Below are 113,933 nucleotides of genomic sequence, written 5' to 3' on the forward strand. Positions count from 1 at the left end.
TGGTGCGTATGCAGAATATACCCTGAAGCGTAATGTAGAAGATTTATCAAAAATTGCTTTGCGCCAGCGTGTACTGAACGACATGTCACAGTTAAGTTTAGAGACCAAACTGTTTGATGAAACTTTGTCGATGCCTGTTGCATTATCTCCTGTGGGTTTAACAGGCATGTATGCACGCCGCGGTGAAGTTCAAGCTGCTGTCGCTGCAGATAAAAAGGGTATTCCATTTACACTGTCTACCGTTTCAGTATGTCCAATTGAGGAAGTGGCGCCTGCGATTCAGCGTCCAATGTGGTTCCAGCTCTATGTACTGCGTGACCGTGGTTTCATGAAAAATGCTTTGGAACGTGCTAAAGCGGCAGGCTGTTCAACCTTGGTGTTTACTGTGGATATGCCTGTTCCGGGCGCACGTTACCGTGATGCCCACTCGGGTATGAGTGGTCCAAATGCAGCAATGCGCCGTTATATGCAGTCGTGTTTCCACCCACATTGGGCGTGGAATGTCGGCATGATGGGACGTCCGCATGACTTGGGCAATATTTCTAAATACTTAGGTAAGCCTACAGGCCTAGAAGATTATATTGGTTGGTTAGGTTCTAACTTTGATCCGTCTATTTCATGGAAAGACCTTGAGTGGATTCGTGAGTTTTGGGATGGGCCAATGGTCATTAAAGGAATTCTGGATCCTGAAGATGCCAAAGATGCAGTGCGTTTCGGTGCAGATGGGATTGTGGTTTCAAACCACGGTGGTCGTCAGCTGGATGGCGTTTTATCTTCTGCACGTGCACTTCCGCCAATTGCAGATGCTGTCAAGGGTGATATTAAAATCCTCGCGGATTCGGGTATTCGTAATGGTTTAGACGTGGTACGTATGCTGGCGTTGGGTGCGGACACGTGTATGCTCGGTCGTGCTTTTGTTTATGCACTCGGTGCAGCAGGCGGTGAAGGTGTTTCAAATCTATTGGAACTGATTGATAAAGAAATGCGTGTGGCAATGACTTTAACAGGTGCAAAAACCATTGCTGATATTACGTCTGACTGTTTAGTGAAGTTAGAGAAAGAATTGGCTGAGTAATTCATTATATCAGTAGAAGCGTTCTCACACGGTAAACGGGCATTCAATAGGTATTTACATCAATACCGTGATTATTGCTATTTATATAATCCCTCCAACCTCCCTTTAAAAGGGAGGAGTTATACCGATTAGAATTTATGTTGCAGGTATAAATAATTTTTCTTTTACTTTAAATGCCTAAGGTAAAGAAAAAGTCCCTCTTTGGAAAAGGGGGGATTTAGGGGGATTATAATCATTGGAAATAACAAATATGAACCCTCGATCTCCACAATACGTTATTGAAAACTTAATAAATATCGTTGGTAAACAACACGTTTTAACTGAAGATAAAGACACACGTTTATACCGCCAAGGTCGTCGTTACGGTGCAGGAAAAGTACTGGCTGTTGTTGCACCGGGGTCATTACTGGAACAGTGGCAAGTATTGCAAACGGCTGTTGATGCAGATTGTATTGTAATTATGCAAGCAGCCAACACAGGTTTGACTGGTGGTTCAACACCTTTTGGCGATGACTATGACCGTCCTGTGGTTCTGATCAGCACGCGTCGTTTGGTTGGCATTCAGGTCATTAATGACGGTCAGCAAGTGATTTGTTTACCCGGTGCAACATTAGATAGACTTGAAAAAGAATTGGTGCCATTTAATCGGGAGCCACACTCGGTGATTGGTTCATCGTGTATTGGAGCTTCAGTTTTAGGCGGCGTCTGTAATAACTCAGGCGGTGCTTTGGTACGTCGTGGTCCTGCTTATACTGAGTTAGCTTTGTATGCCCGTGTTAATGATGATGGTCAGTTAGAGTTGGTGAATCACTTGGGAGTGAACCTAGGCGAAACACCTGAAGAAATTCTAAGCAAGCTTGAAACGAAAAATTATCAAATCGGCGATATTATCAATAACTCAGGCTGCTGCGCATCGGACCATCGTTATGGACATGATGTTAAACAAGTGGATGAAAATACGCCCGCGCGTTTTAATGCCGATCCATCTCGTTTATATGAAGCATCGGGTTCAGCAGGTAAAGTATGTGTCTTTGCCGTACGTTTGGATACCTTTGAAAAAATTCCAAGCCAAGTATTCTACGTGGGTACAAATTCACATGATGATTTGACTGAAATCCGCCGTTTTTTACTAAAAGATTTGCCGCGATTACCGATTGCAGGGGAATACATCCACCGCGTGGCTTATGACATTGGGGCAGAGTACGGTAAAGACACCTTCATGTTCATTGAAAAGCTAGGTACAGCCAAAGTACCTGCTGCATTTGCAATGAAAGATAAGGTCGATGCGTACTTAGAAAAATTTGGTATGAAAGGACTGTCAGATAAAGCCCTGCAATTGATCACCAAATTTTTGCCCAATCATTTACCGAAACGGATGAATGCCTTCCGTGATCTGTATGAACATCATTTGGTTATTCGGATTGAAAATCAAGATGTCGAGCAAGTTGAAAGCTTTTTAAAACGTTATTTCCGAGATAAAAGCTCAGGTGATTTTTTCCACTGTAGCGAGGAAGAAGGACGTAAAGCATTTTTACATCGTTTTGCCGTTGCAGGTGCAGCAATTCGCTATCGGGATACGCATCGTTCAGAGGTTGAAGATATTGTGGCTCTGGATATTGCATTACGTCGTAATGATCGCGAGTGGGTGGAAACCTTGCCCAAAGAGATGGATGATCTGATTGTTCATAAACTCTATTATGGTCACTTTTTATGTCATGTGTTTCATCAGGACTATATTGTGAAAAAAGGCGTAGATCCTTTGGCGATGGAACACCAAATGTGGCATTTACTGGATGCTCGTGGGGCGGAATACCCAGCTGAGCATAATGTCGGACATTTATATGTAGCAAAACCTGCACTACGAACGCATTATGAAAAGCTTGATCCTACCAATAGTTTTAATGTGGGCATTGGTCAAACCAGTAAGCTGAAGCATTGGCAGTAAAGGGCTTTGGTCTAAAAAACTAAACCAGTGAGGGCAACGTCACTGGTTTTTTATTGTCGTATGTTTTTGAGCGCTCAGTTGAATTGACTGTAGATGCCAAGAATTTTTTATAAATTGTCATCCCAATATTTTAAAAAACAGCTAAAGTAGTATGCAACAAGTTGCAAAGCCAAAGATAAGGATTCATGATGACAACCAATAGCTATGCACATATTTTAAAACCCTTACATTTGGGTTTTACTACCATTAAAAACCGTGTGGTGATGGGCTCCATGCATACGGGCTTGGAAGATCGTTTTTATAATTATCCAAAATTGGCAGCATACTTCGGTGAGCGTGCTAAAGGTGGAGTCGGCCTGATCATTACAGGTGGAATTTCTCCAAACCGTCAAGGTTGGCTCCTACCTGCGGGTGGAACGATGAATACACTGGGGGATATTGCTCCGCATCGTCTAGTGACACATGCCGTACATAAGCATGGTGCAAAAATTCTCATGCAAATTTTGCATGCTGGACGTTATGGCTACCAACCCTTTGTGGTTTCTGCCAGCCCAATTAAATCGCCAATTTCGCCTTTTAAACCGCGTCAAATGTCTGAAAAACAAATTTTGAATACCATTGATGACTATGTTAACTGTGCTAGTCTTGCCAAAAAGGCGGGCTATGACGGTGTGGAAATTATGGGTTCAGAAGGTTATTTACTGAATCAATTCTTAAGCCGTCATGTGAACCAACGTGAAGACCGTTGGGGTGGGCCGATTGAAAACCGTATGCGTTTTGCGGTCGAAATCGTCAAAGGGATACGTGCACAAGTTGGTGAGAAATTTATTATTTGCTTCCGTTTGTCATTGCTGGATTTGGTGCATGACGGTAACACTATGCAGGAAGTAATTACTATTGCGCAAGCACTAGAAAAAGCAGGCATTACCTTGTTGAATACAGGGATTGGCTGGCATGAAGCACGTATTCCAACCATTGTGACTTCGGTGCCGCGTGCTGCTTTTGTTGACTATACTGCGGAAGTGAAAAAGCACGTGGCTGTGCCAGTGATTGCCTCAAACCGTATTAACATGCCAGATACCGCGGAAGAGATTTTGGCATCTGGCAAAGCTGATATGGTGCAAATGGCGCGTCCCTTATTGGCCGATGCTTTTTGGGTGAATAAAACAGCAACCAATCGTGTTGATGAGATCAATACGTGTATCGCTTGTAACCAAGCATGCTTAGATCATACTTTTAAAAACCAACGTGCAACCTGTTTGGTCAACCCGCGTGCAGCGTTTGAAACAGAGTTGGTTTATTTGAAGGCGAAACAACCGAAACGAGTTGCGGTAGTGGGTGGTGGTGTCGCAGGGATGTCAGCCGCGACGGTTGCAGCCAGTCGTGGACACCAAGTGACATTGTTTGAAGCAAGTCATGAAGTGGGTGGACAGTTCAACTTGGCAAAAGTTGTACCCGGTAAAGAAGAGTTTCATGAAACCATTCGTTATTTCAAAGTACAGATTGAAAAAACGGGAGTCGACTTACGTTTAAACACCAAGGTGAATCGTGAGCAGCTTGAGCGTGAAGGCTTTGAAGAAATTATCATTGCCACGGGTGTTGTGCCACGTGCATTACGTATTGAAGGGAGTGATTCACCGCAAGTCTTGTCTTATGCAGAAGTGTTACGCGGCGCACCTGTCGGTCGAAAAGTTGCGGTGATTGGTGCTGGAGGGATTGGTTTTGATGTGTCTGAGTATTTATTGAAACCAGAGCATCAACCTCAGCCACAACTGCTTGCAGATTGGCAACGTGAATGGGGTGTAGATCCAAACCCGAATTATGTTTCTGAAGGAGGCACGCAAGCCGCAGAAGTTCATCCGCCTGTTCGTGAGATTTATTTATTACAACGTAAAACCTCTGCACTTGGAGCAGGTTTGGGTAAAACCTCGGGTTGGGTACACCGCGCACAGTTGAAAAAGCATGCAGTACGTATGTTGCGTGGGGTTCAGTACAAAGCTGTGACTAATGAAGGTCTTTGGATAGATTTGGCAGGACAAGATCAATTGTTACGTGTCGATACCATCGTTGTGTGTGCAGGACAGGAGTCAGTGAAAGATCTGATGCCAAGTGCTGAGCAAAATACGTTAGCCAATTATCACATTATTGGTGGTGCTAAACTCGCAGCTGAGTTAGATGCAAAACGTGCCATTCGTGAAGGTGCAGAAGTTGCTGCAAAATTGTAAACGTTTGATGAAACAATATGCAGTTGGTTGCTTCAAGGTGAATTTTCACTTGTCATTGAAACAAAAGCTCCGTATGATGGCGCACATGGAAGCGTGGCAGAGCGGTTTAATGCACCGGTCTTGAAAACCGACGAGGGCTTATACCCCTCCGTGAGTTCGAATCTCACCGCTTCCGCCAAATTTTAAAAGCCCTCTGTAGTTACAGGGGGCTTTTTTTTCATATTTTTCTCACAAATTAATCCATATTACTGATAAAAAAATAGCCGTTTGATTGAAAGTCTCAACTTTTAGGAGTTAGGCAAACAATTGTCGCCAAATTTAGCAATTGCAGTCTCTGGTTTATGGGACTCAGGTGCAGGTGACCCCGCACCAACTTTAGGTCCTGTGAAGGGTTATTGGGGTGCGGGTTTGGCTGCTAAATACAATATTAGTCAAAAAATGGCTTTCAGCGTAGGTGGTCGCTATATGTGGTTTGGTGATGCGGAAGGTGAAACTTCGGATCGTCGTATTGTTGGCGAGTTTGAGGACAATACAGGCTATATCGTGGGGATGAAACTCTCTTATAAATCTAAATAATTATCTCGCTTATTACTTGCTTGAGGTTTTGCCTTCTCTCTGAAATGTTGGGAGAAGGTTTTTTTATAACAGTATTAAATTATTTGTCTAGTTGTTTGTACTATCATAGCGTTTACGGAGTTGACTTTATATTTTTCAGTATTTTGAACGAAGTAAATCTATATTAAACAATTCTTTAAAGTATTCGGTTTTTTACCATGAAGATGAAACATCGTGACTGTTTATTCAGATGTATTGCAGAGCAACATAGTGTTGAGCTTGTGCAACGGTTATCATAGAGTCAACAAAGCGTTGGAAGACATTATGAAAATCGTGGCAGATGAAAATCTCGCATTTACCGATTATTTTTTTGCCGAATTTGGTGAAGTTGAGCACAAAGCAGGGCGTACTTTAACGCATGCCGATGTTGTAGATGCCAAAGCACTGTTGGTGCGTTCCGTAACTCAAGTCAATCCAGCATTAATCAATAACACCACACTTCAATATGTGGGTAGTGCAACGATTGGTACAGACCACTTAGATATTAACGCTATTGAAAAGCAGAATATTCAATGGGCGAATGCCGCAGGTTGTAATGCGCAGGCGGTGGTTGAATATGTGATTACAGCTTTACTTCATTTGAATCCAGCATTGCTGAACGCTGAAGAAAGTTTTACTTTGGGCATTATTGGCCTAGGAAATGTCGGTTCTCGCTTAGCTTATATGGCCCAATTATTGGGCTGGAATGTGATCGGTCATGATCCTTTTGTACAGCAAGATGCGATTCAGCAGGTCGATTTAAATACGTTATTGTGTACTGCCGATGCGATTTCATTACATGTACCATTAACCCAAACAGGACCATATCCAACTTACCATTTGTTCAATGCCGGAGCTTTGGCTGCGATGAAATTGACAGCAATATTGATTAATTCTGCGCGTGGACCTGTGATTGAAGAGCAAGCTTTATTGGCCGACATCGAAAAAACACAGCGCAAAGTGGTATTAGATGTCTTTGAACATGAGCCTGTGATTTCTGAACAAGTGTTGAATGCTGTGAGTCTGGTGACGCCACATATCGCAGGTTATAGCTTAGAAGGCAAAGCGCGTGGTACACAAATGATCTATGAGGCTTTCTGTAAAACCTTTCAGTTTGAAGCACATAAAAGTTTCGAGTCGCAGTTGCCTGTATGTGCTCAATATTTTGAAGGCCAAGATTTGAAATCTGCTCTTCAACAGCATTTAAATGAAATCTACCCGATTGCACGGGATGACCAAGCCTTACGTGCATGCTTAAAAGAGGGGATGATCGATCAAAAAGCCTTTGATCATTTAAGAAAAACTTATCCATTACGCCGTGAATGGGCTACACACGGAGGGCCGAAGGCATGAGTCAGGACGTGATCCATTATCAGCCAACCTGTGACTTAAAAGCCATGCGTGCTCGCGCGCAAATGTACAGCCAAATTCGCCAGTTTTTTGCTGAACGTGAAGTGCTTGAGGTTGAAACCCCAATCTTATCTCAAGCTGGTGTGACTGATGTATATTTGGCTTCGGTTCAAGCACAGCGACATGTACAAGGTAAGCAACAAACACATTATTTGCAGACCTCACCTGAGTTTGCCATGAAGCGCTTATTGGCCAGCGGTAGTGGGCCAATTTATCAAATCTGTAAAGTTTTCCGTGATGATGAACATGGTCGTAAACACAATAGTGAATTTACCATGTTGGAATGGTATAGACCGAATTTCAGTTTGAAGGATTTGATGTTTGAAGTGACAGATTTATTGAATGTCACATTAAAGCAGCGTTTTGGTGAAGTCCGCCCTACCATTTTGAGCTATAAGCATGCGTTTATGGATCGCTTGGATTTGAACCCACTGCAAGCCAGTTTGAAAGAGTTAAAAAACTGCTGTAACCGCGTGGGTTTAAATTTGGACTTGGGCGATGACCGACTGGGCTATATCGATTTGCTCTTTTCACATTTTGTAGAGCCAAGTCTAGGTTTTGATACGCCTGTATTTCTGACCGATTTTCCGCCAGAGTTGGCCTCGCTTGCCAAAACTAAAACGGATGAAGACAGTGAATGGGTTGCAGCACGTTTTGAGCTGTATATTGAAGGTTTGGAACTCGCCAATGCTTATGATGAGTTGATCGACGCAGAGGTATTGCGTTCGCGTTTTGAAGCCGATAATGCTGAACGTGAAAAATTAGGCTTATATGTGATGCCAATTGATGAGTTTTTATTGGCTGCTTTGCCTCAAATGACGGCATGTGCAGGTATTGCGTTAGGTGTGGATCGTTTGTTAATGATTGCAACAGAACAAATGCAGTTGGAAAAGGTGATTACCTTTCCCGCATCCATTTCTTAAGTGAAATTAAATAAAGCGCCGATTGTGGCGCTTTATTTGAGTCGATCAAGTTTTAACTGTACTGAGCCTTTAGCTCTCCAATCGCGTGTATTCGACGTTCTATCAGCATTTCACCGATATCCGGGCCTTTAATATCCGTAGGTAGGTCTTGTGCTTTGATATTTCGCACTACATCCATCACCTTTAAAATATATGCAGACTGTGGGTATTCTCGATCTTCAAGTCCTAAACGACCACGTGAGTCGCATTCGCAGGCCTGCACAAAGGCTTCAACCCGTTCTGGGCGGCGTAGTACATCTAAGCGTTGCAGTAAGCGCCATAAAGTACCTGGTTTTAAGTTCAGGGCTTGATGACATTTCAAATGTTCTTTACAGACCGTAATTGCGAGCTGTTTCATCTGCGTTGGAACTTTTAGACGCTCACACACTTCTGTCACAGGTTTGACCCCACGTTCTTCATGCATGATATGACGCGGTAGCTCGTCCACAGGTGTCAAAGCTTTGCCTAAGTCATGCACTAAAACAGCAAAACGAACATCCAGTGCGTAGTTGGCACGACATGCTTGCTGTAGTGACATCATGGTATGAATACCGCAGTCAATTTCAGGGTGATACTCAGGGCGCTGTGGAATACCGTAAAGTGCCGCGATTTCTGGAAAAAGTACTTTTAAAGCACCACAGCGACGTAGCACTTCAAAGTATTCATCGGCATGATCTTCCATCAGAGCACGAGAGGTTTCTTTCCAAATGCGTTCAGGAGTTAGTGCCTCCAGTTCACCCGAGTCTGCGAGTTGCTGCATCAGTGCCAACGTTTCTTCGGCTACCGTAAATCCTAGGGTTTTATAACGTGCAGCAAATCGTGCAACACGGAGGACGCGTAGAGGGTCTTCTACGAAAGCATCAGAAACATGCCTTAAAACACGCAGCTCTAAGTCGCGCTGGCCACCATAGGGGTCATACAGTGTGCCTTCATCATCCATTGCAATGGCATTGATGGTAAGATCACGTCGAATTAAATCTTGTTCTAGGGTAACGGTACTGTCGGTATAAAACTCAAAGCCATGATAACCATGCCCTGACTTACGTTCGGTGCGGGCCAGCGCATATTCATCTTTGGTTTCAGGATGTAAAAAAACAGGAAAATCTTTACCTACAGGTTGGAAACCTTGGGCAAGCAGTTGTTCAGGTGTTGCACCGACAACTACATAATCTTTTTCGTGATAGGGGTGACCCAGAAGCTGATCTCGGACCGCACCGCCTACTAAATAAACTTGCATGAAAAAACCTCTATTCTTGCAGCCATCATGCTACAGAATAGAGGTTTTCTCAAGTCACAAGATGCGAGTACAACGACAAACAATTATTCGCCGTTTTTCTCCGCTTCTTGAATTTCAGCTACAGTTAGTGCAGTCATATTCACTAAACGACGTGTTGTTGTTGTCGGTGTCAAAATATGAACTGGCTTTGCTGCACCCAGTAGGATAGGGCCAATGGTGACATTATTACCTGACGTTGATTTCAACAGGTTAAATGAAATGTTGGCTGCATCCAAGTTCGGCATGATCAATAGGTTCGCAGAACCTTTGAAGCGTGAGTTTGAGTATGCAAAGCTACGAATGTTTTCATCCAATGCTGCATCCGCATGCATTTCACCTTCAACTTCAAGTTCTGGCGCGATTTGCGACAAAATCTCAAACACTTTACGCATTTTTTGTGCGCTTGGGTCGGTCTGGTCTGAACCGAAGCTTGAGTGAGATAGTAGCGCAACACGTGGTGTCATACCAAAACGACGCACTTCTTCAGCGGCTAAAATAGTCATTTCAGCCAGTTGTTCAGCCGTTGGATTACGGTTGATGTAAGTGTCAGCAATGAACAGGTTGCGGTCTTCAAGCATTAAAGCATTCAATGTAAAGAAAGAGTTGTGACCTTCTTTTTTACCAATGATGTTTTTAACGAAGTCTAAGTGGATATCGTAGCTTGAATACGTACCACATAGCATCCCGTCTGCTTTACCATGTTTCACTAACATCGACGCGATCAAGGTCGAACGACGACGTGCTTCACGTTGCGCATATTCAGGTGTTACACCTTTACGTTGCATGAGCGTGTAGTAGTCATCTGCAAACAGTTCGTAGTCAGGATTTTTTTCTTGATCGACAATCGTGATATTCACACCATGTTCAAGACGTAAGCCTAACTTTTTAATGTTCGCTTCAATAACCGCAGTTCGACCGACTAAAATTGGTTTTGCAAGATCTTCATCGACCGCAATTTGTACTGCACGAAGTACGCGTAGGTCTTCACCTTCAGCATAGGCAATACGTTTTGGGTCGGATTTTGCTTGAGCAAAAATAGGCTTCATCATAAATGCAGAGTTGTAGACAAACTCAGACAGACGCTGACGATAAGCAGAGAAGTCTTGAATTGGTCGATCAGCTACACCAGAGTCCATTGCTGCTTGTGCGACAGCAGGTGCAATTTCTAAAATCAGACGTTGATCGAGTGGACGTGGAATAAGGTAGTCACGACCAAAAGATGCTGATTTTTCACCATAAGATGCTGCATCTGCTTCAATGTGTGCCATACGCGCAATTGCATAGACACATGCGATTTTCATCTCTTCATTGATCGTTGTTGCACCTACATCAAGAGCACCACGGAAAATGTAAGGGAAGCAAAGTGCGTTGTTCACTTGGTTTGGATAGTCTGAACGACCTGTCGCCATGATCACGTCATCACGAACTTCATGTGCATGTTCAGGAAGAATTTCAGGATCTGGGTTTGCAAGTGCAAAGATAATCGGATCTTTCGCCATGACCTTAACCATTTCTTTGGTTAAGATACCCGCAGCAGATAAGCCAAGGAACATGTCTGCGCCTGCAATCACGTCAGCCAGTTGAGTGCCTTCGATATCTTGTACATAACGTTTTTTAGACTCATCTAGACCTTCACGTTTCGTGGTAAGCAGACCGCGAGAGTCAGCCACAACGATATTTTCTTTCTTCGCACCAATTGCACAAAGAAGATCTAAACAAGATAATGCTGCTGCACCTGCACCTGAAGCAACAATCTTGATTTCCTCAATTTTTTTGCCATTTAACTGCAAAGCGTTTAGCAAAGCAGAACCGACAATAATAGAAGTACCATGTTGGTCGTCGTGGAACACAGGAATGTTCATGCGTTCACGTAGTTTTTGCTCGATATAGAAACACTCTGGTGCCTTGATGTCTTCAAGGTTGATACCACCAAAAGTCGGTTCTAATGCAGCAACAATGTCCACGATTTTGTCAGGATCATTTTCTGCAATTTCGATGTCAAAAACGTCAACACCAGCGAATTTTTTAAACAGTACGCCTTTACCTTCCATAACAGGTTTAGACGCTAAAGGACCAATGTTACCAAGGCCAAGTACGGCTGTACCGTTACTGACCACAGCAACTAAGTTACCACGCGCTGTGTAAAGCGCCGCAGTAGACGGGTCGCGTTCAATCTCTAAACATGGTGCAGCAACACCTGGTGAATAAGCTAAAGCTAAGTCACGTTGGTTGACCAGCTGCTTGCTTGGTGTAACGCTGATTTTCCCTGGAGTTGGAAATTCGTGATAATACAAAGCTTGCTGTTTTAATGATTGATCGTCCATCTGAATCTCTTTGTAGCGTGGGTTAGCCAGCGGAGCTGGTGGTTTTTTAGTAGACAAGACCGAATATACCATTAGTTGCTGGTATATCCCAGTGATAGCTGGTGCTTTTTAAGGCAAACTTAGAGCTAAAACAGTCTGATTTATATTAAGTATGTATAAGAGGGCGTATCTAGATGATCTCTTAAGTATTGGGTAGCATCGAGCTGTGGAAGAGGTTTTGAAAATAAATAACCTTGCGCGATATCACATTCTAAGTTTTGCAGGTAACTCAGTTGTTGTTCGGTCTCAATTCCTTCCGCCACCACGGTCATACCCATGGCTTTCCCCATGGCAATCATGGCACTCACAATAGCTTCTTGTTTGCAGTGCCCAATTTTTGAAATGAAGCTTCGATCAATTTTTAAAGTATCGATTGGGAAGTCAGTGAGGTAAGACAGCGAGGAATAACCTGTGCCAAAGTCGTCTAAAGAAATATGAATGCCACGTGATTTGATGGTTTCAAGGAGATTTTTTACCGTTTCCGAGTTTTCAACCAAAGTGGATTCTGTAATTTCTAATTCGAGGCTGCTGCCACTAATTTTGTATCGATCAAGGGCTTCATCTAGGTCCTTTAAAAGCTGTCCGCGTTGTAGTTGTTGGGCAACCACATTGACCGAGACACAGATATTATCAAAACCCAATTTATTCCATTCTTTGATTTGCTTCGCGGTTTGTAAAATCACAATGCGACCGATGTCTGAAATCAAGCTGGTTTTTTCTGCCATAGGAATAAACAGACCTGGCGGTACGATGCCCTTGGTTGGATGATTCCAGCGTACCAGTGCCTCAAAACCATAAATTTTCTGATTGTGAAAGTTGATTTTGGGCTGGTAATAAACCACTAACTCATTGTTTTGTATCGCTAGTCTTAAATCGCGCTCTAAATAAATCCCTTCTTCCAATGCAACGGTATTGCTCAGGCTGTAGAACTTTGTGGCATTTCCACCTAAACGTTTTGCTTCACTCAGCGCTTGTTCGGCACAGTTGTTTAAGTAGTCCAGTTGACGACCATGTTCAGGGTACTGCGAAATCCCCATTGAAAGCGTAATAATATGTTCTTGACCAAAAATATCAAAAGGCAGACTAAAGGCTTTATTAATGCGATCGATATGTTCCTGAACTGAGGGTCGAATATGAGAGACCTCATATACAATTGCAAAATCATCACCATTCAAGTGAGCCACCATCAGGGCTTCAGCATTGGTCAAACGAAGGCGCTGGGCAACTTGGCGCAGCAGCTCATCGCCTCCATTATTGCTTAAGAATTCATTCAATGGACGGAAACGGTCAATATTGAGCCGAATAATCGCCAGTTGTTTAATGCTGTCTTGTTGAGAAACCAAATACTGATGAAGCTGATAGTTATAGTAAAAACGATTGGGTAAGTCGGTCAGCGTATCGTAGTTTTCTAAATAGGAAAGACGCTGTTCTTGCAGTTTGCGCTCGGTTAAATCGGACACGATACCAATATAATGCGTGACACGATATTGCTCGTCGGTAACGGCATTCAGATGCATCCAAATACACAACTCTTTGCCCGACAGAAACTTTTCATTCAGTTCACCGTCGTATTCGCCTTTTTTAAGGAGTTGGCCAATGATTTGGTTATGTGTGGTGCGTTGAAGCGACTTATAGTTCGCAACAATATCAAACAAATGTTTGCCATTGATTTGTGCAGCTTCAAAGCCAGCCAAACGTTCAAAGAAGGGATTTACGTCGATATAACGCAGGTCTTCATCTAAGATGAAAATCCCTTGTTCAGCTTGTTCAAGTACGCTCGCTGCTAGTCGCAGACGTTCTTGGTTGCTTTTTTCATGTTGAATGTCACGTCGAATACCGACCATTTGTAACGGTTTTTGATTGATTGGATCGCGAGCAATGACACGCCCAGTGTCATGTACCCAGTACCATTTCCCGTTATTGTGTTGCACACGATAAGTGGCTTCATAGCGGTCTGAATGACCCCGTAAATGACTTTTCATTGCAGATTTAAACGGGGCAATATCATTTGGATGAATCAGGTACTGAAGCTGAAGCTGATGCTCTGTGGAATTTTTAAGTACTTTTTCTTGTTTGTGATTGGTTAGGGAAATGAGCCGATCTTTAATATTCCAATCCCAAGGACGAATACCTGAAATTTCATGGGCAAGCGATAGGTTTTCTTGCTTATTTTTTAAGTCTTTATTGATTTGATTTATGTCAAAGGTTCGTTCACGTACTTTTTGCTCAAGCAATTGATTATTCAGTTGTAACTGTTGTTCAATTTCTTTGGATTTATTCACTTCGTTTTGTAGCTGTTTGCATAAATCATCGGTCCAAGCGACTTGTTTTTCAGCTTCTTTTTTCAGCTCTCGATTTTTAATTGAGAGACGGGATAAGTGCTGATTAATACGGTTGGTGGCATTGGCACAGAGCAAAATCACAATCAGAATAAAGTTCACAGCAAGGTGAAAAAGAGTGTGATTGGCATCGAAGTTGATAAATTGCGAGAGGACATAAGGGGTGATAGACGGAATAAAAACCAAACAAAAATAATTGATGCGCTGCGTTAAATAGGTGAGGCAAACGGTCTGTGTGACAATCACTAAGAGTGCAGATAAGAGTAGGGCATTTGTATAGTTAAAATTGCCAGATAGGCTGGGTAAGTAGTAGTAGATACAGACGACGCCTGCTGCAACCAAAAGACCAATACTTAAACAGATGCCTTGAATCCAGCGGTGCGCATGTTTGGCAGAGTGGTTTTTCGGGTTGAAATACACGGTGTTCACGAGCCAAAAAATACTGAGGATAAACTCAGAAACAAAAAACCACAGGTTAAAATAAAAGGAATATTGAGAAAAATTATAGTGATATGCACAGAAAATATAAAAATTAAGAATCAGTAAGCTACTGATGAGGAAACGAAGATGGCTAATGGAATGCGATATTTGCGCAGTCTGCAAGTGCCGATCAAGATTTTCTGTAGAAATATCTGGCATGAATCGCGAAACCTTATTTTTTTTATGACCCAATGGCGTTGTGTTGTGTCTTTTTTCAAATTTAAATACATTGTGTAAAACACAATCAATTTATATTTTGATATAAGTCAAGGGTAATATTGTTGTACATCATAATCAATATATTAACAGAACAAAAGGGTGACTCGGCTGTTTATGTGATTTAAATCACTAAATTGTAGTTGAGGATTGACAAAGCGACGACTGGTGCTGTCTCTGTACGTAATACACGCTCACCAATACACCAGTTGATAAAACCGTGCTCATTGGCTGTTATAATTTCAGCCTCACTTAAACCACCTTCAGGCCCAATGAGTAGTGCAATGTTTGGTGTTGCATTTGCCAATACGTCGAATTTTTCTTTATTCGGAGCGAGTACAAGTCGAGTCGCAGGTAATTCAGATGCGAGCCATTTATCTAAGTTGACTGGAGCATGGATAGTGGGAACAATGTTCATGCCACATTGTTCACATGCCGCGATGGCAATTCCTTGCCAATGATCGATCTTCTTTTGGTCGCGATCATATTTCAAACGCATTTCACAACGTTCAGACGTTAATAGTTGAATTTCGGAAACGCCTAATTCAACTGCCTTTTGAATGACATAGTCCATACGATCACCTTTACTCATGACTTGACCGAGTAAAGTTTTAAACGCAGGTGTACGATTGGTTGGGTTAAAAGCAGTGACCTGAACTGATGCTGACTTTTTAGCAACGTCACTTAAGGTCACTTCATATTCGCCGCCTTGTCCATTAAACAAAGTAGCCGTTTCACCGACTTGAGCACGCAAAACTTTTACCCAGTGGTGAAACACAGTTTCAGTCAGTTCGACAGTGTGATCAACATTGAGTTCTGCTTCCATAAAAAAACGAGGCATTCGGTTTTACTCTCAAATAGGGTGAATCTAGTTTAAATACTTATGCTAAACCGAGGTCTAGTACAAGCTGACGGGTAGGATCAGTCGTGTTCATGGTGTAGAAGTGCAAACTCGGTGCGCCACCTGCAATCAGGCGTTCACAAAGTTTCACAATCACTTCATGACCAAATGCTTTAATGCTGGCAGTGTCATCACCATAGGTTGCCAGTTGCTTACGAATCCAACGTGGAATCTCAGCGCCTGTACCATCTGCAAAGCGAATCAAGTTGCTGGCATTGGTAATTGGCATAATGCCTGGTGCAACAGGAATGTTCACACCTTCTTTTTGAATGCGATCTACAAAATAGAAGTAAGCATCTGGATTAAAGAAGAACTGCGTTAAACCCGCATTGGCACCAGCATTCGCTTTGTCGCAGAAACGTTGAATGTCTAAATCAAAGCTTTCTGCTTGTGGATGCATTTCAGGGTAAGCGGCAACTTCAATATGGAAGTGATCGCCTGAATGCTCACGGATAAAGCGCACGAGGTCTGTTGCGTATGGCAACTCGCCTAAACCGACTTGTCCAGAAGGTAAATCGCCACGTAAAGCGACAATACGGTCAATGCCTTGATCTTTGTAGATGTCGAGTAATTCAGCAATACGTGCTTTGTCATCGCCAATACAAGATAAGTGCGGTGCAACAGGCGTACCTTTACCATTGAATTCAGCAATGGCAGCAAGGGTACGTTCACGGGTAGAACCACCAGCACCGTAAGTAATTGAGAAGAACTCTGGGTTTAATAACTGAAGTTCTTGGTGTACGACTTTAAGTTTTTCTGCACCAGCATCGGTTTTGGTTGGGAAAAACTCAAAAGAAATTGGAACTTTTTTGCTCATCATCAAATCCTTTTTTATAAATGCTATTTTTTGTATTTGCTCTCATCCCATCCTTCTCCCAGAGGGAGAAGGGGATTCATTACATTGAATAGAGATAACAAGATTTCACTGCTAACATCATTCGGTAATGAAAGTCCCTCTCCTGAGCAGACTTTAAGCACTGCTTTAAAGTTCAGCGCAAGAGAGGTTAGGAGAGGTTTGCAACTTAGTATTTATAAGCGTCAGATTTGAACGGACCTTCAACAGCTACACCTAAGTAGTCTGCTTGTTCTTGAGTCAATTGAGTCAAGACACCACCAAAACCAGCAACCATTGCCGCAGCAACTTCTTCATCTAATTTCTTAGGAAGAAGTTCTACACGAATCGCCGCTTGTTTTTGATCTTCTGGAAGATCAGCAAATTTTTCAGCGAATAAGTGCATTTGACCCAAGACTTGGTTGGCAAATGAACCATCCATAATACGTGATGGGTGACCTGTTGCATTACCTAGGTTAACTAAGCGACCTTCAGAAAGAAGAATCAAGTAGTCGCTATCATTTTCAGAACGATAAACTTGGTGAACTTGTGGCTTCACTTCAACCCACTTGTAACCACGTAAGTAGTTGGTGTCGATTTCAGTGTCAAAGTGACCGATGTTACATACCACAGCGCCTGCTTTTAACGAATCAAGCATTGCAGCGTCACAAACGTGGTAGTTACCTGTAGTCGTTACGATCAGATCAGTATTTAAAAGAAGGTCAGCGTTTACGTCTTCTTTTTTACCAGTTTGCACGCCATTTTTGTATGGAGATACAACTTCGTAACCGTCCATACATGCTTGCATTGCACAGATTGGGTCGATTTCAGAAACACGTACGATCATGCCTTCTTGACGAAGCGATTGTGCAGAACCTTTACCTACGTCACCGTAACCAATGACAAGCGCACGACGACCAGATAACAGCATATCTGTTGCACGTTTAATCGCATCGTTTAGCGAGTGACGGCAACCGTATTTGTTGTCATTTTTAGATTTAGTTACTGAATCGTTGACGTTGATAGCAGGAACTTTAAGTGAACCGTCTTTCCACATTTCAAGCAGACGTTGCACACCTGTTGTGGTTTCTTCAGTAATACCGTGGATTTTCGCTAGAACTTCTGGGTATTTTTCATGAACAAGTGCAGTTAAGTCACCGCCATCATCCAGAATCATGTTGGCATCCCAAGGTGTGCCGTTTACATTGATTTGTTGTTCAAGACACCACATGTATTCTTCTTCAGTTTCGCCTTTCCAAGCAAATACTGGAACACCAGACGCAGCAATGGCAGCAGCAGCGTGGTCTTGAGTTGAGAAGATGTTACAAGATGTCCAGCGAACTTCAGCGCCTAATTCAACTAATGTCTCAATGAGAACAGCAGTTTGAATGGTCATGTGGATACAACCAAGGATTTTTGCGCCAGCAAGTGGTTTAGCAGCAGAGTAACGCTTACGCAGACCCATTAGGGCTGGCATTTCAGCTTCTGCAAGTTTGATTTCTTTACGGCCGTAGTCAGCGAGTGAAATATCAGCAACTTTGTAATCTGTAAATGAAGCAGTAACCGCGTTCATCACGATCTCCTAATATAAAAAATTGATCATTCAGTTCGCGGATGCCGTTGTTGACTCAAAAAGGATTTGAACCGGATCGTCGAGCCTAGCGATTTCACATTTATGTACCTGTGAAAAAGTCGCAGCATCCCTCGACTAGCGAAGTATTGTACTTGGAAATTGATTCAGTTCCAACGATGTTTTGTTTATTATCAACACAATCATCTTTTTTGAATTGTGTTATGGCCGTGAATATCCCTGAATCCTTAATGAACCTTGAAGCTAATGGCGGTATTTATGCGGTATGGATGCTACTCCAGCATTTATATATCGATGCGGATATTGAGCAGTTGATAGAGGTCTGTGGTTATGATGCAGAAAACGGAACGACAACCATTGGCTTGGCAGTCGGATTAAAGAAATTTGGCTTTGATGTTCAATTTTATACTGATGAAGACTCAGAGCTTCAAGAACAAGAAAAATTGAGTTATGCAGAAGCTGAGCAACTAAAGCTGCCAGTTTTAGCGGCCATCAATTACCAACAAATTCAACAGGCATTTGAGCAAAATAAATTTATCATTGTCTATTACGATACTTTAGAAGACGTCGGAAACCATTCACTGGTTTATTCTATAGATGAGCAGGAAATCTGTTTCTTTGATAGTTTTGATGCGATGCCTGCGTCTGTATTTGAACAGCAACGAAAAGCCGAAGGCATTTGTCGTCAGGTGATCATGATCGAGAATGCAAACTTTGAGACTCATGCAGAACATTAAACCTTAAAAAAGAAGATTAAAATGAAAAAAATAATAGGGTTATTTGTATTTATGTCTATGTACGTGAGTGCAAATGACAGTACAGGTTTTGTTGCAACAGGCGGTGTGCAATATCTGAAAAATAAAGATATTCAAATGTATAGTGAAAACTTATTTATCAGTAAAAAGCGAATCACTGTCGATTATGAGTTTAAAAATTTAAGTAAACATTTGGTAAACGAGACTATTTTATTTCCCTTACCGAAAGTTCAAAATTACATGGACTATGATTATGCTGATGCCACAGGTTTAATTGATAGTTTTACAGTTCAAGTTAATGGTCAGCGTATACAGCCTCAGGTGCATGTACGGGCTTTTTTACCGAGTAGTGAACAAGAATATGTTCATGATGGAGACTTTCAAGCCGATGTAACGAATGAGCTTATGGCTTGTAGTCTCACGCAGCAAGAGTTGATACAGCCGTGGAAAGGTGAAAATGCCGATATAAGTACTTCTATTCAGAAAAAAATTCAAACTTGTAAAAATCCAAGAGTGCAAAAACTACTAAAAATTCAAGATGAAGATCTCATTCGCTGGCAGTCTCAGGTTATTTATAGTTGGAAACAAAATTTTAAAGCGAACAGCATGACCCATATTCAGCATGAATATGCACCATTGGTCGGTGGTTCGGTTTCTTTATATCCTGAAGAGGATGAAAAGACTTATTGTATGGATCAAAGCTTCAAAGCAGGTTTGAAAAAAGCCAAATCACAATATGCACCTTATCAGGCGTTGGGTTATATCTTGAAAACGGGCGCAAATTGGGCGAAACCGATTCAAAATTTTAAACTGACGATTGAGCGTGATCCCAATGAGTTGGTTTCATTTTGTTGGAATGGTCAGGTGAAAAAGATCAGTTCGACACAATTTCAAATGACAGAAAAGAATTTTGTGCCTAAGCAGGATTTAGATATTATTTTTGTACGTAAGTTTTAAGTAGTAAAAAGCCCATCAAAGGATGGGCTTTTGCTTTTATTCTTGCTCTGCGGCATCCGCCTTGTCATGCCAGTATTTTGCTTTTTCCTCATCCGCATCAACACCAAGTGCATTTTCATAAATGAAAGCCAAATCACGCATGGCTTGAGCCTCACCCAGTTCCGCCGCTTGTTGTACCAGCTCAATTGACTTAGTGACATCTTTTTCAACCACATCGCCCCGACGGTAAAAACCAGCCAACTCTAATATTGCAGTAGGGTGTTTTAGTTCAGCAGCTTGTTTTAACCAATGATGTGCATGTCCAAAGTAGGTTTCTGCTTCGCGTGGGTCTTCTTCACGAAGTTCTTTGGCATAAAAAGCATAACCTTCACCGAGCCAATACATGGCTTCTACATGACCTAATGCTGCTGCTTTGAGCGCCCATTCTTCTGCAAGCGTAATGTCATCTTCATTTTCACTTTGCATATACAGTTCAGCAAGTTCAAATTGAGCGTCACTATTACCAGTTGTTGCAAGGTTGACCAATTCAGCAGGAATTTTAGGAGATTTAGGCATACAGATAACCAAAGATTTAAACTGTGGATAGCCTAATGCTTTCAAGTGAAAAAGCCAATCCGAAGATTGGCTTTTAGGCTTAGATTAGGTGCAAAGTTAGACTGAATATAAATAAGAGTAAAACTGAAACAGTGATATTCCTAATTTTTTGCTCAAAATAACTCAAGCAAAGTCCAACAAACAACGCCGCGAAGCTAATCACGCCAACCCAATAACTGATTTCAGTGCTCCAATGTCCTTGCGTTAAGCAAATGAACAAAGAAACAATGAGGAGTAACCAACCTACAGTAGTTGCTAAGCGGGTTTGCTGAAGTGTCAGTTCTTTGCTAAAGATTTGCTTTTGATGCTTAGACATACTGCTGGCAAGAGCAAAAAAACCTAAGGTCGCTAAAGCCCATATCATTAGAAACCAAATCATGCTTTGGCCTCCTGAACAGGTGCTTTCATTTTTTTATTCGGCAAACCTTGATGCTTTTGAACTTTGTCATAAGCGAAATAGAAAATCACTGCCATTACCCACATGGCTAGGTCAACCGATGCAATCATCCACTGACCCTGTGCAATGCTGTTCCATAAAGCTTGACCGCCTGTGATCAAGTTGACCAATGGTAACAGGGCAAAAGCGAGCGCTGCCAATAAAAGTAAGTCTAACCATGCTTGGCGGTGGGTACGGAAAATGGCATAAATCAGTGTGAGTAACCACACTACAAAGAAGCTACGAATCTCCCAGTTTAACCGCATTTCTACATCTGCTGGAATGAAACGATTGGCATAAAAATATGCCGCGCAGGCCAAAGGTAAACCAATAATGGCTGCAATATTCAGGACTTCAACCAGTCGGAAACCAAACGATTTATAGCCTTGTTTCTGCTGTTGGGGTGCACGTTTTACACACCAAAGGATCAGACCCGTCGCCACCATGAGCGTACCTAAAATACCTGAACAGAATAATAACCAACGCAGTGCTAAGTCGAGGCCACGCGCTTCGTGTAAGACGGTGACCACGTTATAAATGTCACTTGGAATCGATGGATTTTTGATTCGTATATTTTTATCCGTTTCATCTTGACCCGTGACCCCATTGTAGTTGATGGTTGCATATACATTGCGATGCGCGACACTTTCAGCACGTAAAGCACGCAATTCAATTTTGGCTTGGTCTGTATTGGGTGAAATAATGTTAATCGAAGCAATTGGATTGTCTTTCCACTGTTGTTGTACCATCACCATAATTGGCGCTAGGTCCGTCAGTGGCGCAGGGCGGAGTTCGGGTTGTGGACGTTCCCCACCACGACCTTGAGCATGTTCACCACGTTGCTGTCCGCGTTCCCCATGATCCGCTCTTTCACCTTTGTGTTGCACAACTTCAGCTTTTTGGGGCTGCTCAATCATGCTGGCCTGTTGGTCACGTAAGAACTGTTGTCGATTTTCATACGCTTGGTTAATTCCCCAAGGCATGAACATAAACATGAGTAGGAGTAAGCCACTAAAAGTAATCATTAAGTGAAAAGGCAATGCAAAAACAGCAGTTGCATTGTGTGCATCCAGCCATGAACGCTGACCTTTGCCTGAGCGAAAGGTAAAGAAGTCTTTAAAGATTTTTTTATGGGTAATGATACCGCTAACAATTGCAACCAACATGAACATGGTGGCAATCCCGACCAACCAACGCGTCCACAGACGGGGTAAACCATACAATTCAAAATGGAAACGGTACAGGAACCCACCACCACGTGTATCCCGTGGTTCAATCAGTTCACCAGTCGCACTATCTAAGGTGATACGTGTTCCACCACGACGTGCTTTCGGATCTTCACCAACGGCACGAATAGTTACTTCAGTCGTAGTTTGCCGTGAGTTAGGTAGTTGAATGTTCCAACTGCCTGCATCAGGGTGGTTTTTTTGTAAATAGTTGAGCGCGACCTGCATTTGTTGCACTTGAGACTGCGTAGGGATAGATTGATGGGTTTCGGGTTTCATCCAAGTAGAAATTTCATTTTGGAAAAAACTGAGTGTTCCAGTCACAAAAATTGCATACAGCAGCCACCCTAAAATGAGACTGGCCCATGTATGCAACCATGACATGGATTGGCGCGGTCCTTCCGCTTTTTGATCAACACGCATTGAAAAACTATCCTAAAAATTTGAGTAGGGCATACAGTGCAATACATGGCACAGCAATACCGAGCGTTGCTTTTAAGGTTTTTTGAACCATAAAGACCCAAATAAAGGCAGCACAGTTAAGACAAAATGCAATGAGGGTGGCGCTCATGGCAGCATTCACAGGATTTGCAATAAAGATTTTAGCAATGGCTAATGCAGAAAGTGCTGCAAGGAGATAGCCTCCAAGTAAGGCAAGAGCAAATCTGTACAACACCATCAGACGGTAGCTAACGGGGGTATCTACATTTTTCTTTTTGGTTGGTTTCGGACGAACTTTTTCCGAATGAACCAAGGCATCAATTTGAGTGGTGCTATTCATGGAAGAGAGTTGGTGTATTAGTAAGCAATATTGCAAATGATAACAATTATTATTTAAATAGAATAGATGGTAACTTTATTTATTTTTTCTGTAACGGTTAGTTAGTTTGATGAATAGAAAAATTTGGATTGCAGTCGCTGCCTTTTTAAATCGATTTGATTCTTCTTATTATTTTTCTAAGGAACGGCTACACAGTGTTACCAAATCACGTTATACGATTTTTTGATCTGCGTTAGTTTCATAGTCAATACTTGGGTGAATTTGGAGGAAAATATGGCTGCTTTTATTAATGCCGAACAGGCAAAAATTATGTCCAACCAAGCATATTTAGATATTGAAATCTACAAATTACGTTTAGCATCACTCATCGAGGAGAGTGCCAAACAGGGAAATACTGCGGTATTTACGGTTCTGCCAAAACATTTACCCTTAGAAGATATTCGTCATTTTTCAGCAGAACTGACACAACTAGGTTATCAAGTTCGTTTGGAAGTAGAAGAGTTCTATTACCGTTTAAACGTGTATTGGATTTAAAACTTCGCTTCGATTCCATGGTTTATAGCATGTGGATAAAATAAAAGCCCGTAAAGGACTTTTATCTTTTAGGCGTTTCGAAAACTGATGAGAGGATTAAGCTTGAATATCGGAAGCCTTTGAGTGGTAGGGATTCTTTAAATCTAGTGTCTGTTCAAGCTCATGGTCGAAAATGTCGGTGAGCATACTATCGAAGCGTTGAGCATTGTAATGAAGCAACTGATCCGCTTCCTCAGAGCTGATGAATCCTGTTTCAAGCGCATGTTGAATATGTGATTCAAAATCTAAGCCTCTAAATTGTTCTTTGGACTCTGCTTTTTTAAACTTCGTCCACAGCGGATCAATCTTTAATGCTGCTTGGAACGCATTTTCCATACGTCCAAAGACATCATTTGGATCGGTATTGTAAAAAACATGCTGTTTCAGTTGCTCACGGAAAGGATTATTTTCCATGATGGCAAGTCCTAATTGAGTTTTTAGCTGGTCACTTGGTTGTTGGGCAACACGACCAAAAGGGAAACAGATAAACTTGACTACGCAAGCTGCGGCTCGCATAGGAAAGTTTGCAAATAGTCCATCAAATGCATCCTGAATTTGCACGAATGCTTTTTCTAAAGCCAGTTGAGCATGTTGTTGTTCCACCTCACTACGTTGTCCTTTTTCATAAAACTTCAAAATAGCAGTCGCGATAAATAAATAAGCATGAATGTCGGCTAAACGCCCTGAAAGCATTTCTTTGCGCTTAATATCACCTGCAAGTAAGCCTAAACACAGGTCTGCGGTTAAAGCGAAGTTGGCACTGAAACGGTTAATGGTTTTGTAAAAAGGACGTGAGAAAGCATCCGTCTGAGTAGAAGCATCTGAAGGGCCACCAAATATGCCATAGCTGAATGAACGGGCTGTGCGGTTAAAGGTATAAGCCAAATGTTTAAAAAGTAGCGTGTCGAAAGGTGCTAAAGCTGCTTTTGTATCTTCTGCTTGAAGGAGTTGCAGCTCTTCATATAAATAAGGATGACAGCGCATAGAGCCTTGGCCAAAGATCATTAAAGAACGGCTTAAAATATTGGCCCCTTCAACAGTAATTGAAATGGGGATCGCTTGATAATTCAGTGCTAAAAAATTGCGTGGGCCCATTTGCACAGCCCGTCCACCAACGACATCCATGCCGTGATTGACAATTTTACGCATGGTTTCAGTGGCATAGTATTTGGCCATAGCTGTCATTACAGCAGGTTTTCCACCTTCATTTAAACCACAGGTCACCATGTAGCGAAAAGCTTCTAACATATATGCACCACTGGCAATATCACTGGTGGCTTCTTGCACGCCTTCAAAATGTCCCACAGAAATTTTAAACTGTTGGCGGACTTTGGCAAAAGCACCGACGCTTAAATAGGCCATTTCAGCAGAAGCAGTGGAGAGTGCAGGTAGGGAAATACCGCGACCTACAGCTAAGCACTCCATCAGCATGCGCCAACCTTTACCTGCATTTTCAACCCCACCAATAATCCAATCAAGTGGGATAAAAACATCTTGTCCATTGACTGTTCCATTCATAAAAGGGGAACCAGGATTATGGCGTGCACCGACTTGGACACCTGCATGACTGGCAGGTAATAAGGCACAGGTGATACCGTATTCAGTTTTGCTTGCATCGCCTAAGAGTCCATCAGGGTCATAGAGTTTAAAAGCGAGGCCAATCACAGTCGCAATAGGTGCCAGTGTAATCCAGCGTTTTGAAAAGTTCATACGTAAACCGAGTATTTCTCGGCCTTCAAACACGCCATAACAGACCACGCCTGTATCAGGTATTGCCCCAGCGTCTGAACCAGCCTCGGGACTGGTTAAACCGAAACAGGGGATTTCTTCACCTTTGGCGAGTCCTGGTAGATAGCGTTGTTTTTGTTCCTCAGTTCCATAATGTAAAAGCAACTCACCTGGACCTAGAGAGTTGGGCACCATACAACTGACGGCAGTGGTCAGTGAGCGTGAAGAAATTTTGCTCATGATGCGGCTTTGGGCAAACGAGCTAAACGCACGACCGCCGTATTCTTTGGGAATAATTAAACCCAAAAAGCCTTGTTCTTTGATGTATTGCCATGCTTCAACAGGAAGATCTTTTAAGTGGTGATGAATTTCCCATTCATTCAGTAAACCACAAAGGTGTTCAACTTCATGATCTAAGAAGGATTGCTCTTCAGCAGACAAGGTTGGATAGACATAACCATCAAATTTTTTCCAGTCAGGCGCACCCATAAATAATTCTTTTTCCCACCAACTGGTACCTGCATCTAATGCTTCGCGTTCGGTACTGCTCATACTCGGCATGGCTTTGGCTAAAGCTTTATAGGCAGGTTGAGTGATTAATGATTTGCGTAATGGATCAATAACCACAATCAGGCTGAGAATAATTAAGGGTAGACCTAAAAGTAATGACCACGGATTGATAAAAATAGCTGTGAAGAGGGATACAAAAATAAGGATTGCTGTCCCAAGTAAGCGACTGACTTCAAAATAAAAAATAGCCCAAAGGGTACAGATTAAAAACAGAATGGCGAAAATGAAACCCATTGAAACCTCCCGTTGTTTACACCGTGAGGTGAGTCATACGTTTTATAAAATTTCATGGAAAATAATACAGAACGTAGACTAAAAGGTGTAATAAAATGAATTTGATGTGATGTGTAGCATCACGATTATTTTAGACTTTGAATTAGATTAGGGCGTTTTTTGAGCAATAACTGTGTTAGAAATGTATGAATACGTAATTGAAAAATATAAAGAACGAAGTTCGTAATAAAAAAGCCCTCGTATGAGGGCTTTTAATTTTTGTATTTAACTGTTTAACACAACAGGAAATTAAGCTTCAATCGTTTGAACAGCAATCTTTTTCGCAGGATCTACTTTACGACGTACTGCTGGTACAGGTTCGCCATAGTATTGGCGGTCAGCGAAGTAGCTTGAGCGAACCATCGGTGCTGCCCAAATATTTCTAAAGCCTAGCTTTTGGCCATGTGCAGTGTAACGCTCAAATTCTTCTGGCGTAACAAAGCGGTCAATCGGCGCATGCTCTTTTGAAGGCTGTAAATACTGACCAATCGTTACGTAGTCAACGCCGTGTGCATGCAAGTCATCTAAAAGTGAAATGACTTCTTCTTCAGTTTCACCAATACCGACCATCAAACCACATTTGGTTGGAACGTCAGGGCAATATTCTTTAAACATTTTTAACAGATTTAAAGAGTGTTGGTAGTCTGAACCTGGACGCATCGCTTTGTATAAACGCGGCACAGTTTCAATGTTATGGTTAAACACATCAGGTGGACACTCAGTCATAATGCGAAGCGCAATGTCCATACGACCACGGAAGTCAGGTACCAAAATCTCAAGTAAAGTATTCGGGCTTAACGCACGTGCTTCTTTAATACAGTCAACAAAGTGCTGTGCACCACCGTCAAGTAAGTCATCACGGTCTACAGAGGTGATTACGGCATATTTTAAACCTAAGTTTGAAATCGTTTCAGCCATGTGACGTGGTTCGTCTGTGTCAAGTGCATTTGGACGGCCATGTGCCACGTCGCAGAAAGGACAACGACGTGTACAAATGTCACCCATAATCATAAAGGTTGCAGTACCGCCACCAAAACATTCAGGTAGGTTTGGACACGCAGCTTCTTCACAAACGGTATGTAGTTTTTGTTCACGTAGGGTTGATTTAATGCGTTGCACTTCTTCGGGTGCTGCCATTTTCACGCGAATCCAATCCGGCTTGCGTGGCGTTTCAACCGTAGGAATAACTTTTACAGGTATACGCGCGACCTTTTCTGCGCCACGAAGTTTGATACCCTGCTCAGGTTTACGGTTTTCAGACATATTCAACTATTCCACTGTTTTTGACGGGGGAGATGCTAAAAATAGCAGTATTAGTATAGCGGAAATGCGAATTGATAGGGCGGAAATACTATTCATTTACTAAATGTGGTTATCACTTAATATATGTAAGCTAAATACAGCAAATTGCCTGCAATTACGTCATAATATGCCCAAGATAAGTAATAAGTTTTTGAAGAAGGAGCGTTGAATGCCACGTAAAAAAGAGGTCGTTGGTGGAACTTTCGTTAAGTACGATGCGGTCGTTCTAGGTTCAGGCCCTGCGGGTGAAGGCGCGGCAATGAAACTTGCCAAATCTGGAAAGCGTGTTGCGATTGTAGATGTACGTGAGCAGCTCGGTGGTAACTGTACCCACGTGGGGACCATTCCAAGTAAAGCTTTACGTCAAACGGTATCGAGTATTATCCGTTATCGCCGCGACCCAATGTTTAAAAAAATGGGTGACTGGCGTCAGTTTACAATGAAGCAAGTGCTTCAAAACGCACATAAAGTGATTCAACAACAGGTTGATACACACTCACGTTTTTATGACCGCAATAAAATTGATATTTACCATGGTCGTGCCTATGTTCAAGACCAAAATACGGTTTTAGTGTTTAGCCCTGAAGGCATCAAAGAAACGATCATGTGCAAACAAATCGTGATTGCAACGGGTAGCCGTCCATACCGTCCTGCGGCGCTTGATTTTAATCATCTGCGTGTATTCGATTCAGACAAAATTTTAGACCTCGATTATTCGATCCAAAAAATCATCATTTATGGTGCAGGTGTAATTGGTTGCGAATATGCGTCTATTTTTATTGGACTAGATCATAAAGTTGACTTGATTAATACACAGCATAAATTGCTGAGTTATCTAGATGATGAAATTTCTGATGCTTTGTCTTATCACTTACGTCAACAAGGGGTCTTGATTCGCCATAATGAGCAGATTGATCATCTTGAAACCTATGATGATCACGTGGTGCTACATTTACAAAGCGGTAAGAAAATTAAAGCAGATGCTATTTTGTGGTGTAATGGCCGTTCAGGAAATACGGATGGCTTAGGCTTAGAAAATGTCGGTATTACGCCAAACAGCCGTGGTCAAATTACAGTCAATGATCAATACCAAACCGAAGTGGAAAATATTTACGCTGCGGGTGATGTGATTGGTTGGCCTTCACTGGCTTCTGCTGCATATGACCAAGGTCGTTGCGCAGGTGCAAACATGAGCGGTGAAGTGGGGGTAGAACCTGTGGTCGATATTCCGACAGGCATTTATACCATTCCAGAAATTTCTTCAATTGGTAAAACTGAACAAGAGTTAACTGAAGAAAAAATTCCGTATGAAGTGGGTCAAGCTTCTTTCCGTCATTTGGCGCGTGCGCAAATTACAGGTGACACAGTGGGTGAATTGAAAATTTTATTCCACCGCGAGACTTTGGAAGTACTGGGTGTACATTGTTTCGGTAATAACGCTTCGGAAATTATTCACATTGGTCAAGCAGTGATGAATAGTCCAAATAATACTATCAATTATTTCGTAGAAACGACATTTAACTATCCTACGATGGCTGAAGCGTACCGTGTAGCGACCTTAAATGGTATGAACCGTTTATTCTAATTTTTATAGTATTTTCAGAGACCTGCAAGTTTAGACTTGCAGGTTTTTTTATATCTAAAAATCTACTATTTTATGCTTGCATGCATATTTAAATGTCCAAGACTTCTCACACAATTTGTGTGTTTGTAGGTGAGTGCAATGAGCAAGAGGAGGGAGTCAACTTTATTTAGATGCAAGTAATTTTGTGAGTGCCATGTTTCTTAGCATAGAACATGGAAAGAATGATCCAGTGATACGGCGTAGCAGATATTTTTAGACATAAAGAAACCAACAAAGTTGGCTTTTTTGAATTGGGCTGCGACGTGAAATCAGTTACAGGATGAACTGATGTAAGAAGTAGGCAGAAATCATCATGCCTAACACAAAAAACATGCACGAATAAGCGTCAAGCTGATAACGCTTTTCTAATTGATGTTCAACATGCTGTATATTTTCTTCTTGCATAATTTTCATGGAAGTTTTTATTCCGATTTAATTATCGTTAAAATCCTATTGCATGTTTGTATTTTTAACATAAAAAAATGCTTAAATAAAGTACTAATTAAAAATAATCAGATCTCCACTATACATAATCACTTAAATATTCAAGTTTATACTGAGTTAACCTAGAAGCCAGCAGCTACCAATAACTAACTATCTGAAAGTCAAAGAACTTAGGATTTTATTATTCATCGTTAAAATAAGATAATTGAATTTAAAACTGTGGATAAAAGTTCTTTTAAATGAATTTAAAATACTAAGAGATAATAAAATATGTGGATAAGTTTTATACAAATGAATTCAAATTAAAATAAATCGTACTGATATAAATAAAAAAGCCAACGCTGCCTATACATCGATCTGGCATAGGTTACGTTGGATTTTTTTATAAATTATTGATTTAATGCATAAATATTGGCTTGAATCCAAATATTGCCGCGAATGTATTGTCCAATATTAAAGTTGGCGTACTCTGGATTTTTAGTGGCAATACGAATCAGTGTCGCAGGTTGGTTGTCTTCATGAATCAAGGCAACATCAAGCAGAGTGTAGTCTTGTTCCATAAATTGCATGCTAGTTTTGCCAACAATATTCCCTTGGAACCATGCTTCATCTTCCTGACCGATCTTTTCGCCATACAAATAAGCGACCATTTTTGAAAAATCGACAGTCACAGGTTCTTTGTCATCATCCGACTTTGGTTCCCATGCATCAATCTGTTCTTGCAGGTTTGCAGGAGCAATGCCATTGTTTGCTGCCAAAATATCGTTCAAGGCACGATGATGTTTAATCGATGCGGGATCATCAACCACCAGTTGCTCGTGTTCTGCGACCGCTTCTAGTTCATATGCCCATGCGTTGAGATGTGCAATATAGGTTTGGTCTTTTTGGTATTGAGCATGATTAACGCTATATAAGCTGTCATAAGCGTAGACGATGCTGTTATTGCCTAAGTTTAAGCGTAAAACGGCTTGTGTGTTGGATTGACCTCGAATGATGCGTTCAACCACAGCAGACACTTTATAGGGGCTATTAAAACTTGGAAATGCAGTTTTAACTGCCTTGGGTTTATTGTCTTCAACCGCGATGACTTGAGTCAGTTGAACAGCCGCTTGACTTGGGCCTTGAATGAGCCAACAACCCGCATCCATATCTTGTTCAGTCTGGCATAAACCCATGGGCATGATTGGTGCATTTAAAGCTAAACCTAACCATTTAGGGACATCTTGTGCAGGGTTATCGGTGAGTAAATTCCAATGCTCGACGTGGCTACCAAAGTTTTGGTCATCAATGGTGATTATTTCTGGACTATTTTGATTGTTCATATGCACGATTGAATGAGGTTATATATCCCTATTAAATCGAGGGTTATTTCTATATTTCAAGTCCTATATTTTATTTTTACTGGAAAATCATCAAAAAAGACTAAAGCCTTACTTTATTTGACAGACAAAATAGTAAAAGCATTTCCTTGTGATACTTAAAAAGTATGACACAAGCTTTGTATTAGGGATTTTGAGCGGTTTTATCTATTATGCTCAAGCACTGAGTTTGTTAGACTAAGGCAGTTTCTTTTGTTTATGGATGTGCAGTGCTGCCATTTAAGCTCTGGGTCGATGCAGATGCATTGCCTAAAATTTTACGTGAAGTGATTTTACGTGCTTCAGATCGTTATCAGCTTGAAGTGACCTTTGTGGCCAATCAGAATGTAGGGATTACGCCTTCCGTTCGTATAAATTCGATTCAAGTAATGAGTGGGGCGGATGCCGCGGATAAAGAAATCATCGAACGCATGAAAGAGAATGATATTGTGATGACACAAGACATTCCGCTGGCAGCACAGGTGATTGAAAAGGGTGGAATCGCAATTCACCCACGTGGTGAAATCTATACTACAGCCAATGTCAAAGCCCGCCTACATTTACGTGATTTTATGGATTCATTACGTGGAGCAGGCGTAAATACGGGTGGGCCACCACCTATTTCTGAGCGTGATAAACGCGAATTTTCTAGTTCTTTAGACCAAACCATTCAAAAGCAAAAACGCAAAACTGCCATTTAGCATCGAGCTGATTATGTCTTCTAAAGCCAATCTGATGGCAACCTATGGATTATTGGTTTTTATTTGGTCCACAACGCCTTTAGCGATTGTGTGGAGTGTGACCGATTTACATATGCTGTGGGCGTTGGTATTACGTTTTTTCATTGCGCTGCCTTTGGCTATTTGTTTGTTATTGGTTTTAAAGCGACATTTCCCTACCGATAAAGTTGCTTGGCATAGCTATTTGGCTGGTTCTTTTAGCTTGATTGGCTCGCAGTTTTTTACCTATGTGGCGACCAACTATATTAGTTCAGGCATGATTGCATTGATGTTTGGCTTAGCACCGATTATGGCAGGGCTGATCGGACGTTTTTACTTTAAGACTTATTTGAGTGCGATGCAGTGGCTTGGAATGTGTATTGCACTGCTGGGACTTGCGATAATTTGCCTTGCAGGTACAGCACAGCATGTCCATCCGTTTGGGATTGGACTGATGTTACTGAGTGTATTTTCTTATGCAGCCTCTATTTTCTGGGTGAAAAAAGTCAATGCGAATATTGAACCCGTTGCACAAGCGACAGGTTCAATTTTGGTGTCGACATTGGCGGCTATATGTATTGTGCCATTTATTTGGCAGCATGCACCGCAGCAAATGCCCGATTTGAAAACTTGCTTGGCGCTGCTATATACGGTCGTCATGGCATCATTGATTGCGATGTTCTGTTATTTTAAATTGGTGCAGAAAATTCAACCTACGACTTTATCGCTGACTACCGTCATGACACCGATGATTGCTTTATTTATAGGTGCTGTGCTGAATCAAGAAAAACTTTCGATGATGGTGATTTTGGGTGCAGTGGTTTTATTGTCAGGTTTGTTCGTTTACTTTTATAAAGACCTTCAGGCAAGCCGGAAACTTGCCCAAAAGTTAAAAAGCCAAAACTAGTCAAAGGTTTTGGCTTTAATGATCTTCGACAGTCAAAGAAATACAGTCGGCCAGTTTGACACGATCTTGTGGGTGCAAGGTAATAAAGTATGCCCCCGTACGGCACTTGCCATTTTCCTCTTCATTGCTGTACACCACTTGCGCAATCGCGGCAATATGGAAGAAGTTTTCAGGGTGGCTCAAGGTTAAGTGGATATAGGTACCATCTTGAATTTGTTTTTCGCTATAGAAACTCAAACCACTTTCAGAAAAATTCACATGTTCAGGCGTAGGTAACATGGTTTGTACAATTGTGTCGTACAAAGACCCCGTGATCAGGTTTAATTTCTGGTTAAATAGGGATAAGATTCGAGCAATTTGTTGATCTTTTTCAGATAATTGTTCTAATTCGTAGTTTAGTGCATGATCAAATTGATCTAATTCTGCGAGTAGTAGAAAATAGCGCGGTAAAACAAAATTAGGATCGTAAGGGTCATTAAGGGCAACATCATCAGAAATAATCTGATAGTTAATTCTCAAGGCCGCGTCGATTCGAGACATCACACGACGTTCAGTTTGAACGTTTTGATGCTGTAAACTTTCCATAATTATGACCTCGGACTAGATGGTATGTTTAAACCAATCTCGCTGTATATAGGGTTGAGATATACTCGCGCACGGCGTAGCAACCACTTTATTTCTTTTATTGCACTGGTTTCGATGATCGGTCTGACACTGGGTGTGGCTGTACTTATTACAGTCTTATCTGTAATGAATGGTTTCGACCGAGAGCTGAAAACACGTGTACTTGGAATGATACCTCAAGCCACTGTTTCTTCAACACAAATTTTAACAGATTGGCCTGAACTTGCAAAAAAAATTGAGACAAAGGAACATGTCACAGGCGTAGCGCCGTTTACTCAATTGCAGGGGATGCTTACGGCACAAGGCCAAGTGGCTGGAATTATGGTCACGGGGATCGAACCTCAATATGAAAAAAAGGTTTCGATTATCCAAGACCACATGGTTGAAGGCGGCATTGATAACTTAAAAAAAGGTGAGTTTGGTATTGTTTTAGGCAAACAAATGACCGATGCCTTAGGTTTAGGTTTAAATGATAGTGTGACTTTGGTTTTACCGGAGGCAACACCATCGCCAGCGGGTGTGGTACCGCGTTTTAAACGTTTCAAAATTGTGGGCATTTTCAGCATTGGTGCTGAGGTCGATTCGATGATGGGCTACATTGCCTTGAATGATGCATCAACGTTGTTACGCTTACCTGATGGCGCGCAAGGCATTCGCTTGAAATTGGATGATATTTTTGCAGCACCTAAAGTGGCTGATGAAATTGTGATGGATCTGCCAAGCGGTTTTTATGCCTCGAATTGGACTTATACTCACGGCAATTTGTTTAGTGCGATCCAAATGGAAAAAGCCATGGTGAGCTTATTGCTCTTCCTGATTGTCTTGGTGGCTGCATTTAATATTGTGTCGTCCTTGGTGATGGTCGTGACCGATAAAAAATCGGATATTGCTATATTACGAACTCTTGGGGCTTCTCCAGCAACTATTACTCGTATTTTTATGGTTCAGGGTACGATTATTGGTGTAATTGGTACGGTATCTGGTGCGATTCTCGGTATTGTTTTCGCTTCAAGTATTAGTAGCTTGGTGGGTTGGCTAAACAATGTAATGGGACTTCATTTATTTGATGCTTATTTTATTAATTACTTACCTTCGTACTTAAGATGGCAAGATGTATTAACCATTGTGTCCCTGTCTTTAATTTTAAGTTTCCTTGCAACAATTTATCCTGCAATGCGTGCTGCAAAAATCCAACCTGCGGAGGCATTACGCTATGAGTAAAATTGTTTTAGAAGCACAAAATATTGAAAAGCACTTTACCGATGGTAAGTCGACCGTTGAAGTGATTAAAGGTCTCTCTCTACAAGTCAAAGCAGGCGAATTTGTCTCGATTGTGGGGTCTAGTGGTTCGGGTAAAAGTACGTTGTTACATGTATTGGGCGGTTTAGACCGTCCGAGCTCTGGACAAGTATTTTTACAGGGTAGTCGTTTTGACAGTTTGAATGAAGCTGAGCGTGGTTATTTACGTAACCAACACTTAGGTTTTGTTTACCAGTTTCATCATCTGTTGCCTGAATTTACTGCTTTGGAAAATGTGGCAATGCCATTGATGTTACGTCAAGGCACCAACTTTAAGGATGTACAAAAGCAAGCCGAATATTTACTCGAGCGTGTAGGATTGACGCATCGTTTAACCCATAAACCAGGTGAGCTTTCGGGCGGGGAACGGCAACGGGTTGCATTAGCACGTGCATTGGTGGCCAAGCCTGCGTTGATGATGGCAGATGAACCGACAGGTAATTTAGATCGCAAAACAGCAAGTAAAATTTTTGAGTTGCTGATGGATTTACGTCAGGAGTTCAATATGGCGATGTTGATCGTGACACATGATGAACAACTGGCTCAGTCCGCCGATTCTATTTTGCATATGCAGGATGGTCTTTGGGTCAATGACTAGGCTGAGTGCCGATAAAAATATGAGATAAAGCCACTATCTATTGAAGCCCACTTCGGTGGGCTTTATTATGGCGCCAATAAAAAAATAACTGAATAAAAGAATGAAATTTTTATATGCTGCTGCTTGGATTGTAGGAATTGCATTGATGGGGCAGACCATCCCCATTCTAAATCACCTTTTTTATCCAGCGCTGATTTTAGTCATCCTACTTTTGCCTTTACAGCTTTTTCTCTTTAAGCACAAACACGCCCTTATTTTGCAGTTTATAGGTGGACTGATTTATTCCATGCTGTTTTTAACTGCGGGATATCATTATGCACAATCGGCTTTGCAACAGCGTCTAGCCTATAAAGAAACAAAAGTTGAAGATGCTGAAGTCATTGTTTATATCGCAAAAATTAACCAACTGGGTGCTGAGACCATTCAGCAAGAAATACAGGTCTTGAACCGACATGTGCAACCAGTGCAGTGGTTGGGTTTTCAAAAAAGGATCTCAGATCAACAAGAGGTCTTGGAACTTGGGAAATACTACCGATTGACAGGAGAAATTCGTCCTGCACATAGTTATGCGGTGCAAGGTGTATTCGATGTTGAGCAGTGGTATCTGCAACGTAATCTCATGTCGGGTTTTAAACTCAAGCAAATACAACCCTTGTCTGAGTCAGAAATTTATGCGTTAGGCTATACCCATTATTTAAGAAAACAGCAGGGCGTACTCAATAAAATTCAACTGGGTATAGAACATCAGCGATTAAACATTCGTCATTTTATTTATAGCCAGCCCTTAAGCCATAAGGGCTTAATTCTAGCGCTTCTGACTGGGGATGAAAGTTTCTTAGATAAGGAGACGACAGACTTTTTTCAACGTTTTGGCATTAGTCATTTATTAGCGATTTCTGGGCCACATGTGTTGATCTTTGCCGTGATGCTGTGTTGGCTGTTACAAAAGATGCTGAATCGTTATTGGCCACAGATTTTTCTAAAAATCCCACGACCTTATGCATTGTTACTGCCATTTTGTTGCTGCGTATTGCTGTATTGTGCCTTTGTAGGTTTTGAGATTCCTGCACTTCGTACTTTACTTAGTTGTTTCTGTTTAAGTGTGTTGATTTGGCTCAGGCAGAAAATTTCAGCTTTGACGTTACTCTTATTGAGTGCATCACTCCTTTTACTGTTTGATCCTTTTTCAATTCTATCAGCTGCCTTTTGGCTGTCCTATGTTGCATGCTTTGTGCTTTTACGCATTTATCAAACCACTATTCGGCTGGATTTGACTCGCCCGCAGTCTTGGCAGAAAAAACTTGTTTTTAGCTTAAAACTTTTGGTTGAGTCGCAGTGGAAAATATTTGTGGCTCTGATGCCTTTGGTGATTATTTTCTTCAAGCAAGTCTCATGGGTGAGTCCAATCAGTAACCTTGTCGCTATTCCATTGATCAGTTTGTTGGTTGTGCCACTGGAGGTTTTGGCAGCATTTACTTTTTATTTTTTTGAACCGCTAAGCAGCATTTTGTTTCAGATGGCGGACTGGGTGCTGGTATTTTTATTGGGCATACTCAATGTACTGGATGCGCTACTACCGATTAAGTTATACCCGATTGCTCTCAATACTTGGCAAGTCATTTTACTGATTGTGCTTTTAATCATTGTTTTTATGCCCAAACCGAGCCTACCAAAATCATGGCTGGTACTAGGTTTGATTCCTTTGTTGGGGTTTAGCAGCCAAAACCGTCCTTTTGAGTTAATCGTACTTGATGTCGGTCAGGGACAAGCGGTGTATATGCAGCATGGTCACCAGCATGCCATGATTGATGTTGGTGGCTCCTATGATGAATCGAAGTTTAGCATTGCTAAGCAGATTATTCAGCCATTTTTATCGCAGCAAGGTGTGAGCCAATTAGATCAGCTGATACTTACACATTTGGATCAAGATCATAGTGGAAGTTATGCCACATTAAAAAATGAGTTGTCGATCAATCAAGTTTACTCTAATCAGCAATTGGATGTGGCAACGACGTCAAACTTTAACTATTGCCAACAAGGTCAGATCTGGCGCTGGTCTGAACAAGTAGAAATCAAAATTTTGTCGCCGAAAGCCAATCAATTGGCACAAGTGCCGTATCAGCAAAATGAGTTATCTTGTGTGGTCTATATACAGGTGAAGCATGTACAGCCTTATCAATATTTTCTGCTTATGGGAGATGCAGGCTGGCAAACCGAGTTTCAATTATTACAGGATTATCCAAACTTAAAAGTTGATGTATTGATCTTGGGTCATCATGGCAGTCGACATAGTTCAGCCTATGCGTTTTTAAAACATTATCAACCGAAATTAGCAATTGCCTCAGCAGGGTTCAATAACCGTTATGGACATCCAAGTACAGTAACGCAAACTCGTTTGAAAGCTTTAAATATCCCACTCTTAACAACAGTAGAGCAAGGTAGTATCGGTTTTATTGTGCAGCCTACAGGGATTATTGAACTGACGACACAACGTCAGACTCGACAGTGGTTGCAGTCGACTGAATCTGTTGTTCCATACGCAGTTGCTCTAAACGCGTCACAGCCTCATTAAAGGGAAGGTTATACAGTGCTCGAAGTTTGGGATTGGCTTTAAAGCGCTTATAGGTCCAATGATAATGCTCTGGGTGACGACGAATCAGGTCTTCAATGGCTTGGTGAATGACGAAGGTGCCATCATTGGCTGTACCTTGATAAATACTTTCACTGATTTCTTCAATGTACATATCAAAGCCATCGTCATTACGAATAGCATAGAGCAGTAAAGCCTTGGCTTTGGTTTTTTGAATCAGTTTGGCGCTCAGGTTACTTGAAGCCAAAGGAAAGCCAAAATAAGGAATCATTTCCCCGCCATGTTTTGGGGTATGATCGGGTAGAATTACGGTCGTCCCCCCTTGTTTGAGTGCCTTAAAAATTTGGCGCACCCCTGATTCATCGGTCGGGACAAGATGAGCGCCTTCACGACTGCGCGCCTCACGAACAAATAAGTCAGCACCAGGATCCTTGACCGGTTTATACATAATGGTCATTTCAGTAAATTGGGCGACATAACTATTCATAATTTCCCAAGTCCCAAAATGAGGTACAATTAAGACTAAACCTTTCTGAGCGGCAAGCGCCTGATGTAGCAAATGTTCGCCATGTACTTTTTGGACGCGTTCAATATTTTTTTGGTTGCTTGAACCCCAAATACTAAAAAACTCAAAATAGGTGGTCAGTTCATTACGTACTGCTTGCTTCGCAATCACTTCGCGTCGCTCATCACTCAGCTCAGGCAGCGCAATTTTTAAGTTGAGTCTGAGAGCATCATTGTTTTTACTGATTTTTAAAAGATTGACTAAGCCTGCTAAACCTTTAGCAAAAAAACGTGCAAATTTAATAGGTTGTTTGCTTACAAAACGCAGTAAACGATAAGTCGAGTTTTGCTCGTGTGCTTTAGTCATTCTTTAGAGTCAATGGTACATGTGGATAAAAACATAAAATATTATAGGCTAAAATAAACGGTTTCGACAGTTTTCTACAAATCAGTGTATATAATGAGGGCAATTTTATTCAAGTTTGGATTGTTATATGTCCGATTGGCCACCAAAACCAGAAAATGAAACGCCGAAACAACTGCCTGTACATGAACAGCCGACAGGAAACGAATGGAAACTTTTAGAGAAAGCAGTTTTAGCTTCAGTTGAAGAACAACGTCGTGCACGTCGCTGGGGTATCTTTTTCAAATGTCTAACTTTTGCCTACCTTTTGTTTATTCTGATAGCCATGACCAAGAGCTGTTCGACCAGTGGTACTGATGCAACTGCATCTAAACATATTGCTGTAGTTGATATTGTTGGTACCATTGCCGCTGATGAGCAAAGCGTAAACAGTGATGACACGATTAAGTCATTAAAGAAAGCTTTTGAAAATAAACAAAGCCAAGCGGTGGTGCTCAATATTAATTCACCGGGCGGTTCTCCGGTTCAGTCGGATGAAATCTGGCAAGAAATTCAATATTTGAAAAAAGCGCATAGCGATAAAAAATTGTATGCGGTGATTGGTGATACAGGTGCATCAGGTGCTTATTATATCGCATCTGCTGCGGACGAAATCTTGGTAAATCCTTCGAGTTTAGTGGGTTCAATCGGTGTGATTATGCCGAACTATGGGGTGAATGGTCTCATGCAAAAACTGGGTGTTGAAGACCGCACCATGACCTCTGGTCAAAACAAAGCTTTATTATCAATGACACAACCCGTTAACCCTGCGCAGCGTGCACATGTTCAAGGTGTACTTGATAATGTACATGAGCATTTTATTAATGCTGTGAAACAAGGTCGTGGCAAAAAGTTAAAGTCGAACGATCCTGCACTTTTCTCAGGTCTTTTCTGGACAGGGGATCAGGCGGTCAAACTGGGTATTGCTGATCGTATTGGTAATTTACATACTTTAAAACGTGAACTAAATACCGATAAGGCTATGGATTATACGGTGGTACATAGCCCACTAGATGCTGTATTAGGCCGTTTAGGTGCATCTATGGGAGCTGGTTTTGCATCTTCACTTTCAAATCAAATGCAATCTGAACAGACCACGAAACTGCAATGAAACCGTTAATTCATTTTGCGCACGCCAATGGCGTGCCTTCTAAGGTCTATCAGAAATTATTTGATTTACTGTCAGATCAGTATGATGTGATCTATGTCCCTTTATTAGGGCCAGATAAAAACTACCCGATTGATAACCATTGGAAAAGCTTAACTCAGCAAGTGATTGACAGTATTGTTCGTCAGGCACAGGGTCGTAAAGTGATTGGTTTAGGACATTCATTAGGATCAGTGCTGACGTTTCAGGCGGCATTACAGCGTCCTGATTTATTTGAACAAGTCATCATGATGGACCCGCCTTTGATCATGGGCAAAGCTTCGTTTGCATTACACTTTGCTAAGATGCTGAAGTTAAAAATGGTCGATACTATGTCTCCAGCAGCGCTATCTTTACGGCGTCGTGACCATTGGGAAAGCCGTGAGCAAGCAGCTGAACTTTTACGTCCAAAAGGTTTTTATAAAGACTTTGATTCAGACTGTTTTCAAGCTTATATTGACTATGCTTTAACGGAAGATCGTGTCCGTGGTGGTGTTGAACTTACGATTGCAAAAATGGATGAAGTTCATATCTTCAGAACCAATCCCTCTTTATGGTGGCTGCCTCAGTGCAAACCACAAGTGCCGATGCATTTAATGATTGCTAAAAAAGGTCCTTTTATTGGTCCAGGTTTTCCACAAATAGTGAAAAAGAAATTTGGCATTCCTTATCAAATCGTTGAGGGAAGCCATATGTTTCCTTTGGAGCGACCAGAGGCAACGGTTGCTCTGATTAAGACGCTGATTCAAGAAAATGTTTAATAGTACTTTTCAGTAGCCATAAAAAAACGCCTCCAAGGAGGCGTTTTTTTATTTTAAAATTTGCAAAACTGAATTGGCTCGTGCATCAGGGTATTGCGGTAGAGAACGCCTTGGTCTGTATGCTGAATCGTTTGTGTACAAATCCACTCTACCACTTGCGGGTAGATGATATGCTCAAGCGTATGGACACGTTGGGCCAAACTATTCACACCATCATGTGAACCAACTTTCAGTACACCTTGTGCCAAAGCTTGACCTGCATCAAGTTCAGCCGTCACATAGTGCACGGTACAGCCATGCAGTTGATCGCCAGTATTTAGTACGCGCTGATGGGTATGCATACCTTTGTAATGCGGTAGAAGAGAAGGGTGAATGTTGATCATTTTCCCTTCCCAAGCACTGACAAATTTCTCACTTAAAATACGCATAAAGCCAGCAAGAACCACTAAGTCCACATTCCAATCAAGCAATTGTTGATGCATGACACCATCAAAGGCTTCACGATGAGGATACTGTTTGTGCTCAATGACTGCTGTTGCAATACCTGCATTTTCAGCACGCTGTAGCGCATAGGCTTCAGGTTTGTTGGAAATCACACCCACAATTTGGCCTGATAGATTGGCATCAATCAAGGCTTGAAGGTTTGATCCACTTCCTGAAACCAGAACAGCAATTTTAATCATATGGCTTAAGCAAATATCACGCGGATTTTTTCGTCTGCGCCTTCAACTGACTCAGCATTGTCAGCGATATGTCCCATAGTGAACGCTTTTTCACCAAGGCTATTGAGTCGTTCAACTGTTTTGTCCGCATCAGCAGCATCAACAACTAAGACCATGCCTACGCCACAGTTGAATGTGCGATACATTTCAAACTGTTCAACACCACCTTCACGTTGAAGAAGTTTAAACAATTTTGGCCATTCCCAAGATGCTTCATTCACAACAGCTTGAGCACCATTCGGCAATACGCGTGGTAAGTTACCTGGTAAACCACCACCAGTAATGTGCGCCATTGCGTGTACATCAACTTCTTTTAAAAGTTGAAGAATAGGCTTCACGTAAATACGTGTTGGTTCCATTGCAACATCAGCAAGTGGACGACCATCAACGATTTGCGTCAAGTCAACGTTTTTCACGTCTAAAATTTTACGAAGTAGAGAGTAACCGTTTGAGTGAGCACCACTTGATGCAACACCAATTAAAACGTCACCCGCTTTGACTTTAGAGCCATCAATAATTTTGCTTTGCTCAACTACGCCTACACAGAAACCTGCCAAGTCGTAATCTTCGCCTTCATACATGCCCGGCATTTCGGCAGTTTCACCACCAACCAATGCGCAACCAGCAAGTTCACAGCCTGTACCAATACCAGTAACTACGTTTGCAGCTACATCTACATTAAGATGGCCAGTTGCATAGTAGTCAAGGAAGAATAATGGCTCAGCGCCACATACAAGAAGATCGTTTACACACATTGCAACCAAGTCTTGACCAATCGTGTCATGACGGTTCAAATTCAATGCTAAACGTAATTTTGTACCAACACCGTCTGTGCCAGATACGAGAACAGGTTCTTCATAACCTTTAGGGATTTTACAAAGTGCACCGAAGCCACCTAATCCGCCCATTACTTCAGGACGAGTAGTACGCTTCGCGACAGATTTGATACGATCGACTAACGCGTCGCCCGCTTCAATGTCGACACCTGCATCTTTGTAGCTTAAACCAGTGTTTGGGGTAGAAGTTGAGTTGCTCATAATGAAGTCTCCGCATTCGCGGGGCGATTATACCTGAATATACTAAACACATATGTTATTTCTGCGCTAAAATGTTATCTTTACTAAAATATTTTTCTCAATAACGATTAAATCTGAAAAAGGCGAGATTGCATGCAAGATCGTACACTTAAACGTATTTTTATTTTGGCAGGAATCGCGCTCATACTCTGGGTGTTGTATCTACTCAAGCCTGTTGTTTTACCTTTTATTGGTGCATTTTTAGTCGCTTATCTGTTTAGTCCACTGGTCGATAAACTGCATAAAATTGGCTTACCACGTTGGTTATCTATTAGTGCTGTTTTTATCGGTATTGGCGTCGTCATTACATTGGCATTTTGGTATTTGGTTCCACTGGTGTGGGAACAGTTGATGTATGCAAAGAACAGCATTCCTTCAGGTATACATTGGGCGAATTATAAATTCCTCCCTTGGTTATCTGACAGTTTTAATTTAGTCCCAATGGAATTAGATGTTGACCAGATTTCAGCCGCGATTATGGAATATGTACAGACCAACTATAGTGCAGACAGTATTCAGGCTATGATTGCCAAGTTGGCTCAGTCTGGACTGAACTTCATTCAGATTGGTGGTACGGTTGTGCTGATCCCAATTATTGCATTCTATTTTTTATTAGATTGGGATCGCATGCTGGACAGTTTCCGTCGTCTTATTCCACGGAGATATGAAGAACAGACCTTAGTCATTGTTAAAGAATGTCATAGTGTACTTGGTGCTTTTGTCAAAGGTCAGTTCTTGGTCATGGTACTCTTGGGCGTGGTCTATGCAATGGGCTTACAGTTGATTGGACTTGAAGTAGGTTTGATTATTGGGATGGTGGCTGGGCTGTGCAGTATCATTCCGTACTTAGGTTTTGCGGTTGGGATTATTGCCGCAGTGATTGCAAGTTTATTCCAATTTGGAATTGATTGGATGCAATTACTCTTGGTTGGTGTAGTCTTTATGATTGGTCAGGCAGTGGAAGGCTATATATTACAACCGTTCTTGTTGGGCGATAAAATTGGATTGTCTCCAGTTGCTGTGGTATTTGCAGTACTGGCTGGTGCTCAATTGGGTGGTATTTTAGGAATGTTAATTGCATTGCCTGTCGCTGCTGTGATTGTGGTCTTATTAAGACATGCACGTGAGTTTTATGAAAACAGCCCAATGTATAGTACATCTACTTATGTTGTGCAAGATTCATCAGCGGGTTCAATTACGATTGAAACCGATCAAGTCGATGTTGATATTGAACTAAAAAATCAAACGGTAAAAGCTCAGCAAGCATCTGAAAATTCAAGTAAGATTGATCAGATAGACCATAAAGAAATTTAGGATACACAACCCAGCATGCGTCAATTGCAACTAGATATTGAACCCCAACTCGATGCCCGAATCAGTGATTTTTCTGGGCCGGGATGGGGGCATGTTATCGATGCGATTCGTCAGTTACATGCGGGTTTAATGAATCGTTTTTATGTGTATGGTGGTGCAGGTTCTGGAAAAAGTCATTTACTTTCAGCAATTTGTGATTCTTATTTGGATGTGGGTAAAACAGCGATTCAAGTTTCACTACTTGAACTGTTGGATGCCCCAACAGAAGCAATTACTTCTTTAGAGCGTTTTGATCTTGTCGCATTAGATGATATCGAAGCCATAAGCGGTGTGCCACATTGGCAGAAAGCAGTCTTTCACCTGATCAACTACAATAACGAAGAAGGCGGCCAATTGGTGTTCTCTTCTCGTGTTGCGCCGATTGAATTAAAACTGGAACTACCCGATTTACAATCTCGCCTGACACAAGCTGTAAGTGTGAAAGTACCAAACGGAAGTTTGTATGCCGATCGTTCTACATTGGTGATGTCGGTTTTGTCGCGTCGTGGGATTCATATCGATCAACAAATTATTGATTATTTACTCGCACATGGGCCGCATCAAACCTCGGTATTATTGCAAAGTTTAGAACAACTAATTCAACTGTTAAAAGGTGAGAAAACCAAACTGAGTAATGCAAATCTCAGACAAATTTATGCGCTAATTGACGAATATCGGTAAATCATAATATTACTTGAGAAATTGTCCGAGCTGTGACAGAGTACGAAAAATTGTTAGATATTGCAGGGATTTTGCAATCTAAGAATAAAAAGAAAAGATAAAATAAAAGCAAGGAGATCGTTATGCTCAAGAAGAGCATAGGTGTAGCTACGCTATTGGTGGCGAGTCATGCCTATTCGGACAATATTAAAGTGACCATCACTGACGATATTGTCAAAAATGACACGGAATGTTCACTTCGCGAAGCTATCGACTATATTAATCAAGGTATGCCTGAGGCGGGTTATTATGGCTGCGGGGGCAAAGATGCCATTTCCACCGTCATGCTTGAGAAAAATAAAACCTATTTGCTAAATACCCATCTTGCGATCAAAAAAGATTTAACACTCAGAACAAGTTATGACAGTTCTGTGGGGGAAGAAACTGTTCAGGGTTTAAGTAATGCTATCTTAAAAATGAATGGTTCTGACAATTTATTAAGGGTTGATAATGCTGAGAATGCTTTAATTCGTGTTTTAGTAAAAGATGTTACTCTACAGGGCTGTGCGAAAGACTGCGGTGTGAATCAAGGTGGTTTAATTTATAACAATGAATATTTAGGTCTTGAGTACGTCAAATTAACAGGTGGTTTTGCAGGGAAAGGGGGTGCGATTTACAATGTCGCAACCTTGCTCGAAGATGGTACCAGTCGTAGTCTAGTCGAAATTCGCTCTACTTTAGTTGAACAAAACCAAGCGGCACAAGGTGCTATTTTGTATGGGGACGCGCCTTCTTTTCGGATTTATAATTCAGTTTTCAAAGAAAATAAAACAACAGACGCAAGCAGTGCCAATATTTACTCTGTCAATAATGCAGCGGTTAAAGAAGACACGACCTTATCCAGTTTAACATCACGTCTGGTCAGTAGTACCTTTGTGAAAAATACAGGTTATGTCGTCAATGTCCGAGATGGCATGGCTTTGAATAACTTAACGGTGGTGGGAAACAGTAAAGGGATTTATTTCAATCCATCTACAAACTTGGCTTATCTGGCCAATAGTATAGTTTTAGGGAATGCTGAAAATACCATCACACAAAACTGTGCTGGGGATTTAAGTAAAGCAGTTCTTCAGAACAACTTAGTCACGCAAAGTGACTGTGGCAGTGGTGCGAGTTATTATCCGAATGAGTTTTGGTCTGGCGCTTTGATTGCAGGCAGTGATGTGGTGGGTGAGTGTAAAACCATGTCTGCAGATGCTGACAGTTTATTGTGTCCTTATATTGTTCCCAACCAAAAATTTTTAGGCTATATCCGTCCACGCATTTTAATGAGTCAGACGCATTGGTTAGATTCTCCAATTGTGAACAAGGGTAAAGTGGTTGTAAATACAACGGATTCTTTAATTGGCTGTGAAAATTCAGATCAACGTGGTGTGAATCGAAATACGAACAATACCTTTTGTGACCGTGGTGCAATCGAGATTGAGGTCCCAACGACCATTAGCTTAATTGGTGAAGATCTGATTGCGGGGCAAGTAGCTAAACTTTCTGTTGCAGATCTGCTTGGAGATAGTGATCTACTGTCCAAAACCGAATGTGCAAGCTTGTTCAAATCGGCTAAAGCGCCAAATGGTGAAGAGTGGCAACCGGGTTGTATGCGGGTGCAGCAGACGCAAACGGTATCCAAAGGCAAAGTGGTGATTGATGAACTAGGAAATATTACTTACACGCCAAATGGAGCATGGCATGGTGCTGATATATTCAGGTTACAGCTGGTCACAACCACGACACGTTTTGATGAAAATATTCCGTTCGTCGAAGTGAATGTACAAATTGTACAAGAACCGCAAAATCATATGGAAAGTGACAAAATTAAAACCTCTGGGGGAAGCGCGGGTATTCTGAGCTTACTGGGGTTATTTGCTTTAATTTTGCTGCGTCGAAAATAAAAAGAAAAGGGCAAACATGAAACACTTTAAAAAAGGATTATTGAGTGTCATGGTGGTAGCTGCTATGACATTAATGGCTGCAGAAGATAGAACAATTCATGTCAACACATTTGAAGATGAAGATAATGTAAACATGAATCAATGTTCACTCCGTGAGGCAATCAAAACAGCCAGCTTAAATAAGGCTTATGGTGGCTGTAGTGCTGGGAATACGGGTTCAGGTCAAACCGATTATATTCAGTTAGAAGCTGGGACGTATAAACTGAATAAGGAAATTGTTCCCGAGTCTAAAGTGGTGGTTTTTGGGAAAAGCCCATATTTAGATCGTGAAAAAAATCCCATCACTTTTAAGTATCCTGCCCTAGGTGAGTTGACTTCACGGATTGATGCGGGTGGAAAGTCACGTTTATTTAATACCATTACTAAGACCAGTTTGACGCTAGAGAATGTCATTCTAGAAAATGGTTATTCGGCAGATGAAGGCGGTGCTTTACTGGTCGGTGGAGCATTAACCTTAAATAATGTACAAATTCTAAACTCAAAGTCCGATAAAAAAGGTGGAGCACTCTATCTCGTTGGTCCTGGTGAGCATCAGGTGACTGTAAATAATAGTGTATTACAAGGCAACCAAGCGCCTGTGGGTAGTGTTCTTGCAATGCAATGTTATGCAGGGCTGTTGGATGTAAAAACCAATATAGAGTTTAGAGCGAATAGTATTATTTCAAATGGTCAGATATCGAATCTAAATACATTCGATTTTTGTGGTAACCCAAAAGTTGCTATGGCGAATAATACCATTGCAAAAAATACTGCGAGTACCGTAAACGGGAGCATTTTGTATGCCGTCAATACCCGAGAGCATAATCTGAGTCTTGAAAGTAATTTCTTATTGTCAAATAACACTATTGTAGAAAACAGTGCGGCAACTGTTTTGGATTATGACGATTTCGGTATGAAGTCGTTGTATTACAATGTGCTTGCATATAATGGAAACACATCATGCCGCTATGTCGGTTCTCAGACACTATCCGATAAATATTATGCAGGTGTGACGGCTGGTTACAATGCGTTTGATACGGCGACCAGTCAGTGTGAACTGGCAGCAAGTGCACGAATACTCGATGGTACGACAGATACTAATATTGATGTGAAAAATGTGGCTATTGGAAGTCTACTCAGTTCTTTAACTTCGCCATCGAAATATAATTTATTCCGCCCAATGTATTTCCCGAAAGTGAATAGTGGTGGAGTTGATTTACTCGATACCAACAGTAAATTGAGCTGTAATGACAGTGATCAGCGCGGTCTAGATCGTATTGTCGACGGAACATTGATGTTAGCACCTGCGGAAGCCAACAGTTGCGATATTGGGTCGGTTGAGCTACGTCGTTTAGCGGCAGCGGATATTGCTGATTTGAAAAATACCTCGCAGGCAGAACGTCTTCAGGCGTATGAGAATAATATTAAGGAATTGGAAGAATTAATCGCCGATAAAAACACCAATCCAGACTTTTTGATCGAGTTTAATGAAGAGTTAAAGCGTTATAAAGAGCTTTTAGCGGCAACCAAACTACATCAAAAATACCGAGCGATTTATGTCGATCCCTTTCAGTTTGTCTTGCAAGATGAGGCTGTGGTCAACACTGCTGATGGAACGTCGGCTTTAAAAGAAATGAACACTGAGAATTATACCATTACTGAAACTCAGGTATTAGGTGTAGGTGTTCTCAGCGCCAAAGATGGTGTGTTGGATACCTCAAAACTCAGAGCGGATCTAACTTTACGCTGTGAGTGGAAGGATGATTTAAAACAAATCATGATTTACCGCAGCGATGGTAAGCCTACAACCAGCACAGAATATGTCTATTGCCAATATAGCGTGAAGAGTAAGGCTACGCAGGCAACATCTTCGGGGATTTTAAAAGCGGAGTTTAGCAATATACAACCGATTGCCAAAACGGATGAATACACCCTGAATTATGGTGGCACTTTAAAACTCAATGTAAATCCACTTGCAAATGATAGTGATGATGGTGATGGGCCGATTAGTACAGTCGCGGCAGAACATCAGCGTCCAGCATTTCACCGTGATGCGAATGGAAAGGATCTTGCTCTTCGTATTGTACGTCAGGATGCAGGCATTAATATTAAGCCAGAACATACAGGTTCTTGTCCGGGGGAATATGAAAAATATGTATGTTATGGTGGGAATATTGAAGTTGAAGTCCGCAATAATTTCAGTCCATTCCCTTATGAAATTGAATATGTGATCTATGATGCAGAGGCTGAAGAGTCTAAATCTGCGATGATGTATTTTACGAACACTGCTAAAAATACCAATACGGAAGCGAGTGGCGGTGGTGGTGGCTCAATGGGTGGTCTTGGGGTGCTTGGATTGTTGTCATTAGCGTGGTTTAGACAACGACGAAAAATATAAATGTAAGCATAAAAAAATGCCTCACATGAGGCATTTTTTATTAGCGTTTCTATAGTATTTATATTCGGCTAGGCATCTTAATGTGTAGCAGTGTTGCTATGGATGTACTTGTTGATATATTCATTTCGAATATTCACGCGTTCATCTGCATCTGCTTTTTGCATGCGTACACGTAAATCACGTCGTTCTTGGGTGCTCATCTGTTGCCAAGTGTCACGCATTTTTTGCTTTTCTTGCTCAGGTAACTGAGTAAACCAGTCCATACGTTGTTGCAGGGCTGCACTTTGCGCATCGGGCAGTTCTTTAAGAGATTGGTAACGTTGAATCAACGCACGCTGTTCTTCTTCAGACAACGATTCCCATGTTTCAGACACTTGAGTATCTGCATCTTTAGAAAAAATCCAAAAACGATCAAAACCTGCAAAACTGGTTTGTAAAAAACCTAGCGTGCAAAGTGCGAAAGCGACACGTTTAGCTGCCATGTGGAACAGTGTCCTCACCTAAAACCAATAACATTTCTAAATCTTCAACCATTTGAGGTGAAAGTTTAGGAGTCGAAACCACTTGGTTATGTGGTTTTTCATCAAGGGTTACAGAGTTTGGAAGTACGACAAAGCCAGCAATAGCCGCAGCTAAAGCAAAACCAGACATTTTCCAAAGGCCATAACGTGAGGACTTTTGATCTTGAATATCATCAAGAACATGTTGCATCACCACGGGTTTGTTTTTGTGGTGTTGCGCGAGCCCATCAAGTTTGGAGGTTACTTGCTTTAAGAAATCATCTTTCATTCGGATGATCCTCCTAGATGTGGATTCAAATGTGCGAGAGCATTGCGTAAGCCTTGAATCGCACGGTGGTAATGAGTTTTAACGCTGCCTTCAGAACAATTCATGATTTGCGCAGTGGTTGCGGTATCAAAACCTTCCCATGCACGTAACATAAATGCTTGCTGTTGACGAACAGGAAGACCAGCAATGGCTTCTTGAATTTCATCCGCAGTGACAGCTTGACTTAAAAAGTCTGAAGGATTCAGCGCTCTTTCATCGACCACCTCATTGACTTCAAAATCGTCATCATCAAGACTGACTTTTTTGAAGAAAGAAAACGGTTGTGCTCGACGTGCTTCTTTACGACGCCAATCCTGTAATTTGTTGGTTAGAATGGTATAGAACAGGGGATACCATTCTTCCGTAGATCGATCGGAATAAGATTTGTGTAATGAAATAAAGGCTTCTTGCACCAAATCCATGGCGATACCCTGCTGGTTTTGGGTAGCACTTTCCATCATTACTAACGCACGACCAGTCACTTCTTGCATGAAGTTTTTTAGGCGAGACTCGGCGGTACTCTTAAGAGTACTAGAATCCTGCGTTTTAGACTGTTTGGGTGCTAAATCCATAGAGATGGAAAATCCTGTCATCGGATACCCACCATTATTTCCTCAATCATGTGCCTATAACGTTGGAAATAATGGTTTGGTTGACAACACAAGTAATTATTTTTTCTAGTGTAATCTATTTTTTCTGCTGAGCCGACTTTAGTTAATATAACTTAACGATTTTAAAGTCGTTGACGCACCATTTCAAAAAAGCAGATTGAACCCGCAATAGCGACATTGAGTGATTCTTGGCCACCGGGCTGTGGGATGCTCAGTGCTTGAGCATGTGCCAAAGCAAAGTCAGAAACGCCTTGGCCTTCATTGCCTAAGATCCAGACACAAGCTTGTGTTAAATCTTTTTGATATAAACTTTCAGCCTGATGTGAGCTGGTCACATACACTGGAATTTCAAAGCGTTCGAGTACATCTTCGATGGCAACGTTTTCATAGGTGTTGAGTGAGAAGTGTGCACCCATGCCTGCGCGTAATACACGTGGTGACCAGAGTGCAGCAGAACCTTTGGTACAAATAACTTGCTTAATACCCGCCGCAGCAGCAGAGCGGAGTAGTGTACCTACATTGCCTGGATCTTGAATGTTTTCCAAAATCAAGGTATCTAAGCTAAAGTCTACACTTTGGCTTGAACTTGGTAAGTCTACAACTGCCAAGAAGGGTAAAGTGGTTCCTAATGTGCTTAAGTCACGATATAGGCTTTCAGCAATGACAAAAACAGCACCCTCATATTCATCTAAAATATCGCAAATATCAGGGTGTTCGAGTGCATTTTCAGTGGTGAAAATAGAATTGAGTTTCTTCCTTTTTTCAACCCAAGCTAAGCCTAAGTGTGTCCCTTCAAGCACAGTTTGACCTTGCTTTTTACGGTAGCTACTTTGCTCTATTAAACCGCGCAGATGTTTAATCTTTGGGTTGTCTTTTGATTCAAGAAAAACGATTGACATGGGAGAGACTCATGCGCATAACGCTTCAGATGGCTATGCGCATTTAAAAAAATTAGTTGTGGTAGCCGGTCACTAAATCGACTTCGTTTTTAGAGCCAATAATCACAGGGACACGTTGGTGTAGGTCAGTTGGTTCGATGTCTAAAATACGAACGCGACCCGTTGTTGATGCACCGCCAGCTTGTTCAATTAGCATACTCATAGGGTTTGCTTCATACATTAAACGTAGGCGACCTGCTTTTTTCGGATCTTTGAGGTCGTATGGATACATGAAAATCCCGCTACGGCAAAGAATACGGTGAATGTCGCCCACCATACAAGCCACCCAACGCATATTGAAGTCTTTCTCACGTGGACCTGTTTTACCTGCGAGAAGTTCTTCAATATAACGTTTTACTGGGTTTTCCCAGTGGCGTTGGTTTGATGAGTTAATGGCGTATTCTTTGGTATCTGCTGCCACTTGAATATTTTCAGAGGTGAGCAAGAATTGTTGAGTTTCTGGGTCAAAGGTAAAGAATACTGTGCCTGCACCGACTGTTAATGCCAACATGGTTGATGGGCCATAAAGCACATAACCTGCAGCAACTTGCTGGTTGCCTGCTTGCATAAAGTCTTCAGCTTGTGTCACTGCATTTTTTGCAGGCAAGATTGAGAAAATAGTACCCACACACATATTGATGTCGATGTTGCTTGAACCATCAAGAGGGTCAAATAAAACTAAATATTTGCCATTTTCTTGAGCTGGTGTGAATTCATCCAATTCTTCAGACGCTAAACCACCAACTTGTGGGTGGATTTTTAGAGCATCAATCAAATAATCATTTGAAATCACATCCAGTTTTTTCTGTTCTTCACCTTGCACGTTTTCATGCTGCGCGCTACCTAAAACACCTGCTAAAGCACCTTTTTGTAAAGCTTGATCGATGGTTTGGCAAGTGGCAGCAATGGTGCTAATCACTTGTGCCAATTCAGGCGTAAGATTTCCCGTTTGTTGTTGTAAAAATTGGGACAGATTGAGATATGACATAAGGGGGAGGACTCCACTAAAACTTGAATACGTAACAAAATCAACATTGCGCTATATTTTAGTCGAGAACGAGACAAAAGAACAATTAAACTCGACTATTTGCTGCGATTTTACCCTTGCAAGTCTTGTGGAAAGTGCTATGTTGATGGAAGGAATATCAGGTAAAAATAGGAGCACAACAATGACAACGCAAAAATTTGATGCGACTCCAACGCCGAGCGAAGGGATTAACTTAGATGATATTTCAGACGATAGCGTGAAAAAAGCGTGGCAAGACTACGAAGCAAAAGCTGAGTATAAAAAGTTCAATAAACATGACATGATTGAATCTATGCAACATGCTGAAGAATCTGATGAAAATCCCAAGCCTGAACAAGTTTAAGTCATAAAAAAGCGCTCATCGAAAGGAGCGCTTTTTTTATTTCAGTTGTGATACCAGCATTATTTTAAAAGTGGTGGTACTGCTTCGTAGTTAATTTCTACGCGACGGTTTTCTTTCCATGCATTTTCGTCATGGCCTGCATTGATTGGCATTTCTTTACCATAACTAACGGCTTCAAGTTGGTTTGGACTCACACCTGTGGTGATTAAGAAACTTTCAACCGCCTTGGCACGGCGCTCACCCAATGCCATATTGTATTCACGTGTACCGCGCTCATCGGTATGACCTGTTAACGCCACACGCGAATTTGCATTTGCCATTAAGAACTGCGCATGAGCTTGTAGCGTTTGGTAATCATCATTGCTGAGGTCGCTACTGTCATAGTCAAAATGCACAACGCGTTTTGCTAAAAATGCTTTGTTGGCTTCAGTTACGCCTTTTGCCGATGCACCTGCAAGATTTTGTGCATTTAAAGCAGCATCTTCACTTAGACCTTGAGTATTGACTGTGGTTGAACCATTTGGGTTTTGACCCGCTTCAATTGTCGCAGCGGGTTTGCGGCTCGCACATCCTGTAACTACAAGAGCAGTCGCTAAGATTGGAAGGGCTAAAAGTTTGATCGATTTCATTCTTCATCTCCATGAAAATTGATGATTATTAAATGACTAGTCATTAAAAAAGTTATTTGGGTGCCCAAGCGGGTTCACGGACTTCACCTTGTTCACTTGGTAAATTCATACGGAAACGGCCATCCAGTGACATGATCGATAACAAACCACGTGAACCTTCACGCGTTGCATAGACCACCATCTGCCCATTTGGGGAAAAACTTGGTGACTCATCCAAACTGGTTGGCGTTAAAATATTTGTAACACTTGAGTTTAAATCTTGAATAGCGACTTTATAGTTACTACCGCTTGGGCGGTGGACCAGTGCCAGCTTTTTGCCATCGGCACTGAGCGTACCACGTGCATTGAATGCGCCACGGAAGGTCAGGCGGTTATAACTGCTATTTGCCAAGTCATAACGGTAAATTTGTGCAGAACCACCCCGGTCAGAAGTAAAGATAAATGACTTACCATCTGGTGCATAACGTGCTTCAGTATCAATAGCACTGTCATTGGTCATACGTTGCAGTTGACGGGTTTCCAAGTTCATTTGGTAAATTTCTGGGTTGCCATGCATAGAAGCGGTGAACAACATACTTTTCCCATCTGGAGAGAAGCTTGGTGCGCCATTTAGACCACGGAAGCTAGCAAGCTTTTCACGCGCACCTGTCGAAAGGTCTTGGACATAAATTGCAGGGCGTTTGGTTTCAAACGAAACATAAGCAATTTTCTTGGCATCTGGTGTCCAAGCAGGCGATAAAATTGGATCGCGTGACGTTAAAATTGTACGTGGTTGCTCACCATCAGTATCCGCGATTTGTAGTGTATAGCGTTGTTCCGGTGTAGCTGGATTACGTAGCACATAAGCAATACGACCGCTAAAGTCTCCTGGAATACCAGTTAATGCTTGATAAATGGCATCACTAATCATGTGTGCAGCAGAACGAACGCGTGATGCTGGAACAGTTAATAATTCATTTAAAAGATATTGTTGTTTTTGGACATCATACAGTTGGTAATGAACCTCGTAGCTACCATTTTCAGTGGTTTTTACTGTTCCTGTAACGACATATGGAACACCAGCTGCTTGCCAGTTGGCTGCGTTCGGATTATTCATGCTGGCTGTTGCAGGTAAATTTTTTGAAGCGCTGGTAAATTTCCCTGAGCGGTTTAAATCTGTTTCAATAATAGGATAGAGGCTACTGTCATTGCTAAAAGGTACGATTGCAATTTTAGGCGCTTCTTCAGGTGCTTTTGCAATTTCTAAATGAAGCTGAGCATGCACTTGAGTCACTAAGACTGGACTGAAAGCAGTTAAAATGGCTAGGCTAAGAAGGTGTTTACGCGTCATTTCCATCATTCGTTATTTACTCAAACAAACGGCTTTTATTGTGGGTTTAATTGTTCTACATAATGGCATGATTTTCTAATATTAAAAGCATGAAATTATGACTGATCTGTTATAACACTGTGAAAAATGAGTAAGAATTAAGTCGTTTAAGCGTAAATGCAAAAACGCATAAGTAGATATGTGTGATAAGGGAGAGTGGCGGTTTGCTTATATGGAGTGAAATCTCGACTGAACTTAAAGATATTGCACTGATTGTTATTGAAAGCTAAAACAGATTAAACGTATATAAAATAAGTTATTTGAGTACGTAAAAATACTGTGAATAGGGCTGGAAAAATCCCCCTGATTGTTCAGAGGGATTTGGGTTATTTCGCAGTAAAGGATGAGGTAAAGCTTTGTGCTTGCCGGCGCGCTTCTGGATCTGAAGGCATTGGATAGGGTGCAGCAGAACGAACAGCTGCTTCGACGCTGGCTTTCATGTCAGGGTCACTGGAGCTCACGATCACAGAGCGTACAGCGCCACTCTCTGAAAGCGTGACACGTGCAGTCGCGGTTTTACCCGTTGAACCTGCTGGGGTATCCCATGCACGCTTAATTTTATTTTCAAAGTCGCGCTTAGCTGTTGAAGCAATTTGCTTTGCTTCAGCTTTCTTTTGCGCGGCTTCTTCGGCAGCTTGTTTTGCAGATGAAGCACGTGCTTCTTCAGCTGCACGTTCTTTTGCTTCAGCATCGGCTTTACGTTTTGCATCAGCAGCAGCCTTGGCTTTTTCTGCATCGGCTTTGGCTTTTGCATCAGCATTTGCCTTAGCTTTATCCGCATCAGCTTTACGTTTCGCATCGGCGTCAGCTTTGGCCTTCGCTGCATCTGCTTTAGCTTTCGCATCGGCATTTGCCTTGGCTTTATCGGCGTCTGCTTTGGCTTTTGCATCAGCGGCGGCTTTTGCTTTGTCCGCGTCGGCTTTACGTTTTGCATCAGCGGCAGCCTTGGCTTTATCTGCATCTGCTTTGGCCTTTGTATCAGCGTCTTGCTTCTGCTTTTTAGCGAGATCCGCTTTCTTTTGTGCCTCTAGCTTCGCTTTTTGTACTGCCTCTGCTTTTTTCAATGCTTCTAAGTTTGCTCGGCGTTTGGCGTCTGCTTCGGCTTTCGCCGCTGCATCTGCTTTGGCTTTCTCCGCATTTTTAGCTTGCTCCGCTGCACGGGCAGCAGCACGTTCTTGCTGAGCTTGTAGTTTTTCAGCTTCTGCCTTTGCACGTGCCTGAATCTGCTGCTGTAGTTCAGCTTTACGCGCTGCCGCTTCAGCAGCTTTGGCATCCGCTGCTGCTTTTTGAGCGTCGACCTTTGGCACAACGGGTGTTATAGGTGGCGCGGTTGGGATAACAGGTGCAGGCTCTACAGTGGGCGGAGCAGTTTGTGTGATTTCTTTGGCTACATTTTCATGTGCTGTTTCAGTAAACTCTGTTTCTTCAAGCGTAACAGGCTTTAAGTCCTCAGGTTTGATGAGCACAGTTCTAATTTGCTTTGGTGGTTCTGGTGGTTTACTCATACCAAGATAAAGTAAGCCAACAACAGCAATCACATGGACACCGAAGGTAAATCCAAGCGCGATGGCTTTTTGTTTAAACGGTGGCTTTTTAAAATCTTTCATAAATTACTTTAATGGCTCTGTGAGTAATCCAACTTGGCTGAGACCTGCTTCTTGTAGGCTGTTCATGAGCGACATGACTTCGCCATAAGAGCGTGACTGTTCACCTTCCACAACAACGGTTAAAGTTTTATTTTCAGCCTGAGCTTGTTGCTGTGCTTCACTTAAAATAGATGTCAATTCAGATAAAGCCAAAGGTTCAGCTGAACTATGCGTTTTATATTTAAGGAAATAGCGACCTTCTTTATCTAAGCTGACCATTGCAGGTGCATCTTTTGATTCAATGGGGTTGCCATTGGCTTGTGGCAGATCGACATTGATGCCGCTGGTAATCATGGGTGCGGTGACCATAAAAATCACTAATAATACGAGCATGACGTCAATATATGGGACGACGTTCATCTCACTTTTTAGTGGTTTTTTAATGCGCTCGAAGCGCCCTGAACGTTGAATTGCCATTAGTCATGTTCCTTAGTTTCACCCAAAGACTGACGTTGTAATAACGCAACCATTTCTTCTGCAAATAAAGCACGATCGGAGTAAACCGTTTCGCCTTTTCCTGTGTAATGGTTAAATGCCAATACCGCAGGAATCGCTGCAAATAAACCAATCGCTGTAGCAATGAGGGCTTCAGCAATACCAGGTGCAACCGTTGCAAGGGTGACTTGATCTACGTCTGCTAAACCGATGAATGCATTCATGATGCCCCAAACGGTACCAAATAAGCCAACATACGGGGCCACAGAACCAATGCTGGCCAAAGCACCTAAGCCTTGTTCAAGTTGGCTTTGGTCACGACTTAGACCGACGCGTAAAATACGTTCTGTGCCTTCAATGGTTTGTGCTGGGGCAGCATTGCGTTTTTTTAGTTTTAAAAACTCGCCTAAACCTTGATAAAAAATATCCTCAAGGCCGACACGTTTGGAGTTAAGTTGCGCATTGTTATACAGCGTATTCAGTTCAGCACCCGACCAAAAGATTTTTTGAAAATGGTCATCGTCTGCTTGTGCTTTTTTATAACTCATGTGTAACTTGGCAATCAGATACCAGCTAAACAGCGAGGCCAAAAGTAAAGCCAGCATTACCAGTTGTACGACTGGGCTTGCTTGTAATATTAGATCTGAAACTTGAAGAGATGATTCGAGTTGAGTTGCCATAGTTACTACATGTGCCAATAATTTTTTTAGTCTTGTCCTAATTCTTTTAGAATCAGTTCGCGGATTTCATCGGGAAGTCGACGTGGTTTCATTTCTGAACTGATACATGCCAATTCGACCTCACCAGATGCAAGCATGATTTCACCACGATAAATATTTTGTTGCAACACAAATGACGTAGCCTTACACGAAACAACACTTGCTGTAACAGTAATTAAATCATCCATTAAAATTGGACGTGAATATTTCACATTAATTTTGTGTACAACGAAGTTATAGTCTTTTTGATGCCAGTAATGATCTACATCAGAAGCACGTAACCACTCAGTACGGGTACGCTCCATAAAGCGAATATGATTGGCGTGGTAAACAATGCCACCTGCATCAGTATCTTCAATATAGACACGAATGTTGAATTCAAATTTATTCGCCATGAGAGTATTCCGTTTTCCAGTTGTACGAGTCGATTTAGATTGACTTGGCGCTTTTATATTTAAGGACAGGGTCTTAAAATTGGTGCACGTCAAAGTACTAATGCGTCGCAGTTTAGCATTATGAGATTTCACTCCAATGGCACAAGATGTCAAATATTGTGATTCATGACTGTTGGGGAAGTTGAGCGCAGTATGGCTATAAAAATATAAGGATAAGGGAATGAATGGTTATTTTAAGCTGCTGCTTATTTTGGCTGTGGCATTTGCGTTTAGTCCGCAGAAAATAAGGGAGAGTAACTCTCCCTCTAAAATTATTTATTTGTCTTTCGGTTCCGGCGGTGTCATACCAAACTGCAAATATGCCATATTGGTGGCAATACGGCCACGGGCTGTCCGCATGACATAACCTTGTTGAATCAAATACGGCTCAATCACGTCCTCTAATGTGCCTGAGTCTTCAGCCATAGCAGCTGCCAGGGCTTCTACACCACCAGGGCCGCCATCAAAACGTTCAAGTAACATACTCAAATAACGACGGTCTAAAGTGTCTAAACCATCTTTATCGACATTGAGCATATCGAGGGCACGCTGAGCCATGTCTTGTGCCACTTCACCTGTACCTTTGACTTGTGCATAGTCACGAACTCGACGTAGTAAGCGGTTGGCGATACGCGGCGTACCACGTGAACGACGTGCAATTTCTGCTGAACCTTCACGTGTAATAGGTACATCCATCAAATTGGCAGAACGAGTCACAATATGCGTCAAGTCAGCGACGGAATAGAATTCAAGGCGTTGCACGATGCCAAAACGGTCACGTAAAGGAGAGGTGAGGAGTCCAGCACGTGTGGTTGCGGCAACTAAAGTAAAAGGGGGTAAGTCGAGCTTAATTGAACGAGCCGCAGGACCTTCACCAATCATAATGTCGAGTTGGTAGTCTTCCATGGCAGGATAAAGAATTTCTTCAATCACTGGTGAAAGGCGGTGGATTTCGTCGATGAACAGCACATCACCTTCTTCAAGGTTGGTCAGCATGGCTGCCAAGTCCCCAGCACGTTCCAATACGGGGCCAGACGTCGACTTGAGGTTTCCACCCATTTCACGCGCAATAATATTGGCAAGTGTGGTTTTACCTAGTCCCGGTGGACCAAAAATTAAGGTGTGATCGAGTGCTTCACCACGACCACGGGCTGCGCCAATAAAGATTTCCATTTGTTCACGAACCACGGGCTGACCAATGTAGTCATCGAGTGAGGTCGGGCGGATAGCACGGTCGATATGATCTTCGGGTTTTTCGGAACCACCGATGAGACGGTCTTGCATATAGTTGAATCAATCTCTGGCTGAACTTTCGAGGCACAGCCTCAAATTATGATTTGTGTTTAGGTACCATTGTGTAGGCATTGCCTTACTTTTGAAAGATCAAAATGAGGGCTTTTAAATATATTTAAAAGCCCGCAAGTAAATCTTGTGTTGGATTGAGGATATGTCCTTATATCCCAATCCAACATGGCGACATTCATGTCGCCTTCGTGTATCCAATTTAGGTGTATTGGTGTGTCTATTTGGATTATTTATTCATCGATTTGAGTGCAGCACGGATGATGTCGCTCGCCTCAGTAAAATCACCTTTTGCAGCATTGACCAATTTCTGTGATTCTAAAGGTTTATAACCTAAAGACTGCAACGCCGCTTCAGCTTCTGCCACGGCAGAGTTGCCTGTGAACTGGATTTGTTCAACGGTTGAGTTGCTTGGCACTGTGCCTGAAGACATCGCTTTAAAGCGATCACGTAATTCGATCATGAGGCGTTCAGCGGTTTTTTTACCCACACCCGGTACTTTAACCAGTGTGTTGATATCTTCATGTTCGACAGTATGAATCAACATGTCGACACTGAGCGTGGAAAGAATACCTAAAGCCATTTTAGGGCCGACACCGTTGACCTTTAATAGGGTGCGAAAAATGATTTTTTCTTGTTGATGCAAAAAGCCATAAAGCAGTTGAGCATCCTCACGCACTGCAAGGTGTGTCCATAAGGTAATCTTCTGGCCTTTTTGTAGTTGGCAGAAGGTTGTCAGTGGTGTATCAATTTCATAACCGACACCATTTACATTTAAAAGTACGGTGGGTGCTTCTAGTGCGAAGACTTCACCAATAAGACATCCGATCATGTTGTGTGATTCACTTTTTTATCAATGGTTGCATAGTAGTGAGCATTGCGCAGAAAGGCAAAAGGCTCACGGAAAATTGAGTTCGGATTGATGGCTTTATCATCAAACTGGATGTTGATGACTTATTTAAATCAATCCTGCCTTATTGCCTTGTAACTCTTGAGACAAGTTATACGCTTGGTGGTCTGAAAACTTAGAAATAATATCTAAGACCTGCATGATATTTTCATAGTGGTTACTGCCAAAGTGCGCACCAGAACGACATAAAATAGCCATTAAGCGTTGTTCTTTAAAACTCAATGTTTTATGCGGTGTAGTGAGTGGAATAAAGGCATCTAAAATATTTTGCAAACTTTGATGGGCAATAATTTCCAAACCCGCTTTTTGCGGGTGTTCAAATATTTTATCACGTGCTAAATCCTTCGCACGGTTAATGCCTAACTCAATATCAGCAGCGCAATATTGCAGTAAGCTACCAGCCAGTTGTCCGCTTAATATTTCAAAATGATGCTTAGCAAAAGCCGATGTGACTTCTTCAACCAGACGTTTCATCACTCGTCCACGCAGGGCCGCAATTTTTTGCTGCCAAGTCGTATCTGGCATCGACAGTTCAGTTGGTGCGCTGTATTCACCCAGCAAGCTTAAAAAAATCGGTTCGACTTCTTTATAAGACAACATGTTTAAAATAATGCCATCTTCAAGGTCAATCAGGGCGTAGCAAATATCATCTGCTGCTTCAAGTAAATAAGTCAGCGGATGACGACAATAATGGTATTCACCCAGTTGAATCAGTCCGAGTTGCTCTGCAATTTGTTGCAGGATTTCTTTTTCTGCTTGATAGCAGCCAAATTTGGCACGTTTACTGGCAGGGGTATTGCCTTGTGATTCGATGGTTTTAGACAACCATGGATATTTTAAATAAGCCCCAAGTGTTGCATAGGTCAGACGCATGCCTCCATCATTAGGGTGATAGTCAATTTTAGTCAGTAAGCGTAGACCTTGGGCATTACCTTCAAACTGACGCACATCGGCTTGTTCTTCTGGGGAAAGTTTCTCTAAAAAGTTGCCATGTGATGCATCGTCAAACCATTCACGAATAGCATATTCACCAGCATGACCAAACGGTGGATTCCCAATATCATGTGCTAAACAAGCAGCTTGAATAATGGCTCCAACATCGGCAGGGGAAATCCAAATTGGCAGTTCGTCCTTGATCTTTTCCGCTGCCAGCATGCCAAGAGAGCGGCCAATACAGGAGACTTCAAGCGAATGCGTTAAACGGGTGTGAATGCCATCGTGTTGAGTCAGTGGATGTACTTGGGTTTTTCGGTTCAGTTGGCGAAAACTTTGTGAAAAAATAATTCGATCATAATCTTTGTGAAATGGGCTACGTGCCAATTCGGTATTTTGTTTTTTACTTCCAATACGAACTGTTGATAGCAGTTCCAACCAACGCATTTGCATCATTTATCGTTATTCAGTGAGTTATTGGCTTCATCATGCCAAAAAAGTGTGACGAGCTCTAGAGGGCTGCGACATAAGTTGTCTTTTAATTTATGCAGTATGAAGTTCTCATCAATAGAACATCTTAAAGCAGTCATGTATGTTCTCAAGGAGGCTATCAACTTCTTTATTTGTAGCCTGAGTATCAATTGAAAATGGCTTTTAGAACCCAACAAAAGCCCAAAAGTCGGGCATCTTTGAAATTTATCCCTTAAAACATTTGTTACTAATCATGTTTGATTTTTAAAGTCAAAGTAAATTGATCTTTTAAAACAAAGAAATCTCACTTTTTTAAGTCGTAGACGACTAGCTGATTTTGGGAATACACAGTAGAATATGCGCTCTCTTCAAGTCACATTGAGGTAGGTTGTCTAGACCTGCCCGTGGAGCCAAAAACAGCATGTTTATCGTTGCCGGTGCACCTGCACACTCTTCTTTTAAGCAAACACAACTTTTAACACGTCTATCGTCTATCAGTTCTGTTCAATCAATAGAAAGCCAATGGGTTTACCTTTTCGACCAAGCGCTCGACGAGCAACAACAGCAATCTGCTTTGCAGCTATTAAATGATGGCGCAACCTTCCAAGTTCGCGAAGCGACAAGTGATGAAGTTCAAGTCCTTGTGACGCCACGTGTAGGGACAATCTCGCCGTGGTCATCAAAGGCAACGGATATTTTTGCTAACTGTAATACCCCGATACACCGCTTAGAACGCGGTGTTTTGTTTACTTTAAAAGGTATTTCTGAAGTATCGGATGCAGTAAAACAAGTTTTACATGACCGTATGACTGAAAGTGTGTTCAATCAAATTGAAGATGCGGCTGCATTGTTCTCTGAAACGGCTCCAAAACCTTTAAACGCAATTGACATATTAGGTCAGGGTAAAGATGCTTTAGTCAAAGCAAACTCTGAGTTTGGTTTTGCACTCTCTGATGAAGAAATTGATTATTTAGTTGCTGCTTTTAACAAACTCGGTCGTAACCCACACGATATCGAACTGATGATGTTTGCTCAGGCAAACTCAGAGCACTGTCGTCATAAAATCTTTGGTTCTGAATGGACAATTGATGGTGAAAAACAGCCATTGTCATTGTTCCAAATGATTAAAAATACTTATAAAGAATCACCGACAGACGTATTATCAGCGTATAAAGATAATGCATCAGTCATTGTCGGTTTTGACACACAACGTTTTTATCCGAAAAAAGATGAAGCAACTGGTCACCACGTTTATAAATACAAGAGCCAAGCTGCTCATATTTTGATGAAAGTGGAAACACATAACCACCCAACAGCAATTGCACCATTCGCAGGTGCTGCAACAGGTTCGGGTGGTGAAATTCGTGATGAAGGTGCGACAGGTCGTGGTGGTAAACCGAAAGCAGGTTTAACAGGCTTTACTGTTTCAAACTTAAATATTCCGGGTTTTGAACAGCCTTGGGAAGAGAACTACGGCAAACCATCTCGTATGGCTTCTCCACTTCAAATTATGATTGAAGGGCCTTTGGGCGGTGCTGCGTTTAACAACGAATTTGGTCGTCCTGCTTTAAATGGTTATTTCCGTACATTCGAACAAAATGTAAATGGTGATGTGAAAGGTTTCCACAAACCAATCATGATCGCAGGTGGTTATGGCAACATTCGTCCAGACCACGTAGAAAAAGATGCGATTCAACCAGGCGATTTATTGATCGTTCTTGGTGGTCCTGCAATGCTGATCGGCCTTGGTGGCGGTGCGGCATCTTCTGTAGACAGCGGTAAACTCGGTGAAAACCTAGACTTCGCTTCTGTACAACGTGAAAACCCTGAAATGGAACGTCGTTGCCAAGAAGTGATTGATGCATGCTGGCGTATGGAAGACTTCAACCCAATCGTGTCTGTGCATGACGTGGGTGCAGGTGGTATTTCAAACGCAATGCCTGAGTTGGTGAATGACCACGAACTGGGTGCGATTCTTGATTTACGTAAGATTCCATCACTTGAGCCGGGCATGTCTCCAATGGAGATCTGGTCAAACGAAGCGCAAGAGCGTTATGTGTTGGCGATTCGTCCAAGTTCTTTAGAATTATTTGAATCATTATGTGCACGCGAACGTTGTCCGTTTGCCGTTTTAGGTGAGGCAACAGAAGCGCGTCAATTGACGGTGAACGATCCATTGTTTGATAACAAAGCCGTGGATATGCCAATGCAAGTCATGCTGGGCGGCACACCTCGTATGAGCCGTTCGTATGAAACGATTGAACGTAAAGGCGACGACTTTGATGCATCTAAAGTCACAGATTTGAAAGATGCGATTTACCGTGTACTTAAAAATCCAACGGTTGCATCGAAATCATTCTTGATCACAATTGGCGACCGTTCAATTACAGGTATGGTTGCACGTGATCAGTTTGTAGGCCGTTGGCAGGTTCCTGTTGCAGATGCAGCAGTAACTACAACAAGCTTACAAGGCTATACAGGTGAAGCCATGGCGATGGGTGAACGTCCACCCGTTGCCTTGTTAAATCCTGCGGCATCTGCGCGTTTATCGGTTGCAGAGTCGATCTCGAATATTATGTCTGCAAAAATCGACCAGATCAGTGACATTAAATTGTCTGCAAACTGGATGGCGGCGGCAGGGCAAAAAGGTGAAGACCAAGCTTTATTTGAAGGTGTAAAAGCCATCGGTATGGAAATGTGTCCAGCTTTGGGTATTGCAATTCCAGTGGGTAAAGACTCATTGTCAATGCGTACGACTTGGAATGATGAAGGCGAAGACAAATCGGTGACTTCACCGATGTCAGGTGTAATCACAGCCTTTGCTCCTGTAACTGATGTACGTAAAACCTTAACGCCTGAATTGAAAAATGAAGAATCAGTACTTGTGCGTATTGATCTTTCTAAAGGTCAGTTCCGCCTAGGCGGTTCGATCCTTGCTCAGGTCTATAAAGCGATTGGTTCAGTGACACCTGATGTGGATAGCTTTGACGACTTCAAAGCTTTCTTTGCATTGGTTCAAGACTGGAATAACCGTGGCTTAATTAAGGCTTACCACGACATTGGTGATGGTGGTTTGCTTGCAACTGTTGCGGAAATGATGTTTGCAGCACGTCTCGGTGTGGCTTTAGAAGATCAATCAACTGAAAGTTTATTTGCAGAAGAAATTGGTGCAGTGCTTCAAATCAGCACGTCTGATTGGGCAACACTTGCAGAAGAAGTTGCGGCATCTACATTACGCGATGCAATTACGGTCATTGGTACGGTAAACAACACCGATCAGTTGACTGTAAGTGGATTAGTGCTTGAACGTGCAGACTTGCAAGTGGCGTGGACTGAAGTGTCACATCAGATCCAACGTTTACGTGACAACGTAGAAACAGCGGATCAAGAATTTGCATTGATCACGGATAAATCACATGCTGGTATTATTGCAAAACCAACTTTTGATTTGAATGAGCCAATCGAAGCGCCTTACATCAACGAACGCCGTCCAAACATGGTGATCTTACGTGAACAAGGCGTAAATGGTCATGTTGAAATGGCTGCTGCATTCGACAAAGTTGGTTTCAACACTGTAGACGTACATATGAGTGACTTACTTGCAGGTCGTATTAGCCTAGATGACTTTGAGGGGCTTGTGGCATGTGGTGGTTTCTCTTACGGTGACGTCATGGGTGCTGGTGGTGGCTGGGCGAAATCAGTTTTGTTCAACCCGAAACTTCGTGACCAATTTGAAAAATTCTTCAACCGTGATGAGACTTTCTCTCTTGGTATCTGTAACGGCTGTCAAATGTTGTCGCAATTGGCGCCACTGATTCCGGGTGCTGAAGCTTGGCCGCGTTTCCACCGCAACACTTCTGAGATGTTTGAAGCGCGTGCAGTTAACGTTCGTGTTGAAAAATCGAACTCTGTATTGTTAGAAGGTATGGAAGGTTCAATCCTGCCTATCGCGGTTGCACATGGTGAAGGCCGTGTAGTGACAAGCGCGGATAACTTGGCTGCATTAAATGCAGGTAATCAAGTAATCTTGCGTTATGTCGATAGCCAAGGGAACCCAACTCAGCACTATCCAATGAACCCGAATGGTTCACCAGAAGCGATTTCAGGTGTCACATCGAAAGATGGTCGTGCAACAATTATGATGCCGCACCCTGAACGTAACTTCCGTGCTGTACAGCATTCTTGGAAGCCTGAAGAGTGGACTGAAGACGGTGCATGGTTACGTATGTTCCGCAATGCACGTAAGTTCATTGGTTAATTTGGAGTCTGTGTTTTGAAAAGCCACCTTCGGGTGGCTTTTTTATTGAATTGTCTTTTTTGTTTTTTAATTTTTTATTTCTCCCGTTGAAGTTGGTTTAGATTTTGCTTTTATATTTATGTGAAAGTGATATTGTGTAATAAGTGCACAAATATCATGCAAAATAGAAGAAAGATGGATCACTAAACAATTTCAGTATCAACACTCATGTATGAGGTGATGACATGATTAAAGCAGTTACATACGAAGCAGTCGATAAGTCTGCGTTGCGTAAAAAAGGATGGAAGTTGTTTGCTGTGATTTTAAGCTTGCAATTGATCTTTTTGATTTTGGGTTATGCATTGCAGATGTGATTTTGAGAATGAAGAAACCGCCGTGAGGCGGTTTTTTCTTTATAAGAATTTTATTTTTACTTTTGATTGGGCAAAAGTAACAAAACCCTTTTGTTAGACTGGTGGGACGTCCTGTCCCACAGTCTAACCTGCGACATCCATGTCGCTACTCATGTGATCAAATATTATTAATTGTTTTTTTTCTTTTGATATGATGGGTTGGCTATAAAACTTTATGAGATAAAAATTGAAAGATAAAAAGAGTAAATCAAAGATTAGTATTGTTTTTGGAATTTTTGTTGATTTGGTTGGAATAGCTTGTGGTTTATGGCTTTTAATCGTTTTAGAAAAAATATCTGGAGCTGAATTCGTTGCTTTAAGTCTTGGATTTTCTGTGATTGGACTAATTATAGCTTTTGCTTCAGAAGTTCAGGAATTTTCGATTGCAGGAAATAGCGTTAAATTAAAAGAGTTACGATTGGAAGCTGAAAGAAAAATTGAAGAATTAGACAAGGCTAAGACAGAATTATTTAGATTAATGCTCCCTCAGGTTTTACAAGGCTCTCAAAAGACTTTGAATAAAATTGATCCTAGGATAGTGAGTTTTCTTAATATTTTTGATCAAATAAAAAGTCTTGAAATAGTAAATGAACTTAGATGTGAAATTGAGCATGTGTTACATGTTTTATTAATTTGTCAGTATGGAAAGTTAAAAGTAATACATCAACGTGCTAAAACAACTGAAAATAGTTTTGATGAGCTAGATTCTCCAACATCGCTATTTGTATAGTCCGCACGCCAAAAAACCAATACAATACCGATATGAGTTATCCAATACATTTTAGAAAGAAAATATTAGCCAAGCTTGAAGAAGGTCAATCTATCCGAGCGGTTGCTCAGCACTTCGAAATTAATAAAAATACAATTGTCGAATGGAAAAAGCGAATCGAAATAAAAAGAACTCGACCAAGAAAACCATCTAAAGTTGATGATGATGCCTTACGTGCAGATGTTGAGCAATATCCCGATGATTATCAATATGAACGCGCTGCTCGTTTTGGTTGTGCTACTTCTACAATTGGAGATGCGCTCAAGCGTCTAAATATTACAGTTAAAAAAAGACCTTACGGCACCCGAAAGCAAAAACAGAACTCAGAGAGCAGTATTTAAAAGATTTAAACCGATTAAGGTATCAACACCCGATCATCTATCTTGATGAAAGTGGATTTAAATCTCATGAACATAGACCTCATGGTTATTCAAAACAGGGAACTCCTTGTTATGGAACATATAATTGGCAATTAAAAAATCAAACCAATGCAATAGGAGCAATCCATGAGGGTAAGTTATTTGCAGTGGGTTTATTTGATAGCAAAGTAAATTCGGATGTATTTTATTTTTGGGTAGATCAGTTTTTATTACCAGAACTACCCTCGAATAGTGTAATTGTCATGGACAATGCAGCCTTCCATAAACGACCAGATATACAAGATCTATTAAGCCAACATGGGCATCAAATACTTTGGTTACCACCTTATAGTCCTGACCTTAATCCTATTGAAAAAATGTGGGCATGGGTGAAAGCAAAAAGGAAAAAATGGTTGGTTAACTCAATAGATAAGCTTTTTAGTCGTTTCTTTAACGAGTGTATGGGTAATTAAGCGGTTTGACTATATCTCTAAATGATGAAAAAGTGGTTCAATTTATGAAATATAATAATCAATATCAAGATAGTCATGTTGCAAGAGGAGATTTAGTTGATGGAATACATGCTTATGCAAAACTTTATGCTATAAAACTTAAACTCGATAAGTTAGTAAACTGAAATGCTCAAACTCATCTACTATGTTCCTAAATCTCACCTTGAATCTACCAAACTTGCGATTTTTGAAGCAGGGGCCGGTGGTATAGGAAACTATGAACACTGTGCTTGGCAGGTCTTAGGTACAGGCCAGTTTAAACCTGTAAAAGGAGCAAATCCGTTTATAGGTCAGTTGGATGCTTTGGAGAAAATTCCAGAGTGGCGGGTGGAAACCATTGTTCCAGAGGAAAAAGCTTCTGCTGTGGCAAAGGCTTTACAATTAAGTCATCCCTATGAAGAACCCGCTTTTGAGTTTATACAAATTTTAGATATTGAATAGTTTGCACGATCTCAAATGAAGATAAGAACTGTAATTTTCATTGTGTAGATAAGTTTTTACTTTTCATAGGCGAAAAGTAACAAAAGCCTTTTGTTAGATTGATGGCACTTCCATGTGCCACAATCTAACGGGCGACATCCATGTCGCCTACCGTGTATCAAGTGAAGGGAGATTTAACAATATAAGAGTGTTCAAACCTTCTGAATAAATAACTCACGATCAAAACGATACTGCGGGAAAAACACACCGTCTTCTGCACGCTCACCTGCACCAATCACCATCACAGGGTATTGCTGATCATTTAGATTTAACAGTTTACGTACCAAAGGCTCATCAAAACCTTCCATCATACAACTATCGAAACCATAGGCACGTAAAGCTAGCACTAGGTTCTCGCAAGCTAAAGCTGTGGTTTTACTTGCCCAAAGTTTAGCATCGGCTTGATTAAATGCAGTTACAGGCAGTTGTTTGTCTAAGCTACGTGCAATTTTGAAAGCCACTTTCTTAAAGTTACCCAGTGCATTTAAGTAACCTGTCTTATAGTTATAAGGAATGAACTTATAATATTTCTGTACAGCCGCAGGCGCTTCAGGAAAAGGGAACTCTGTAATATTGCGTTTTGCCATTTCATCATTACGGTCTGTACGCGCGACACACACGATCAGTTCTGACGCCGTTTTAGCTGCAAGCTGGTTTAGGCAAGCTTTGACCAGCTGTTTTTTCTTAGTCGGATTCTGCACCACATAAAAAGTCCAAGGCTGTAAGTTAGATGAATTGGGCGCAAGTAGGGCCAAATCTAAACAGTCATCAAGCACATCAGCTGGAATTTCTTTCTTGGTAAATTTGCGAACCGAACGGCGGCTTTGGATGACTTTCTTAAAATTTTCAACATCGATACCTTGTGGTGCAGGCTCAAAGTAACGCTTTTTTTCTGTAGTGTTCGACATAAGTAGTTTTTCCGAATGGGTTCTTAAATATGTTGGGACGGAAAATAAAAAAACCACCGTGTAATGTGAAACACAGTGGTTTTTAGTCGTTCAACGATCAAGGATTAGTTGAACTGGGTGAAATCAGGTTTACGCTTTTGCATAAATGCTGATACAGCTTCCATCATTTCTGGAGAGCCGACACGATCCATGAAAATTTCAGCTTCATGATCAATCCAAGCCACAATTTCATTCACATTGTGCTTCATCAACGCTTTAGACTGTACTAAAGAGGCCAAGGGTAAAGCAGACAATTGTGCCGCTTTTTTAGCTGCTGTAGCATACACATCATCTTCAATACTGTTGACAAGGTTTGCAGCAACTGCAGTTGCACTATCAAACTTCTGAGCGGTCAGCAGTAATTCAGCAGCTTTGTGATAACCTGCTTGTTCTACCAATAATTTGCTTGAAGCACCTTCTGGAGATAAACCAAGGCTGACAAATGGAATCTGGAATAGAGCAGTATTGTCGCTATAAACCAAGTCACAATGTAATAAGATCGTTACCCCAATACCAATCGCCACACCACGTACAGCCGCAATCAACGGTTTAGAAAATTTTGCGGCAGATTTAAGTAAAATAAATGGAGGGCCTTCAGCCGCAGGTGCTTGACCTTTTTGCGCTGCAGATTTCATAAAATCTTGCATGTCATTGCCTGCGGTAAAGTCCGCATCTTCACCACGTAGAATGACAGCACGAACGCTATTGTCTAGATCTGCTTCATCTAAAGCTTTTGCGATCCATAAATAAAGTTCGCCATACAACGCATTCTTTGCTTCAGGACGGTGAATGGCTAATGTCAGTACGCCATTATCTAATTTTGCATTCAAATGTTGATGAGGTTGTTGAATACAGCTCAGTGTCATCGTACTATCCTTGCTAGAAAGTTTGGTTTAATTTTATGGGCTCATTATGTCGCATAATTTTATGATCGACACAACTGACCAGTTCATAAAAAAGTAAAAGATTTATGCCATATACATTTGATTATCTCGTATTCATTGGTCGCTTCCAGCCATTTCACTTGGCGCATATGCAAACCATTAAGATTGCTTTAGAACAAAGTGAAAATGTGATTTTGGCTTTAGGCTCTGCACAAAATGAACGAAATACGAAAAATCCATTTTTAGTATCTGAACGTGAAGAAATGATTTTATCGAGCTTCTCAGAGGCGCATCAAAAACGGATTCACTTTGTACATGTAATTGATGTTTATAATGATGTTAAATGGGTGAAATTGGTAAAAAAATTGGTGAATCATGTAGTCACACCTGAGGCGAAGGTTGGACTGATTGGCCATTTTAAAGATGATTCCTCGTATTATTTACAGCTTTTTCCTGAGTGGCAAATGGTTGAGCTCGATAGCCTACAAGACGCGATGTCTGCAACACCTGTTCGTGAGGCTTATTATCGAGGCGATATTTTAGAGCAGGCGTTTCCATTGGGAACCAGTGAGTTTTTACATAAATTCCAACAAAGTGAAATATATAAACAGTTACAACACAAATTTTTAACTCAGGACCCATCCAATTTAGACTAAGGTTCTCAGTCGAATAAAAATATTTCGACGAGGATCGAGTTCAATGGATAGAAAACAACAGACCAAACAGATTGCAAGTCATACGGTCATTAAAAATGCTTTGATGATTGCAGGTGTTACATTTGCATTCAGCACTCAAGTGCAAGCCCAGTCATGGACATTGACACCTCAGAGTAATGTAGGCTTTGAAATTAAATCCTTGGGTGTGACTGTTGTAAGAGCTAAGTTTAATCGGGTGCAATCTAGTATGCAGTTTGATGCCAAAGCACCAGAGCATGCTTCAACGAATTTTATCATGGATGTAAATAGCCTAAGCTTGAGCAAGCCTTCACTGAAAAATATGATTTTGGGTGAAGATTTGTTTTATGCATCCAAGTACAAAACCGCTAACTTTAAAAGTACCAGTTTTAAAGATTTGGGTGGTGGTCAATATAATATTGTTGGGAACCTAACACTTCGAGGCATTACCAAGCCTGTTAGCTTTAGCACGACCTTAAAACCAAGTGCCAATAATGCTAATCTGCTGGATGTTCACTCATCAGCCGTGATTAATCGAAGTGACTTTGGCATGAAAAAAGCCATTGCTGGTGTAGGCGAAAAAGTGAATATTCAACTGTCAGGGCAGTGGAAAGTGCAATAGAGGCTTCATATCTTTAAGACCTATATTCAGGGCTTTATTAATTCATCGCTGCGTGAGCCTGTTCAATCAAGAGATCTGTTAGCAGATTTAACTGCATCGACTGCTGTTTCCAATGATGCCAATACAAAGGCAAATCGATATTGAGTTGAGGATCTACCTCAACCAATGAGCCATCCTGCAAACGCGGTTTGGCTTGATAATAGGGCAACCAACCGTAGCCGAGTCCCATCGTAACCGCATCAAAAAATGCACTGGAAGACGGAATAAAGTGATGTGGATATTGAGTTGGATTGAGGCCAAACTTTTGTTGGATATACGCGGTGTGGAGTTGATCTTTTGCGTTAAAGATCAGTGCAGGAGCTGCACGTAGAGACTCTCGGTTTACACCTTGGTCAAACCATTGCTGTGTAAAAATAGGCGTGGCAACAAAACGATAGTTCATATCGCCAATGTATTCGGCTACACAGCCTTTCATGGCTTGTGATTCATCTGTCACACAGACATTCACCAAACCAGCTTCAAGTAAGTGATGGGTTTGCGATTGGTCATCGACCTGAAAATGCACCACGATCTTTTTTTCAATTAATGTTGACTGTAGCAACGGCAACAGCCATGTCGCTAAGGAGTCGGCATTGGTTGCAATGTTGATTTGATAAAAAGCAGAGGTGTTCATATGACCCGTGAGGTTCTGAATGAAACTTTGCTCTAACAGTCGGCTATGTTGCAAATAATGTAGCAGCGATTGACCTGCTTGTGTCGGGCGGCAAGGTCTTTCCCGCACAATCAGTAAATGCCCCAAGCTTTTTTCTAGGCTTTGTATGCGTAAAGTGACGGCTGAAGCAGTAATGCATAGCTGTTCAGCAGCAAGGTCAAAACTTCCTGTTTCTGCCACAGCTAAAAATGCGTCGCACTGTTTATGATTCAGCATATCTGGACTCACTTTAAACTAAAAATATTTTAGTTATATTTATATTTTCTAAATAATACTTAATTTAATTAAAAATGAAAGATAATCCTGACATCATCAATTAAGTTGAAAAGTCAAAATGTTAAGTACATATGTACAAGGGCTTGCAGTTGGTATGAGCCTCATTATTGCCATTGGGGCTCAAAATGCATTTGTGCTTAAACAGGGGCTCAAAAAGCAGTTCGTTTTTTGGGTATGTTTTGTCTGTGCACTGTCGGATTCGATTTTAATTGTCTTGGGCGTTTCTGGTTTTTCAAAAGTGCTTCAGCACTATCCTGAAATTATTCAGTTTGCCAAATGGGCGGGGGCACTTTTCCTATTTTGTTATGGATTCCAACACGCACTGCGAGCATTTAAATCACAGCAGGGCTTGGAGGCAAGTTCTATTGAAAAGCATCAACTAGTGAATATTGTTTTGCTGTGTTTGGCGCTGACTTGGCTTAATCCGCATGTATATTTGGATACGGTTATTTTACTGGGTTCTATTTCAACACAGTTTGAGCAACCTGCGTACTTTGCTCTAGGGGCTGTGTGTGCATCTTGGTTGTTTTTCTTTGCTTTGGGCTATGGTGCTCGTGTGCTTATTCCCATTTTTGCAAATCCGAAAGCGTGGAATGTGCTAGATGCGATTATTGCTTTAGTGATGTGGGGAATCGCCATTTCACTGCTTGTGAAATGAAAAGCGTGTGCGATAAAAAACTATAAATTAAAAAATCACAAAAAACAAAGCCCGCATTTGCGGGCTGATGTACATTAAGCCTGTAATGCTTTTAAGTCTTCTAAAACTTGTTCAGCATGTCCCGCAGCTTTTACCTTACGATACTCTTTAACCAGTTTACCGTTACGGAAAATAAAAGTTGAGCGCTCAATACCCATCACTTTTTTACCATACATATTTTTTTCTTTAATCACATCAAAGTGTTTACACAGTACTTCTTCTTTGTCGCTAATTAAATTAATGGTTAAGGCCTGCTTTTCCGTAAAATTCTGGTGCGCTTTAACCGAGTCACGTGAAACACCAATGATCGTGGTTTGTCGGGCATCAAACTGATCTTTTAAACATGAAAAACCAACGGCTTGAGTTGTGCAACCAGGCGTTGAATCTTTCGGGTAAAAGTACACAATCAGCCATTCAGTCGGCACTTCAGTTAAGTTCACTTCACCTGTTGTGGCTGGAAAGTTCTGATTTGGAAGTTGGATGGTATCAGTCATGTTCTATCCTTAATTGTCACGCTGTTCTAATGTAAGTGGTAAAAAGGCATAATTTTCGTGATACAGAATATCACCTTTAATGACCGAAAGTGGATGTTTGAAAATCGGGCCATCAGTCACCGTAGTGTGGAATTCACCTGCTTCACCACAAGGGTCAATACCTCTTGCAACCAGTTCATCGACATATTCAAGGCTAAGCACCTGACCTAAGTCTTCAACTGTCATGCCTAAGTTTAAGTTGACAGTAACGATGAGGCTTTGAAATCCAAGTCGAATAAACTCATGCACAATGTCTAAACGCGGACGTTGCCACAGTGGCATACATAAACTGAGCTCACTTTTATCACACACAGATTGATTCCATTCGGCATGTGCCATTAAATCAATATCACCTGTGACTAATGTTTCTGCACCTAAACTTTGAGCTTTTTGTAGCAGTTGAATGAACTGGTTCTCATAGTCTTGCCACGTTGCAGAGGCACTGTAGATGGGAAGCCCAATTGCTTTTGCCTGCGCATGAATAATATCGAGTGACATCCCGTGTGAGCGTGATTTCAGACCTTGCTCTTCTAACATGACGATTAATGCAACAGGTTCACCTATTTGCATCGCTTGGTATAAAGCAAGGCTGCTGTCTTTTCCACCACTATATGACGCAACAAATTTGCGATTTTGGGCGCGTGTATTCCATTCGGTGAGCATATTTTCAGGTTCTATCTATTTTGAACATATAAAAAAGCCTGCATAGAGCAGGCTTCATTCACATTCAGTGAATTATTTTTTCGGAGCAGCTTTCATTGCTTCTTCAGTTAAAGATTTTAATTTACCTGTTAACTGTGGACCGAAACATGTTTGCAAGTCTTTATTTTGCTTTTGTACAAAAGCTAAAGTAGATGGGCTTTTCTTTTGGTTGATCGCACTTTGGATTTCCCATTTTTGTGCATTGGTCAACTTACCATCAGCTTCAACTGCACAAGTACAGTATTTGCTTACTTCTGCTGCGCTAAGCTTTTTGCTTTTTGCAGTTTCTTCTTTACAAACATTAATTAATGCCGATTTTACATTGCTGCTTTTATACGCTTCTTGTAATTTGTTCGATTCAGCAGCATTTGAAGCTGTAGCGAACAATGCAGCTGCAGACACCAATGTAGAAAGCAAAATGTTTGATTTTAAATTTTTCATAAACTGTACCTTGTCGTTACGGTATATAACGCGTTGGGTCTGTTACGCCAGCATCTGCAAAACCTTCTTTACGAAGACGGCAGCTGTCGCATTTCCCACAAGCACGTCCTTGGTCATCTGCTTGGTAGCAAGACACCGTTTGACTATAGTCTACGCCATGTTCTATACCTAAGCGAATAATATTTGCTTTGGATAAATGTAACAGAGGTGTTTCAAATTTAAGAGGTTTTCCTTCAACGCCAACCTTGGTTGCAAGGCGAGCCATGTTGGCAAACGCCTCAATAAATTCAGGACGACAGTCAGGATACCCTGAATAATCAACAGCATTAATACCAATCACAATGGCTTCGGCATCTAAAACTTCTGCTGCTGCTAGGGCATAAGATAAGAAAATCGTGTTACGTGCTGGAACATAAGTTACAGGAATACCGACTTGTTCATGATCTGGAACATCAATGCTATGGTCTGTTAACGCAGAACCGCCCAAATTACCTAAATCGATATTAATGACACGATGTTCTACGCCTGCTTTTTTTGTCAGTTCGCGTGCAGCATCGAGTTCAGTGGTTGAGCGTTGACCATACATAAAGCTGAGCGCTGTACAGTCATACTGTGCTTGCGCCCATGCTAAACAAGTTGTTGAGTCTAAACCGCCAGATAACAAAACTATGGCACGAGGGCGCATACAACTTTCTCCAAATATAAATTAAAGATGAATAGGCAATGTATTAGCGACCAGTTTCGTCATTCCAAAGCAACTTGTGGAGTTGAAGTTGGAAGCAAACAGGGAGATGGTCTTCTAATATCCATTGCGCTAAGTCACGCGCAAGTTGAGGTAAACGAGCAGCACCTTTCTCAACGGCAAAAGCAGGAGAGAACCATACTGTGCTGACTTTTTCATTGAGTTTATAGTCTTCAACTTGCTGTTTTGACCATTCATAATCTTCACGGTTACAAATTACAAACTTGATTTGGTCGTGTTGGGTTAAATGGTCCAGATTCGAAAGCAAATTTCGTGCAACTTCACCTGAAGTTGGAGTTTTCAAATCTAATACTTTTGAAACACGTGGATCAACCTTAGACACATCTAAAGCACCACTGGTTTCCAAAGAGACTTCACAGCCAAGGTCAGCAAGACGTTGCATTAAAGGCAACGCATTGGGCTGTGCAAGAGGTTCACCACCTGTCACGCAGACATAAGGGGTTTTAAAATCAAGTGTGGTTTGAATAATCTGATCTAAAGATTGGCGTTCGCCACCTTCAAAGGAGTAGGTTGTATCGCAGTAAGTACAACGTAGTGGACAACCCGTTAAACGAATAAAAACTGTTGGCAGCCCTGAGGTGTTGGCTTCCCCTTGCAAAGAATAAAAGATCTCCGTGATACGTAGACCCGCAGAAGGATCAGAAACAGGGATAGCAGAAGATCGAAGCGTATTCATAGCAAAATTAAACCACAGGTTAGAAAAACAAAAATCTCTACGGCTAGTCTTAACCGTAGAGATGAGGAACTTTAGTTCCGCACGACAACGAAAAATTATTCGTCGCGTAGTAAATCGTTCAAGCTCGTTTTAGAACGTGTTTGTGCATCTACTTTTTTCACGATGATTGCAGCATACAGGCTGTAAGTACCGCATTTAGAAGGTAAGCTACCTGCAACTACAACAGAACCTGCTGGTACACGACCATAGTGAATTTCGCCAGTTGCACGGTCAAAAATCTTAGTTGATTGACCAATGAACACGCCCATAGAAATTACAGAACCTTCTTCTACGATCACACCTTCTACGATTTCAGAACGTGCACCGATGAAGCAGTTGTCTTCAATAATCGTTGGGTTTGCTTGAAGTGGTTCAAGAACACCACCAATCCCTACACCACCAGATAAGTGAACGTTTTTACCAATTTGAGCGCATGAACCAACAGTTGCCCATGTGTCAACCATGGTGCCTTCGTCAACATATGCACCAATGTTCACATAAGAAGGCATTAACACCACGTTTTTCGCTTGGAAAGAACCTTTACGGGCAACCGCAGGAGGAACAACACGTACGCCAGCCGCTTTAAACTGTTCTTCAGTCCAACCTGTAAATTTGGTATCTACTTTGTCGTAGAATTGAAGGTCACATGACTCAATTGGTTTGTTGTCATTTAGTTTGAATGATAAAAGTACAGCTTTTTTCACCCATTGATGAACAACCCACTCACCATCAATTTTTTCAGCAACACGTAATGTCCCGTTATCTAAACCAGTAATGACTTCTTCAACTGCTGCACGAACTTCAGCAGGACAGTCCGCTGCTGTAAAATTCGCACGGTCTTCAAACGCTTGTTCAATAATTGTTGAAAGCTGAGACATGATCTTCCTTCCAGAAAAAAATTTTCCTGATTTTACACTAAATTGTGCAGAGAATAGATGAAAAAACAGCATAGGATCGGAAATAATAATGAATGATTGGAAATACGACTTTTAGTGCTGTTCGAGTAGAGGAATTAAGTAAAGAATTGCGATTTACAACAACAAGAAAGTATAAAATGTATCAAAAAATAACAAAAACAACCCAAATCTAGAATAAAAAACAGTCCGAGACTGTTCTAAGATGACCTCATCAAAAAATGGTAATTGATGTAAAAATATCTTTGCTTGGAGGAGAAAAAACATGAAATCATTACGTTTAGTTGCAATCGCAGCAGCAATGTCAGCAGTCGCAGGTACAGCTTTTGCTGATGATGCAGTCGTAAAAGATGGTTATGCTTTTGACCAAAATAAATTAATTCCTACTGGTGTTCGTGCTGAAGTCGGTACAACAGGTTATGGCGGTGCCTTACTTTGGACTGCAAACCCGTATGTGGGCTTAGCGCTGGGTTATAACGGTGGTGATATTTCTTGGTCGGATGATTTATCAGTCAATGGCTCAAAGTATGACTTAGACATGGACAATAACTTGACCTATTTGAACGCTGAAATTCGTCCATGGGGTGCAAGTCCAAGTAAATGGGCTCAAGGCGTTTATGTCGCTGCTGGTGTAGGCTACGTAGATAATGAATATGGTTTAGAGCGTCGTATTTCTCAGGGTCGTAATTTCTCTGTGAATAATACTGACTTTAATGCTACATCAGATGTTCAGATAAAAGGTGAGCAAAAATACGATAACCAATTTGCACCATATGTAGGTTTTGGTTTTGCTCCAAAAATCAACAAGAACTTCGGTGTATTTGGTGAAGTAGGTGCATACTATACTGGTAATCCTACTGTTTCACTGCAACAAGTGAGTGGTACAGACCAAGTCAACGGTAATGGCGATCGATTAAGTGATGCTATCCGTGGTGAAGAGCGAAAAATTGCCAATGATGACAAATACGAATGGATGCCAGTTGCGAAACTAGGTGTGAGCTACCACTGGTAATATCTATTAGCTTGAGCTAAACCAAAAACGAGCTTCGGCTCGTTTTTTGTGTTTTAAAAGCGGTGTGCTAATTTCAAGTGATAAACCCAAGCCTCACGTTGTTTGAGTGAAGAAAAACTTGAGATTTGCGTGATGAATGACTGCGGCTGTACCGTGTCTGGCTTAGTAAAGTGCAAATAATGCAGACCCGCAATCATAAACGTTTTGGGGGTGAAGTGATAAACCGCGCCCGTACCCACACCAACATAGCCGTCTACGGGATTTAAGCTTGAGGCAGGATTACCTGCACCAGAATCCCACAATCCTTCCACCGCAGTGATCCATTTGGATGACCATTGATGGGCAACCCCCAAACGGGTCGACCATTGATTCTTTTGGTAATCAATCAGGTTGAACTGATTACCTAGTCCTTCAGATTGCAGAATTGCAGCAAACTGAGTGGGTTGAATTTTAAAATCTTGCCAATTGACCCATCGCAATGATCCGTACAGAAAATTTTGCGCAGGTAAACCTGTGTGAAAATATAAATTTACCGATTCAGGTGTTTTAATTTCTGTTGCTTGTTGTGGTGTAATCTCTAAAGGAATTTCCCAAATACTTTCGCTTGCATTGGTACTGTGCTTGATTTTAGAGCGATAAGTAATTGCTGTATTAAATGCATATTCAGGAATTTGGTAGCTGACACCTGCCAACCAACCCCATGCATGGTCTTTGGGGAAATTTATATGATAATCAAAAAAGGTATAGTCAACTTGTTTACCAATTTTCAGATCACCTGAAAATGACTGGTAACTTAGACCTGTAAAGAGGTTCCAATGTTGTGTTGGTTGATAGCCAATGAGTGCTGTAATATTTCTTGAGTCAAACTCAATATCTGCATTTTCTATAGGTAAGGGTTCACCTGAAAGAATAGGACTATAGTGATAATCCACATCAACAAAATAAGGTTGGTCAAATAATAACGCCACAGAAATTTGTGGATGTGGTTGTAATTTTAATGCAGCTTGGATGAAGTGTTGATTATTGACTAAATTGCCTGTTGAAAAATCTTGAACGCCTAATTCGGCAATATTTTGTTGATGCTGTACCTGACCTGAAATATTGGTATCCACTTGGAGCAAAGCGACTTCCGCATAATTACCTTTTTCAAATAATGCATGTACCGATTGACCGCTACGCTCTAAAGCTGCAGCAGAGGTATAATTTAGCGGCAGGACATAAAGCAATCCGACAAAAATTTGAAATTTCATGTTACGTCCTTGGTCTAAATTATAGAATTGTGTTTAAAATCAAATTACGTTTTTTATTGTTGATTATATTTTATTCACGTTTCTGATGAATTAAAATCATTATTTTGATTATTTCTAGGCATTTAGATCAGCAAGAATTTTGCCAGAGAACAAAAAGAGAGCCTAGGCTCTCTTATGTGTTGCTGTTTTATTCTTCAGGATAGGCGATACGTTTTAAAGCTTTAATATCGGCATTCGGTGCGCATAAAGAAATAAACTCATAGCCATAACCACGCAGTAAATGTCCTTTGCGAACCGCAATCCATGTGGTGTTAAGCCCAAAAATATCGGTCTGGATTTGTTTTAGGCGGTAATCACGTTCTGCATCGTATGCTACATTGTTCACCACACCTACACCCATGCCTAATTCAACATAGGTTTTGATGACATCGGCATCTAAAGCAGACATTACGATGTCAACATCCACACCTGCATCTTCAAAAGCTTTGTCAATTTTTGAACGGCCTGTGAAACCGCCGTGATAGGTAATCAGTGGATATTCCGCCAAGTCTGCAATACTAATATTTTGTTTGTTTGCCAGTGGATGATTTTGTGGGGTAATAATACTGTGCTGCCAATTATAGAACGGCACGCTAGCCAGATTATCTTCTGTGGTCAGTGATTCAGTTGCAATACCAATATCAGCTTCACCTTGCAGAAGCATTTCGGTAATTTCAACAGGACTGGCTTGTTGCAAAATAAGATGAACCTTTGGAAACTCTTTTTTGAATTGATTGACAATCGGCGGTAGCACATAACGCGCTTGAGTATGTGTAGTTGCAATCGTCAAAGTGCCTTCATCGACACGGTTAAAATCATCTGCAAGACGTTTAATATTGTCTGCGTCGACCAACATGCGTTCAACAATGCCCAATAGTGCTTGGCCAGGTTCAGTTAAACCTAGTAAGCGTTTCCCTTTACGAATAAAAAGCTGTACGCCTAATTCATCTTCTAGGTCTTTGATGTGCTTACTGACGCCTGACTGAGAGGTATATAGTGCAGCAGAGGCTTCGGTGAGGTTGAAGTTTTGTCTCACCGTTTCTCGAATAATTCTGAGTTGTTGAAAGTTCATAGTTTTGGATCTCTTTTATGATGAATGAGGCATTCAACATGCCCCATTCAAGTGGTCTTAAGCCGCAGGTTTTGCAAATAAATGCAAGTTTGATGGGCTTAACCATACCGTTTGATTAGGTCTAAATTGGTGTAATTTTGCTTCTTCAGAAGTCAGGGAGATTTCAATCAGTTTGCCTTGGCGATCATGGAGTTCTGCAACCACTTTGCCCGCGATCCATAATTCTCGAACGAACGTTGCTTGGATGGCATTGTCTTGCGGCTGTGCATGGATCCTTAATTCATCTGGACGAGCAAAAGCAATCACGTCACCCGAAGGTGCATTGCGTAAAGAGTCTAATTGAATACGGTCTTCACCAATTTGGATCGTCCCTGCGTTATTTTGACCTTCGAAACGGTTTGCTTGACCTAGGAAGTCAAACACAAACGGCGTTGCAGGCTTTTCATAAACCTCGCGGGGTGATCCAATTTGCTCGACATTCCCTTTATTCATCACAATGATTTGATCTGCGACTTCTAAAGCTTCTTCTTGGTCATGCGTTACAAAGATAGAGGTGATATGAAGTTCATCATGCAAAGTACGTAACCAACGACGGAGCTCTTTACGTACTTTTGCATCCAAAGCACCAAAAGGTTCATCCAGTAACAGTACGCGTGGTTCAACTGCTAAAGCACGTGCCAGTGCAATACGTTGACGCTGGCCGCCTGAGAGTTGTGCTGGGTAACGGTCTGCCAAGAACCCCAATTGGACTAAGTCCAGTAACCGCGTGACACGTTTTTTAATTTCAGCTTCAGATGGGCGTGTTGCACGTGGGCGAACGCGGAGACCAAAGGCAATATTGTCAAATACGGTCATATGGCGAAACAAGGCATAGTGCTGAAATACAAAACCAACTTCGCGTTCACGTACGTGTACATTGGTTGCATCTTCACCTTCTAAGATAACTTGACCGCCATCTGCGGACTCAAGTCCTGCAATAATACGAAGTAAGGTGGTTTTACCACAGCCTGACGGCCCAAGTAATGCAACCAATTGACCATCAGGGAAATCGAGAGAAATGTTGTTCAGCGCATGGAATGCACCAAAGTGTTTTTCAATATTTTTAACTTGAATACTCATGAGGTCATTCCTTTAAACTGTTGAATCATTAGGTTTGTTTTGCTTTTCTTGGCGAATCTCAACCCATGTTTTTAACACAAGGGTCACAATCGCTAAAAGCGCCAAGAGTGAAGACACAGCAAAAGCCGCACTAAAGGTATATTCGTTATAGAGAATTTCGACATGCAGAGGTAAGGTATTGGTTTCACCACGAATATGACCTGAAACGACCGATACCGCACCAAATTCACCCATTGCACGTGCATTACACAGGATGACGCCGTAAATTAAACCCCATTTAATGTTGGGTAGGGTTACTTTCCAGAAGGTTTGCCAGCCTGATGCACCGAGCACAATAGCCGCTTCTTCTTCTTCAGTTCCTTGAGCTTCCATAAGCGGAATAAGTTCACGTGCAACAAAAGGAACGGTGATAAAGATTGTTGCTAATACAATCGCAGGAACGGCATACAGAATTTTGATGTCATTATCCATAAGCCAACTACCGAACCAACCTTGCGTACCAAAAATCAGCACCAGCATTAAACCCGCGATAACAGGTGATACTGAAAAAGGCATATCAATAATCGTCGTTAAGATGGATTTACCACGGAAGTTAAATTTGGCCACACACCAAGCTGCTGCAACACCAAATACCACATTTAGTGGGACTGCAATCACCGCGGTTAATAAAGTGAGTTTGACTGCGGAGAGCGTGTCTGGATGAACCAAGGCTTGTGCGTATACACCGACCCCTTGTTTAAATGCCTCAACGAACACCAAAATCAGCGGTAAGATCAAACAGCTTAAAAAGAACAGCAGAGCAATCGTAATCAGGGTGTAGCGAACCCAAGTTGGCTCACGTGTTGCATCACGCGATTGTAGCTTTTCAGCCAGTGCATTACTGTTGATATTCATCGTGCTGTTCTCCCTGTACGACGGCTTGCCCATGCTTGTAACAAGTTAATCAGGAATAAAATGGCAAAAGACAGCACCAACATGACGACTGCAATCGTGGTTGCACCTGCATAGTCATATTCTTCTAAGCGCGAAATAATCATGAGTGGTGCAATTTCTGTTTTAAACGGTTGGTTCCCGGCAATAAAGATCACTGAACCGTATTCACCGACGCCACGAGCAAAGGCAAGTGCAAAACCGGTGATGAGTGCTGGAAATAAAATCGGTAAAATCACTTTGGTCACAATCTGTAGACGGTTGGCACCTAATGCTGATGCTGCTTCTTCTAACTCTGTTTCCAAGTCACTAAGAACAGGTTGCACAGTCCGCACTACAAAAGGAATACCAATAAAAATCAGTGCCAATGTAATACCAATTGGGGTGTAGGCCACTTGAATCCCTAAAGGCTCAAGATACTGACCGATCCAACCTGTAGGCGCATAAAGCGAGGTGAGTGCAATACCTGCAACCGCGGTGGGTAAGGCAAACGGCAAGTCGACCAAAGCATCTACAATGCGTTTACCCGGAAAACGGTAACGAACTAAACACCATGCCAGAAGGAGACCAAAAACCACATTAATAAACGCGGCGATCAGGGCTGTACTAAAACTGAGCTGCAACGATTTTAAAATACGTTCTGAACTTAAAATTTCCCATAAACCATCCCAACCAATGCCTAAAGATTTAATGAAAACAGCGGACAATGGAATAAGAACGATTAATGACAAATATGCTAGGGTAAAGCCTAGAGAAAGACCAAATCCTGGCAGCACTCGGGATCGCTGCGACATGATTACTCCTCAAAGAGAGAAAGCTGACCTAAAAAGAGTCAGCTCAAATAAAACTGAATTTCGGCACAAGTATCATTTACAGTGTTTAAATTGCAAATTTAAATAAATACTTGCTTTCATTGTAAAAACTAATGTTTTTTAGCACACTTTCTGAAATCAAAAAATCATATATTTCAGGGAATGGCCCAAAACCTGACGCAACATTAATATGTCCGACTTGCCCCAAGTTCTTAGGCCTAATTTTCCATGCTTTTGCCAGTTGCAGCGCATCTTGAAAATTAAGCCAAGGATCATTTTCACTGATGATCATTTGGGTAGGAACTTGTAGCTTGACTTGGTGGAAATACTGTTGATAGTCGTTTTGGCTCTCACGAGCAAAACCAGCATCACCAAAGCGAGCAGGGTTGGCCGGCGCAACCAAAACTAAATTTTTGATTTTTTGATTTAGTTCAGGATGCTGTGCTAGAGCAGCGACTGTCGTTAAACAGCCAAAGCTATGCGCCACAATTTGAATCGGTTCCTGAATGGATTGAACCGTTTTGATAAATTGTTCAATCCACTCATGGAGTACGGGTTTATTCCAATCCTGCTGCTGGACACGAGAGCATGACTTGAGCTGACGTTGTAACCACGATTGCCAGTGGTCATGTTCACTTCCACCCACGCCAGGTACAATTACAGTATGAATCATGTCGATGCTCCCTTACAGCTATTTACTGGACTCGGTTTTATTTCGTCGTATTGGCTTTCACAATTTGGTCAAATACGCCACCATTTTCAAAGTGCTGTTTTTGTACCTTGGTCCAACCGCCAAATTCTTTATCAATGGTCACCAACTTCAACGGTTTGAATGTGGTTGCGTATTTTTTCAACACGCTTGCATTACGTGGGCGATAGAAGTTTTTCGCCGCAATTTCCTGTCCAGCAGGTGAATATAAGTAGTTGAGATATGCTTTCGCCAGATTTAGATTGCCGTCTTTTTCCGCATTCTTTTCAACAATGGCAACGGGTGGTTCTGCCAAAATAGATAGCGAAGGCGTCACGATTTCAAACTTACCCGGTTGTTCACGAATCGCTAAATGTGCTTCGTTTTCCCATGCTAAGAGAACATCACCGATACCGCGTTCAGCAAAAGTTGTGGTTGCGCCACGTGCACCTGAATCTAAAACTTTGGTATTTTTATAAATTTTACGTACAAATTCTTGTGCTTTGGCATCGTTACCGGCAGGTTGATGTTTCGCCCAAGCCCAAGCTGCTAAGTAGTTCCAGCGTGCACCACCTGAGGTTTTTGGATTTGGTGTAATAATGCCAACACCCGGCTTCACGAGGTCACCCCAGTCTTTAATGCCTTGTGGGTTACCTTTACGGACGAGGAACACGATAGTTGAAGTATATGGTGTCGAGTTATTGGGTAATTTCTTTTGCCAGTTTGTCGGTAAAAGTTTTGCTTTTTCAGCAATCACATCGATATCTGCTGCAAGAGCAAGTGTTACAACATCTGCACCTAAACCATCAATGACCGAACGAGCTTGTTTACCCGAGCCGCCGTGAGACTGTTTGAAGTTAATGTCTTGTCCTGTGCGTTGTTTCCAATAAGCGCCAAACTGTTTGTTGACATCTTCATACAGTTCGCGTGTTGGATCATACGACACGTTAAGGAAATCTTTTGCTGCAACACCAAAAGAAGTGACTGAAACTAGCGCTGCTAGTACCCCAATTTTTAACTTAGATAAGCTCATGTGAGACCTCAAATTTTAAACGTTTTTAAACATGACGCAAGAATACTGTGAGTCTTATTGCTAAAAAAATAATAAAAAATGAATTTTATATGAATAAAAAAGAAAAAGAGTTCTGCTTAGAATTCATTAAACTAAAGCAGAAAATTGTTTCAGGGTAGATTGGCATGCATTGCTATAAAAATGCACAAGAAATCAAACAAATAGAATTATTCGATCGTGCATTTCACTATGGAGATGGTTGTTTTAGTACAGCGCGTATCCGTGAGGGTGTGATCGAACTAGAGCCTCTACACATAGCACGCTTGAAATTGGCCTGTGAAAGACTCTTGTTGTCAGCAGATTTAGCCTTTATTCAGCACAGCATCGTACAATTAAAACAAGCCTATGCCCACTTAAACGGCACTCTGAAAATTATTATTAGTCGGGGTGAAGGGCAGCGCGGTTATAGTTTGCCAACACATTCTGCTGACGTTTGGGTGTTTTTCTATCCGCAAGCATCAGAGGTTTTGACATACAGCGAAATTGATTCAGGGATACTGCAACATGCGATGGGGTTAAGTATGCCGCAAATGGTGGGTGTGAAAAGCTTAAACCGTTTAGAGCAAGTCTTACTCAAGCATGAAGCAGAACAACACGGGTGGTTGGAAGCGTTGGTCACAGATGTGCAAGGTTTTGTCGTTGAAGGTGTGAGCAGTAATTGTTTCATTCTGCTAAATGATCGATGGATTAGTCCCGAACTTCGTTATAATGGCGTGCATGGTGTCATGCGTGCCGAAATATTGGCACGGATGCAGCAACAAGGAATGAGCTGTGAGCTGAGAATGATTGATATGGAAGAAATTCCACGCTTTCAAAGTTTATTTTTCTGTAATGCCTTGAGTCCTATGAAAATAGCCAAAAGTTTGAATCATCAGCATTTAGATGTTCAGCCGTGTATAGATTTGTTCCATCGTCTTCAACTTAATCAGATGCAGTAGTATGTCCGCAGCCAAAACCAAATCGAAAAAGAAAACGCAACCACCCAAACGAAAAATGAAAGGATTGTTATTGATTGCTGTGAGCATCATTGTTTTATTGATGATTGTACTGTGGTCGAGTTTATTTAAATCCTATCCTGTCGAAGGTAAAAAGCAGTTATTGGCAATTAACTCTGGCGATACCTATTCCGGTTTTATTGACCGCTTAGCCAAAGAAGACATGGCTAGTTTTCCTATTATTTTAAAGCTTTACCAAAAAATATTTATTCATGACACCTTGAAAGCCGGTGTTTATGAAGTGCGTGAAGGTATGAGTATTCGCCAAGTTTTGGATATGATTTCCAATGTCGATAATGCCGAGATGAATCGTATATTGGTGATTGAGGGGACGACCTTTAAACAGTTGATCGAGGCGTTGAAAAAGGATGCGTTGGTTAAAAAGGAAGTTTCCAATTTACCCATGGATCAGCTTTTAAAAGCCTTAGATATTCCTTATACGCATGCTGAAGGGCTTTTTGCCCCCGATACTTACTTCTTCGCCAAAGGGGAGTCAGACAAAAAAATCTTAACGGATTTATACAAACGCCAAATGAAAGCTTTAGATGAAGCTTGGGCAAACCGTGCGGCAAATTTGCCGTATAAAGATAAATACGAAGCCTTGATCATGGCCTCTATCATTGAAAAAGAAACCAATGTTGACCGCGAACTGGAGCAAGTTTCAGGTGTGTTTGCGCGTCGTCTTCAACTCGGCATGCGTTTGCAAACGGACCCGACCGTGATTTATGGCATGGGCGATAAATATACAGGCAATATTACCCGCCAAGACTTGCGTACTCCAACAGCCTATAATACTTATACCATCAATGGTTTACCTCCTACGCCAATTGCTTTACCAAGTAAAAAAGCCATTGAAGCCACCATGCATCCAGACAACAGTAAAAACATCTACTTTGTCGCAACGGGCAATGGTGGGCACACATTTAGTGAGACTTTGGAGCAGCATAATCAAGCTGTACAAGAATATCTCAGCGTTTTAAAAACCAAGAAGGATGAATAGATGTTTATTAGTTTTGAGGGCACAGAAGGTGTCGGTAAAACCACACTGATTCGCAAAATTTATGAGCATCTAGAACAACAGGGTCAGCAGGTTGTGTTAACGCGTGAGCCAGGTGGTACACCGATGGCTGAGCAAATTCGCTCGCTATTATTGTCAGTCAATCATGAAGAGTCGATGTCGAATGATACTGAACTGCTGCTGATGTACGCGGCTCGTGCACAGCATTTACAACAAGTGATCGTGCCTGCTTTAACGGAATATAAAACCGTATTGTGTGACCGTTTTAGCGATGCCAGCTTTGCTTACCAATGTGCAGGACGTGGTTTAAGCCAGTCGAAGCTGCAACTACTGAATGAGAACTTTGTCAGCCATATGCCTGATATTACATTTTGGCTTGATGCCCCGATTGAGACAGGCATGTCTCGTGCACGGGAACGGGGGGCTTTAGACCGTTTTGAACAAGAAAAAGTCACTTTCTTTGAAAAAGTCAGAGTAGGTTATCAGCATTTATGGGAGCAGTATCCTGAGCGGGTCAAACGCTTGGATGCAACACAGTCACCAGAGCAGGTTTTTACACAAGCATTGCAATATTTAAACTAAAAATAAGCCTGAAATCTTATTTCAGACTGTAGTGAAATACATTTTTCTTTTATAGTCAGTGACAAAGGACTGTATGTTGAAGGGAAAATGAAAAGTAATTTAACTGAGATTGTGGCTTTTTTAGAAAAGGAATTTCCGCAAAGTTTAGAAAAATGTCGTATCGAGTCTGTCACTGAGCGCGCAGCAACAGTTGTATATCAGGTAGATGAGCGCGATTTGCGACCGGGTGGAACTGTATCAGGCCCAACCATGATGACTCTTGCAGACTATGCATTGTATATCGCCATTTTAGGAGAAATTGGGCTGGTCGGTTTAACCGTGACCACCAGTTTATCGATCAACTTTCTAAGTAAACCTGCAGCTTCAAAAAATATCCGCGGTGAATGTAAGTTAATGAAAGTTGGCAAAGCATTGGTGGTTGGGGAAGTGTGGTTGTATTCAGAGGGTAAGGATGAACCCATTGCACATGTGGTGGGAACTTATTCTATTCCACCTAAATCCTAAAATAGTGATTGAATAAAAAAAGCCTGACGAATCAGGCTTTTTTTAAATTAGTTATTCACTAAAGGGGTTTCAACTTTAAAATTTAGAGGGGTGAGTACGGTTTTACGCAGTTCATTCGACAGTTCAGGGTAATCTAAAGTGTAGTGTAGACCGCGCGATTCTTTACGCTCCATAGCACACCGCACAATCATTTCAGAGACTAAAACCAAATTACGCAGTTCAATCAGATTTTTGCTGACTTGGTAATCTTGGTAATACTCGGTAATTTCTCGCTTCAACATTTCAATGCGGTGTAGCGCACGTTCAAGACGTTTCGTGGTACGCACAATGCCGACGTAGTTCCACATGGTTTGACGGAGTTCATCCCAGTTTTGTAAAATCACCACATCTTCATCAGGATTCATCACTTGTGAGTCATCCCAAGACGGAGCAGTTGGGGATTGGTAATTTGAATCAAAACTTTTTTCGATGTGTTCTGCTGCACTCATGCCATACACAAAACACTCTAACAGTGAGTTACTGGCCATACGGTTGGCGCCATGCAAGCCAGTATATGAGGTTTCCCCAATTGCATAGAGACCAGTAATGTCAGTTTGACTATGTTCATCAACCACCACACCGCCACAGGTATAGTGCGCAGCAGGAACAACAGGAATCATTTCCTTGGTAATGTCGATGCCGAGTTCGAGTAAGCGTGCATACAAGGTCGGAAAATGTTCTTTAATGAAACTTTCGGGCTTATGGCTAATGTCGAGCCATACGTGACGAATTCCTAAGCGTTTGATTTCATAGTCAATAGCTCGCGCCACAATGTCACGTGGGGCAAGTTCTGCGCGTTCATCAAAGCGCAACATAAAGCGTTCGCCATCGGGTAAACGTAAATAAGCACCTTCACCACGCATTGCTTCAGTAATGAGGAAAGAGCGTGCTTGCGGGTGGTATAAACAGGTTGGGTGGAATTGGTTAAATTCCATATTGGCCACGCGGCAACCCGCACGAAACGCCATGGCAATACCATCGCCCGTTGCAATGTCTGGGTTTGAGGTATACAGATAGGCTTTCATGGCACCGCCGCAAGCCAGCGCGGTGAAAGGCGCTAAAAAGGTGTGTACCTTTTCAGTCTTTTCATCAAGTGCATAGAGTCCTAATGCACGATTTTGTTCTTCTAAGCCCAGTTTTTGAGAGGTGATTAAATCAATGGCTATATAGTTTTCAAAAATGGTGATGTTGTCTTTTTCAATCGCACGCTCAACTAAGGTGGTTGAAATGGCACGACCTGTAGCATCTGCGGCATGAATAATACGGCGTTGAGAATGTCCACCTTCACGTGTTAGATGCAATTGTTCTTGATCATCAAGGGTAAACTGCACGCCGTGTTTCAGTAGAAAATCAACAGAAGGTTTACCGCCTTCAACGGTTTGCTTTACGGCTTCGGTCTCACACAAGTGAGCGCCCGCAATCATGGTGTCATCAATGTGCTGTTCGATGGAATCCGTTTCATCTAAAACAGCGGCAACGCCACCTTGTGCATAGAAGGTACTTGCATCGGTCAGGTTTGATTTTGCAAGAACAGCAATATTGAAATGTTGAGGCAACGATAAGGCCAAGCTCAGGCCTGCACCGCCACTTCCCACAATAATCACATCAAAATGATGTGTTGTGTTTAAATTAGACATGTCCATCAGCTAATTTGGAAAAAGTTCGCTAATGACAGCGCTTTTTTCACGAAAAGGCAAGGGTAAAATCTCTACAATTGATGGGAAATATAAATAAAGAACGTATTTTTTAAGCAAATTTTAAGCTCTTGTTTATACAAACATAATAGAACATATTATTACCCAAGACCGACAAAGATTATGCTAAAAACGCTAATACATAAATTGATAACAAACATATAGGTCAATACTTGATATGAAAAGTCGCGCGATACACACTGGTTTTTTTGCTGTTGCATGCACAATGGCTGCGGTGCAAACACAAGCAGCACCTGTTGATTTCTCAAACTTAGTTGAGCAAGTTAGCCCTGCGGTAGTGAGCGTCAATGTGGTTAAAAAGATGACTCAAGAAGAGTTACTGCAGCAGCAAATACCTGAGATTTTGAAGCGTTTTTTTGGTAATCAAGTCATTATTCCGCAGCAGCAAGCGCCGCAAGAAAAAACGGCTTATGGCAGCGCATTTTTTATTAGTAAAGATGGGTATTTACTGACAAACCACCACGTCGTAGAAGATGCATCGAAAGTCACGATTATGTTTAATGACCGTCGTGAACTGGATGCAACTGTAGTAGGTAGTGATGAACGAACGGATGTGGCCCTGCTTAAGGTGAATGGTACGAATTTTCCATCACTCCGTGCTGGCAATGTTGATCAATTGCGTGTAGGTGAACCTGTGCTTGCGATCGGTTCACCGTTTGGTTTTGATTACTCGGCTTCGGCAGGAATCGTGAGTGCGAAAATGCGCAATATGATGGGGGAGACATCGGTACCCTTCATTCAAACCGATGTAGCTCTCAACCCAGGAAACTCAGGCGGTCCGTTATTCAACCAACAGGGTGAAGTGGTTGGGGTGAACTCGCGTATCTTCAGTGGTACGGGCGGTTATATGGGGCTGTCTTTCTCAATTCCAATTGATGTCGCAATGGATATTGCTGACCAACTTAAGAAAACCGGCAAAGTGACCCGTTCTTATTTAGGCTTTAATCTACAAGATTTAGACCGTAATTTGGCAGAGTCTTATAATTTGCCAAAACCTGAAGGTTCATTGATTACCAATGTTCAGCCGAATTCACCTGCGCAGAAAGCGGGACTAAAAGCAGGCGATATTATTTTAAAATTCAATGGAACGCCGATTTCACGTACCTCTGAGTTATTGAACTATTTAAATCGTACTATGCCAAATCAAACGGTACAGCTTGAAGTACTGCGTGATGATAAAAAGCGTAATATATCGGCAACATTAACTACTGCACCAGATGATACACCAGCAAAATCAGATGTAGTTACACAAAGTAAAGGGCCTGTTTTAGGCATTGCTATCCGAAATTTAGCACCTGCTGAATTATCACAGCTCAATGTGAAAGGTGGTGTATTAATTCAAGAAGTGAAACGTGGCGGTGCAGCAGCACAGTCAGGTATGGCGGCTGGTGATGTGGTCACTCACATTAATAATAAAGTCGTAAAAGACACCAATGATTTTGTCCAAGCGGCATCTGAATTGAAAAAAGGTCAGGTTGCCCGCGTTGGAATCATCCGACAAGGCACACCAGCCATTTTAGGGATGCGCATCCAATAAGCGAAAAAAAACCACTCTTCGGAGTGGTTTTTTATTTTTTGCAATTTGATGATGTCTGTTATTTGCGTACACTGCCATCTTCATAAGGATATTTAGATTAAATAGAGTGTTTATGAGTAGTATTTTTGACTTAAGACTTCAGGTACAAGCAGAACATATCGACCAGTTAGGCCATGTGAATAACGTGGTTTATATGCATTGGATGCAGGATGTTGCAACAGCACATATTGATGCACTGGGTTTAGGCTTAAAAGAATATATCGAGTTAAAACATGCCATGGTTGCGGTTGAGCATCATGTACAGTACCGAAAAGCTGCATTTAAAGAGGATGAAATACTCTTACGCACATGGTTTGACGATATAAACGCATTATATTCATCGCGCCAATATGTGTTTTATAGACCCAAAGACAATAGCATTTTATTTGTTGCACAAACCAAGTGGGCTTGCGTAGAGATTGAAACAGGACGCGCGAAACGTATGTCACCTAGTTTTACCCAAGCTTACCAACCGCTTGCAAAAGATGTGAATGCCTTAGATTTTTCAATGGATTATTCAAAAAGCCCAGTGAAAAGCGAAAACATGTAAAAAAGCGTCAGAGTTGTGAAAAGGAAGCGTATTAATATGGATACTTTAAAAAAACCATCTGTTATAATCCTTCGCAATTTCTATTCGGCTTTTGTTGTGCATCGAAATTTGTCTGCATAACGCTTCATTTTGTTCAAGGTAGCCCATGGCGCAAGCTAAAAAATCTGTTGATATTAAAAATATCCGTAATTTCAGTATTATTGCTCACATTTATGACTGACATTAAGAAGCTATAAGACACAACTAGACGCATTAAGCCACGAAACACAATAAAAGCCTTTAATTAGGCTTTTTTTATGCGTCACTATAAGACACAATGAAACACTAATGGAAACTATGAGCCAACCTAAATATGTACACAACCGTGTACATATTTAGCAATATGGCACAAGTTTGGCGGATCTAGTGTGTACATGGTGATATATGGCGATTTCAGAAGCTTGGCTAAAAGCTCAACTTGGTAAAGACAGAGAAAAAATAGAAGAGTTCGCCGATCGCGATGCTATGAGCGTTCGTATTACTCCAAAAGGTAAAATCGTCTTTCAACTACGCTACAGGTATAACGGCAAGCAGCACCGACTAGATCTTGGTTCATATCCGAACTTATCATTAAAAAATGCACGCGTAGAATCAGATCGGCTTAGAGCAGAACTTGAAAAAGGGCTTGATCCAAAACAGGTAAGATTGAAAGAGAAGGTGAGTATTAGAGATGCATACACACTAGAGACTTTGTTTTATGAATGGTATGAGAAATTCTGTGTACCCAATAAATCTAGTCATAATGAGATAAAGCGCTCTTTTGAGATATACGTGCTTCCAAATATTGGAAAACAGAATAGTGATGATATAAGCGCATATCAGTGGCTTTCACTACTGGAGGATGTAGCAAAGAAATCACCTTCCATTTCAGCCCGCCTTTTGATTAATGCAAACCAGTGTCTCAAGTGGGGGCAAAAGCGCGGCTTAATCTCAGTCAATCACCTTATGAATATTTCAGCCAAACATGACCTGCGTATTGAAAAAGGCGTAAAAGAACGAGCGCTGAGTGACAAGGAAATCTATTTAACTTGGTATGCCCTAAAGCGAACCAAGATGACTTATAAAAATAAGCTGTTTCTAACACTCTTGATTATCTACGGCTGCCGCGTGGGTGAGCTTAAGCTTGCTAAAAAATCTCATTTTGATTTAAAAGAGATGATATGGACTGTTCCTCCTGAAAATCACAAAACAGGGAAGAAAAGTAAAAAGCCGATTTTAAGACCAATTACGGAAAATATTAAACCCTACTTGCTTGAAGCAATGGAATTCAGCCAAGGTTCTGAGTACTTGTTCACAATTGATGGGACTACAAGGCCGCTAGGTGAGACATCCCATCTCACAATGCCAAACAACATTTTCCAATGGCTTAAGAGGCATAAAGGTGTTGATCTGGAGCACTGGTCTGTACACGATCTTCGTAGAACTATGCGTACCAATATGTCAACGATTGCACAGCCTCACGTATGTGAGATCATGTTGGGGCATGCACTTCCAAAGATATGGGGTACATACGATAAGCATGATTATTTATCAGAGCAGAAAGAAGCCTACGAGAAGTGGGTGGATAGGCTGGAATCAATTTGGAAGAATGAAGCGCTAGATAACTAGCGCTTTTTTTTGTAGTGGCCACGACTCATACCAACCCAGTAGTTTGCCTGAATCATAGTTATTTCCTGCGCCTCTGCATTCAGAAAACGGCTTAGGCATTGGGTTTTCATAAAGCTCGCCATTCTGCCAACGGTTTAGAGTTCGTGATGACCTACCAAATATTTCCTCTAAGTCAGGAGTTTTTAGTACTGGGCGTGAACAAAGCGCCTCTTTAATAGTCATTCCTTCAAACTTATTCATAATACCTCCTTCTTAATATCAATTAACTCAAATGGCAATTTGGTGTCCAATCCCTTGCATTCATCCTTATATCCAAAACTTACAAGGATGTGATAAAGGGCAGAGGCTTGCTCCGCCGTGAATGTTTTGGTTGTGCCTGATTGACCTATAACTAGTGGTGCGAATTCTTCGGCAAGCTCTTGGGCGATAAGTTGGAGGTTAGTCATGGGTTTGCTCCTGTGCTTCGACCATTGCTTTGCAGTGTGCTGCTACTTTTTCAGCCTCAACCTTTGATTTGAATGTTTCGTAATATCCGACATCACTATTTTCTTCATCCCATTGGATTGCAGCAAAAACAGGGTCTTGATCCAGTTCATATGAAACTCGATGTTCAACTTCTACTACTTCACCAACTGGTATATCGCAAAGCCATTCAGGGTCTTCGCGGTAAATGCCTTCACTATCATCCAAATACCAAGTTTTAATTTCTTTAACTGGCACCAAAACAAACCCTTCAGGCACCGCTTGAGCTTTGGCTTGAGCCAGCGCTTCACCTTGATTTAAAAGCATCTCATCAAGGGTATTTACCTGAGTTTTCATTTGCTCGATTTTGCTAAACATCCGCTCTACGATTTCAGTAAATGTACAGCCTTCCATATTGTGATCTGCACCAAAATTACAGAGCTTATGAATCGTTTTTAAGCTTGCGATTTCAATTTTTTCTGGATTACTCATTATTCTCTCCATTGAGCAAACATCTGCGCAAAACCCTGATTTATTGTTTAAATTGCGCAAATAATTGCTCGAAATATTCATTTAACAACTGGCACAATCGTCAATTGACCGCCTGTTGTTGATTCAACCAATTTAGTGAAATAACCAATTGCATTACCCAATGTTGTTTCATCAGCTTGAGCCGGGCGCTTTATCTAAATATCAATCGCTTCTAAAAGTTTTCGCTTTTCATGCACTTCCATCACGCCACCTTCAAGTTATGCGTTTTATTTTTGATCTTCGCCATCAAGACACAGGTTTCGTTTGTTTCTGGTGTGGCAAGTTTTCGATAAGATTGATTTAAACGAACAAGCTCAGCACGGCTAATCAACATCAGATTTTCAAGTCGACAGTCTTGCTTGTTCATATTTTTAAAAACAAGAACATGGTTGTTTGGTATTTTTCCGTGGTGCTGCTCCCAAATCCAGCGGTGCTTTGATTCAAAAACATTTGGTTCAGCAACCTTTACTTCAATATAACCATCAACAGTGATTCGTTCATAACCGACAGACCTGTGATTAAGAGGTGTATTTCCTTTTTTGAAGGATGTTGAGTTCGCACCCATATAACCCTTTAAACCTTTATTCCAAGATTTTTGACCAGGTGAAAAGCATCCTGTTCGACCTGTTTTTAATCCCATGCGCAGACATTTGGCCTTGATGCTATCTACTGAAAGCTTGTAGCCAAACTTTTCATTAAATTTACAAGTTAGTTCAGTACGTGGCGTTTCCTCATGCTGACGTAAAAACATCAGCATTTCTTCGGTGTACTTAATCGCAATACCTTTCGCCATATCAAACACTCACATTCATATCACCAACAGAAATCTGCGGCGCTTCTTGATTCGTGTTAAGCCCTTTGTATTGAGCCACCAGTTTTACCGCTTCCAGTTGAGTTTTGTGTGCATCCACAATCTGCTCACTCACTTGCGACATGGTTTGAGCGCGCTTTACCTCTGAATCAAGAGTGTCTTTGTCAGCCTTAGCCAGACGATCCAACTGATCAAACAGATGCTTGTTTAAATCTTTCAATGTGCTCATGCTGCCACCTCATTAAATGGATCATGTTTCTTAAATTCTTCAAATAATTTGGCAGCTGGTCTGTTTAATCGACCGTTTTCCAAAATCATAACGCCACGTGGAAAGTTTCGATTGTTGATCTCGTGGTAAAAAGAGATAACACCAGCACGCGCCACACCTTTGTATCCAAGCTTCGCTAGCCAAATCAGAAATGCTTCACTCATGAGTGGGTAGACAAGAGTTGCTTTTTTCATAGAGTCACCAATGCTTTACGGAGGTAAGGATCTAAGTCATCTTGACGTAGCATCCAAGTCACATAACTTGGATCAAGGTCTTTAACTGCTGTGCCTTTATGCTTTCCAAAAGTTATGTACTTCGGTATACGGGCAGTTTCTGACATGATGAAAAGTGAATTCATGTCTTTAATTCCAAGCTGCTCTACTAATGTTTTTAGAATTACACCAGTGAAATAGATGTCTGCTTTAGCGTTATGGGCATGTCGAAGGTGTTTTCGTGCTAATTCCAAATCCGTCATGCAGTGGTAATACATTGCACTAAGGTTATGGGTCTCCAGATCAGGCCAAACCATTCGAGATAAAGCTAATGTGCAAATACCTTTGACAGTGAAGTCTGGCTGGCATTTCTGAATAGCTTTAATGTCATAATCAATATTGTGTCCAATCAAGTATTGAACACCTTGAGGCATCCTGAAGGTATCAAAGCTTGGCTTTTCAGCAATATCAGCTTCAAGAATGTGGTGCGTTGCTAAAGCACCCAGAGCGATAGGCTCAGGGCATGAGAAGTACTCATCAAAAACTTCCCCTTGGTTGATTACCAACACCCCTTGCTCAAAAGAGCAAGGTGCGTAAGCAATCTCAATTGGGTAACCATTCAGGTCGTGAGTTTCTGTGTCTAAAATCAATGCATTCATAGCCAATTAACCTCAGTACGGAAAATCATCTTGCTGGTTGGCACCTAACACTGGTGGCACATCATCGTAATAACCATCAAACCCGCCTTGGTTGTAACCATTATTTTGGTTAAAACCCTGGTTACTTCCACCATAACCACCACTGTTATTTTGTTGGTAGCCACCACCATTGTTGTTTTTAGGCTTACGTGTCGTGATAGGGTTAGACATAAGCGAAGCAAGTGATTTTGGTAGTGCTTCAGGTGTAGTTTTACGTTCAATAATTTCCTTGGCCATCAACTCACTTTGAGCGTGAAAGCAAGAGAAGAAATTCATCTGGTGTTTCCATTCACCGTTGTCATTTTGGTAATTTTCTCGCTGAAGCAATAAGCCAATACGCTTACCAGCAACTTCTGGAGCAACTACACAATTTTTAGTAATACGCTCTTTAGCGTCAAAGTCATATTTCTCTAAAGGTGCATTTGTTGGTGTTAGACCACGAGCACCAACACAAGCAAGCAGTGCATTAATTTTGTGAACTCCACCCAATGGAGTACCGTCTTTTTTCTCGGTCCAAATAGAAAATGAAGCAGATTCTTTATTGTCTGTTTCAAATTCAATTTCAAAACCAGTTGTACCTGATTTCGCTGTGATAAATTCCATATGCTTAATCACACCAACATATTTACCAGCTTCTTCAATACGTAGACTACTGTCTGCTTGCTTTGCTGAGTCAGGGTTAAAGCCAAATTGTTTGTATTGCTGATTCATGAAAATTACTCCAAGTTTAAATTTAGGTTATTAAGCAGATTGGTCTTGTGTTTGAATTTGAGGGTTTGGGATGCCATAGAATTCGCAAATCGACACATCCACATGGTTTAAATCGTTTTCAATATGGTCAGTTTCAAACAAGCCATCAGGGGACTTAACAGTCGAATTGCCATTGTTTTTAGTCTGGAATACGTATTGACCATTAATCACCGCAGTCTGAAGGCAAGTGGTTACCATGCCCTCAAGAGTGATTTTCTCGTCTAGCATCTTCCCAATAGTTTTGATCTTGGTTTTACCTTGAGCGTCTTCTTCGGTATGACTTAAAAGGTATACGCGCTTATGGTCATGGGCATTAATTGCTGCGTTGAACACATCCCATGCATTGCGGCCGATCTCGGTGAACTTATCAAAGCTCTTTTCAGAACTGCGACGCATGAACTCATTCGCCATAACATACTGAAGGTCATCAATAATAATGATTGGACGCTTAGATCCATTAATTACATTAATGATGAATTGAGGGTTATCAGAGACCAAAATCGAACCCTGTTTATTTTCGGGTGTGATGTATTTCCAATTAGGTGAACGAAACGGTAACGGCTTTTTGATTACTTGAATTAACAGCACATTTCGCGGGTCCAAGTTTCTTAAGCTTGTAGATTTACCAGTACCAGACTGACCAAGGATTAAAGTTGCAATACTCATTATTCATTACTCACTATTCATTATTTAAAGGGGAGGATTGGTTGCTATCGAGCACCAACCCAACCTGCGCGACGCTTGTACTCACGCCGTTCACGAAGTGGAATATGTGTGCGTTGTAGGGCGATTGCTAAGTTCTTCTTACGTTGGAATGTGCGTTCACGTTCAAAGTTTTCACGAATCCAAGGCTTGGAAACATGAACCTCAAGCGTGATTAGCTGTTCGGTACCATCCTTATTGACCACATAGATATGGCGACCTTTTTCAAAGTAGGTTGAATGGCCTAGACGCATACGAATGTTGCCTTCTTCATCTTGGCTGATGAACTCAGAAAACTTTTGAGTAGAAGTAGTCATTAGCCTGCCTCCACTAAACGATGTTTTTCGATATAACCCTTAATAAGAGCATTGAAGTTCTGATGGTCGATGTGGTTTGTGAAGTCGTTGTATGGATTGCCTAGGGCATCTGAAACGGTCACTTCATCAAGGCTGGTTACGTCTACAGCAGTGAATTCACTACCTGGTACGCCGTAGCTGTCTTCAAATGCTTCAACTTCAAAACGTGCAGTAACGCGGAAACCATCTAAACGAATAACAGCTTCGCCGTGGTTTTCACCAGTCATGCGTAATGCAAGGAGTTGATATTCAGAAGCGGCTACGTTGGCAACTACAGGTTGAGCAGCCTGCGGTGCAGTTTTAAACCCACAGCTAAGCACGCCTATTGTTACAGCAGCTACACCAAGAGATATCTTGATGCTATTGAAAGGGGATAAGGTTTTGTTCATAATTGATCTCGCAGTTTCTGTAAAAGCACACATGATTTGACGGTCGGTGTGCTTTTTTAATGTCTGTGAGATAAATATGAACTAATGGTTCAATATTGTCAAGAACCAAAAGTTCAATAATATGCATAATTGAATTATTGGTTCTTATTTTGTGTTTTAATAGACAAAAGAAAACCCACCGCTGGGGTGGGTTGGATGGAGTCTTTACTATGAAGAAGAATAAATTCCGAGCTGAATTATATAAAACCTATATTGCATCAGGTCTCCAAGATCCTGTTCTAATACAAGAATATATAGAAATTGCTGAATCCTTTGTGTTTTACCAAAAAAAACTTACAAAAAAAGCTTATGATGAGTTGGTTGAAAAACTGTCAAAAATTAATGATTAACTGTCAGTGGAAATTATTTTCAAGCACTCATCATAAACCTCTTTCCAGTACTCAATTTCACCAGAACGTGAGTTATTCCTCATATTATTAGTAGGATGGGACAGTCGTGTTTGTATAATTTTATCAGCCATTTCTATAGCTAAGCGCTTTTCTTCGATTGTAGCCATGTTTCTCTCCACCCGATTCAAAGGACTGCGTCGGGTTCGCAGCTTTTATTCTTTTTCAAAGTCAGTGATGACTTACTTTATAAACATCCAGAGATAACCTAAACAGACTCATACCGGCCCAGCTTCACAGTATTTAAAAGTTCTTCTTGATTACATAATTCTATTCTTGAAATAAAGTCTAAAGGCATAGTCAGTCTCTCACCAGTAATGGTCTCGAAGTGAACCCAGATTGCAGCATCTTGATTCTCGAAGCTAATACTTACAAGTTTGACCAGGTCGTAGGGCTCACTATCATGGAGTAAGACAATATTGTAGAAATGATCTGTGCGTACATATGAGATAAGCATTTCATGAATAGCAGTTTGTTCATCACTGCTTAGCTCGCTGTATTTACTCACCTCAATGTTATTGTATTCTTTACTCATTAATCATTCTCATTACGTGATTAAGCCGCATATAGCGGCTTTTTATTTAATCCAGCCAGCAAAATTGATCAAGGCTATTTATATATCCGAATACTTTTCTAAAAAGTCATCTATCCAACCTTGGGCAGCTTCAAGATTGGTTATATCTGTTAGTTTTAGATTAGTGCTTTCTGCTTCGTTAAAGCCCTCAATAATCGCTTCAAATATGTTTACTTCACCAATGACCTCGTGTGCTATTTCCTCAGGGTCGTAGCTTTGTTTAGCTTTTTTAAGCGAGGCTATTTGTTTATCAATTCCTGCGCCAATTTTTTCTAATGCCAATTTGAATTCTTGACGATTAATTGTTAGCGCAGTTTTGGATTTGTTAAGTGTTCCGATCATTATGCTTTCCTTCTTGATGGGCTTTTATTACACAAAAAGTTGAATTCGTTTAAATTTTTTATTCATATCAATTTGGCTTTTATAGAATTTATCTTTATCAATGGCTTCAATAAAATCGTTAAAGGTACTAGCTTCAATAAGTCTATAAATAAATCTCTCACCAGTCCTAAGCACTACAGTTAACAAGAAGTGCTCATAAAGCACATAGTTGATATTGCGCGAATTTACTTCAATTCTTTGCATGTTTGGTATTTTGTTTCCTTATATTTGTGTGCTTAAAATAGCTTAAAACCCAAGCTTTGATGTGCTTGGGTTTATTCTTATTTATTAAAGCTTCTTAGGTGTTCAACCACTACCCCAATGATGCGAATCTCTTGCTGAGTTGAGTTCATGGTTGGAAAGTCAGGGTTTAATGGAACTAGCTCAAAAGTCTCCCGCCCATGTTCGTCATAACCGATTGCACGGTATTTTTTAAATGTAGCTTCATGACTACCATTCTGAGCAATTACATAACAACCAGGATAGGGCGGTTTTGAGGCATCAACCACCAATTTGTCGCCAGGATTAAAGTCTGGCGTCATGCTTGCACCTGAAACCTCCAGCGAGAATACACACTCAGGTTTTGCACTCTGATAAGTAGTGTAAGTCTCACTTTTGGGATTGAGACCATCATATCCAACATCATGAAACAGTCCTGCTTGAACGTAATCCAATACGGGAATTTTGCGTAGAGGTGATGTATCAGGGCGAACGTTGCCAAAGCTTGATTCTGGCGTTGTTTGAGTTGGGGGCTCTCCATCACCATTGAGTAACCATTCAGCAGATACGCCCAGAAATTTGGATAATTGAGGGAATTTTGACGTTTCAGGCATAGCTTCGCCTTTTATCCACTTGCCAGCCCCTTTATCTGATATCTCAAACTCTTTGCTGAGAATTCTTGCTCGACCACGAACAGGGTAGCCTTTCAGATCCATAGCTTCATTTAATCGTTTAGCAAAATCTTCTTTGATTTTATCTGTTGAAGTATTCATTAAAATTACCGATGAACCAATGGTTCAATAATAATAAGTATTGAAAGAACTATCAGTTCTTGTTAAAGTTGAACTATAGGTTCAATAATGGTTAGGGTTATGCTTACTATAAAAAGTGCAATTACATGCGCTGGTGGCGTGAAAGTGGTTGCTAAATCAATAAACATCACCGAAAGAGCAATCTATAAATGGATTGCAAGAAACACGCTTCCATATACAGATTACAAGGGCGAAACCGACTATGCGGAGCAAATTTCTGCATTAACAGATGGTGAGCTATCGAAGTCGCAAATATTAAAAATTGGCTTGAATAAACAAAGCGATCTACCTACACAAGTGGTGAAAGTATGAGCCTTGAAAAGAAATCTACGCATGTCCGTTTGTCTCCTGAAATACATGAGCGAGCTAAAACTCTCGCTGAAATTAAGGGTAAAGACCTTGCTCAGTACCTCGCTTTCTTACTTGAAAAAGAAATCGTGGGTGAGTGGCATGTTCTTAATTTACAAGCAAAATCTTTTGAGCGCTTGGGATTAGCAGCCTTAGTAAGGGACTTGTCAACCGAAGTCAGCTTTCTTGAGGGATCGGAAGGGATTCACGGGAATTCACACAAAGAAAAAGCCTGATCGCAGAAATCAGGCTTTTCAATTCATTAATTATCGGAACCAATGAATATGAAAACAAATTTAGCACAACAAGCAATTCAAGACAATGCAAATAACGATTTCTTACAAGGGGATACGGTGGTGCTAATCGCTCCAGTGACTCTAGTGAATCGTGTTTTTGATACGGGAGATTTACTTTCCGTTGAGTGCATAACTTCGTTGGGTGGTATTGGCGTTACAACGAATGGTGTGATCGTTGTTGTTGTAGATCCAGTAGAGGTTCGTCATGCAACAACATTGGAGCTGAAATTAAAACGCCGTCTCACTTTAGCTGAACAAGCCTTAGCGGAGGTTCCATGATTACCAACAAGGCCATTCAAAAGAAGCCTGAGCATAAGCAGGTGATGCAGCTTCAATCATGGTACGAGCCAGCACTCCGCACATTAGAAGGATTGCTGGAGATCCGTAGGGCAAATCTTCGCAAGATCAAGGGTGATGAAAAGAATGCTGCCGTCACCCGTGAAGAGTTTATGGAAACGTTGATCAATGAACATCATGTTTCAGTTTGGTATGCAGGTGAAATTATTTCAAGCCTACATCGAGCAGGTCATATTTTTATGTTTGGCCGCTTTATTAAAAATATCGAAAAAGGGGGTGCTCAGTGAGATATTCAGCTAAACGTGGGCAGAAAGATGTTCAAGCTCCAGCACCTATCGAGGTGATGATCCCTTTGCTTGATCCAGTGAAGATATACACACCTAAAGAACTTGCCGCAATGCCTTTATCAGTCATGAACCAAGCTATTGAGGCTCAGGAAGCTTATTTCATTCTTGAGCATACAACCCAAATGGGGGGGCAAGCCATAGCGATACGTCGTCAAATGCAGGAAGGTACCCAACTTGTTCAAGTGAAAGAAAAGTCACGTACCCGGTACAAAATCAACAACGAATTTGTCGAACCTCGAATTATTCGTCAGTTGGAAAAGCGCGGCTTAGTCAAATTGGAGTGTGCTAAATGAGTTTATTCAGCACTGGCCATGATGTCGTGGATCAGGTTGGTAGTGTTCACCTTGAGGGTAACATCTTACCAACCAGTTGGTTTAGTACCTTCGTTTTAGAGAGTGGAAAACCCGATTTAAACGCTATCGTTGTGCTTTCAGAAATCGTTTATTGGCATCGACCTACAGTGGTGCGTGATGAATATTCTGGCCAAGTTGTGCGCGTTAAAAAGAAGTTTAAATCTGATCTTTTGCAGCGTTCTTACCAGAGTTTTTCTGATCAATATGGCTTCTCAAAACAGCAAGTCAAAGAGGCATTTGATCGTCTCGAGAAATATGGGGTGCTCAAACGTCATTTTCGCACAATCGAAGCTAACAATCAGAAATACAACAATGTTTTGTTTATTGAGCTCATTACACCTGTGCTTTTTGAAATGACCACCCTCCCACTTTCAAAAGGGGGAGGCTCCCCATTTGAAAAGGCAGACCCTCCCCATTTCAAAAAGGGGACAAATACAGAGACTACTACAGAGATTACTACAGATATAAACACACAACAGGAATTGCCTGAAAATTCAGCTCAGGATAATTCATGGAAACCTGATCAAAATTTCCTAAGCACAATTTTGCTTCAAACGAAATTCAGCCATCGCGTAAATGAAATTTTAACCATGCCTGATTTCCAGTTTCACTTGGGTAGTTTCAATGCGCACTGGGAAAACAAAATCTATCTCACCGAAAACCAAAAAACGAGAAAGTTCGCAGCTTGGTTGGTGCAGGAATTTGAGAAGCAAGTAACCAAGACAGAGCGTGAAGGAAGAAAACCAACACGCAAAAAATCTTCTGAAAAACCAAACAACCGCAATGTGAACGATCCTTGGGGTGAAGTTCAGAACTATGAACCAGCAACAGGTGATGTGGATACAAGGGGGCTCCTATGAACGCAATCGCACCGCTTAGTTTTGATATTCAGAAATCAACAGAATTTTGCCAGTTGCACCAGGCGCAAATGGTTTCTTTCCGTGGTAAATCGTTCTGCAAGCAATGCTCAACGGAAGCGCTTAACAAAGCTCAAGCAGAACACCACAACGCCGTGAATGCGATGGTTCGTGAAAAACACTTTCAAGGCGCAAAACTTCCAACCCGTCATGCGAACAGTGGGTTCAGAGAATACTTGGTCGCGAATAGCGGTCAGCAAAATGCAAAAACTCAATGCGTCACGTTTGTGAAGGATTTCACGAAGGGAATTAAGCGCAATTTGATCATGATTGGTCGCACCGGTACTGGGAAAACACACTTAGCTTGCGCCGTGGCTCGAAACATCCTTGAGACCCAAAAGTATGCCCGCTATGTGACTTCTGAAGACATGGCCAACGAAATAGCGAATGCATGGACCAAGGCTGATGATAGTGAAGTAAACGCTGTTCATCGCTTCACTGAATACGATCTATTGATTCTTGATGAATATGGATTGCATGACCGCCATGAAAACCGTCTCCAGCTGGTGCACAAAGTTCTTTACTCACGTTATGACGCTGGCAAGCCAACCATGTTGATTTCAAACATGACAGCACATGAATTGGAACAAGACCTTGGTGATCGTCTCTGGTCTCGTTTTCAGCATGATGGGTTGGATGTGGTTGAGTGTAATTGGGCAGATGAGCGTGTTGGAGGTGGGGTGTGAGCTATAAAGAAGACCATACGATAAATATTGATACTGTGGAAAATGTCATTAAGTTTTCACGCAAGTCTGAACGTGGCACATGCGAACATAAAAACATTCGGATATCAGCGGAAGAAAATGAAGTTTTATGCACTGACTGCAATGTTCGCCTAAATCCAGTTTGGTGGATTGAAAAGCATCTAAATTATCTCAACCGAGCAACGCAACGAAATAATAGCGTCCTAGCAGAAGCTAGAGAGATTTATAAAAAACTAGAAAAGAAAAACTCATTCATGCGCAAGCACTGCCATGAAGTGAATCTGATTGACTTCAAAAAATTACCGAGCAAGGCAGCAATCACACGCGGAATATCTGTGGTTGAGCAGGATCATGTCGGTATGACCGTGGAGATTAATTGATGAAATACCTAAGTGATAACAGTGTTATTGATTTGGTCGATACTCCAGTGAATCAGATTGCAATATTTGAACGTGTAGTACTTGCGCTCAAGGCAATTGAAACTACACCGATAGCAACGGTATCTGAGCTTCGCAAAACTGCATTAAGCGATCTCAGTTTAAGAACAGCACAGCGATACCTGAAAGGTTTAGAGCAAGCTGGGTATATCAAACGAAAAGATTCAGGTTTTGCAGATGAATCGCGATTTTTTTTAACGGATAAGGCGAAGCAGTTGTTTGGGGTGAAGGGGTGACAAGCAGCTACTCCATTGCTGAATACAAAAAAATGATCGGTGCAAGTAAACCCAAAAGAGGATCTAAGCGCCCAAAATCTAAAGGTGAAAAAGTACAGAGTGAGGGTGAGGTGATATTGGCCACAGCACTGAGAGCTTTAAAGATTGAATTTGAGCAGGAGTTTAAGTTTCACCCTACACGGAAGTGGAGAGCTGATTTCCACTTAAAGGGCAAAAAGATATTGGTCGAAGTGGAAGGTGGGATCTGGAGTAATGGTAGGCATACAAGGGGTAAGGGGTATTTAGGAGACTTAGAGAAATATAACGAAGCAACAATGATGGGTTATCAGGTAATACGGTTTAGCACTGAGCAAGTGAAAAGCGGCAAAGCGATTGAGCAAATAGAGAAGATGGTAGGGGATTTGGGATGAATGCAGTTATGGCAGATAAATTTGAACAATTTGAATGGTTGACTCATGGCATTACTGCAAAGTCGCCAAATTTTGAGCCACAAGCTCATGGCACTGGAGAGAAGCCTTTGAATTATGAAGACCGCTTGGGTGCCATTGCTACAATGGATACGCAGTTGGCGAAGTCAGTTACTTCATTAATTGTATTTGATGGTAAGTGTGAAAGTGATTATGAATATGTGCGTATGCACCTGGTAAATATCATGCTTCAAAACGCCGTGGCTGATAAGAAGCGAGAGCCTGAACAAATTACCATGAATCACTTGGCTTACTTGATTGCACGCATGGTTATAGATTTCTCTTTAGATCCCCAGCTTGAGAATAACTTCACTGCTCAAGGACGTTTGTACTATGCGGGGATTAATACCATGCAAATGAATGTTGATAATTATCGGATGACATGGAAGCAATACGAAAAGCTAATGGTCATGGCGATCGAGTCAGCAATTAATGAAGCATCAAAATCAATAGAGTTGTATAAGAAAAATACTTACAAAGAATTAAAGGCATAGGTATTTCGTTTTTGCGAAGACTAAGCTATAGTTTCACTATACTGGTCGTATTACGGTTTATCCGAGACCAAGCTTTAAAAGCTCATCAAACGATGGGCTTTTTTTGACATAGTTTGTTCATGAAAATAAGCGATAATGAATTTTTGTTTTGAGCTTTAACTGAAATGGCAATTCTAACTGTCAAGAAATTAGATGATACTCTTAGTGAATTAGTAGTTAACGGCAAAAAACCTGAAAAGATTTTGTTGGGTTATAAAGCGTATGGCGAGCTAATGAATGATCGTAGCTTTTTTGAGGAAGTAGCAGGGTCGGCAATGGATCCAAACAAACGAAAATATAAAAATATTAAAATTAAGGTTACCCAAGACGAATACCAGTTTGAAGTGAAGTGTTCAAAAGAATAGGTTTAAGCATCAAGGAAAGCTCGCCAAATGGTGGGCTTTTTTTTATTCCTAAATAATTTGGAATAAAATGTGAATGAGATCTCAATATAAACCAAGTATATTAGTGGTATTAAGTTCTCCATGATAGTTAATATCAGTTTATACCTGCATCTTCCCCAAGTTGCAGGTTTTTTTTGCTTCATTTTTTATACGATTAATGATTTAATTATTTTGTTGTGAATAAAAACAACGATTCCTTGTATCAGCGCAAATGACCAAGGGGAAAAGCCTTACAGAGATGTAGGGCTTTTTTATTGCTGTATGGCTTTGTTGCACAAAGATTTCATAACTATATGATTTTAAAAGTTTTGATTATTTTTTGATCCAAAATTAAATTTATTTAAATCAGATGCTTACATATTTATGCAACAAAGCCTTGCTGTATACAAATTGCATGGGCTTTGATGGGCTTTTTAAACAACTAAGATGGTATAGTGACACTCTCTTTTAAGTGCTCCTCTATATGCCTGAAATCTATAAATACATTTACACTCAGATAAGTATATTCGGTTCATTACCAACACATAAAGTTCTTATAAATAGTACACATAACAAGACCAAATTAATTTTCGCTGATAATACTTTTGTTTATGGGGCTGTTTCTGATTGGGCAGTAGGTCTATCCGGGCTTGATTCGAGAAAATCAATATGGTCGGAAGAACCCAAGTTGTTTTTAGAGGGTGAAAAGAGAAGATTGAGCCTCTATCGAGCATCTCATCCAGCATTTATAACTGAAGCAATTTTAGGGTAGGCTTTAGATATTTTGAATTTCGTTAATACTATAAGTGTTTATATTTCAAATAAAGTTTGCTTTGTGGTTGCTTAGGGCGTATAAAGCTAACTCGTTGATGCGGGATGGAGCAGTCTGGTAGCTCGTCGGGCTCATAACCCGAAGGTCGTTGGTTCAAATCCAGCTCCCGCTACCAACGAAAAAAGATTCAAAGTTTATAGCCTAGTCCCCGTGGATTAGGCTTTTTTTATGGCGGCTTGACTTTAATCGTAGTGGTTTAAATTTTAATGCCGCCACCCAGATATTTACATACATCGAAGCCCTGTCAAATAATCGGGCTTTTTTGTTGCCGAAATTTGGCAACCCTATCCTGTGAGTGTGCCAGCTTACAGAACATGCCTTGAGTAAACGCCTAGATGGTTTAGGCAATTCCAGCTAGGGCTTGGCAACCCGACCTTAAAGAGAATGAAAGCAAGTAAAGTTAACCGTGCATGTAAGGTTGATGTGATTGTGAGTAGCGGTAGATCAGTTGCCGAGCTGATTAATATCGAACTATAGGCAGGGGTGTGGCAGATCACCACATCCTTTTTTTATTGCCCTGAGAAATATTAGTGTAATCACACCAAGTTAAAATGCTTGATTAGCCAGGAGTAAAATCATGCTTAGATTACTGATGTGCTTATTCGGCCTGCATGGTGCGACTGAGATCGATTACACGATTGATGATGAAGAAATCAAGGTGTGTCGTGATTGCTTGAAAGAAGTTAAGTGATATTTAAGAAATTGAGTGATTTATTCATCATAGTGAAACAATGGGATTATATTCTGTGAAAAATAAAGATGAATTAAAGAATTAGTAATAAAGCGCAAATTTAACCCGCTTACTTTGGGAGAGGTAAGCGGGTTTTTTATTGAGCAAATTACATTTCCTTTTAGCCGAACGGATTACGGCACATAAACCCCGCTCAATATGAATTATTGGTGGGGTTTTTTTCTTATTACTAAAATATACATAACCTATAGCTTCATTATATGGGATGTAGGTAATTAGATATAAACTGAAGCTTAGAAAATATTTGTTAAAATATTGTGCTTGTTTAAATATTTTAATATGTTATCAATCTACCTTTACATTATATATCGAGATTTTTATGAAAATCGCGGTCATTGGTGGGGTAGCTGCAGGTAAGGTTAGGGAAATTTTAGCTGTAGGGGGAGTTGCTGACGAAATAGAGTGGCAATGTGAATACGAAAAACCAGTTGCACCAATAATATTTAGCGCTGGGTTTCAGAAAGTTATTGCCAAGCCTGGAGTGGCTGAAATAGAAAAATATAGACTTAAGATTTTAGAAAGAAATGAAGAGTTAAGGCTTTTTTATGTTCTCGAATCTATGGGAGAAGATTTAATTAACATTCAGTTAGATGAACACTGGTGCAAATCAGATATCTTGGGGCATAAGAGGAAATTTGAATCTTCAGATGTTCTAGCTTGACTTGTAATGAGTTGCTGGTGATTGATAGCATTATGATTAAGTTGAAAGATCGGGTTAAGAATATAAGAATGACCCTATACAACTAATTAACTAATACTTCATTTTTGTATAATTTCTTACATATCTATCACTGTAAATTGTGAGAAATGTATTCTTTTAGTGTTGAAAATATTTCTAGTTGTGAGAGTATAAAAAAAGAACAATAAAGGGAGAAAAGTATGGCTTCACAAGATGTGCTTATAATCTCGGTTTCGGCCTTTGTCCTTGCATTAACGATTTATGAGTTTGGGCAAATGTCGATGTTGTTTTAAGCGAACCACCTTCGGGTGGTTTTTTAATGGGCGCAATTTATGAAAAGACCGCAACCACCAGAACGACTTCTAAATATTGATCCATTGGATAATGTTGATTTTGAGCCAGCAAAAGAGCTTGAAGAATGGATTATCGATACTTTCATTTCCAGTGATGGAAAGCTCTACAACCCTGATCACGTTCATATATCGCCGTGGTCTAGCACATTATTTAAAGTTCTATGGGCATCTTCTGCATTCATCAAAGCTGACCGAGTTGTATTGGGACAAACAGAGAAGTTTGCTCCGATGGCAGGCGGCTGGCGTAAGTTGCGACAAGAAAAACAAATGATTGATTGGTTTGGTTGTGTGCCTGACTTCATTATTACCATTGATGCAAAGTTCGCCTCACAGGCAAGTGATACAGAGTTTTGCGCGTTGATCGAGCATGAGTTGTATCACTTGGGTGCCAAGCGGGACGAAGATGGGAATTATCTAATAAGCCCCTCAACAGGTGAATATAAATATTATTTACGACCACATGATGTAGAAGAGTTTCATGGTGTGGTTCAACGCTATGGTGCATCAGATGATGTGCAGAAGATGGTAGACCTTGCTAATGATGGGCCAACAATTGGAAAAGCTAAAATTGCACATGCTTGTGGTACCTGTCTTTTAAAATTGGCTTAAATTTTTTGCCATTTTACTTGGACGTACTTGGACGGATTTAGATAAATGGCAAGACTTAATAAACGGGTGAAACTCTATATAGTTCGGTCATTAGCAACCTATGAGACACCCACTGAAACCGCTAAGGGCGTCCAAGAAGAATTTGGCATTACGGTAACGAAACAACAGTGTGAAGCATACGACCCAACCAAAAAGACAGGGCAGGATTTAAGCGAAGAATTCAAAAAGGAATTTTATCGAATCCGAGAGGATATGAATAAGAACGTTAATTCAATTCCAATTGCAAATATTGCCTATCGCTTAAGGCGGCTTCAAAACTTTATCGATCATGACCGCTACAAAGACAACGCCGTTATTGTTCCTGATTTATTAGAGCAAGCTGCAAAAGAAGTGGGTGGGCTCTATACAAACCGTAAAGAAATAACTGGAGCTGATGGTGGACCAATAAAAACTGAGAATGAACAGACACAACCTGCTATGTATACCCCTGAGCAGCTTGCTGGGATGTCAGCACAAGAGCTATCTCGCTTAGCAATTAATGGCAAATTATGAGTTACGTAATTGAAGAAATAGCGCCCCTCATTAAAGAGTGGACGATTAACACACGTTTGCCTGAAGTCATTGCTGAGATGACCAGACGTTACTATTACCGAGCAGTAATTGAGCAAAGTGAACTCAGCATTCAGGCTGAGATCTACAAGTGTAAGCATGATCCAGCACATTGGTTCAATCATTGGGTGTGGACCTACGATCCAAGGGGGATGCCTTTTGGATTACCGGCAAATATTCCGTTTGTACTTCGTCCTGGTCAAGTTGAATTGGTCGACTGGTTACTTGAGCGGGAAAGTACTCAAACCCATGGCCTCATTGAGAAGAGTCGTGATGAAGGTATGAGCTATGTTGTGCTGGGCTTCTACTTACATAGATGGTTATTTGTCGAGGGTTTCGCTGGTGGTGTGGGTAGTCGCAAAGAGGATCTAGTTGATAAAAAGGGTGACCCTAAAACGCTGTTGCATAAGTTCCGAGATATGTTCTCAAAACTTCCTGATTGGATGAAGCCGAAAGGATTTGTCGAAAAGGTCCACGACAACTACATGCGTATTATCAATCCTGATAATGGTGCGACCGTTACGGGCGAGGCTGGAGACAACATTGGCCGTGGTGGACGTACCACAATGTACTTTCTTGATGAATGGGCATTCGTAGAGCGTCAAGAAGCTGTAGATGCAGCTATATCGCAGAACACCAACGTTCATATTAAGGGATCAACTCCAAACGGTATCGGGGACAAGTTTCATCAAGATCGATTCAGCGGACGTTACGCCGTGTTTACGATGGCGTGGCGGGACAACCCAGATAAAAACTGGACTGTCTCACTACATGGGAAGCTGATTCATCCATGGTATGAAAAGCAAATTGCGACGCTTGACGACATTGTCTTAGCCCAAGAGGTTGATATTGATTATGCCGCTTCAGTTGAGGGTGTATTGATTCCTTCAGCATGGGTTGAGGCTGCTATAGATTCGCACATAAAACTCGATATACAGCCATCAGGTGAGCGTAATGGTGCACTTGATGTGGCAGATGAGGGTAAGGATAAAAACTCCTTTGCCTCACGTCATGGCATTGTTCTGCAGTATTTGGATACGTGGTCAGGCATCGGTGATGACATCTTTGGAACAACCCAAAAGGCGATTGATATTTGCTTAGAGCAAAAACTAAATTTGTTCTTTTACGATGCTGATGGTTTGGGAGCTGGTGTTCGCGGTGATGCCCGAGTCATTAACGAGCAGAACAGTGCTAAAGGAATTGATGAGATCCAAGCGGATCCGTTCAGGGGATCGGGCGCAGTTCATAACCCAGAGCTTGAGATGGTAGAGGCTCGGAAGAATATCGATTTCTTCGCAAACCTAAAAGCTCAAATGTGGTGGAGTTTGCGTATGCGCTTCCAGAACACGTACAGAGCACTACAAGGTATGCAATACGATCCTGATGCACTTATCTCACTGTCGACTGAAGATTTGGATAAGCGCGAACTAGAGCAACTCAAGCGTGAGTTATCACAGCCGACCTACAGTAAAAACGGTGCTGGCAAAATCCTTGTAAACAAGCAACCCGATGGTGCCTTGTCACCTAACCGGGCTGATAGCGTCATGATCTGTTTTAGTGATATCAAACCACCTGCACGATTAAGACCAGGAGGTGGAGGTTCACGAAGTTTCTAAAAGGTTTTTAAGATGGCAAAGAAGTCAGAAAGTAAGAAAACAAAGCCTAAATCAGCCGGCTTGATGACAGAGGTTGCAGTTGAGAACCTTGCATTCACTTTGGGGCGTAAAGCCGATATTGACGAAGTACTTCGCCAGGCTGGGCTAACCCGGCAACGATTATCAGTCCTTATGGTAGATGATGAGATTGCGCAGGCCATGGAAACGCGTCTTGATGCAGTTCTCAATGCGCCGTGGCGATTTGTTGAAGATCATGGTGAACAAACGGTTTTTCTAAAGGATTTGTTCACTCGTTGGCATGCTGAAATCGTCTCAGGTGCATGGGAAGCTTGTCCTTATGGTTATTCGGTTATGGAAGCCAACTATGCACTTACCAGTGATAGTAAATTCACCTTAAATGAGATTGTAGTTAAGCCTCTAGAATGGTTTGAGCCCAAGAATGATGGACGTTTAATTTACCGACAAAATGCTACAGAAATTGATGTGAATGCCAAATATCCACTCAAGTTCTTTTTGACACGCCGTAAACCTACATTCAAACAGCCTTATGGTGATCCATTACTGTCGAAGCTTTATTGGCTATGGTTCTTCCGTACCAATACAACAAAGTTTTGGGTCAAGTTTTTAGAACGCTTTGGCACACCAATCTTATTAGGGAAAGTTGGGGGTAAAGATCGTAAACAGGATGATATTGATGCGATGACCTCAGCCCTACTGAATGCTCATGCACAATCAGTTATGTCTATTGGCGCAGAGGATTCTGTAGAAACTATTGGTGGAAGTTCTTCCAATGGTGGCAGTACAGCATTTGAAGCCTTTGATAATGTTTTAACTCGCCGTATTCAAAAGGTTGTCTTAGGCCAAACGCTCACAAGTGGGACTGATGGTGTTGGAAGTCGAGCTTTGGGTGAAGTGCATAACGATGTTCGCTTAGATAAGCGTAATTCAGACCTACGCATGATCACGCCTACGATTCAAGAGCTCATAGACGCACTCTGCCTGCTGAATAACTTTGAAAAGCACACAATTGTCCTGGGCGGTGAGCAGGATCTTAAGGTCGCTGTTGTTGATCGTGATATTAAGCTTAAAACATTAGGTGTTGAGTTTAATGATCAATATGTGATTGAGACATACGGCATTAAGGCTGAACACTTTAAGATGAGTACTAGCGCTGCCGTCCCTAACACTCAATTTAATGCACTACCTCACCAAGCATTCAGTTTTAAGGCATCAGTGCAAAAGCAGTCACCTGAACAGCAGGAAGTGGACGAGCTGACAGATGCTCAGGATGATATTGAGCTATTGAATCAGGATCAAATTAAGCAACTGGTGGCTGAATCAACGGATCCGCAGGATCTAGCGAGCAATTTAATGCAACTCATCCCCATGGCGTCCAAGGCTCAATTTAAAGCGAATTTAGATCAGGCTTTGTATGCAGGGGATGTGTTGGGGTATGTCGCAGCGCAAAGTGAGAAGTGAGCTAGCTTTAATTGATATGTGATGGCATGCTTATTTGGCATTTAATAACAAGTGAAACCAAAATGAGCTGTAAATACTGTGGTGGTACTACTTTGTTTGGTCAATGCCAGCATTCAAATTGTGGTGCCATGCAACCCAAGCAAAAAGATAGAAAAGCAAAATCTGCAAAGTCTAATAATGGGTGGTTAATACTAGTTGGTATTGCTGTGTTTTTGGCAGTATTGCAATGGACAGTTAATACCGTAGCAAGTTTTTTTAAATAGTCTTTTTACTTTAGAAAGCCTCCGAAAGGAGGTTTTTTTGTGGGTGTTGAAATGCAACCAGTCACGTTTCTTGAAGCGCTGCAGTATGCACATAGTAAGAAAGTGGTGTTGCCTGATGAGTTTTACTCAATGGATCTTAAGACACGGCAGATGGCAACTACGGTTAGTTTTTTGTCGAGTCTTGAACAAGCTGAGTCGGTGATTAAGTCACTTAACAAAACCTTAGCATCAGGTGGCACCTTTAACGATTTTCAGAAGCTTGTGGCTGAATCGGAAATCATTTTACCCAAGCATTACTTGGACAATGTATTTCGGACCAATATCCAAAGTGCATATGGCCATGGACGCTGGCAGCAACAGCAACGAAAT

At 41.3% G+C, this 113,933-nt stretch carries 123 protein-coding genes, 2 tRNA genes and 1 pseudogene (2 of these 126 only partly in view); 61 read left to right on the plus strand and 65 right to left on the minus strand.

What is annotated here, in order from left to right; all coding sequences use genetic code 11:
* From lldD to epmA, 7 genes are all read left to right on the plus strand, one after another.
* Positions 1-1,075, plus strand: partial view of an FMN-dependent L-lactate dehydrogenase LldD gene (lldD, locus tag MN200_RS05885; protein ID WP_058869297.1) — the 3' portion only. 80 nt of this gene lie to the left of the window's left edge; the window shows 1,075 of its 1,155 coding nt (coding positions 81-1,155); the start codon falls outside the window, past its left edge; it ends in the stop codon at positions 1,073-1,075.
* A 250-nt stretch (positions 1,076-1,325) separates the two neighbouring features.
* A complete protein-coding gene (gene dld / locus MN200_RS05890; RefSeq protein ID WP_058869298.1) occupies positions 1,326-3,020 on the plus strand; it encodes a D-lactate dehydrogenase in 1,695 nt (564 codons plus the stop codon).
* A 188-nt stretch (positions 3,021-3,208) separates the two neighbouring features.
* On the plus strand, positions 3,209-5,245 hold the full coding sequence (locus tag MN200_RS05895) for an NADPH-dependent 2,4-dienoyl-CoA reductase (protein ID WP_058869299.1): 2,037 nt from the start codon (positions 3,209-3,211) through the stop codon (positions 5,243-5,245).
* 87 nt (positions 5,246-5,332) lie between these two features.
* Positions 5,333-5,423: transfer RNA gene (locus MN200_RS05900), tRNA-Ser, on the plus strand.
* Between the two features lie 128 nt (positions 5,424-5,551).
* Entirely contained in the window at positions 5,552-5,821 is a 270-nt protein-coding gene (locus MN200_RS05905) for a hypothetical protein (protein ID WP_005399757.1), read from the plus strand.
* A gap of 303 nt (positions 5,822-6,124) precedes the next feature.
* Complete coding sequence (locus MN200_RS05910; protein WP_242760298.1) at positions 6,125-7,192, plus strand: 4-phosphoerythronate dehydrogenase; 1,068 nt, start codon at positions 6,125-6,127, stop codon at positions 7,190-7,192.
* Positions 7,189-8,172: an EF-P lysine aminoacylase EpmA gene (gene epmA, locus MN200_RS05915; protein ID WP_242760299.1), complete on the plus strand. Its 984-nt coding sequence runs from the start codon at positions 7,189-7,191 to the stop codon at positions 8,170-8,172. The genes MN200_RS05910 and epmA overlap by 4 nt, the downstream gene beginning before the upstream one ends.
* A 52-nt stretch (positions 8,173-8,224) precedes the next feature.
* On the opposite strand, the gene MN200_RS05920 is transcribed toward epmA, so the two are convergent.
* The 6 genes from MN200_RS05920 to ahcY all read right to left on the minus strand — a co-directional run bounded on the left by MN200_RS05920 (position 8,225) and on the right by ahcY (position 18,191).
* On the minus strand, positions 8,225-9,448 hold the full coding sequence (locus MN200_RS05920; protein ID WP_242760301.1) for a multifunctional CCA addition/repair protein: 1,224 nt from the start codon (positions 9,446-9,448) through the stop codon (positions 8,225-8,227).
* Positions 9,449-9,531: 83 nt separating this feature from the next.
* Entirely contained in the window at positions 9,532-11,811 is a 2,280-nt protein-coding gene (locus MN200_RS05925) for an NADP-dependent malic enzyme (RefSeq protein WP_168159180.1), read from the minus strand.
* 140 nt (positions 11,812-11,951) lie between these two features.
* On the minus strand, positions 11,952-14,828 hold the full coding sequence (locus MN200_RS05930) for an EAL domain-containing protein (RefSeq protein ID WP_242760303.1): 2,877 nt from the start codon (positions 14,826-14,828) through the stop codon (positions 11,952-11,954).
* A gap of 181 nt (positions 14,829-15,009) precedes the next feature.
* Entirely contained in the window at positions 15,010-15,726 is a 717-nt protein-coding gene (locus tag MN200_RS05935; protein ID WP_242760305.1) for a 16S rRNA (uracil(1498)-N(3))-methyltransferase, read from the minus strand.
* A 40-nt stretch (positions 15,727-15,766) separates the two neighbouring features.
* Entirely contained in the window at positions 15,767-16,603 is an 837-nt protein-coding gene (metF, locus tag MN200_RS05940; RefSeq protein WP_242760307.1) for a methylenetetrahydrofolate reductase [NAD(P)H], read from the minus strand.
* 205 nt (positions 16,604-16,808) lie between these two features.
* On the minus strand, positions 16,809-18,191 hold the full coding sequence (gene ahcY / locus MN200_RS05945) for an adenosylhomocysteinase (RefSeq protein WP_242760309.1): 1,383 nt from the start codon (positions 18,189-18,191) through the stop codon (positions 16,809-16,811).
* Between the two features lie 221 nt (positions 18,192-18,412).
* Between ahcY and MN200_RS05950 the strand changes: the two genes are divergently transcribed.
* Both MN200_RS05950 and MN200_RS05955 read left to right on the plus strand, forming a co-directional pair.
* Positions 18,413-18,946: a cysteine peptidase family C39 domain-containing protein gene (locus MN200_RS05950; protein WP_242760310.1), complete on the plus strand. Its 534-nt coding sequence runs from the start codon at positions 18,413-18,415 to the stop codon at positions 18,944-18,946.
* 21 nt (positions 18,947-18,967) lie between these two features.
* A complete protein-coding gene (locus MN200_RS05955) occupies positions 18,968-19,921 on the plus strand; it encodes a DUF4424 family protein (protein WP_242760311.1) in 954 nt (317 codons plus the stop codon).
* Between the two features lie 36 nt (positions 19,922-19,957).
* Here the strand turns inward: MN200_RS05955 and MN200_RS05960 are convergent, their stop codons facing one another.
* The 4 genes from MN200_RS05960 to MN200_RS05975 all read right to left on the minus strand — a co-directional run bounded on the left by MN200_RS05960 (position 19,958) and on the right by MN200_RS05975 (position 22,958).
* Positions 19,958-20,476: a tetratricopeptide repeat protein gene (locus MN200_RS05960; RefSeq protein WP_242760312.1), complete on the minus strand. Its 519-nt coding sequence runs from the start codon at positions 20,474-20,476 to the stop codon at positions 19,958-19,960.
* A gap of 79 nt (positions 20,477-20,555) precedes the next feature.
* Positions 20,556-20,894 carry a DUF3325 domain-containing protein gene (locus tag MN200_RS05965; RefSeq protein ID WP_242760313.1) on the minus strand — a complete coding sequence of 113 codons (339 nt, stop codon included), beginning with the start codon at positions 20,892-20,894 and terminating at the stop codon, positions 20,556-20,558.
* Positions 20,891-22,600 carry a PepSY-associated TM helix domain-containing protein gene (locus tag MN200_RS05970; RefSeq protein WP_242760314.1) on the minus strand — a complete coding sequence of 570 codons (1,710 nt, stop codon included), beginning with the start codon at positions 22,598-22,600 and terminating at the stop codon, positions 20,891-20,893. The genes MN200_RS05965 and MN200_RS05970 overlap by 4 nt, the downstream gene beginning before the upstream one ends.
* Before the next feature lie 7 nt (positions 22,601-22,607).
* On the minus strand, positions 22,608-22,958 hold the full coding sequence (locus tag MN200_RS05975; protein WP_087526903.1) for a hypothetical protein: 351 nt from the start codon (positions 22,956-22,958) through the stop codon (positions 22,608-22,610).
* Positions 22,959-23,231: 273 nt separating this feature from the next.
* Between MN200_RS05975 and MN200_RS05980 the strand changes: the two genes are divergently transcribed.
* A complete protein-coding gene (locus MN200_RS05980) occupies positions 23,232-23,492 on the plus strand; it encodes a hypothetical protein (protein ID WP_058869316.1) in 261 nt (86 codons plus the stop codon).
* Between the two features lie 96 nt (positions 23,493-23,588).
* On the opposite strand, the gene MN200_RS05985 is transcribed toward MN200_RS05980, so the two are convergent.
* Both MN200_RS05985 and lipA read right to left on the minus strand, forming a co-directional pair.
* Positions 23,589-26,063 carry an acyl-CoA dehydrogenase gene (locus tag MN200_RS05985; RefSeq protein ID WP_242760315.1) on the minus strand — a complete coding sequence of 825 codons (2,475 nt, stop codon included), beginning with the start codon at positions 26,061-26,063 and terminating at the stop codon, positions 23,589-23,591.
* Positions 26,064-26,351: 288 nt separating this feature from the next.
* The gene (lipA, locus tag MN200_RS05990) at positions 26,352-27,365 is read right to left on the minus strand and encodes a lipoyl synthase (protein WP_242760316.1); all 1,014 of its coding nucleotides are present in this window, start codon (positions 27,363-27,365) and stop codon (positions 26,352-26,354) included.
* A gap of 208 nt (positions 27,366-27,573) precedes the next feature.
* Here lipA and sthA point away from each other — a divergent pair, with 208 nt between their 5' ends.
* Entirely contained in the window at positions 27,574-28,989 is a 1,416-nt protein-coding gene (gene sthA / locus MN200_RS05995; protein ID WP_242760317.1) for a Si-specific NAD(P)(+) transhydrogenase, read from the plus strand.
* A gap of 312 nt (positions 28,990-29,301) precedes the next feature.
* Here the strand turns inward: sthA and MN200_RS06000 are convergent, their stop codons facing one another.
* Positions 29,302-29,442: a hypothetical protein gene (locus MN200_RS06000; protein WP_004693924.1), complete on the minus strand. Its 141-nt coding sequence runs from the start codon at positions 29,440-29,442 to the stop codon at positions 29,302-29,304.
* A 419-nt stretch (positions 29,443-29,861) separates the two neighbouring features.
* Positions 29,862-30,794, minus strand: a complete 933-nt coding sequence (locus tag MN200_RS06005) for a hypothetical protein (RefSeq protein ID WP_125281472.1) — start codon at positions 30,792-30,794, stop codon at positions 29,862-29,864.
* A 266-nt stretch (positions 30,795-31,060) separates the two neighbouring features.
* Between MN200_RS06005 and MN200_RS06010 the strand changes: the two genes are divergently transcribed.
* Both MN200_RS06010 and MN200_RS06015 read left to right on the plus strand, forming a co-directional pair.
* Positions 31,061-31,531 (plus strand): YaiI/YqxD family protein, encoded by a 471-nt coding sequence (locus tag MN200_RS06010; RefSeq protein ID WP_004693920.1) that lies wholly within the window; start codon positions 31,061-31,063, stop codon positions 31,529-31,531.
* Positions 31,532-31,544: 13 nt separating this feature from the next.
* Positions 31,545-32,456 (plus strand): EamA family transporter, encoded by a 912-nt coding sequence (locus MN200_RS06015; protein WP_058869319.1) that lies wholly within the window; start codon positions 31,545-31,547, stop codon positions 32,454-32,456.
* Positions 32,457-32,471: 15 nt separating this feature from the next.
* Here MN200_RS06015 and MN200_RS06020 read toward each other — a convergent pair whose 3' ends face one another.
* Entirely contained in the window at positions 32,472-33,041 is a 570-nt protein-coding gene (locus tag MN200_RS06020) for a PilZ domain-containing protein (protein ID WP_242760318.1), read from the minus strand.
* A 24-nt stretch (positions 33,042-33,065) separates the two neighbouring features.
* Between MN200_RS06020 and MN200_RS06025 the strand changes: the two genes are divergently transcribed.
* The 3 genes from MN200_RS06025 (at position 33,066) to MN200_RS06035 (ending at position 37,549) form a co-directional block, all read left to right on the plus strand.
* The gene (locus MN200_RS06025; protein ID WP_242760319.1) at positions 33,066-34,301 is read left to right on the plus strand and encodes a lipoprotein-releasing ABC transporter permease subunit; all 1,236 of its coding nucleotides are present in this window, start codon (positions 33,066-33,068) and stop codon (positions 34,299-34,301) included.
* On the plus strand, positions 34,294-34,977 hold the full coding sequence (lolD, locus tag MN200_RS06030) for a lipoprotein-releasing ABC transporter ATP-binding protein LolD (RefSeq protein WP_004693913.1): 684 nt from the start codon (positions 34,294-34,296) through the stop codon (positions 34,975-34,977). Before MN200_RS06025 ends, lolD begins: the two co-directional genes overlap by 8 nt.
* Before the next feature lie 100 nt (positions 34,978-35,077).
* Positions 35,078-37,549, plus strand: coding sequence for a DNA internalization-related competence protein ComEC/Rec2 (locus MN200_RS06035; protein ID WP_242760320.1), 2,472 nt, complete (start codon positions 35,078-35,080; stop codon positions 37,547-37,549).
* Here MN200_RS06035 and MN200_RS06040 read toward each other — a convergent pair.
* Entirely contained in the window at positions 37,449-38,438 is a 990-nt protein-coding gene (locus MN200_RS06040) for a lysophospholipid acyltransferase family protein (RefSeq protein WP_242760321.1), read from the minus strand. The two genes, MN200_RS06035 and MN200_RS06040, sit on opposite strands and share 101 nt — an antisense overlap.
* Positions 38,439-38,565: 127 nt before the next feature.
* Here MN200_RS06040 and sppA point away from each other — a divergent pair, with 127 nt between their 5' ends.
* Positions 38,566-39,585 (plus strand): signal peptide peptidase SppA, encoded by a 1,020-nt coding sequence (gene sppA, locus MN200_RS06045; protein WP_125273058.1) that lies wholly within the window; start codon positions 38,566-38,568, stop codon positions 39,583-39,585.
* Positions 39,582-40,382, plus strand: a complete 801-nt coding sequence (locus MN200_RS06050) for an alpha/beta hydrolase (RefSeq protein WP_242760322.1) — start codon at positions 39,582-39,584, stop codon at positions 40,380-40,382. The genes sppA and MN200_RS06050 overlap by 4 nt, the downstream gene beginning before the upstream one ends.
* Positions 40,383-40,435: 53 nt before the next feature.
* On the opposite strand, the gene purN is transcribed toward MN200_RS06050, so the two are convergent.
* Positions 40,436-41,065 carry a phosphoribosylglycinamide formyltransferase gene (purN, locus tag MN200_RS06055; protein ID WP_168159068.1) on the minus strand — a complete coding sequence of 210 codons (630 nt, stop codon included), beginning with the start codon at positions 41,063-41,065 and terminating at the stop codon, positions 40,436-40,438.
* A 5-nt stretch (positions 41,066-41,070) separates the two neighbouring features.
* Positions 41,071-42,141 carry a phosphoribosylformylglycinamidine cyclo-ligase gene (gene purM / locus MN200_RS06060; RefSeq protein WP_242760323.1) on the minus strand — a complete coding sequence of 357 codons (1,071 nt, stop codon included), beginning with the start codon at positions 42,139-42,141 and terminating at the stop codon, positions 41,071-41,073.
* A 132-nt stretch (positions 42,142-42,273) separates the two neighbouring features.
* On the opposite strand from purM, the gene cxpE reads away from it, so the two are divergent.
* From cxpE to MN200_RS06080, 4 genes are all read left to right on the plus strand, one after another.
* Positions 42,274-43,494, plus strand: coding sequence for a chloramphenicol efflux transporter CxpE (cxpE, locus tag MN200_RS06065; RefSeq protein WP_168159067.1), 1,221 nt, complete (start codon positions 42,274-42,276; stop codon positions 43,492-43,494).
* Positions 43,495-43,509: 15 nt separating this feature from the next.
* The gene (gene hda / locus MN200_RS06070) at positions 43,510-44,214 is read left to right on the plus strand and encodes a DnaA regulatory inactivator Hda (protein ID WP_058869325.1); all 705 of its coding nucleotides are present in this window, start codon (positions 43,510-43,512) and stop codon (positions 44,212-44,214) included.
* A gap of 122 nt (positions 44,215-44,336) precedes the next feature.
* Complete coding sequence (rbtA, locus tag MN200_RS06075) at positions 44,337-46,142, plus strand: rhombotarget A (protein ID WP_242760324.1); 1,806 nt, start codon at positions 44,337-44,339, stop codon at positions 46,140-46,142.
* A gap of 16 nt (positions 46,143-46,158) precedes the next feature.
* Positions 46,159-48,579 carry a CSLREA domain-containing protein gene (locus tag MN200_RS06080; RefSeq protein WP_242760325.1) on the plus strand — a complete coding sequence of 807 codons (2,421 nt, stop codon included), beginning with the start codon at positions 46,159-46,161 and terminating at the stop codon, positions 48,577-48,579.
* 77 nt (positions 48,580-48,656) lie between these two features.
* Here MN200_RS06080 and MN200_RS06085 read toward each other — a convergent pair whose 3' ends face one another.
* The 5 genes from MN200_RS06085 to MN200_RS06105 form a co-directional block, all read right to left on the minus strand.
* Positions 48,657-49,061 carry a DUF3106 domain-containing protein gene (locus tag MN200_RS06085; RefSeq protein ID WP_010326404.1) on the minus strand — a complete coding sequence of 135 codons (405 nt, stop codon included), beginning with the start codon at positions 49,059-49,061 and terminating at the stop codon, positions 48,657-48,659.
* Positions 49,051-49,368, minus strand: a complete 318-nt coding sequence (locus MN200_RS06090; protein ID WP_004693889.1) for a hypothetical protein — start codon at positions 49,366-49,368, stop codon at positions 49,051-49,053. The genes MN200_RS06085 and MN200_RS06090 overlap by 11 nt, the downstream gene beginning before the upstream one ends.
* Positions 49,365-49,979 carry an RNA polymerase sigma factor gene (locus MN200_RS06095; RefSeq protein ID WP_004693886.1) on the minus strand — a complete coding sequence of 205 codons (615 nt, stop codon included), beginning with the start codon at positions 49,977-49,979 and terminating at the stop codon, positions 49,365-49,367. Before MN200_RS06095 ends, MN200_RS06090 begins: the two co-directional genes overlap by 4 nt.
* A gap of 161 nt (positions 49,980-50,140) precedes the next feature.
* A complete protein-coding gene (locus MN200_RS06100) occupies positions 50,141-50,917 on the minus strand; it encodes an RNA methyltransferase (RefSeq protein WP_178928056.1) in 777 nt (258 codons plus the stop codon).
* A gap of 52 nt (positions 50,918-50,969) precedes the next feature.
* Positions 50,970-51,944, minus strand: a complete 975-nt coding sequence (locus MN200_RS06105; RefSeq protein WP_078389694.1) for a class 1 fructose-bisphosphatase — start codon at positions 51,942-51,944, stop codon at positions 50,970-50,972.
* A gap of 181 nt (positions 51,945-52,125) precedes the next feature.
* Here MN200_RS06105 and MN200_RS06110 point away from each other — a divergent pair, with 181 nt between their 5' ends.
* Complete coding sequence (locus tag MN200_RS06110; protein WP_004980614.1) at positions 52,126-52,326, plus strand: NF038105 family protein; 201 nt, start codon at positions 52,126-52,128, stop codon at positions 52,324-52,326.
* A 59-nt stretch (positions 52,327-52,385) separates the two neighbouring features.
* Here the strand turns inward: MN200_RS06110 and pal are convergent, their stop codons facing one another.
* The 9 genes from pal to MN200_RS06155 form a co-directional block, all read right to left on the minus strand.
* Complete coding sequence (gene pal, locus MN200_RS06115) at positions 52,386-52,955, minus strand: peptidoglycan-associated lipoprotein Pal (protein ID WP_004693879.1); 570 nt, start codon at positions 52,953-52,955, stop codon at positions 52,386-52,388.
* Positions 52,956-53,007: 52 nt separating this feature from the next.
* A complete protein-coding gene (gene tolB / locus MN200_RS06120) occupies positions 53,008-54,291 on the minus strand; it encodes a Tol-Pal system beta propeller repeat protein TolB (RefSeq protein ID WP_171522876.1) in 1,284 nt (427 codons plus the stop codon).
* A 359-nt stretch (positions 54,292-54,650) separates the two neighbouring features.
* Positions 54,651-55,931, minus strand: a complete 1,281-nt coding sequence (tolA, locus tag MN200_RS06125) for a cell envelope integrity protein TolA (RefSeq protein WP_242760326.1) — start codon at positions 55,929-55,931, stop codon at positions 54,651-54,653.
* A gap of 3 nt (positions 55,932-55,934) precedes the next feature.
* Positions 55,935-56,387, minus strand: coding sequence for a protein TolR (gene tolR, locus MN200_RS06130; protein WP_004693872.1), 453 nt, complete (start codon positions 56,385-56,387; stop codon positions 55,935-55,937).
* A complete protein-coding gene (gene tolQ, locus MN200_RS06135; RefSeq protein ID WP_004693871.1) occupies positions 56,387-57,085 on the minus strand; it encodes a protein TolQ in 699 nt (232 codons plus the stop codon). The genes tolR and tolQ overlap by 1 nt, the downstream gene beginning before the upstream one ends.
* Before the next feature lie 26 nt (positions 57,086-57,111).
* A complete protein-coding gene (ybgC, locus tag MN200_RS06140; protein WP_242760327.1) occupies positions 57,112-57,519 on the minus strand; it encodes a tol-pal system-associated acyl-CoA thioesterase in 408 nt (135 codons plus the stop codon).
* A gap of 315 nt (positions 57,520-57,834) precedes the next feature.
* Positions 57,835-58,842, minus strand: a complete 1,008-nt coding sequence (ruvB, locus tag MN200_RS06145; protein ID WP_242760328.1) for a Holliday junction branch migration DNA helicase RuvB — start codon at positions 58,840-58,842, stop codon at positions 57,835-57,837.
* A 247-nt stretch (positions 58,843-59,089) separates the two neighbouring features.
* Entirely contained in the window at positions 59,090-59,692 is a 603-nt protein-coding gene (gene ruvA, locus MN200_RS06150; protein ID WP_205666838.1) for a Holliday junction branch migration protein RuvA, read from the minus strand.
* A 126-nt stretch (positions 59,693-59,818) separates the two neighbouring features.
* The gene (locus MN200_RS06155; protein ID WP_178896381.1) at positions 59,819-61,159 is read right to left on the minus strand and encodes a deoxyguanosinetriphosphate triphosphohydrolase; all 1,341 of its coding nucleotides are present in this window, start codon (positions 61,157-61,159) and stop codon (positions 59,819-59,821) included.
* Positions 61,160-61,595: 436 nt separating this feature from the next.
* Between MN200_RS06155 and purL the strand changes: the two genes are divergently transcribed.
* From purL to MN200_RS06180, 6 genes and pseudogenes are all read left to right on the plus strand, one after another.
* Positions 61,596-65,432: a phosphoribosylformylglycinamidine synthase gene (gene purL, locus MN200_RS06160; protein ID WP_242760329.1), complete on the plus strand. Its 3,837-nt coding sequence runs from the start codon at positions 61,596-61,598 to the stop codon at positions 65,430-65,432.
* A 224-nt stretch (positions 65,433-65,656) separates the two neighbouring features.
* Entirely contained in the window at positions 65,657-65,785 is a 129-nt protein-coding gene (locus MN200_RS16650; protein WP_278189340.1) for a KGW motif small protein, read from the plus strand.
* Positions 65,786-66,011: 226 nt separating this feature from the next.
* A complete protein-coding gene (locus MN200_RS06165; protein ID WP_242760331.1) occupies positions 66,012-66,554 on the plus strand; it encodes a hypothetical protein in 543 nt (180 codons plus the stop codon).
* A gap of 32 nt (positions 66,555-66,586) precedes the next feature.
* On the plus strand, positions 66,587-66,934 hold the full coding sequence (locus tag MN200_RS06170; protein ID WP_039890557.1) for an IS630 transposase-related protein: 348 nt from the start codon (positions 66,587-66,589) through the stop codon (positions 66,932-66,934).
* 17 nt (positions 66,935-66,951) lie between these two features.
* Positions 66,952-67,425, plus strand: a pseudogene (locus MN200_RS06175) (IS630 family transposase); the annotation flags it as partial.
* A 165-nt stretch (positions 67,426-67,590) separates the two neighbouring features.
* The gene (locus MN200_RS06180) at positions 67,591-67,905 is read left to right on the plus strand and encodes an NGG1p interacting factor NIF3 (protein WP_242760333.1); all 315 of its coding nucleotides are present in this window, start codon (positions 67,591-67,593) and stop codon (positions 67,903-67,905) included.
* 191 nt (positions 67,906-68,096) lie between these two features.
* Here MN200_RS06180 and MN200_RS06185 read toward each other — a convergent pair whose 3' ends face one another.
* The gene (locus MN200_RS06185) at positions 68,097-68,852 is read right to left on the minus strand and encodes a nitroreductase family protein (RefSeq protein ID WP_242760334.1); all 756 of its coding nucleotides are present in this window, start codon (positions 68,850-68,852) and stop codon (positions 68,097-68,099) included.
* 104 nt (positions 68,853-68,956) lie between these two features.
* On the minus strand, positions 68,957-69,757 hold the full coding sequence (locus MN200_RS06190) for an enoyl-CoA hydratase-related protein (RefSeq protein WP_242760335.1): 801 nt from the start codon (positions 69,755-69,757) through the stop codon (positions 68,957-68,959).
* Between the two features lie 104 nt (positions 69,758-69,861).
* Here MN200_RS06190 and MN200_RS06195 point away from each other — a divergent pair, with 104 nt between their 5' ends.
* Positions 69,862-70,431, plus strand: a complete 570-nt coding sequence (locus tag MN200_RS06195) for a nicotinate-nicotinamide nucleotide adenylyltransferase (protein ID WP_058869340.1) — start codon at positions 69,862-69,864, stop codon at positions 70,429-70,431.
* 43 nt (positions 70,432-70,474) lie between these two features.
* Positions 70,475-71,071, plus strand: a complete 597-nt coding sequence (locus tag MN200_RS06200) for a YceI family protein (RefSeq protein WP_114393000.1) — start codon at positions 70,475-70,477, stop codon at positions 71,069-71,071.
* Between the two features lie 37 nt (positions 71,072-71,108).
* On the opposite strand, the gene MN200_RS06205 is transcribed toward MN200_RS06200, so the two are convergent.
* Complete coding sequence (locus MN200_RS06205) at positions 71,109-71,999, minus strand: LysR family transcriptional regulator ArgP (RefSeq protein WP_058869342.1); 891 nt, start codon at positions 71,997-71,999, stop codon at positions 71,109-71,111.
* A gap of 118 nt (positions 72,000-72,117) precedes the next feature.
* Between MN200_RS06205 and MN200_RS06210 the strand changes: the two genes are divergently transcribed.
* A complete protein-coding gene (locus tag MN200_RS06210) occupies positions 72,118-72,717 on the plus strand; it encodes a LysE/ArgO family amino acid transporter (RefSeq protein WP_058869343.1) in 600 nt (199 codons plus the stop codon).
* A 74-nt stretch (positions 72,718-72,791) separates the two neighbouring features.
* Here MN200_RS06210 and MN200_RS06215 read toward each other — a convergent pair whose 3' ends face one another.
* The 6 genes from MN200_RS06215 to dapD all read right to left on the minus strand — a co-directional run bounded on the left by MN200_RS06215 (position 72,792) and on the right by dapD (position 76,788).
* Positions 72,792-73,250 (minus strand): peroxiredoxin, encoded by a 459-nt coding sequence (locus MN200_RS06215; protein ID WP_242760336.1) that lies wholly within the window; start codon positions 73,248-73,250, stop codon positions 72,792-72,794.
* Positions 73,251-73,259: 9 nt separating this feature from the next.
* Positions 73,260-73,952 (minus strand): diphthine--ammonia ligase, encoded by a 693-nt coding sequence (locus MN200_RS06220; RefSeq protein WP_242760337.1) that lies wholly within the window; start codon positions 73,950-73,952, stop codon positions 73,260-73,262.
* A 72-nt stretch (positions 73,953-74,024) separates the two neighbouring features.
* On the minus strand, positions 74,025-74,432 hold the full coding sequence (locus MN200_RS06225) for a hypothetical protein (protein ID WP_004693833.1): 408 nt from the start codon (positions 74,430-74,432) through the stop codon (positions 74,025-74,027).
* Between the two features lie 16 nt (positions 74,433-74,448).
* Positions 74,449-75,117 (minus strand): 7-cyano-7-deazaguanine synthase QueC, encoded by a 669-nt coding sequence (queC, locus tag MN200_RS06230; RefSeq protein ID WP_004693831.1) that lies wholly within the window; start codon positions 75,115-75,117, stop codon positions 74,449-74,451.
* 43 nt (positions 75,118-75,160) lie between these two features.
* Positions 75,161-75,871 (minus strand): 7-carboxy-7-deazaguanine synthase QueE, encoded by a 711-nt coding sequence (gene queE / locus MN200_RS06235; RefSeq protein ID WP_005399705.1) that lies wholly within the window; start codon positions 75,869-75,871, stop codon positions 75,161-75,163.
* A gap of 95 nt (positions 75,872-75,966) precedes the next feature.
* Positions 75,967-76,788 carry a 2,3,4,5-tetrahydropyridine-2,6-dicarboxylate N-succinyltransferase gene (gene dapD, locus MN200_RS06240; RefSeq protein ID WP_242760338.1) on the minus strand — a complete coding sequence of 274 codons (822 nt, stop codon included), beginning with the start codon at positions 76,786-76,788 and terminating at the stop codon, positions 75,967-75,969.
* Between the two features lie 301 nt (positions 76,789-77,089).
* On the opposite strand from dapD, the gene carO reads away from it, so the two are divergent.
* Positions 77,090-77,836, plus strand: coding sequence for an ornithine uptake porin CarO (gene carO, locus MN200_RS06245; protein WP_242760339.1), 747 nt, complete (start codon positions 77,090-77,092; stop codon positions 77,834-77,836).
* A gap of 53 nt (positions 77,837-77,889) precedes the next feature.
* On the opposite strand, the gene MN200_RS06250 is transcribed toward carO, so the two are convergent.
* From MN200_RS06250 to MN200_RS06280, 7 genes are all read right to left on the minus strand, one after another.
* Positions 77,890-79,086: an outer membrane protein transport protein gene (locus tag MN200_RS06250; protein WP_242760341.1), complete on the minus strand. Its 1,197-nt coding sequence runs from the start codon at positions 79,084-79,086 to the stop codon at positions 77,890-77,892.
* Between the two features lie 187 nt (positions 79,087-79,273).
* On the minus strand, positions 79,274-80,197 hold the full coding sequence (locus tag MN200_RS06255; RefSeq protein WP_242760343.1) for a CysB family HTH-type transcriptional regulator: 924 nt from the start codon (positions 80,195-80,197) through the stop codon (positions 79,274-79,276).
* A gap of 57 nt (positions 80,198-80,254) precedes the next feature.
* Positions 80,255-81,316: a sulfate ABC transporter ATP-binding protein gene (locus MN200_RS06260; protein WP_004693820.1), complete on the minus strand. Its 1,062-nt coding sequence runs from the start codon at positions 81,314-81,316 to the stop codon at positions 80,255-80,257.
* A gap of 12 nt (positions 81,317-81,328) precedes the next feature.
* Positions 81,329-82,210, minus strand: a complete 882-nt coding sequence (cysW, locus tag MN200_RS06265; RefSeq protein ID WP_058869350.1) for a sulfate ABC transporter permease subunit CysW — start codon at positions 82,208-82,210, stop codon at positions 81,329-81,331.
* Positions 82,207-83,040, minus strand: a complete 834-nt coding sequence (gene cysT / locus MN200_RS06270) for a sulfate ABC transporter permease subunit CysT (RefSeq protein WP_004693816.1) — start codon at positions 83,038-83,040, stop codon at positions 82,207-82,209. Before cysT ends, cysW begins: the two co-directional genes overlap by 4 nt.
* Before the next feature lie 85 nt (positions 83,041-83,125).
* Positions 83,126-83,731 carry an alpha/beta hydrolase gene (locus MN200_RS06275; RefSeq protein WP_058869351.1) on the minus strand — a complete coding sequence of 202 codons (606 nt, stop codon included), beginning with the start codon at positions 83,729-83,731 and terminating at the stop codon, positions 83,126-83,128.
* Positions 83,732-83,768: 37 nt separating this feature from the next.
* Positions 83,769-84,779, minus strand: coding sequence for a sulfate ABC transporter substrate-binding protein (locus tag MN200_RS06280; RefSeq protein ID WP_058869352.1), 1,011 nt, complete (start codon positions 84,777-84,779; stop codon positions 83,769-83,771).
* A gap of 164 nt (positions 84,780-84,943) precedes the next feature.
* Between MN200_RS06280 and pabC the strand changes: the two genes are divergently transcribed.
* The 4 genes from pabC to MN200_RS06300 all read left to right on the plus strand — a co-directional run bounded on the left by pabC (position 84,944) and on the right by MN200_RS06300 (position 87,917).
* Positions 84,944-85,756 carry an aminodeoxychorismate lyase gene (pabC, locus tag MN200_RS06285; RefSeq protein ID WP_058869353.1) on the plus strand — a complete coding sequence of 271 codons (813 nt, stop codon included), beginning with the start codon at positions 84,944-84,946 and terminating at the stop codon, positions 85,754-85,756.
* A gap of 1 nt (position 85,757) precedes the next feature.
* On the plus strand, positions 85,758-86,813 hold the full coding sequence (gene mltG / locus MN200_RS06290) for an endolytic transglycosylase MltG (protein ID WP_058869354.1): 1,056 nt from the start codon (positions 85,758-85,760) through the stop codon (positions 86,811-86,813).
* On the plus strand, positions 86,814-87,413 hold the full coding sequence (gene tmk / locus MN200_RS06295) for a dTMP kinase (RefSeq protein ID WP_058869355.1): 600 nt from the start codon (positions 86,814-86,816) through the stop codon (positions 87,411-87,413).
* A gap of 87 nt (positions 87,414-87,500) precedes the next feature.
* A complete protein-coding gene (locus MN200_RS06300; RefSeq protein WP_058869356.1) occupies positions 87,501-87,917 on the plus strand; it encodes a PaaI family thioesterase in 417 nt (138 codons plus the stop codon).
* 47 nt (positions 87,918-87,964) lie between these two features.
* On the opposite strand, the gene nadB is transcribed toward MN200_RS06300, so the two are convergent.
* Positions 87,965-89,599, minus strand: coding sequence for an L-aspartate oxidase (nadB, locus tag MN200_RS06305; protein ID WP_017397087.1), 1,635 nt, complete (start codon positions 89,597-89,599; stop codon positions 87,965-87,967).
* Between the two features lie 229 nt (positions 89,600-89,828).
* On the opposite strand from nadB, the gene MN200_RS06310 reads away from it, so the two are divergent.
* The 3 genes from MN200_RS06310 (at position 89,829) to MN200_RS06320 (ending at position 93,444) form a co-directional block, all read left to right on the plus strand.
* Positions 89,829-91,208, plus strand: a complete 1,380-nt coding sequence (locus tag MN200_RS06310; RefSeq protein WP_058869357.1) for a Do family serine endopeptidase — start codon at positions 89,829-89,831, stop codon at positions 91,206-91,208.
* Between the two features lie 112 nt (positions 91,209-91,320).
* Positions 91,321-91,797 (plus strand): thioesterase family protein, encoded by a 477-nt coding sequence (locus MN200_RS06315; protein ID WP_058869358.1) that lies wholly within the window; start codon positions 91,321-91,323, stop codon positions 91,795-91,797.
* Between the two features lie 423 nt (positions 91,798-92,220).
* Positions 92,221-93,444: a site-specific integrase gene (locus MN200_RS06320; RefSeq protein WP_242760345.1), complete on the plus strand. Its 1,224-nt coding sequence runs from the start codon at positions 92,221-92,223 to the stop codon at positions 93,442-93,444.
* On the opposite strand, the gene MN200_RS06325 is transcribed toward MN200_RS06320, so the two are convergent.
* From MN200_RS06325 to MN200_RS06375, 11 genes are all read right to left on the minus strand, one after another.
* Positions 93,433-93,684 (minus strand): hypothetical protein, encoded by a 252-nt coding sequence (locus MN200_RS06325; protein WP_004693796.1) that lies wholly within the window; start codon positions 93,682-93,684, stop codon positions 93,433-93,435. The genes MN200_RS06320 and MN200_RS06325 overlap by 12 nt on opposite strands.
* Positions 93,681-93,890, minus strand: a complete 210-nt coding sequence (locus tag MN200_RS06330; protein ID WP_058869360.1) for a hypothetical protein — start codon at positions 93,888-93,890, stop codon at positions 93,681-93,683. The genes MN200_RS06325 and MN200_RS06330 overlap by 4 nt, the downstream gene beginning before the upstream one ends.
* On the minus strand, positions 93,883-94,398 hold the full coding sequence (locus MN200_RS06335) for a hypothetical protein (protein WP_242760346.1): 516 nt from the start codon (positions 94,396-94,398) through the stop codon (positions 93,883-93,885). Before MN200_RS06335 ends, MN200_RS06330 begins: the two co-directional genes overlap by 8 nt.
* Positions 94,399-94,639: 241 nt before the next feature.
* Positions 94,640-95,230, minus strand: coding sequence for an HNH endonuclease signature motif containing protein (locus MN200_RS06340; RefSeq protein WP_242760347.1), 591 nt, complete (start codon positions 95,228-95,230; stop codon positions 94,640-94,642).
* Between the two features lies 1 nt (position 95,231).
* On the minus strand, positions 95,232-95,477 hold the full coding sequence (locus MN200_RS06345) for a hypothetical protein (RefSeq protein WP_010114700.1): 246 nt from the start codon (positions 95,475-95,477) through the stop codon (positions 95,232-95,234).
* Complete coding sequence (locus MN200_RS06350) at positions 95,474-95,710, minus strand: hypothetical protein (protein WP_242760348.1); 237 nt, start codon at positions 95,708-95,710, stop codon at positions 95,474-95,476. The genes MN200_RS06345 and MN200_RS06350 overlap by 4 nt, the downstream gene beginning before the upstream one ends.
* The gene (locus tag MN200_RS06355; protein ID WP_242760349.1) at positions 95,707-96,387 is read right to left on the minus strand and encodes a 3'-5' exonuclease; all 681 of its coding nucleotides are present in this window, start codon (positions 96,385-96,387) and stop codon (positions 95,707-95,709) included. The genes MN200_RS06350 and MN200_RS06355 overlap by 4 nt, the downstream gene beginning before the upstream one ends.
* 12 nt (positions 96,388-96,399) lie before the next feature.
* The gene (locus MN200_RS06360) at positions 96,400-97,137 is read right to left on the minus strand and encodes a hypothetical protein (protein ID WP_234303763.1); all 738 of its coding nucleotides are present in this window, start codon (positions 97,135-97,137) and stop codon (positions 96,400-96,402) included.
* Positions 97,138-97,167: 30 nt separating this feature from the next.
* The gene (locus tag MN200_RS06365; RefSeq protein ID WP_242760350.1) at positions 97,168-97,842 is read right to left on the minus strand and encodes an ATP-binding protein; all 675 of its coding nucleotides are present in this window, start codon (positions 97,840-97,842) and stop codon (positions 97,168-97,170) included.
* Positions 97,843-97,886: 44 nt separating this feature from the next.
* Positions 97,887-98,195 carry a hypothetical protein gene (locus MN200_RS06370; protein ID WP_242760351.1) on the minus strand — a complete coding sequence of 103 codons (309 nt, stop codon included), beginning with the start codon at positions 98,193-98,195 and terminating at the stop codon, positions 97,887-97,889.
* The gene (locus MN200_RS06375) at positions 98,195-98,623 is read right to left on the minus strand and encodes a hypothetical protein (RefSeq protein WP_242760352.1); all 429 of its coding nucleotides are present in this window, start codon (positions 98,621-98,623) and stop codon (positions 98,195-98,197) included. The genes MN200_RS06370 and MN200_RS06375 overlap by 1 nt, the downstream gene beginning before the upstream one ends.
* Before the next feature lie 209 nt (positions 98,624-98,832).
* Between MN200_RS06375 and MN200_RS06380 the strand changes: the two genes are divergently transcribed.
* A complete protein-coding gene (locus MN200_RS06380) occupies positions 98,833-99,012 on the plus strand; it encodes a hypothetical protein (protein ID WP_058869367.1) in 180 nt (59 codons plus the stop codon).
* On the opposite strand, the gene MN200_RS06385 is transcribed toward MN200_RS06380, so the two are convergent.
* The 5 genes from MN200_RS06385 to MN200_RS06405 form a co-directional block, all read right to left on the minus strand.
* Positions 99,009-99,179, minus strand: a complete 171-nt coding sequence (locus tag MN200_RS06385) for a hypothetical protein (RefSeq protein WP_171253443.1) — start codon at positions 99,177-99,179, stop codon at positions 99,009-99,011. The genes MN200_RS06380 and MN200_RS06385 overlap by 4 nt on opposite strands.
* Positions 99,180-99,277: 98 nt before the next feature.
* Complete coding sequence (locus MN200_RS06390) at positions 99,278-99,604, minus strand: hypothetical protein (RefSeq protein WP_242760353.1); 327 nt, start codon at positions 99,602-99,604, stop codon at positions 99,278-99,280.
* A gap of 78 nt (positions 99,605-99,682) precedes the next feature.
* Positions 99,683-99,985 carry a hypothetical protein gene (locus MN200_RS06395; protein ID WP_242760355.1) on the minus strand — a complete coding sequence of 101 codons (303 nt, stop codon included), beginning with the start codon at positions 99,983-99,985 and terminating at the stop codon, positions 99,683-99,685.
* A gap of 27 nt (positions 99,986-100,012) precedes the next feature.
* A complete protein-coding gene (locus tag MN200_RS06400; RefSeq protein ID WP_242760357.1) occupies positions 100,013-100,228 on the minus strand; it encodes a KTSC domain-containing protein in 216 nt (71 codons plus the stop codon).
* A 77-nt stretch (positions 100,229-100,305) separates the two neighbouring features.
* Complete coding sequence (locus tag MN200_RS06405; protein WP_242760358.1) at positions 100,306-101,016, minus strand: S24 family peptidase; 711 nt, start codon at positions 101,014-101,016, stop codon at positions 100,306-100,308.
* A 99-nt stretch (positions 101,017-101,115) separates the two neighbouring features.
* Between MN200_RS06405 and MN200_RS06410 the strand changes: the two genes are divergently transcribed.
* The 20 genes from MN200_RS06410 to MN200_RS06505 all read left to right on the plus strand — a co-directional run.
* Complete coding sequence (locus tag MN200_RS06410) at positions 101,116-101,367, plus strand: helix-turn-helix domain-containing protein (RefSeq protein WP_242760359.1); 252 nt, start codon at positions 101,116-101,118, stop codon at positions 101,365-101,367.
* Entirely contained in the window at positions 101,364-101,639 is a 276-nt protein-coding gene (locus tag MN200_RS06415) for a hypothetical protein (protein WP_130234757.1), read from the plus strand. Before MN200_RS06410 ends, MN200_RS06415 begins: the two co-directional genes overlap by 4 nt.
* Positions 101,640-101,687: 48 nt before the next feature.
* Positions 101,688-101,978 carry a hypothetical protein gene (locus MN200_RS06420; protein ID WP_242760360.1) on the plus strand — a complete coding sequence of 97 codons (291 nt, stop codon included), beginning with the start codon at positions 101,688-101,690 and terminating at the stop codon, positions 101,976-101,978.
* Positions 101,975-102,283: a hypothetical protein gene (locus MN200_RS06425; RefSeq protein WP_242760361.1), complete on the plus strand. Its 309-nt coding sequence runs from the start codon at positions 101,975-101,977 to the stop codon at positions 102,281-102,283. Before MN200_RS06420 ends, MN200_RS06425 begins: the two co-directional genes overlap by 4 nt.
* Positions 102,280-102,636: a hypothetical protein gene (locus tag MN200_RS06430; RefSeq protein WP_201951014.1), complete on the plus strand. Its 357-nt coding sequence runs from the start codon at positions 102,280-102,282 to the stop codon at positions 102,634-102,636. The genes MN200_RS06425 and MN200_RS06430 overlap by 4 nt, the downstream gene beginning before the upstream one ends.
* Complete coding sequence (locus tag MN200_RS06435; RefSeq protein ID WP_242760362.1) at positions 102,633-103,556, plus strand: hypothetical protein; 924 nt, start codon at positions 102,633-102,635, stop codon at positions 103,554-103,556. Before MN200_RS06430 ends, MN200_RS06435 begins: the two co-directional genes overlap by 4 nt.
* Positions 103,553-104,299, plus strand: coding sequence for an ATP-binding protein (locus tag MN200_RS06440; RefSeq protein ID WP_242760363.1), 747 nt, complete (start codon positions 103,553-103,555; stop codon positions 104,297-104,299). Before MN200_RS06435 ends, MN200_RS06440 begins: the two co-directional genes overlap by 4 nt.
* On the plus strand, positions 104,296-104,697 hold the full coding sequence (locus MN200_RS06445; protein ID WP_242760365.1) for a hypothetical protein: 402 nt from the start codon (positions 104,296-104,298) through the stop codon (positions 104,695-104,697). Before MN200_RS06440 ends, MN200_RS06445 begins: the two co-directional genes overlap by 4 nt.
* Positions 104,697-104,990 carry a winged helix-turn-helix domain-containing protein gene (locus MN200_RS06450; protein WP_242760366.1) on the plus strand — a complete coding sequence of 98 codons (294 nt, stop codon included), beginning with the start codon at positions 104,697-104,699 and terminating at the stop codon, positions 104,988-104,990. The genes MN200_RS06445 and MN200_RS06450 overlap by 1 nt, the downstream gene beginning before the upstream one ends.
* Before the next feature lie 32 nt (positions 104,991-105,022).
* Positions 105,023-105,400, plus strand: coding sequence for a DUF559 domain-containing protein (locus MN200_RS06455; protein WP_242760511.1), 378 nt, complete (start codon positions 105,023-105,025; stop codon positions 105,398-105,400).
* Positions 105,397-105,951 (plus strand): hypothetical protein, encoded by a 555-nt coding sequence (locus MN200_RS06460; protein ID WP_062034632.1) that lies wholly within the window; start codon positions 105,397-105,399, stop codon positions 105,949-105,951. The genes MN200_RS06455 and MN200_RS06460 overlap by 4 nt, the downstream gene beginning before the upstream one ends.
* A 164-nt stretch (positions 105,952-106,115) precedes the next feature.
* Entirely contained in the window at positions 106,116-106,355 is a 240-nt protein-coding gene (locus MN200_RS06465) for a hypothetical protein (protein WP_004693409.1), read from the plus strand.
* A gap of 888 nt (positions 106,356-107,243) precedes the next feature.
* A tRNA-Met gene (locus MN200_RS06470) sits at positions 107,244-107,320 on the plus strand.
* Between the two features lie 955 nt (positions 107,321-108,275).
* Positions 108,276-108,617: a hypothetical protein gene (locus MN200_RS06475; RefSeq protein ID WP_058869381.1), complete on the plus strand. Its 342-nt coding sequence runs from the start codon at positions 108,276-108,278 to the stop codon at positions 108,615-108,617.
* 350 nt (positions 108,618-108,967) lie between these two features.
* Positions 108,968-109,597, plus strand: coding sequence for a putative metallopeptidase (locus MN200_RS06480; protein ID WP_058869382.1), 630 nt, complete (start codon positions 108,968-108,970; stop codon positions 109,595-109,597).
* Between the two features lie 45 nt (positions 109,598-109,642).
* Entirely contained in the window at positions 109,643-110,149 is a 507-nt protein-coding gene (locus tag MN200_RS06485; RefSeq protein WP_058869383.1) for a DUF2280 domain-containing protein, read from the plus strand.
* A complete protein-coding gene (locus tag MN200_RS06490) occupies positions 110,146-111,822 on the plus strand; it encodes a terminase (protein WP_242760368.1) in 1,677 nt (558 codons plus the stop codon). Before MN200_RS06485 ends, MN200_RS06490 begins: the two co-directional genes overlap by 4 nt.
* Before the next feature lie 12 nt (positions 111,823-111,834).
* Entirely contained in the window at positions 111,835-113,301 is a 1,467-nt protein-coding gene (locus MN200_RS06495; RefSeq protein WP_242760370.1) for a DUF935 family protein, read from the plus strand.
* 26 nt (positions 113,302-113,327) lie between these two features.
* Positions 113,328-113,564 (plus strand): hypothetical protein, encoded by a 237-nt coding sequence (locus MN200_RS06500; protein ID WP_160362338.1) that lies wholly within the window; start codon positions 113,328-113,330, stop codon positions 113,562-113,564.
* 51 nt (positions 113,565-113,615) lie between these two features.
* Positions 113,616-113,933, plus strand: the 5' portion of a protein-coding gene (locus MN200_RS06505) for a phage minor head protein (protein ID WP_242760372.1). The gene runs 888 nt beyond the window's last position; the window shows 318 of its 1,206 coding nt (coding positions 1-318); its start codon is at positions 113,616-113,618; the stop codon falls past the right edge of the window.

This window comes from Acinetobacter sp. LUNF3, assembly GCF_022699605.1.
Taxonomy (GTDB): Bacteria; Pseudomonadota; Gammaproteobacteria; order Pseudomonadales; family Moraxellaceae; genus Acinetobacter; species Acinetobacter johnsonii.

Excerpts from the sequence above, each read along its gene's own strand:
- dld (WP_058869298.1), top strand. The coding sequence starts at position 1,326 with ATGAACCCTCGATCTCCACAATACGTTATTGAAAACTTAATAAATATC.
- MN200_RS05895 (WP_058869299.1), top strand. The coding sequence starts at position 3,209 with ATGACAACCAATAGCTATGCACATATTTTAAAACCCTTACATTTGGGT.
- MN200_RS05910 (WP_242760298.1), top strand. The coding sequence starts at position 6,125 with ATGAAAATCGTGGCAGATGAAAATCTCGCATTTACCGATTATTTTTTT.
- epmA (WP_242760299.1), top strand. The coding sequence starts at position 7,189 with ATGAGTCAGGACGTGATCCATTATCAGCCAACCTGTGACTTAAAAGCC.
- MN200_RS05920 (WP_242760301.1), bottom strand. The coding sequence starts at position 9,448 with ATGCAAGTTTATTTAGTAGGCGGTGCGGTCCGAGATCAGCTTCTGGGT.
- MN200_RS05925 (WP_168159180.1), bottom strand. The coding sequence starts at position 11,811 with ATGGACGATCAATCATTAAAACAGCAAGCTTTGTATTATCACGAATTT.
- MN200_RS05930 (WP_242760303.1), bottom strand. The coding sequence starts at position 14,828 with ATGCCAGATATTTCTACAGAAAATCTTGATCGGCACTTGCAGACTGCG.
- MN200_RS05935 (WP_242760305.1), bottom strand. The coding sequence starts at position 15,726 with ATGCCTCGTTTTTTTATGGAAGCAGAACTCAATGTTGATCACACTGTC.
- metF (WP_242760307.1), bottom strand. The coding sequence starts at position 16,603 with ATGAGCAAAAAAGTTCCAATTTCTTTTGAGTTTTTCCCAACCAAAACC.
- ahcY (WP_242760309.1), bottom strand. The coding sequence starts at position 18,191 with ATGAACGCGGTTACTGCTTCATTTACAGATTACAAAGTTGCTGATATT.
- MN200_RS05950 (WP_242760310.1), top strand. The coding sequence starts at position 18,413 with ATGGCCGTGAATATCCCTGAATCCTTAATGAACCTTGAAGCTAATGGC.
- MN200_RS05955 (WP_242760311.1), top strand. The coding sequence starts at position 18,968 with ATGAAAAAAATAATAGGGTTATTTGTATTTATGTCTATGTACGTGAGT.
- MN200_RS05960 (WP_242760312.1), bottom strand. The coding sequence starts at position 20,476 with ATGCCTAAATCTCCTAAAATTCCTGCTGAATTGGTCAACCTTGCAACA.
- MN200_RS05965 (WP_242760313.1), bottom strand. The coding sequence starts at position 20,894 with ATGATTTGGTTTCTAATGATATGGGCTTTAGCGACCTTAGGTTTTTTT.
- MN200_RS05970 (WP_242760314.1), bottom strand. The coding sequence starts at position 22,600 with ATGCGTGTTGATCAAAAAGCGGAAGGACCGCGCCAATCCATGTCATGG.
- MN200_RS05975 (WP_087526903.1), bottom strand. The coding sequence starts at position 22,958 with ATGAATAGCACCACTCAAATTGATGCCTTGGTTCATTCGGAAAAAGTT.
- MN200_RS05980 (WP_058869316.1), top strand. The coding sequence starts at position 23,232 with ATGGCTGCTTTTATTAATGCCGAACAGGCAAAAATTATGTCCAACCAA.
- MN200_RS05985 (WP_242760315.1), bottom strand. The coding sequence starts at position 26,063 with ATGGGTTTCATTTTCGCCATTCTGTTTTTAATCTGTACCCTTTGGGCT.
- lipA (WP_242760316.1), bottom strand. The coding sequence starts at position 27,365 with ATGTCTGAAAACCGTAAACCTGAGCAGGGTATCAAACTTCGTGGCGCA.
- sthA (WP_242760317.1), top strand. The coding sequence starts at position 27,574 with ATGCCACGTAAAAAAGAGGTCGTTGGTGGAACTTTCGTTAAGTACGAT.
- MN200_RS06000 (WP_004693924.1), bottom strand. The coding sequence starts at position 29,442 with ATGAAAATTATGCAAGAAGAAAATATACAGCATGTTGAACATCAATTA.
- MN200_RS06005 (WP_125281472.1), bottom strand. The coding sequence starts at position 30,794 with ATGAACAATCAAAATAGTCCAGAAATAATCACCATTGATGACCAAAAC.
- MN200_RS06015 (WP_058869319.1), top strand. The coding sequence starts at position 31,545 with ATGTCTTCTAAAGCCAATCTGATGGCAACCTATGGATTATTGGTTTTT.
- MN200_RS06020 (WP_242760318.1), bottom strand. The coding sequence starts at position 33,041 with ATGGAAAGTTTACAGCATCAAAACGTTCAAACTGAACGTCGTGTGATG.
- MN200_RS06025 (WP_242760319.1), top strand. The coding sequence starts at position 33,066 with ATGTTTAAACCAATCTCGCTGTATATAGGGTTGAGATATACTCGCGCA.
- lolD (WP_004693913.1), top strand. The coding sequence starts at position 34,294 with ATGAGTAAAATTGTTTTAGAAGCACAAAATATTGAAAAGCACTTTACC.
- MN200_RS06035 (WP_242760320.1), top strand. The coding sequence starts at position 35,078 with ATGAAATTTTTATATGCTGCTGCTTGGATTGTAGGAATTGCATTGATG.
- MN200_RS06040 (WP_242760321.1), bottom strand. The coding sequence starts at position 38,438 with ATGACTAAAGCACACGAGCAAAACTCGACTTATCGTTTACTGCGTTTT.
- sppA (WP_125273058.1), top strand. The coding sequence starts at position 38,566 with ATGTCCGATTGGCCACCAAAACCAGAAAATGAAACGCCGAAACAACTG.
- MN200_RS06050 (WP_242760322.1), top strand. The coding sequence starts at position 39,582 with ATGAAACCGTTAATTCATTTTGCGCACGCCAATGGCGTGCCTTCTAAG.
- purN (WP_168159068.1), bottom strand. The coding sequence starts at position 41,065 with ATGATTAAAATTGCTGTTCTGGTTTCAGGAAGTGGATCAAACCTTCAA.
- purM (WP_242760323.1), bottom strand. The coding sequence starts at position 42,141 with ATGAGCAACTCAACTTCTACCCCAAACACTGGTTTAAGCTACAAAGAT.
- cxpE (WP_168159067.1), top strand. The coding sequence starts at position 42,274 with ATGCAAGATCGTACACTTAAACGTATTTTTATTTTGGCAGGAATCGCG.
- hda (WP_058869325.1), top strand. The coding sequence starts at position 43,510 with ATGCGTCAATTGCAACTAGATATTGAACCCCAACTCGATGCCCGAATC.
- rbtA (WP_242760324.1), top strand. The coding sequence starts at position 44,337 with ATGCTCAAGAAGAGCATAGGTGTAGCTACGCTATTGGTGGCGAGTCAT.
- MN200_RS06080 (WP_242760325.1), top strand. The coding sequence starts at position 46,159 with ATGAAACACTTTAAAAAAGGATTATTGAGTGTCATGGTGGTAGCTGCT.
- MN200_RS06085 (WP_010326404.1), bottom strand. The coding sequence starts at position 49,061 with ATGGCAGCTAAACGTGTCGCTTTCGCACTTTGCACGCTAGGTTTTTTA.
- MN200_RS06090 (WP_004693889.1), bottom strand. The coding sequence starts at position 49,368 with ATGAAAGATGATTTCTTAAAGCAAGTAACCTCCAAACTTGATGGGCTC.
- MN200_RS06095 (WP_004693886.1), bottom strand. The coding sequence starts at position 49,979 with ATGGATTTAGCACCCAAACAGTCTAAAACGCAGGATTCTAGTACTCTT.
- MN200_RS06100 (WP_178928056.1), bottom strand. The coding sequence starts at position 50,917 with ATGTCAATCGTTTTTCTTGAATCAAAAGACAACCCAAAGATTAAACAT.
- MN200_RS06105 (WP_078389694.1), bottom strand. The coding sequence starts at position 51,944 with ATGTCATATCTCAATCTGTCCCAATTTTTACAACAACAAACGGGAAAT.
- MN200_RS06110 (WP_004980614.1), top strand. The coding sequence starts at position 52,126 with ATGACAACGCAAAAATTTGATGCGACTCCAACGCCGAGCGAAGGGATT.
- pal (WP_004693879.1), bottom strand. The coding sequence starts at position 52,955 with ATGAAATCGATCAAACTTTTAGCCCTTCCAATCTTAGCGACTGCTCTT.
- tolB (WP_171522876.1), bottom strand. The coding sequence starts at position 54,291 with ATGGAAATGACGCGTAAACACCTTCTTAGCCTAGCCATTTTAACTGCT.
- tolA (WP_242760326.1), bottom strand. The coding sequence starts at position 55,931 with ATGAAAGATTTTAAAAAGCCACCGTTTAAACAAAAAGCCATCGCGCTT.
- tolR (WP_004693872.1), bottom strand. The coding sequence starts at position 56,387 with ATGGCAATTCAACGTTCAGGGCGCTTCGAGCGCATTAAAAAACCACTA.
- tolQ (WP_004693871.1), bottom strand. The coding sequence starts at position 57,085 with ATGGCAACTCAACTCGAATCATCTCTTCAAGTTTCAGATCTAATATTA.
- ybgC (WP_242760327.1), bottom strand. The coding sequence starts at position 57,519 with ATGGCGAATAAATTTGAATTCAACATTCGTGTCTATATTGAAGATACT.
- ruvB (WP_242760328.1), bottom strand. The coding sequence starts at position 58,842 with ATGCAAGACCGTCTCATCGGTGGTTCCGAAAAACCCGAAGATCATATC.
- ruvA (WP_205666838.1), bottom strand. The coding sequence starts at position 59,692 with ATGATCGGATGTCTTATTGGTGAAGTCTTCGCACTAGAAGCACCCACC.
- MN200_RS06155 (WP_178896381.1), bottom strand. The coding sequence starts at position 61,159 with ATGATGCAAATGCGTTGGTTGGAACTGCTATCAACAGTTCGTATTGGA.
- purL (WP_242760329.1), top strand. The coding sequence starts at position 61,596 with ATGTTTATCGTTGCCGGTGCACCTGCACACTCTTCTTTTAAGCAAACA.
- MN200_RS16650 (WP_278189340.1), top strand. The coding sequence starts at position 65,657 with ATGATTAAAGCAGTTACATACGAAGCAGTCGATAAGTCTGCGTTGCGT.
- MN200_RS06170 (WP_039890557.1), top strand. The coding sequence starts at position 66,587 with ATGAGTTATCCAATACATTTTAGAAAGAAAATATTAGCCAAGCTTGAA.
- MN200_RS06180 (WP_242760333.1), top strand. The coding sequence starts at position 67,591 with ATGCTCAAACTCATCTACTATGTTCCTAAATCTCACCTTGAATCTACC.
- MN200_RS06185 (WP_242760334.1), bottom strand. The coding sequence starts at position 68,852 with ATGTCGAACACTACAGAAAAAAAGCGTTACTTTGAGCCTGCACCACAA.
- MN200_RS06190 (WP_242760335.1), bottom strand. The coding sequence starts at position 69,757 with ATGACACTGAGCTGTATTCAACAACCTCATCAACATTTGAATGCAAAA.
- MN200_RS06195 (WP_058869340.1), top strand. The coding sequence starts at position 69,862 with ATGCCATATACATTTGATTATCTCGTATTCATTGGTCGCTTCCAGCCA.
- MN200_RS06200 (WP_114393000.1), top strand. The coding sequence starts at position 70,475 with ATGGATAGAAAACAACAGACCAAACAGATTGCAAGTCATACGGTCATT.
- MN200_RS06205 (WP_058869342.1), bottom strand. The coding sequence starts at position 71,999 with ATGCTGAATCATAAACAGTGCGACGCATTTTTAGCTGTGGCAGAAACA.
- MN200_RS06210 (WP_058869343.1), top strand. The coding sequence starts at position 72,118 with ATGTTAAGTACATATGTACAAGGGCTTGCAGTTGGTATGAGCCTCATT.
- MN200_RS06215 (WP_242760336.1), bottom strand. The coding sequence starts at position 73,250 with ATGACTGATACCATCCAACTTCCAAATCAGAACTTTCCAGCCACAACA.
- MN200_RS06220 (WP_242760337.1), bottom strand. The coding sequence starts at position 73,952 with ATGCTCACCGAATGGAATACACGCGCCCAAAATCGCAAATTTGTTGCG.
- MN200_RS06225 (WP_004693833.1), bottom strand. The coding sequence starts at position 74,432 with ATGAAAAATTTAAAATCAAACATTTTGCTTTCTACATTGGTGTCTGCA.
- queC (WP_004693831.1), bottom strand. The coding sequence starts at position 75,117 with ATGCGCCCTCGTGCCATAGTTTTGTTATCTGGCGGTTTAGACTCAACA.
- queE (WP_005399705.1), bottom strand. The coding sequence starts at position 75,871 with ATGAATACGCTTCGATCTTCTGCTATCCCTGTTTCTGATCCTTCTGCG.
- dapD (WP_242760338.1), bottom strand. The coding sequence starts at position 76,788 with ATGTCTCAGCTTTCAACAATTATTGAACAAGCGTTTGAAGACCGTGCG.
- carO (WP_242760339.1), top strand. The coding sequence starts at position 77,090 with ATGAAATCATTACGTTTAGTTGCAATCGCAGCAGCAATGTCAGCAGTC.
- MN200_RS06250 (WP_242760341.1), bottom strand. The coding sequence starts at position 79,086 with ATGAAATTTCAAATTTTTGTCGGATTGCTTTATGTCCTGCCGCTAAAT.
- MN200_RS06255 (WP_242760343.1), bottom strand. The coding sequence starts at position 80,197 with ATGAACTTTCAACAACTCAGAATTATTCGAGAAACGGTGAGACAAAAC.
- MN200_RS06260 (WP_004693820.1), bottom strand. The coding sequence starts at position 81,316 with ATGAGTATTCAAGTTAAAAATATTGAAAAACACTTTGGTGCATTCCAT.
- cysW (WP_058869350.1), bottom strand. The coding sequence starts at position 82,210 with ATGAATATCAACAGTAATGCACTGGCTGAAAAGCTACAATCGCGTGAT.
- cysT (WP_004693816.1), bottom strand. The coding sequence starts at position 83,040 with ATGTCGCAGCGATCCCGAGTGCTGCCAGGATTTGGTCTTTCTCTAGGC.
- MN200_RS06275 (WP_058869351.1), bottom strand. The coding sequence starts at position 83,731 with ATGATTCATACTGTAATTGTACCTGGCGTGGGTGGAAGTGAACATGAC.
- MN200_RS06280 (WP_058869352.1), bottom strand. The coding sequence starts at position 84,779 with ATGAGCTTATCTAAGTTAAAAATTGGGGTACTAGCAGCGCTAGTTTCA.
- pabC (WP_058869353.1), top strand. The coding sequence starts at position 84,944 with ATGCATTGCTATAAAAATGCACAAGAAATCAAACAAATAGAATTATTC.
- mltG (WP_058869354.1), top strand. The coding sequence starts at position 85,758 with ATGTCCGCAGCCAAAACCAAATCGAAAAAGAAAACGCAACCACCCAAA.
- tmk (WP_058869355.1), top strand. The coding sequence starts at position 86,814 with ATGTTTATTAGTTTTGAGGGCACAGAAGGTGTCGGTAAAACCACACTG.
- MN200_RS06300 (WP_058869356.1), top strand. The coding sequence starts at position 87,501 with ATGAAAAGTAATTTAACTGAGATTGTGGCTTTTTTAGAAAAGGAATTT.
- nadB (WP_017397087.1), bottom strand. The coding sequence starts at position 89,599 with ATGGACATGTCTAATTTAAACACAACACATCATTTTGATGTGATTATT.
- MN200_RS06310 (WP_058869357.1), top strand. The coding sequence starts at position 89,829 with ATGAAAAGTCGCGCGATACACACTGGTTTTTTTGCTGTTGCATGCACA.
- MN200_RS06315 (WP_058869358.1), top strand. The coding sequence starts at position 91,321 with ATGAGTAGTATTTTTGACTTAAGACTTCAGGTACAAGCAGAACATATC.
- MN200_RS06320 (WP_242760345.1), top strand. The coding sequence starts at position 92,221 with ATGGCGATTTCAGAAGCTTGGCTAAAAGCTCAACTTGGTAAAGACAGA.
- MN200_RS06325 (WP_004693796.1), bottom strand. The coding sequence starts at position 93,684 with ATGAATAAGTTTGAAGGAATGACTATTAAAGAGGCGCTTTGTTCACGC.
- MN200_RS06330 (WP_058869360.1), bottom strand. The coding sequence starts at position 93,890 with ATGACTAACCTCCAACTTATCGCCCAAGAGCTTGCCGAAGAATTCGCA.
- MN200_RS06335 (WP_242760346.1), bottom strand. The coding sequence starts at position 94,398 with ATGAGTAATCCAGAAAAAATTGAAATCGCAAGCTTAAAAACGATTCAT.
- MN200_RS06340 (WP_242760347.1), bottom strand. The coding sequence starts at position 95,230 with ATGGCGAAAGGTATTGCGATTAAGTACACCGAAGAAATGCTGATGTTT.
- MN200_RS06345 (WP_010114700.1), bottom strand. The coding sequence starts at position 95,477 with ATGAGCACATTGAAAGATTTAAACAAGCATCTGTTTGATCAGTTGGAT.
- MN200_RS06350 (WP_242760348.1), bottom strand. The coding sequence starts at position 95,710 with ATGAAAAAAGCAACTCTTGTCTACCCACTCATGAGTGAAGCATTTCTG.
- MN200_RS06355 (WP_242760349.1), bottom strand. The coding sequence starts at position 96,387 with ATGAATGCATTGATTTTAGACACAGAAACTCACGACCTGAATGGTTAC.
- MN200_RS06360 (WP_234303763.1), bottom strand. The coding sequence starts at position 97,137 with ATGAATCAGCAATACAAACAATTTGGCTTTAACCCTGACTCAGCAAAG.
- MN200_RS06365 (WP_242760350.1), bottom strand. The coding sequence starts at position 97,842 with ATGAGTATTGCAACTTTAATCCTTGGTCAGTCTGGTACTGGTAAATCT.
- MN200_RS06370 (WP_242760351.1), bottom strand. The coding sequence starts at position 98,195 with ATGACTACTTCTACTCAAAAGTTTTCTGAGTTCATCAGCCAAGATGAA.
- MN200_RS06375 (WP_242760352.1), bottom strand. The coding sequence starts at position 98,623 with ATGAACAAAACCTTATCCCCTTTCAATAGCATCAAGATATCTCTTGGT.
- MN200_RS06380 (WP_058869367.1), top strand. The coding sequence starts at position 98,833 with ATGAAGAAGAATAAATTCCGAGCTGAATTATATAAAACCTATATTGCA.
- MN200_RS06385 (WP_171253443.1), bottom strand. The coding sequence starts at position 99,179 with ATGGCTACAATCGAAGAAAAGCGCTTAGCTATAGAAATGGCTGATAAA.
- MN200_RS06390 (WP_242760353.1), bottom strand. The coding sequence starts at position 99,604 with ATGAGTAAAGAATACAATAACATTGAGGTGAGTAAATACAGCGAGCTA.
- MN200_RS06395 (WP_242760355.1), bottom strand. The coding sequence starts at position 99,985 with ATGATCGGAACACTTAACAAATCCAAAACTGCGCTAACAATTAATCGT.
- MN200_RS06400 (WP_242760357.1), bottom strand. The coding sequence starts at position 100,228 with ATGCAAAGAATTGAAGTAAATTCGCGCAATATCAACTATGTGCTTTAT.
- MN200_RS06405 (WP_242760358.1), bottom strand. The coding sequence starts at position 101,016 with ATGAATACTTCAACAGATAAAATCAAAGAAGATTTTGCTAAACGATTA.
- MN200_RS06410 (WP_242760359.1), top strand. The coding sequence starts at position 101,116 with ATGCTTACTATAAAAAGTGCAATTACATGCGCTGGTGGCGTGAAAGTG.
- MN200_RS06415 (WP_130234757.1), top strand. The coding sequence starts at position 101,364 with ATGAGCCTTGAAAAGAAATCTACGCATGTCCGTTTGTCTCCTGAAATA.
- MN200_RS06420 (WP_242760360.1), top strand. The coding sequence starts at position 101,688 with ATGAAAACAAATTTAGCACAACAAGCAATTCAAGACAATGCAAATAAC.
- MN200_RS06425 (WP_242760361.1), top strand. The coding sequence starts at position 101,975 with ATGATTACCAACAAGGCCATTCAAAAGAAGCCTGAGCATAAGCAGGTG.
- MN200_RS06435 (WP_242760362.1), top strand. The coding sequence starts at position 102,633 with ATGAGTTTATTCAGCACTGGCCATGATGTCGTGGATCAGGTTGGTAGT.
- MN200_RS06440 (WP_242760363.1), top strand. The coding sequence starts at position 103,553 with ATGAACGCAATCGCACCGCTTAGTTTTGATATTCAGAAATCAACAGAA.
- MN200_RS06450 (WP_242760366.1), top strand. The coding sequence starts at position 104,697 with ATGAAATACCTAAGTGATAACAGTGTTATTGATTTGGTCGATACTCCA.
- MN200_RS06455 (WP_242760511.1), top strand. The coding sequence starts at position 105,023 with ATGATCGGTGCAAGTAAACCCAAAAGAGGATCTAAGCGCCCAAAATCT.
- MN200_RS06460 (WP_062034632.1), top strand. The coding sequence starts at position 105,397 with ATGAATGCAGTTATGGCAGATAAATTTGAACAATTTGAATGGTTGACT.
- MN200_RS06465 (WP_004693409.1), top strand. The coding sequence starts at position 106,116 with ATGGCAATTCTAACTGTCAAGAAATTAGATGATACTCTTAGTGAATTA.
- MN200_RS06475 (WP_058869381.1), top strand. The coding sequence starts at position 108,276 with ATGAAAATCGCGGTCATTGGTGGGGTAGCTGCAGGTAAGGTTAGGGAA.
- MN200_RS06480 (WP_058869382.1), top strand. The coding sequence starts at position 108,968 with ATGAAAAGACCGCAACCACCAGAACGACTTCTAAATATTGATCCATTG.
- MN200_RS06485 (WP_058869383.1), top strand. The coding sequence starts at position 109,643 with ATGGCAAGACTTAATAAACGGGTGAAACTCTATATAGTTCGGTCATTA.
- MN200_RS06490 (WP_242760368.1), top strand. The coding sequence starts at position 110,146 with ATGAGTTACGTAATTGAAGAAATAGCGCCCCTCATTAAAGAGTGGACG.
- MN200_RS06495 (WP_242760370.1), top strand. The coding sequence starts at position 111,835 with ATGGCAAAGAAGTCAGAAAGTAAGAAAACAAAGCCTAAATCAGCCGGC.
- MN200_RS06500 (WP_160362338.1), top strand. The coding sequence starts at position 113,328 with ATGCTTATTTGGCATTTAATAACAAGTGAAACCAAAATGAGCTGTAAA.